Here is a 115,343-nt window from a genome sequence, read left to right as displayed (position 1 = left end):
TACTTCTAATCCTTTTGGTGCTAAGATGTATGCCTTAACCCCGTCTTCGTAATGAACTAACGCGATGTTAGCAGAACGGTTTGGATCGTACTCGATCGTTTTAACAACCGCTGCGACGTTATCTTTATTACGTTTGAAGTCAATCACACGGTATTGACGTTTGTGACCGCCACCTTGGTGACGAACCGTAATGCGACCGTTGTTGTTACGACCGGCATTGTTTTTTAATGGCTGTAACAATGATTTTTCTGGTGTTGAAGTTGTGATTTCAGCGAAATCAGAACTTGTCATGTTACGACGGCCATTTGTGGTAGGTTTGTACTTTTTAATCGCCACGTCTTATTTCCCTCCTACGTTGATATTGTTCAGGACTGCTTATTCAGCAGCTTCGAATAATTGAATTTCTTTTGAATCTTCAGTTAATGTAACGATCGCTTTGCGACGTTTTTTTGTATAACCTGCATATTTACCCATGCGTTTGAATTTTGGACGCACGTTTAAGATGTTTACGTTTGCTACTTTAACATCGAATGCTGATTCAACAGCTTGTTTTACTAAAGTTTTGTTTGCGCGAGTGTCCACTTCGAAAGTATATTTCTTTTCGTCCATAGCTAACATGGATTTTTCAGTGATCACTGGGCGTTTGATTACGTCTAGTAATTCCATTATGCAAGCACCTCCTCAATTTGAGTAAGAGCTGTTTGTGTTGCCAAGACTTTGTTAGCTGACACAACATCTAACACACTAACGTTATCAGAAGTTACTACAGAAACGTTTGGTAAGTTACGAGCTGATAAAGCTGCAAAGTCGTTACCATTTTCTAAAACAACTAATACTTTAGTATCGATAGACAAGTTAGCAAGAACTTGTTTGAATTCTTTTGTTTTTGGTGCATCGAAGCTTAAACCTTCTACTGCTACCAAGTTATTTTCAGCAACTTTGTCTGATAATACAGATTTCATTGCTAAGCGACGAACTTTTTTAGGAAGTTTGTAGCTGTATGAACGCGGTGTTGGTCCAAAGACTACGCCACCTCCACGCCATTGTGGTGAACGGATTGAACCTTGACGAGCACGACCAGTTCCTTTTTGACGCCATGGTTTGCGGCCACCGCCACGAACAGCGCTACGGTTTTTAACTGCGTGTGTTCCTTGTCTTAATGAAGCACGTTGCATGATGATTGCATCATAGACAACACTTTCATTAGGTTCGATTCCGAAGATTTCTTCATTTAAAGTGATTTCACCGTTTTGAGTTCCATCTTGTTTGAATAATGCTACATTCGGCATTCCTTAGTTCCTCCTTTCCCTACACTTATTTAGCTTTCACAGCTGATTTGATTGTGATTAAAGATTTTTTCGCTCCAGGAATGTTTCCTTTGATTAAGATAACATTTCTTTCTACGTCCACTTTAACAACTTCAAGGTTTTGAATTGTTACGCGGTCGCCACCCATACGGCCGGCTAGTCGTTTATTTTTAAATACACGGTTAGGCGCTACTGGACCCATTGACCCAGGACGACGGTGATAACGAGAACCATGAGACATAGGTCCGCGGCTTTGGCCGTGACGTTTGATTGCCCCTTGGAATCCTTTACCTTTCGTAGTACCTGTAACATCAACAACGTCTCCTGCTTGGAAAACATCTACTTTGATTTCTTTACCTACTTCATATTCTCCTAGCTCAACATTCTTGAATTCTTTAATGAAGCGCTTAGGAGCCGTGTTTGCTTTTGCAACATGACCTTTCGCAGGTTTGTTTGATAAAACTTCACGTTTGTCTTGGTAACCAACTTGGATAGCTTCGTATCCGTCAGTTTCAACAGTTTTTACTTGTAAAACTACGTTTGGCGTAGCTTCAACTACTGTTACTGGAATTAATTCACCAGACTCAGTAAAGATTTGTGTCATTCCCACTTTTTTCCCTAAGATTCCTTTGGTCATGAGTACACCTCCATCTTAATTTTATAGTTTGATTTCAATATTAACACCAGACGGTAAGTCAAGCTTCATTAGAGCGTCAACTGTTTTTGGTGTTGGGTTCACAATGTCAATTAGACGTTTGTGAGTACGCATTTCGAATTGTTCGCGAGAATCTTTGTATTTATGAGTCGCACGAATAACTGTGTAAAGTGAGCGTTCTGTTGGTAATGGAATCGGACCTGATACGTCAGCTCCAGTTCTTTTTGCTGTTTCCACAATTTTATCCGCTGATTGATCTAAAATACGGTGTTCATACGCTTTTAAACGGATACGAATTTTTTGTTTTGCCATCTTGTTCCCTCCTTCGCCTATTTTAAAAGTAGACATAGCTCCACGAAAATTTATCCGGCATGCTCGTTCATGGCAAAGCGTCCGAGCGTGTCGCAACCTCTCGCTTCACAGCCGGCAAATCAAATCGTTGATCTACCAATGCTTTTTACACTCCTGTAAACAGCACCTTTTTGATTATACTATGAAAGGATAGTGTTAGCAAGGATTTTCTGCGTTTTTTTGAAAGAATTTTTTCTTGTTTTGAAAAGCATTTGTTTTGTTTTTCAATTCTTTTCATTCTATTTTTATAAAAAAAGAATTTGAGATTCCTTTTTTACCAGAATCTCAAATTCTCTCTTTTTTATTCTATTAACCAATCCGGCGCATTGGAATATCATTGTTATCTGGATGAACCAATAAATATTGAATAACATCAATATTGCTTGCTTGGAATGAGGCTGCACATGCTTGCAAATATAAGTCCCACATTCGATAGAAGCGCTCGCCTTTTTCGTCAACAATTTCTGTTTCTATATTATGGAAGTTTTTTGTCCAATGTTCCAACGTCAATTGATAATCTCTGCGCAAACTTTCCAAGTCAATCACTTGCAAGTCGTTTTCTGTCATATGGCCGACTAGCTCAGTGACACCAGGAATATAGCCACCTGGAAAAATATAACGATTAATCCAAGCATTTTTAGCCCCGCCTTGTTGGCGACTGATCCCATGAATCAACGCCGTACCTTTAGGCGCTAAATTTCGCTGAACGACATCAAAATATTCATGTAGATTTTCCGCACCGACATGTTCAAACATCCCGACACTCGTAATATGGTCAAAAGACTCTCCTTTTAAATCACGATAATCCATCAATTTGACAGTCATTCGATCTTGTAGACCTTCTTTTTCTATAATATGGCGAATATGATGAAATTGCTCTTCACTTAATGTAATCCCAGTTGCTTTGGCTCCATATTCTTTCACCGCAGTTAAAATTAACGTGCCCCAGCCGCAGCCAATATCCAGTAAAGTGTCGCCCTCTTTGATAAACAATTTATCTAAAATATGATGAACTTTATTCACTTGCGCTTGTTCTAATGTATCTTCAGGCGTTTTAAAATAAGCACATGAATACGTCATTGTTTGGTCAAGCCATTTTTTGTAAAAATCATTTCCTAGATCGTAATGGCTGTGAATATCCTCTTGTGAACGTTTTTTTGAATGACTTTCTTTAGGAAGCCATTTAATAAATTTAGCATTGTGTAAAAAGCTATCCTTTTGGTTATACACATCATAAATCAATGCTTGGATATCGCCTTCGATTTCAATTTTGCGATCCATGTAGGCTTCCCCTAAAGTTAACGAAGCGTTATTCAGTAAATCCTTCACAGGAATTTTTTCATTGAATACAATTTTAAAAACCGGATCCCCCGACCCTTGCCCATACTCTTTGACGGTACCATCCCAGTATGTGACTTGTGTCTTTTTTGAAAAAGACCATTTAAACAGTTGACTGTACGTTTCTTTTTCTAACATTGCATTCCCTCCATTAAATACCATTTGAAGCCAAAACAAAAAGAAGTCGCTTTCCGGTAGTTCGTCAAAACAAACACCACAGTCCGTTCTAAACTGAAGCACAGAAAAGTTAACACCCCTTCTATGTTCCGCTTCTTTTTTTGCAATTACAGTTCTATTCTACTCCTCTTTTAAAAATTTGAACATTCTTTTAACGTAATACCTACTATTGTTATTCTTTATCACAAAAAAACTAGAGCCAGTCCTTGACAGACTCCTCTAGTTCTAAATATTATTCTTTCTTACGCATCCGTTGTTCCGCATAAGTGTATGCACCATGCCACACATGCCCCACATAAGGATTAACTTGAATACCGTGTTTAATCGCCGCCGCTACAAATTTTTTTGCTAAAGTTACTGCTTCTAACACCGAATAACCTTTCGCCAAGCCAGCTGTGATTGCCGCTGAAAAAGTACAACCTGCACCATGATTATAATCAGCAGGATATAATTCATTTTCCAAAAGATGCGCGGTGTGACCATCGTAAAACAAGTCCAGTGCTTTTTCACCAGCTAAGCGATGTCCCCCTTTAACCACGACATGTTTGGCTCCCATTTGTACAATTCGTTTTGCCGCTTCTTCCATCTCCGCCACGGAAGAAATTTCGCCTAAACCAGATAAGATGCCCGCTTCAATTAAATTAGGCGTAGCAACTAATGCTAATGGCAGTAAATCGTTTTTTAGGCCTTCCACACTTTTTGGTTGCAGAATTTGTGCCGTGCCCTTACAAGCAATGACTGGGTCAATCACGACTTTTTGAATTTTCTCTTGTTTAATGTATTTGCTAGCCATTTTAATGTTTTGTTCATTGCCCATCATCCCTGTTTTCAAGGCCGCTACTGGACCGCCTGCAAAAACCGAAATCAATTGTTTTTCTAAGAGCGTTTCTGGCAATTCAGTCACTTCATGCGACCAGCCTGTCGTAGGATCCATCGTCACAATCGAGGTTAAACTTGAAAACCCAAAAACTCCATACTCTTCAAATGTTTTTAAATCTGCTTGAATCCCTGCCCCTCCAGTTGAATCGGAGCCTGCAATCGTCAATACTTTTTCCATTAAATCACCTAACCTTTTTCTCCAAGTATACGGAAGAAACAAGTCTGCTAAAACAGCCAATTGGCTTATTTTTTAGCCAGCCAATTTCTAAACAAAAAAAAGACCAGAGAATAAATTCTCTGGCCTTACGTCCGAATACCCCAGTTTTTTACGCTGGTTAAAGCTATAGTTAAAAAGTTAATTATTTAACGATTTCAGTAACAACGCCTGAACCTACAGTACGTCCGCCTTCACGAATAGAGAAACGAGTTCCGTCTTCGATAGCGATTGGGTGAATTAATTCAACGTCCATAGCAACGTTATCACCAGGCATTACCATTTCAGTACCTTCTGGCAATTCTACAACACCAGTAACGTCTGTTGTACGGAAGTAGAATTGAGGACGGTAGTTAGTGAAGAATGGAGTGTGACGTCCGCCTTCTTCTTTTGATAATACGTATACTTCAGCTTTGAATTTTGTGTGTGGAGTGATTGTAGCTGGTTTAGCTAATACTTGTCCACGTTCGATATCTTCACGTGCTACACCACGTAATAAAGCACCGATGTTGTCGCCTGCTTCAGCGTAGTCTAATAATTTACGGAACATTTCAACACCTGTAACAGTTGTTTTAGATGTTTCGTCTTTAATACCAACGATTTCAACTTCGTCACCAACGCGAACTTCACCACGTTCAACACGGCCTGTAGCAACAGTACCACGTCCAGTGATTGAGAATACGTCTTCGACTGGCATCATGAATGGTTTGTCAGTATCACGTTCTGGAGTTGGGATATATTCGTCAACTGCAGCCATTAATTCTAAGATTTTTTCTTCATAAGACTCGTCGCCTTCTAAAGCTTTCAAAGCAGAACCTGCGATAACTGGAACATCATCGCCTGGGAAATCGTATTCTGATAATAAGTCACGAACTTCCATTTCTACTAATTCTAATAATTCTTCGTCATCAACCATATCCATTTTGTTTAAGAATACAACGATGTATGGTACACCAACGTTACGTGATAATAAGATATGTTCACGTGTTTGAGGCATAGGACCATCAGCAGCAGAAACTACTAAGATAGCTCCGTCCATTTGAGCAGCACCAGTGATCATGTTTTTAACGTAGTCCGCGTGTCCTGGGCAGTCAACGTGTGCATAGTGACGAGTTTCAGTTTCATATTCGATATGAGAAGTGTTGATTGTGATTCCACGTTCTTTTTCTTCTGGAGCGTTATCGATAGAATCGTAGCTTTGTGCTTCCCCGCCACCGTGTTTTGATAATACAGTAGCAATTGCAGCTGTTAATGTAGTTTTACCATGGTCAACGTGTCCGATAGTACCAATGTTAACATGGGATTTAGAACGGTCAAATTTTTCTTTTGCCATTTTGAATGTTCCTCCTAAAAATATAAATTTTATTGTTTGTTTTATATGTGATAGACGTTACTAAAAATCGTCTGATCATCATAAGCTATTTTACACGAAATCTTGAAAAAAGGATAGTTCTAAAAACAAACCTTTTATTCTCAAGGAAAATTATGCGTTGCCGCCGTTTTTCTTGATGATTTCTTCTTGAACAGACTTAGGTACGTCTTCATAGTGGTCAAATACCATCATAAATGTACCGCGTCCTTGTGTTGCTGAACGTAATGTTGTAGCATAACCAAACATTTCAGCTAAAGGTACCATCGCATTAACGATTTGAGAGTTACCGTGTGCTTCCATACCTTCAACACGTCCACGACGACTTGTTACGTGTCCCATGATATCACCTAAGTAATCTTCAGGAACAGTAATTGTAACTTTCATCATTGGTTCTAAAATAACTGGGTTTGCATTTTTAGCCGCAGCTTTCAATGCCATAGAAGCAGCTACACGGAAGGCCGTTTCATTTGAATCGACATCGTGGTATGAACCATCGTAAAGTTTTGCTTTGATATCAACTAATGGATAACCAGCAAGAACACCGTTGTTCATAGAGTCTTCTAACCCTTTTTCAACTGCTGGGATGTATTCACGAGGAACCACACCACCGACAATTGCGTTTTCAAACTCGAAGCCTTTACCTTCTTCATTTGGTGTAAATTCAACCCATACGTGACCGTATTGTCCTTTACCACCAGACTGACGAACGAATTTACCTTCTGCTTTAGTCGCAGCACGGAATGTTTCGCGGTAAGATACTTGAGGAGCACCTACGTTAGCTTCAACTTTGAATTCACGTTTCATACGGTCTACTAAAACGTCTAAGTGCAATTCACCCATACCAGAGATAACTGTTTCACCAGTTTCAACGTTTGTTTCAACGCGGAATGATGGATCTTCTTCAGCAAGTTTTTGTAGAGCCACGCCCATTTTATCTTGGTCAGCTTTTGATTTAGGTTCAACAGCGACTTGGATAACTGGGTCAGGGAATTCAATAGATTCAAGAATAACTGGTGCATCTAATGCACATAATGTATCACCAGTTGTTGTGTCTTTTAGACCAACAGCAGCAGCGATATCACCAGAGTACACTTTGTCAATTTCTTGACGAGTGTTGGCGTGCATTTGTAGGATACGACCGATACGTTCTTTTTTGCCTTTTGAAGCGTTCAATACGTATGAACCACTTTCAAGGACACCAGAATAAACACGGAAGAAAGTTAAACGACCTACGAATGGGTCAGTCATAACTTTAAATGCTAATGAAGCGAAAGGTGCTTCGTCATCAGCTGGACGAGTTGTTTCTTCGTCTGTTTTAGTATCGATCCCTTTGATAGCATCGATATCTAATGGAGATGGTAAGTAATCAAGAACAGCGTCCAACATTAATTGAACCCCTTTATTCTTGAATGCTGAACCAGCTAATACAGGGAAGAACTCAACGTTGATTGTTGCTTGACGGATACCAGCGACTAATTCTTCTTCAGTGATTTCTTCACCTTCAAGATATTTCATCATTAAGTCTTCGTCAGTTTCAGCAACAGCTTCAACTAATTTTTCGCGCCATTCTTGCGCTTTTTCTAAATAATCTTCAGGAATATCAGTTTCTTGAATATCTGTTCCCAAATCATTTGTGTAGATTTCAGCTTTCATTTTAATCAAGTCAATGATTCCAGTGAAGTCTTCTTCAGCTCCGATTGGAATTTGAATTGGATGAGCGTTTGCTTGTAAACGATCATGTAATGATTCTACTGAATAGAAGAAGTCCGCACCGATTTTATCCATTTTGTTACAGAATACAATACGAGGAACTTTATATTCAGTCGCTTGACGCCAAACAGTTTCTGTTTGAGGTTCTACACCTGATTGAGAGTCAAGAACTGTTACCGCACCATCTAATACGCGTAGAGAACGTTGTACTTCAATTGTGAAGTCCACGTGTCCTGGAGTATCGATGATATTTACACGGTAGCCTTTCCACTGTGCAGTTGTCGCAGCGGATGTAATCGTGATACCACGTTCTTGTTCTTGTTCCATCCAGTCCATTTGTGAAGCACCTTCATGGGTTTCACCGATTTTATGGATTTTACCAGTGTAGTACAAGATACGCTCAGTTGTTGTTGTTTTACCAGCATCAACGTGGGCCATGATACCAATGTTACGAGTTTTTTCAAGTGAAAATTCTCTTGCCATTTTGTATGTTTACTCCTCTCTTTATTTAAATCGATTGTAAATTGACTTTCTGCTGCCACTTTACGCGACAGACAGAGAGGATCTTACCAACGATAATGAGCAAATGCGCGGTTTGCGTCTGCCATTTTGTGTGTGTCTTCGCGTTTTTTAACAGAAGCGCCAGTGTTGTTAGCAGCATCCATGATTTCTTTCGCTAGACGTTCTTCCATTGTGTGTTCACCACGTAGACGTGCGTAGTTAACTACCCAACGTAAACCTAAAGTTGTACGACGTTCTGGACGAACTTCAACTGGTACTTGGTAGTTAGAACCCCCAACACGACGTGCTTTAACTTCAAGAACAGGCATAACGTTTTTCATTGCTTGTTCAAAAACTTCCAATGGATCGTTACCTGTAGATTCTTTGATGATATCAAATGAATTATAGATAATGTTAGCAGCAATCCCGCGTTTACCGTCAACCATTACACGGTTGATTAAGCGAGTTACTAATTTTGAGTTATAAATTGGATCTGGTAAAACATCACGTTTTGCAACAGGACCTTTACGAGGCATCCGTAACTCCTCCTTCCGAAATATGATTTTTCAAGTTGTTATTGTCTTATTATAATTAAGCTTTAGGACGTTTTGTACCGTATTTAGAGCGGCTTTGTTTACGGTCGTTAACACCGGCAGTATCAAGCGCACCACGAACGATATGGTAACGTACCCCTGGTAAGTCTTTTACACGTCCACCACGTAATAATACCACGCTGTGTTCTTGTAAGTTGTGACCGATACCTGGGATATAAGCTGTAACTTCGATTAAGTTTGACAAACGAACACGGGCATATTTACGTAAAGCTGAGTTCGGTTTTTTAGGTGTCATCGTACCCACACGTGTACAAACTCCACGTTTTTGCGGAGAGTTAACGTTTGTTTGAGTTTTCTTAAAACTGTTATATCCTTTGTTTAAGGCTGGTGAATCAGATTTTTCTACTTTAGATTTACGAGGTTTACGTACTAATTGGTTAATTGTAGGCATTCCTTGTTCTCCTCCTTCCTTACTTCGCTTCTAGTTCCACACATCCAGGTGGTTCTTTTTTCGCGATAAAAAATAATGCAATCTCTGCACTCTTTATCAAATATGCTTTGATAGACAGTCAGCACGTCCCTATAAGGAACCTGTAGATAAAGCACCTTTGTTAGGATACCACGATAAGTATCAACTGTCAACCCTCTTCTTTCGCCTTTCGAAAAAAAACTTTTCCTTCTATTTAAACGTACTTTTCCTTTAAAAATTTTTATGACTTTTTCAAAAACTTTCTATCTTTTTTAGTTAAATAACGGTACAATATCTTTGACTATTGAAGGGGGCGGAAAACAGCGATGAATCTGAAACAAATGGTAGGAATCGAAGCTGCAAAATATGTAGAAGACGGCATGATTGTCGGTTTGGGTACTGGCTCAACAGCAAAATTTATGGTAGACGAAATTGGTCGTCGCGTAAAAGAAGAAGGATTGTCAATCGTAGGGGTTACTACTTCAAAAGAAACAGAGAAACAAGCCTTGGCCTTGGGCATTCCTTTAAAAAGTATTGATGAGGTTCCGTATGTAGATCTTACGATTGATGGCGCCGATGAAATCAGCGCTGATTTTCAAGGAATCAAAGGCGGTGGCGCTGCCTTACTTTTTGAAAAAATTGTGGCCACTTATTCAAAGAAATGTATTTGGATTGTGGATAAATCAAAAATGGTGGACGATTTAGGGGCTTTCCCACTTCCAGTTGAGGTTGTTCCTTATGGCAGCCGCCAACTAGTGCATTTATTTGAAGAAAAAGGCTATCGCCCAACACTTCGTTTAAACGCTGCTGGCGAAACATTAATAACAGATGGAGGCCACCATATCATCGATTTGCATTTAGAAAAAATTACAGATCCAGAAGCTTTAGGTTCTTATTTAGACAACTTGGTTGGCGTCGTTGAACACGGCTTATTTTTAAATATGGTTTCTATGGTAATCGTCGGTTATGAAGATGGACCGAAAACCTTACATGTTCCCGCACGTTAAGAATGTGTGAAAAAAGATTATTTATATAGGAAGGATAATATATGAAACGAATTGGTTATGCACGCACAACTATTATTGAAGACGATTTAAAAAATCAACTAACCACTCTCCAATCGTTTGGTTGTGATGATATTTTCCAAGAGACATTTGATCCTCAAGCGGAGATCAGTGTCTTAGACGAAGTCGAAAAACTTCTTTCTGCTGGGGATACACTTATTGTTTGTAAATTGCACCATTTAGGTAAAACAACCCGCCAATTAACAGACTTTATGAAAATGTTAAAGGAAAAACAAGTTGATTTTGTCAGCATTTCAGAAGGAATTGATACTCACCTTCCAACAGGTGAAGCCTATTTCCAATTAATGGAGAGCTTATCTGCGATGGAATGTGCACTAATTAAAGAACGAACACTCGTCGGGCTCCACAAAGCTCGTGAAAACGGAAAAGTAGGTGGACGTCCAAAAATCGATGGACGCACCGTCCGCAAAATCCGTGCATTATATTACGAAAACAAAGAAACAATCCAATTTATTTCTAATAAATGCGGCGTTTCGGTGGGCACTTGTTATAAGTACATCAATTTACCTGAGACAGATGTCGAGCGGCTGTATTCCTAAGAATAAAAAAGAAGTCCTTCAGATGGGGCTTCTTTTTTGATTCGATTTCACTCTAATTTTTCAGCAACTTTCACGTTTTTTTACTATTTTCCATTGGAAATCTTGCGCAAAACGGTGTACAATAAACGTGGAAATCTTATTTTCAGAAAACTAAACTCAAAGGAGAGCTTATACATGCCAAAATTAGTTTTTTCTCGTCATGGACTTAGCGAATGGAATGCCTTAAACCAATTTACTGGATGGGCTGACGTAGATTTAGCACCTGAAGGTGTTGAAGAAGCAAAAGAAGGCGGCCGTAAAATTAAAGAAGCAGGCATCGAATTCGACGTTGCTTATACTTCTGTTTTAACTCGTGCCATCAAAACTTGTAACTATTTACTAGAATACTCAGATCAATTATGGGTACCTCAAATCAAATCTTGGCGCTTAAACGAACGTCACTATGGTAAATTACAAGGACTAAACAAAAAAGAAACTGCTGAAAAATACGGAGACGAACAAGTCCACATCTGGCGTCGTTCTTACGATACTCTTCCTCCATTAATGGAAGCAACAGATGAAGGTTCTGCAGCAAACGACCGTCGTTATGCAATGTTAGACCAACGCGATATTCCTGGTGGCGAAAACTTGAAAGTTACTTTGGAACGTGCATTACCATTCTGGCAAGATGAAATTGCACCAGCTTTAAAAGACAACAAAACTGTCTTAGTAGCGGCTCATGGTAATTCATTACGTGCTTTAGCTAAACACATCGAAGGCATTTCTGATGAAGATATTATGGATCTTGAAATCCCAACAGGTAAACCATTAGTTTATGAATTAAACGATGATTTAACTGTGAAAGAAAAATACTACTTATAAGAACTTGTTTCTTATTAACAAAAGCGGTTTGCCAAGGCAAACCGCTTTTTTATGGATTAAATAAATTGACTTTCGGTTAAACAATCTTTATAAATCGCTACTATATCAGCTGCATCCAATGGTACATAAGCCTTTTCAGCAATTGCACTATGGGCCACAGCTTGTTGTGCCATTTCTTCAAATTTATCTGCTTCGATGCCAACTTCTGGTAATGTCATTGGAATGCCACAAGCCACAAAGTAATCATACAATGCTTGAATACCTTTTTTCGCTGCTACTTCCTCTTCTTGTTCGACTATTCCCCAAACATTTCGAGCAAACTGTGCAAACTTGCCAACGGTTTGTTCAGACAAAACGTAATTCATCCAACGAGGCGTTAAAATTGCTAAGCCAATCCCATGCGTAATGTCATAAAACGCACTTAATTCATGTTCCATGGGGTGACAAGACCAAACACCTTGTTTGCCGCGCCCTGTTAACCCATTTAAGGCTAAACTACTTGCCCACATTAAATTAGCACGTGCATCATAATCTTCTGGATTTTCTAAAGCAATGGGACAATTTTTGATAACCGTTCGCATTAAGCCTTCCGACACAAAATCTTGGACGTCCGTGCCTGTCGAAATACTAAAATAGTTTTCAATCAAATGACTGAAAATATCCGCTGAGCCAGCTGCTGTTTGATTTTTAGGAACCGTAAAAGTATTCGTTGGATCCAAGAACGAAACTTTTGGAATCATATTCGGACCACCAAAGCCTAATTTTTGATTGGTTTCTAAGTTAGAAATGACAGCACCTGCGTTCATTTCACTACCTGTTGCTGCTAAAGTCAAGATGGTCACGATTGGTAAAGCAGGACCAGTATACCCTTTTCTGGCTGCAATGACTGTCCAGATATCTTCTTCCGAATAAAAGCCCGCAGCTATTGCTTTGGAACAGTCAATGGTTGAACCACCGCCAACTGCTAAAATAACATCGACTTGGTTTTCTTTACACAACTCAATTCCTTTTCTAACGGTTTCAATGCGCGGGTTTGGTTCGACACCGCTCAACTCAATCAGTGTATGCCCGTTTTTTTGGGCCAAATCAGTAATTTGTTGGTACAAGCCATTACGTTTGATACTACCGCCACCATAAACAAGTAAGACATTTTTGCCAAATTGATCTAACACAGCAGGTAATTCGTCTAAACGATCTTTCCCAAAACGGATGTCTGTTGGTACATAAAAATTAAAGTTTTCCATTCTTTCATCCTCCATTCAATGCTCTTACGCATTTATCATACTATTTTTTCAAAAATCCGCCAATAAAAAAGCCGAGCAAATGACAGTTGCTTTCACAACGATCGCTTGACCCAGCTTTCGATTCTTTTTTATAACGAATCGCTTGTTTTGATTAACAAATAAAGAAAATAAGGCGCACCGATGATCGCAACAATAATCCCTGCAGGCATTTCTCCATTGCCAGGCAATAGCCGACCAATCGTATCACTAACCAATAAAAGTAAACTCCCAAACAACGCCGCCAATGGCAATACCTGTTTTTGTTGCGTAAAACCACATTTGCGAGCAATATGTGGCGCAAGTAAACCTAAAAAATTAATTCCCCCTGTAACGGAAATCGCTGAAGCCGCCAACATCACCGCTAACAGCAACGAAACGATTCGTTCTTTTTTCACAGCAATACCTACAGAAATAGCTGTTTCGTCCCCCAATTGTAAAATATCCAACAGACGATGACGCTTCATCGCAAAAAAGAACCCGATGACTAGCCAAGGTAACAAAGCGCCCACAAAGAACCAATTACTGCCCCAGATACTGCCTGCTTGCCACATTGTAACAAAACGGTACTTTTCAGTGTCAATTTTTGATGTAATTAATAAGGTGAGTGCTGAAATACCCGTACTCAAAATGACACCCGCTAAGACCATTCGAACTGGCGTCAATCCTAAACGATGATGATACGCGATTACCAAAATCCCAACAGCCGCTAGCAAGCCGCCAACTAAGGCCACGAGCGGAAGTGCAAACGTCGTGATACTTGTCGTCTCAACAAAACTAATAAACAAAATCACTGCCAAACCCGCACCCGCATTAATGCCTAAAATCCCAGTATCTGCTAACGGATTCCGAGTAATCCCTTGAAGAATAGCGCCGCTTAAGCCTAAAGCTGCGCCCGCTAGGACCGCAAGCACAATCCGTGGTAACCGAAAATCCCAAACTAACAGTTGTTTGGCCTGACTTCCCTGTCCCAAAAGAAGGGCTTTTAAATCCATGAAGGAAACAGATAATTCCCCTTGCGTTAAACTGATACAAGCAGTTAGGATAATCCCAACTATTAAGATAGCCACCCAACGGGACACTTTTTTCTGTGTCATCCTAGTTGCCCTCCTTTACGAAATAAATAAAGAAAGAATGGGATGCCAATTAAGGCCGTGATAATCCCAAATGGTGTTTCAAAAGGCGGATTCACCATTCGAGCGATTAAATCTGCCACCAAAACGAGGAGCGCACCGCCTAACGCCGAGAACGGAATCAAGCGACGGTAATTTTCTCCAGAAACTGTTCGCATCACATGAGGCACCACCAAACCAACAAAACTGACCGAGCCAACTAGCGCCACAGACAATCCTGATAAAAGCAAAATCGTTATACTGGCAAACAACCGAATACGCTGCGGATTTCGCCCCAAACCAATTGTTGCATCATCGCCAAACCGTAAAATAGTCACCGACGGACTAATCAGAATTGCTAATGCAAATGCGCCCAGAAAGATCGGGACGACTATTTTTAATTGTGCCCAAGAAATAACGCTGACACCGCCAAGAAACCAAAACGTTAACTCTTGACTCAAATTGAACTGAATGGCTAAGAATTGACTAAATGATAAAAAAAGGGCACTAATACCAGCTCCCACTAAGGTCAGACGCATGGGGCTTGCTCCTCGAATTGAATGATTAGAAAGATAATAAATCAGTGCCACACTCACGCCAGCACCAAGAAAAGAAACAACTAAAAGCCACCAATAACTTGCCTGAGGGAGGAAAGCAAAAACAAGCGCTAAGCCCAAGCCAGCCCCAGCATTGATACCCAGCAAGCCAGAATCTGCCAATGGATTTTGTGTAATCCCTTGCGCTAACGCCCCACTCACCGCTAAACTTGCTCCCACAAAAGCGGCCCCTAAAATCCGCGGCAACCGAACCGTTTGGATGACTTGATGCGCTTGATTAGTCGCATCGAAGTGCGTAAATGATTCAATAATCGTTTGAATCGAAACCGACGTCGCACCAAACATCAATGACAGAAGCATTGTCCCCATTAGCAAAAAAAGACAGACAAGTAACACTTGCCATTGGTGTCTATAAAATCCGCTTATGCCTTTCATCCATCCAGCTCCATTTCCATCAACTCATAAGAAAGCACTAGTGGCCGCTGTGTCTGACTATGGTAACTAATTTCTGCTTGAATAGCGAAAACATCTGCTAAGCCAGTAACAGTAATCACTTCTTGCGGTGTTCCCTCATTGATAATCTTTCCCTCTTTCATCGCAATCACGCGATCAGAAAAACGAGAAGCTAAATTAATATCATGAATTGTCATCACGATAGTTTTCTGATGTTCTTGATTAATTCGTTTTAACACATTTAAAATTTCTAGCTGATGCGCTGGATCCAAATAGGTGATCGGTTCATCTAAAATTAAAATATCTGTATCCTGCACTAGCGCCATAGCAATCCAAACCCGTTGCCGTTGTCCACCTGATAAAATTGCCACAGACTCTCTAGCTAACTCAGTTAAGCCTGTTAATTCTAATGCCCATTGTATGTACTCTTGATCTTCTGTGGTGACGCTTTTCCAGCCCGATTGATAAGGATATCGCCCGAAAGAGACGAGGTCAAAAACAGATAAATCGATTGTATTTTCTGGCGTTTGTGATAAAATCGCTAGTTCTTGTGCTACTTCTTTTGAAGAAAAATGTTGAAGTTCTTGGTTCTTAATGAACACCTTGCCTTTCTCAGCTGGCAAAATACGCGCAAGTGTTTTTAACAAGGTCGATTTGCCACAACCATTTGGTCCAATAATACTTGTAATAGTTCCCGCTTCAAATGAACAGTTCAGCGCTTCACTAATCACTTGACGACCATATCCTGTAGTTAAGTCCTCTGCCTCTAAATAATTCATAACCATTCCTCTTTAATTTTTCTGTCGTTATTTTACATTTATTGAGAATCGTTCTCACTCATTGTTCCTTGATTATAAAAGACCCTTCCTTAAAAAGCAATGTTTCTTCCAATCAAAAAAACGAATTATCTAAAAAATGCAACTTATTTGCTCAAAAAAGCAAGCGATGATTGACAAACGGTCGTTTTTAACTGATAATGAGAATCGTTATCAACTAAAAATAAAGGAGTTACACAATGAAACTTTTAAAAAAGACGGTCCTAATTGGTACAACCCTTCTTCTTGGTTCATTCTTACTCGCAGCTTGTGGTAATACGAATAAAGAAGCCAACAACGCTGACAAAACACATGAAGTAACAGATACCTTAGGCAATAAAGTAACCGTCCCCGCGAAACCCAAACGGATTATTGCGAGTTATTTAGAAGATTATCTAGTTGCATTAGGAGAAAAACCAGTGGCACAATGGACAGTTGGACAAGGCAGCATTCAAGATTATTTAGCGAAAGAATTGAAAGATGTCCCCACTATTTCCTATGACTTACCATATGAAGCGGTTCTAAAATTTGAACCTGACTTATTATTAATCAGTTCATCTGCTCTAGTTGAAGGCGGTAAATACAAAGAATACAGTAAAATTGCGCCAACTTATGTAGTCAAAAACGGCGAAAATGTCACTTGGCGTGATCAATTGGAAGATATTGCCACTGTTTTAGATAAAAAAGAACAAGCGAAAAAAGTGTTAGAAGATTATGATACCTTAACCAAAGGCGTCCAAGAAGACCTCGGCAAAAAAGATGCTGGCAAATCTGCGGCAGTCTTATGGGTAACCAACAACCAAGTCTTTATGGTTAGCAATAATCGCTCAAGCGGAACCGTGCTCTATCAAGACTTAGGCCTCCAAGTTCCAAAATTAGTGGAAGAAATTTCTAAAAACGCTACTGCGGATTGGAATCAAGTTTCTTTAGAAAAATTAGCTGAGCTTGACGCAGACCACATTTTCCTTGTAAACAGCGATGAATCAGCACCTCTTTTCCAAGAAGCAATTTGGAAGAACTTACCTGCTGTGAAAAATAACCAAGTTCATACCTATGATAAAAAAAGTAGTTGGTTATACAACGGACCTATTGCGAATACTCAAATTGTTGAAGATGTAAAAAAAGCGCTCTTAAATTAAAAAAAATGCTTGGATGAAAATAATCATCCAAGCATTTTTTTAATTAGCAATTGCCGTTTCTAAGCCAACTTCAATCATTTCATTAAACGTCGTTTGGCGTTCTTCTGCCGTTGTTTCTTCGCCTGTCACCAAGCTATCACTCACCGTCATAATCGCCAATGCTTCTACATCAAATTTTGCTGCTAAATAATATAACATTGCCGCTTCCATTTCAATCGCTAATACCCCGTATCGACCTAAACGAAAGACATCATCTAAGCTATCTTTGTAAAAAACATCATCTGACAATACGTTACCAACATGGGTAGTAAAGCCTTTTGCTTTAGCAATTTCGTAAGATTTGAGTAAAAGATCAAAGCTCGCAATTTGTGGAAAATCATATTTAGGAAAATCATTGCGAATCGCGGAAGAAGGTGTCGCTGCTGCTTGTGCGATAACTAATTCACGAACGTTGACTTTTTCTGAAATAGAACCACATGTACCAACACGAATTAACTTCTTCACATCGTAAGAGTTAATTAACTCATGGGCATAAATACCTGCTGAAGGCATCCCCATCCCTGTTCCTTGGACCGAAACACGCTGTCCCTTATACGTTCCTGTGTAACCTAACATCCCACGAACTTGATTATAGCAGACAGGATTCTCTAAAAAAGTTTCCGCAATATATTTTGCTCGGAGGGGATCCCCTGGTAGTAAAATTTTATCGGCAATTTCACCTGGTTTTGCTTCGATATGCACACTCATTCTGGTTTACTCCTTTTTTATAAAGCTGCTAGTGTTGCTTTCACTAACTCTTTGAATTGTCCTTTAACGCGTTCAGTTGTTTCAACTACTTCTGCATGATTTAAGCTACTTTGCATACCAGCTGCTAAATTCGTAATACAAGAGATGCCTAGTACTTTCATGCCACTATGCACAGCTACAATGACCTCCGAAACAGTTGACATGCCAACTGCATCCGCACCCATCGTCCGTGACATCCGAATTTCTGCAGGCGTTTCATATGTCGGGCCAGAAAAGCCCATATACACGCCTTCTTTTAAATCAATATTTTGTTCCGCAGCCACTTTTTTTGCCACTTCCCGATATTCTTGCGTGTAAGCATGACTCATATCTGGAAAACGCGGCCCGATTTCTTCATCATTTTCACCAATTAACGGATTATCGCCTGTAAAATTAATGTGGTCATTGATTAACATCAAATTCCCCGGTGTATATGTTTCATTTACGCCACCAGCTGCGTTGGTTACAATCATTGAATGAATGCCTAAAGCAGCCATCACACGAACGGGATAAGTGACCGTTTGCATCGAATGTCCTTCATAATAATGAAAACGTCCTTGCATCGCCAAAACTTTTTTTCCAGAAAGCGTTCCGTAAACTAATTGTCCAGCATGTCCAACGACTGTTGAAACAGAAAAATGGGGAATTTCAGAGAAAGGAATAGCAATCGCATCGGTTATTTCATTAGCTAATTCACCTAACCCAGAACCTAAGATTAGACCGAAGTCTGCTTGTTGCACCCCTTTTTCTTTCAAAAACTCAGTTGTTTCGTTTAAATGATTCGTTAACGTTGTCATGTGTTGCCTCCTCGAATTATTGTAATTGATTTAAAAAGCTTTGACCGTTTTCCGTTGCAGGAACTTCAAAGTTTTCAGCAATCGTTGCTGAAATATCTGAATAAAATCCTTGTGGCAAGCTGCCTTGTTTTGTCATTTTTTTACTATAAGCCAATAAAGGCACATATTCACGTGTGTGGTCTGTTCCTGGGAAAGTTGGGTCATTCCCGTGATCTGCTGTAATTAAAAGCAAATCATCTTCGGCCATAGCTGCCATAATCTCTGGCAAACGACCATCAAAATCTTCGATGGCTTTTGCATAGCCCTTCACATCACGACGGTGGCCATACAGCGCATCGAAATCCACTAAGTTAGTAAAACTTAAACCTGTGAACTCTTTGTTCATGACCGTTAATAATTGATCCACCCCATCCATATTGCTCTTCGTGCGGATAGCTTCAGTAATTCCTTGTCCATTAAAGATGTCGTTAATTTTCCCAACAGCGATCACATCATTGCCGTTTTCTTTCAACGAATCTAAAACAGTATGGCCAAAAGGATCTAAAGCATAGTCATGACGGTTACTGGTTCGAGTGAAATTACCTGGTTCACCAACATACGGGCGAGCGATAATCCGACCAATCATATAAGGTTCGTCTTTCGTAATGTCACGAACATATTGACAAATTTTATACAATTCTTCTAATGGAATAATGTCTTCATGCGCCGCAATTTGTAAAACAGGGTCTGCTGAAGTATAAACGATTAAATCCCCAGTTTTCATTTGATGTTCGCCATAATCATCAATGACTGCTGTCCCGCTATATGGTTTGTTACAAACAACTTTTCGCCCAGAAAAATCTTCAATTTGTTTCAGCAATTCTTCAGGAAAGCCGTTTGGGAATACCCGAAAAGGTTTTTTGATGTTCAAGCCCATAATTTCCCAGTGACCGGTCATAGTATCTTTTCCAACAGAAATTTCTTCTAATTTGGTGGCATAGCCATCGTGGTCTGCCACTGCTTTGACACCTGTTAAAGGAGCAATAGTTCCCAATCCAAGTTTTTCTAAATGAGGAATGGTTAGTCCCGCTTCTTTGGCAATATGACCCAGTGTATCACTGCCGACATCTCCAAATTTTTCAGCATCTGGTGCTTCACCAATACCGACTGAATCTAGTACGATTAAATGAACACGTTTAAACACACTTGCTTCCTCCTCTAAGGTCGTAAATACGTCAAGAATGACAATTATTTTACGCTAGCCTTTTAAATAGTCTCGAGAATCAAACAGAATAATCTATTTATTCTCAGCTCTTCAATTATACCATGAATCCGCTATTATTGCCTGAAAGAGCATTAAAATTTTCAATGATTCCTTCGATTTTAGCAGGGCTTAAAAACTGAAAGAAAAAAAGTCTCCCACCGTAATTAGGAAACTTTTTTATTGTTTTTTTCGAATAGCCTGCTCCTTAAAAAGAACACGACTCTTTATCCAATCGAAACTTTTAACACTCCAAGCGGTCTCCCTCTTTTGGCACATTTAAATACCAGATAACCGCTTCTGATAAAATCACACCAATGCCAATGGGCGGATAAAAATAAATGCCGATATATCCGATTGCGAAAAGACAAAGATGAATGATTTTTGTTGCCTTACTATAAGATTTCGATTTTCTTAACTTAGCTGCACCTTGTGGATCTTTCACTGCATTGTCTTCATAAATGATCCTTGTTAGCAAGAAGTAAGCAAAATCCCAAACCGTATACACAACAAGATAAAAATAAACAGGTGCCCGCATCCACCAAAATTCACTCACCCAAGCAGTTGCTACCGGAATGAAGGCCATGGAGAATAACCAAAAATTATTTGCCCAAAACGCTTTTTTAGAAAACCAATGAGTTACGGACATTATGTAATGATGATTGTACCATGCGATACAGATAAAAATAAAACTGACAATAAACGATAAAAAATATGGGATATTTTCTATCAAACCTGCCAAAACACCCACTTGAGGAGTCTTAATTTCTAAAATCATGATGGTCATGATGATGGCAATGACTGCATCACTAAATGCTTCTACACGTGTTTTATTCATTGAACGTCCTCCACTTTTCCTATTCTGACTACAAACAAAAGTATAGCAGAAAAACCAACGATTTTTGAAAAAAAGCTGCTAGACCTGTTTGGTTTTTTTCAAAATTTCGACACTTCCTTCGAATTGTAAAAAACAGCCAAAAGAAAAAAGTTAAGTCTCCTTTATCAACTCGCTTTTTTGCAGTGAAGCAGTGCCTAATGCCGCTTGTGTTCAACTGATTATCCTAAGAAAAGAAATGGCCCCCCGTCGCTTTGACGGAGGGCCATTTCTTTTCTTATTTCGTTTTGACGTAATTTTTCCCGTTCGCTTTTGGTCCCGATGATTTTCCGAAGAACACAACTAGGACTAAAATGGTCAATACGTATGGTGCTGCTTGTAGATAAACTTTTGGAATTTCTGAAATAATTGGTAAGTTTTCCCCAGCAATACTTAAGTTTTGTGCAAAGCCAAAGAATAAGGCTGCGCCCATTGCCCCAAGTGGATTCCATTTACCAAAGATCATTGCGGCCATTGAAATAAACCCTTGTCCTGCAATTGTGGTAATCCCAAAACGACCCGCAATACTTTGAGCAAAGACAGCTCCGCCCATACCGCCTAAGAAGCCGGATAGCAAGACGCCAGAATAACGCATTAAGTAGACATTAATTCCCAATGTATCTGCCGCTTGTGGATGTTCTCCCACAGAACGTAACCGTAAGCCAAAACGTGTTTTATAAATGACAAACCAAGCTAAAATCGCAATCAAAATTGCTACGAAAGCTGGCAAAGAGGTTTTTGCAAAGAATAGTTCACCAATCACTGGAATTTTTGACAATCCTGGGAAAGAAAAATAACCAAATGATTGTGTAATCATATCTGTTTGTCCTTTTTGATAAATAACTTTTACTAGGAAAACCCCTAGCGCCGGTGCCATCAAGTTAATGACAGTACCACTGATAATATGATCTGCTCGTAAGTTAATAGTTGCAACGGCATGTAAGAGAGAAAAGACAATCCCGACAACGCCTCCTACTAAACAAGCAATCCATGGTGTCGCCGCGCCAAATGTATCAGCAAACGTCAAGTTAAAAACGACCGAACTGAAAGCGCCCATTACCATAATACCTTCCAAACCAACGTTAACCACACCACTTCGTTCTGAGAACGTTCCGCCTAATGCTGTCAAGATGAGCGGAGTTGCATACACTAATGTTTGCGTGATGATTGAGGAAATTGTTGCTAAATCCATTAGATGTCTCCCCCCTCTTGATTGTTTTTGTCTGGCGCCGCTTCAATTGTTTCTACAATCGCTACTTCTTTTTTACTACCAGACGCTTTTGCTAACAAGAAACGAATTAAATAACTAATTCCCACAAAGAAAATAATTGCTGCAATAACAACATCAACTAATTCGGTTGGTACACCAGCTATCAACGGCATTCCTTGTCCACCAAGTTTTAACATTCCAAACAGTAATGCGGAAAGTAAAATCCCGATTGAGCTACCTGCTCCTAATAGAGACACGGCCATACCATCGAACCCAATGCTCAACGATGTGTTTTGAATAAAGAAGTTTTGGAAAGTCCCCAATCCTTGGACCGCACCACCTAAACCAGCCAGCGTTCCTGAAATCATCATGGATAAAATAATCGTTCGCTTGCTGCTCATTCCAGCATATTCAGAAGCAAATGGATTTAACCCCACCGACCGAATTTCAAAACCAAGCGTTGTTTTTTTCATCAAGAACCACACAAGAATAAGGAAAATGAAGGCCAAGAAAATGCCGATGTTCAAACGAGAGCCATCACTGATACTTGTTAAAAACGGTGAGCGTAATGATGCATTCGCACCAATCATTTTGGTAATTCCTTTATTCGCCATAATACTTGGTTTCATGACATTATTAGCAATATGATTTCCTGTGTACAATAAAATATAATTCAACATAATCGTAACAATAACTTCACTCGTCCCAAAATAGGCACGCAAGAAACCTGGAATGGCTGCTGCTAAAGCTCCTGCAACTGCCCCAACAATAATCGCCACCGGCAACGCAATCATCCGGGGTGTATCAGGCATGGATAAAGCGACCCAAATACTAGCCACCCAACCACATAGGGCTTGTCCAGAAAGCCCGATATTAAAGAATCCAGCCGAATTTGCCACCGAGAATCCTAAAGCGGTAAAAATCAACGGTGCTGCGGTGACAAAAATCTCACCAATACTTTTCTTTCCTTGGAAAGCTGTTTCAAACATCGCTTGATACCCAGCCACTGGGTCATAGCCAAAGATAACCATAATAATTGCCCCTAAGAGGAAACCCATAATAACAGATAACACAGGGACTAAAATATTTCTTATTTTTTCAGAACGATTATTCAACAGTTTCACCTGCCTCTACTTTTGATAACTCAGCACGGGCTTCTTCCAATGAGTAGCCAGCCATTAACAAGCCCAATTCATTTTCTGTCGTTTCTTTCGGATCAACAATTCCGACAATTTCCCCCGCATGAATAACAGCGATACGATCAGAAACATTTAAAATTTCATCTAATTCAAAACTTACTAATAAAACAGCTTTATTTTTATCTCTTTGTTCAATTAGTCGACGATGAATGTATTCAATGGCTCCGACATCTAAACCGCGTGTTGGTTGAGAAACAATCAACAAATCTGGATCGCGGTCAACTTCTCGGGCAATAATTGCTTTTTGCTGATTCCCACCTGAAAGCGCCCGAGCTGGTACTAATTCATTAGGAGTCCGTACATCATATTCTTCAATTAATTCACGGGCATGTTTGTTAATCATTCGATAGTTTAAAATACCTGTTGAACTGTACGGCTTTTGGTAATACGTTTGTAGGCCAATATTTTCAGCCAATGTCATCTCTAATACCAAGCCATATTTATGTCGGTCTTCAGGAACGTGGGCGACACCCATTTCCGTAATTTCCCGAGGTTTGCGATTAGTAATCTCTTTTTCATTCAAATGAATGGAGCCGTTTTCGACTTTGGTTAATCCTGCTAAGGCTTGGATTAATTCTGTTTGTCCATTGCCATCAATCCCCGCAATTCCAACAACTTCCCCTGCTCGGACATCTAAGCTAAGATTTTTCACTGCATCTAAGCCGCGGCTTTCTTTCACTACTAAATCTTTAATTGATAAAATTGTTTCTTTCGGTTGCGCTGGTTTTTTCTCTGTTTTGAAGGAAACAGAACGACCCACCATCATATCGGCTAACTGTTGCGAAGAAACGTCTTTCACATTGACGGTGCCAATACTTTGCCCCCGGCGAATAACCGTACAACGGTCCGCCACTTTTTTAATTTCATCTAACTTATGTGTAATTAAAATGATCGATTTGCCTTCATCGGTTAGTTCTTTCAAAATAATCATTAATTCATCAATTTCTTGTGGCGTTAATACTGCGGTTGGTTCGTCAAAAATTAAAACGTTCGCACCACGATATAAGGTCTTTAAAATTTCAACCCGTTGTTGCATACCTACAGAAATATCGCGAATATAGGCATTGGGATTTACATCCAACCCGTATTGCTTAGACACTTCTTCAATCTCTTTTTTCGCTTTTTTCCGGTCTAAAATACCGCCATGGGTAGGTTCACTACCTAAGATAATATTTTCAGTCACAGTAAAGGCTTCAACTAACATAAAATGCTGATGGACCATTCCGATTCCTAAACGATTGGCTGCAGTAGGACTTGTAATGTTGACTTTTTCGCCATTCATATAAATCTCACCTGAGGTCGGTTCCAATAGCCCTGATAAGATATTCATCAAGGTCGACTTGCCTGCACCATTTTCACCTAGCAGTGCGTGGATTTCACCAGGTTTTACTTGTAAATCAATTTGGTCGTTGGCTTTGAACGTCCCAAATTCTTTGGTGATTTTACGCATCTCAATTACGTTTTCTTCTTGAGACAAGGTCTATTCACTTCCTAACAAAATTATATTGGCAATACTTTAGAGGGTAATTTTGACCCTTAACTAAGTAGTTGAAGAACCTCAACTATTTAGTTAAAAATCCAAACATCATAAAGGGTTTCCTTGGCAGCCGTCGCTGCCAAGGACCACTTCATTTTTAGAAGGAACAATAATGAGCCCTTCTTTTTTTATTTAGGAGCTTAAATTATTCTGGTTTTTCTGGGACTTTTACGTCACCTGAGATTACTTTATCTTTTGCTGTTTTAACAGCTTCTTTTGTTTTGTCGTTTAAATAGCCGTCTGTTAAGTCAACGCCACCATCTTTTAATCCATAAACTAAATGTTCGCCACCAGGGAATTTGTCTTCTAACGCACGGTTGGCAATATCTTGAACCGCTGTGCCGACACCTTTAAGTGTTGAAGTTAACGTGAAGTTGTCTTCTTTGCCGTCTTTTGTTTTGTACTTGCCATCAGCATCTTGATCACGGTCAACACCGATTACCCAAACTTTGTCGCCAGAACCTGATTCATTCAAGTCTTTTGCTTCTTGGAAGACCCCTTGTCCAGTAGCACCAGAAGCATGGAAGATGATATCAACGCCATTTTGGTACATTGCAGCAGCTAAAGCTTTCCCTTTGGCAGGATCAGCAAATGAAGCCGCATATTTTGTATCAACAGTAATTTCTTTACCTAATTCTTTCGCAGCATCAGCCACACCTTTTTCAAAACCAGCTTGGAAACGGTCAATTACGACCCCTTCTTCACCACCAACAAAACCGACTTTGTTCGTTTTTGTTTCGTTTGCAGCAGCAACACCGGCTAAGTAAGCTGCTTCATTATCTCTAAATGTTGCAGAAACAACATTCTTTTTGCCATCGATTTGATCATCGATTAAAACAAAGTTTGTATCAGGGTTGGCATCTGCTGCAGAAGAAATTGCATCTTTTAGCAAGTAGCCAATACCAAAGATTGTGTTGAATTTACTTGATACCGCTTGGTCAATATTTGTTGTATAGTCAGCTGCATCATTCGATTGAATATATGCATACCCTTTTGAACCTTCTGGCAAATCATGTTCTTTACCCCAAGCTTGCAATCCTTCCCAAGAAGATTGGTTGAACGACTTGTCATCCACGCCGCCTGTATCTGTAATGATTACAGCACTATGCGCTGCATCCCCTTTGCCACCGCCGCTTTCAGCGGTTTTGCCTTTGCCACCACCACATGCTGCAAGTGAAACTGATAAACCTAATGCAATCAAACTAAAACCGAATAATTTTGCTTTTTTCATTTCTGTAAAGCCTCCTAAAAATAGTTTAATGTATTTAAACAACTAAGTTGTTTCTAAGGTTGGTCTGGGACTTTTACGTCACCAGAGATGATTTGTTCTTTGGCTTCTTTAACTGCCGTTTTGGCTTGATCGCTTAAGGCTTCTGTTGTTAAATCAACACCGCCATCTTTCAATCCATAAGTTAAATGTTCGCCGCCAGGGAATTTATCTTCTAATGCAAGATCAGAGATTTTTTTCACAGCAATATTTACACCTTTAATGGTTGAAGCTAACGTTAAGTTATCATCCTTGCCATCTTTGGTTGTATATTTACCGTCTTCGTTTTGGTCACGGTCAACACCAATCACCCAAACTTTATCTTTTGAACCTGTTTCATTTAGCGCTTTGGCTTCTTGGAAGATTCCTTGTCCTGTAGTCGCCGCTGCGTGATAAATAATGTCGGCACCTGCTTGATACATAGAAGAAGCTAAGGCCCGTCCTTTTGAAGCGTCTGCAAATGTCCCTGCATAAGTAGACGTAATTTGAATATCTTTGCCTAATTTTTTGCCAGCGTCTGCTACACCTTTTTCAAAACCAGCTTGGAAACGGCCAATAACAGGTCCTTCAACCCCGCCGATAAATCCTACTTTGTTGGTTTTCGTAGTGTTAGCTGCTGCCACACCTGCTAAATACGCAGATTCATTATCTCTAAATGTTGCAGAAGCGACGTTGTTTTTCCCATTAACTGTATCGTCGATTAGAACGAAATTCGTTTCTGGGTTGGCGTCCGCTGCATCTACTACTGCATTTTTTAGTAAATAGCCAATGCCAAAAATCGTTTTAAATTGACTTGAAATGGCTTGGTCAATGTTTGATGTATAATCAGATGCTTCATTTGATTGAATATACGCATACCCTTGAGGTCCTTCTGGAAGTTTGTGCTCTTTGCCCCACTCTTGCATTCCTTCCCACGCAGATTGGTTAAAAGATTTGTCATCAATGCCGGCTGTATCTGTGACCATTACGACACTATGTTGTGGATCACCTTTTGTGTTGGCGTTCTTTTTGCTATTGCCGCCACATGCAGCTAACCCAATGGTTAAGGCAACTGCTGCCAATCCTAGACCTAAAAATTTTGCTTGTTTCACTTTCCGAAAAGCCCCCTACTATTTTATCTATTATTTCATTCGCATTTATGCTATTGAAATCTACTTTGAGCCCAACGAAACCTTATGTCCTTTTTTTAAAAATCTTTATCTGTAAATGAATAGGGCAATAATGCCTCAACTGTCATTGTTTTAGTCGCGCCATCTTTACCAACTAGCGTGACCGGCATTTGTGGATCAAAGAATTCAGCCATTACTTGACGACAAGCGCCACATGGAGAAATGGGTGCCTCTGTATTACCTGCTACAACTAAATGTTGGAAGGTCCGTTCATCTTCTGAAATGGCTTTAAAAATCGCCGTTCTTTCTGCACAATTTGTTAAACCAAAGGAGGCATTTTCAATGTTGACTCCTTGATACATTTTCCCGTCTGCAGTCACTAAGCAAGCGCCCACAGGAAAGTTAGAATACGGTACATAGGCGTGTGCCAATGCTTCTACGGCACAATCAAGCCATTCTTGTTTTACTGTCATCTTTTTCGCCACACCTTCGTTTAATTTGAAATACGAATTAATACCCTTCGCCAGTTGCGCCAGAAACAATTGCTACACCCGTACTTGCACCGATGCGTGTTGCCCCAGCTTCAATCATTGCTAACGCTTCTTCTGCATTATGCACGCCACCAGAAGCCTTAACGCCCATGTCAGGACCAACTGTCTCACGCATTAAACGAATGTCTGCTACTTTAGCGCCGCCTGTTGAGAAGCCAGTAGATGTTTTAACGAAATCGGCACCTGCTTCTTTGGCTAATTCACAAGCTTTAACTTTTTCTTCGTCTGTTAATAATGCTGTTTCAATAATCACTTTGACTAACGCTTTTCCTTTGGCTGCATCTACTACGCCTTGAATGTCTTGACGTACGTAATCGTATTGTTGTGATTTTAATGCACCAATATTAATCACCATATCCACTTCATTCGCACCATTTTTAATTGCATCAGCTGCTTCGTATGCTTTAACTTCTGGTGTATTTGCCCCCAAAGGAAAGCCAATAACGGTACACACAGCGACGTCGGTATCTGCTAATTGCTCGCTAGCAAAAGCGACCCAACAAGGATTGATACATACAGAGAAAAAGTTGTACTCCTTAGCTTCGTCAATAATTTTTTGGACAGCGGCTTCTGTCGCTTCTGGTTTCAAAATAGTGTGGTCAATCATGCGGTTTAATTCCATGATGAGAATTCCTCTTTTCTTTTTGTTTTATTCCGTAATAATATCGTGAATCAAAATAGGCTCTTCGCCGGTTGGTCCAATTTCAATGTTTTTATAAAGCAATTGCTCGACTTCTGTCACGTCTTCACGATTGGCATAAATGGTTAATAATGATTCGCCTTTTTCAACTGGGCTCCCTACTTTTTTGTGAAGTTTCAAGCCAACTTCAAAATCAATCGTATCTTCTTTCGTAGCCCGACCAGCGCCCAGCAACATTGCGGCAACGCCAATTTCATTGGCAACGATTTTTTGTACCACGCCTGTTTCTTTGGCAGGTAAATCAAATTGATAAGTTGCGGTTAATAATTTTTCTGGCTGGTCAACAACGGAACTGTCGCCGCCTTGATTTTCAATCATTTCTTTAAATTTTGCGAGCGCTCGACCGCTTGTTAATGCTTCTTCTAATAAAGCCCGTGCTTCGTCTAACGTCTCGGCTTTTTTAGCTAAAACGACCATCTGACTTCCTAAGACATAGCACATCTCCACTAAATCTTCTGGCCCATTTCCTTGCAAGGTCTCGATTGCTTCAACGATTTCTAAACTATTTCCGATGGCCTCCCCTAAAGGTTGTGACATGTCTGAAATTACTGCCATCGTTTGGCGATTTGCCAGTTTCCCAATGCGAACCATTGTTTCCGCTAATCGACGAGCACTTGCTAGGTCTTTCATAAAGGCCCCTTCACCAGTAGTCACATCTAAGACAATCGCATCTGCCCCTGCGGCAATTTTTTTACTCATAATGGAACTTGCAATTAATGGAATTGAGTCAACAGTGGCGGTCACATCACGTAACGCATAAAGTTTTTTGTCTGCTGGTGCTAGATCACCTGACTGACCAATTACTGCCACTTTTGTATCGTTCACCAATTGAATAAAACGTTCTTCTGTCAATTCAACTTTAAAACCAGGAATCGCTTCTAATTTATCCAACGTACCGCCCGTGTAGCCTAAGCCACGACCAGACATTTTTGCTACATTGACCCCGACACTAGCAACTAATGGCGCTAAAATAAGCGTCGTAGTGTCGCCTACGCCACCTGTAGAATGCTTGTCGACTTTGATTCCTTCTATAGAAGAAAGATCCACAATTTCGCCTGAATGGACCATTGCTAACGTCATTTGTGTAATTTCTTCGTCTGTCATATCTTGGTAAAAAACAGCCATTAAAAAGGCACTTACCTGATAATCTGGAATTGAACCATCTGTGTATCCGTTGATAATAAATTGAATTTCTTCGCTTGTTAGTTGATGCCCGTCACGTTTCTTTTCAATAATGTCTACCATTCTCATGAATTCGTTCCCTCCGATTTCCCGATAATGTATTATACAACAAAATCGTTCAGCTTTAAACCATTTAGTAAACCAGTTTACTATTATTTTTTTCTTGTGAAAACGCAAACAACACGAACATTCTATTTCTAAGCTGTTTTTTAAATCGGTTTTGTGCTTTTTCTAGCAATAAACGTCGCATCAAAAACTTTATTTGGAACTTTCCCTGTTGGATCTGCAATAGCTTCCACCAAAAATTTTGCTGCATAATAGCCAATATCAAAACTCGGCTGATAGACAGTTGTTAAACTCGGCACCAAATATTCGGAAATTTCCAAGCCATCAAAACCAACCACCGAAATATCGTCAGGAATTTTCTTGCCCGCTTCTTCAATGGCTTGATAAGCTCCCATCGCCATTTCATCATTGCCACAAAAAATTGCTGTGATTTCTTCATTTTTCAAAACTTCTTTCGCCGCAGCATAGCCGCCATGCAAGTTCAATTCCCCAGCACAAACATAATGCGGACGAAAAGGTAAATTGTTGTCCTGTAACGCATGCTGATACGCCGTCACTCGTTCCGTCAAACGATAATAGCCTGCACTTTCACGCAACATGCCAATATGCTGATGCCCTTGTTGGATCAAATGATGGACCGCTTGATAAGCACCTTCATACTCTTTAACGATTAATCGTCCACTATCTCGTGGATTAATCCCACGATCGACAAGAATGACAGGAATCGGATGTTCTCGTCGGTCTTTTAAAATATGATTTTCTGGCAAAACATTCGGCGTGGCAAAAATAATGCCATCCACCGACCGATGAATCAACTCGCTAACATATTGCATCGCTTGCTCGGAATCATGCTTTGAATTGCATAACAAAATCATGTAGCCTAACGAATTTAAATATGTTTCCACACCTTCAATCACTTTTGAGAAAAAGAAATCCGTCACATCTGGCACAATCATACCAATGGTTTTGGAATGACGGTTGATTACATTCGAAGCAAAGTAATCTGGTTTGTAATGATTTTCAGCGACTACCGCCAACACCTTGTTGCGGGTTTTTTCACTGAAACGACTCCCTTTATTATTCAGAATTTGTGAGACGGTTGTGACAGAAACACCAGCCATATCAGCAATTTCTTTAATCGTTAGTTTCATCGCGCCCCTCCCAACGTCTCCTTTTGCATTGACAGACATTTGTAGACGTGTTACAGTCTTCAAAATACTTATCGAATCTTTTACATTTTAACAAAAAAAAGACAAAAGAAATAGACTAAAAAGATTAAAAAACAAAAGAAAATGGAGGCTATTTTTTTCATGGAAGAATCCCGTGTCCGTCAATTACCAAAAATCGAGCTGCACTGTCACTTAGATGGGTCGATTCGACCAACCACTTTACGCACCATTGCTGAAAAACAAAACATTCCATTACCCCAAGACGAACAAGCCTTGAAAGAGTTAGTGGTTGCCCCTGAAAAATGCACCGATTTGAATGATTATTTAACTCGGTTTGACTTCGTGCTCACCTGTCTACAAACGGCCGAAGCTTTGCAAGCAGCGGCGTATGACGTGATTAGCCAAGCTGCCGAAGATGGCGTGGCTTACATAGAGGTGCGTTTTGCGCCTTCGCAACATACAGAAAAAGGCTTACGGTTACCTGAAATCGTGACCGCTGTTTTAACTGGCTTAAAACAAGGCGAAGAAGATTTTGGTGTAAAAAGCAATGCACTGTTATGCGGCATGCGGCATGACCAACAACAAGCCATAGAAAAAATCGTTCACTTAGCGCATGATTTCAGAGAGACAGGCGTTGTCGGCTTTGATTTAGCTGGCAATGAAGTCGATTTCCCTCCATACACATTTGAAGACGTATTAGCTTTAGCCAACCAATTGTCAATTCCATTAACACTCCACGCTGGGGAATGCGGCTGTGGCAAAAATATCGCTGATGCTGTCACTTTAGGTGCTACTCGGATTGGTCACGGTATTGCTTTGAAAGATACACCCGAATATTTGGCGCTCTTAAAAGAAAAAAAGGTTCTTTTAGAAATGTGTCCAACTAGCAACTTCCAAACAGGAACCGTCAAAACATTGGCTGAATACCCTTTTCAACAATTTATAGAGGCTGGCTTAGCCGTCTGCATCAATACCGATAATCGAACTGTTTCAGATACTACGTTAACGAAAGAATTCATGAAATTGGCCACTTGGTATCAATTAAGTTATGACGAAATGAAGCAACTCACTAAAAATGCGCTTGCAGGTGCTTTTTTATCGCCAGACGAAAAAAAACTGTTGAACCAAAAAATTGATCAAGCGTATCTATTCTAAAAAAGAACCTCCACTAAAGTGGCGGTTCTTTTTTACTCTGCTTCTTTAACACTTCGTAAAATATAATAGCCTTTGTCTTTTGTCACAATTTCAACATTGCCAAATACTTCAGCCATTTTCTTCTCTGCACTAGGTGCACCTTGTTTCTTTTGAATAACCACCGTTAGTGTGCCACCAACTTTCAACAACGGAAAAGCACCTGTTAAAATGCCATGGACAACTTTTTTGCCTGCACGAATGGGCGGATTGCTAACAATCGCCGCGTAGGTCGTTTCGTTTAAGGTTTCATACACATTGGAAGAATGGATATCCACAGTAGTAATTTGGTTGCGTTGGGCGTTCATTTGAGCTAGCCCAACCGCCCGTTGGTTGACATCCACCATTTCCACCAGTCGACCAGTCGCCGCTGCTAAGGACAACCCAATTGGTCCATAGCCACAACCAACATCTAACAAACGGCCTGCTGGTAAATTTTCCCATTCAAAGGCATCAATCAACACACGAGAACCATAATCCACTGTTCCTCTTGAGAAGACCCCGCTATCGGTCGTAAACTGAAAGGTCCGACCACGTAATGGAAAAGACCAGCTTTCTAAATCATGTGCTAATTCTGGATTTTCTGTATAATAATGATTCGCCATTTTGTTCTTCCTATCTATGCTTGTTTTGGTTTTAGTCTACCTTTTATTTCTCGAACAATCAAGGCACCTAATAATTCATAGCCCACTTGTGAAAAATGCAAACCATCCGCTTGTAAAAATTCATCCGTTCCAGGATAAACAGTCATCGCTTTATACAAATCAATAACTGGCAAGTTATGTGCCGCTCCGACTTCTTGTGCAACCTTGACCAATTCCTTGATACGCGTTTGTGGCCGTTCTGGACGTCTGCCACTATCCGCATATGGTGGCGTAATTAAAATCACCTTTTCTGAACCAATTTCGTGAATCATTGTTTCAAGATTTTCTCTAAACGTGGCTACTGTTATATTTCGATCCAGTGATGCATCATTGGCGCCAAAGAAAATCACCACTTCATCAGGTTTCTCAATTAGTACTTCTTTATTTAATCGTTTTAAACCATCCTCTGTTGTATCGCCAGGCATTCCAGCATTAATAACAGCCACTTCTTCTAGACCCATCGCAGCAATATCCCGTTTCACTAAGTCAACAAGAACAGGTGAGACGGCTTCGTCTAAATAACCAGCAGTAATGCTATCACCAAATAATACAATTTTTCTCATGGCTTTTCCCCTCTTTTCTAACAGTTTTCTCTTTTCATGATACCATTTTCATCATAAATTGGCGAAGAAGGGAATTCTTTTGTAAAATCCTGTGTTTCCCTTGTGAAATTATGGTAAAATGTACAAAGATTGAACAGGGTTTGGTGGAGGAACAATGGACGATAAAATGAATTACTACCCAATTTCCAGAGAAGAATGGCATGGGTTTTATCATGACGGCAAAGCACCGTTAACCGAAGCAGAATTGGATAACATTAAAAGTGTGAACGACCAAATTTCACTAAAAGATGTACAAGAAATTTATGTACCCTTAACGCATCTTATTCATTTATACATGAAAGAATTTGAATCGCTAACACTTAGCAAAGGATTATTCCTACATGAATATGTCTCTGTACCACCATTCATCATTGGAATTGCCGGCAGTGTCGCCGTTGGTAAAAGCACCACCGCTCGTCTTTTGCAAAGAATTCTGGCCCGAACGTTTAAACGAAGAAACGTTCAACTCATTACAACGGATGGATTTTTGTATCCCAATAAAGTGTTAGAAGAACAAGGAATTATGGACCGAAAAGGGTTTCCTGAAAGTTATGACATGGAGAAGCTAATTAATTTCTTAAACGAAGTCAAAAGCGGCAAAGACGAAATTAAAGCACCCGTCTATTCTCACAGTGTCTACGATGTTATCGAAGGCGAATATGAGTTGATTCAACAACCAGATATTCTGATTGTTGAAGGCATTAACACATTACAGTTACCCGCCAATCAACAAATTTATGTGAGTGATTTTTTTGATTTTTCTATTTTTGTGGATGCCGATCCAGCCTTAATTGAAAAATGGTACCTAGAACGTTTTGGGGCCTTATTAGATACGGCTTTCTTAGATCCTAATAATTATTATTACCAATATGCAATTGGCAAACGAGAAGATGCTTTCGCCATGGCACGGAATGTTTGGAAAACCGTGAACTTACCGAACTTGGAGGAATATATCTTGCCAACGCGCGGACGTGCGGACATTATTTTGCATAAAACGGAAAATCATTTGATTGACCAAATCTATCTACGTAAATATTAAGGGTTGACGAGCTAAGAAATATCCTGTATCTTTTGTAGAAATATCCTTGAAAATTTTCAGCAGAATGCATGACTTTCAAGGAGTAAAATGTTTTAATAAGTATAGCTAGACAAAGAAGAGTACGGAACAAAAGTGAACCACTTTTTAACCGCCTTTTCTTTAGATAAATTTAAATGGATAAGGGGTAATAGACGTGACTAACGTTGCCGATTTGACATCTGTCGAAAAAATTATTGTTTTAGACTTTGGTAGTCAGTTTAACCAATTGATTACTCGTCGTATTCGTGAATTTGGCGTATTCTCTGAGTTATTAAGCCACCGAACTACGGCAGAAGAAATTCGCAAAATCGCGCCTAAAGGAATCATCTTCTCAGGTGGACCAAACAGCGTGTATGACAAAGATGCTTTTAGCATTGATCCAGAAATTTATGAGTTAGGAATTCCCATTCTTGGCATCTGCTACGGTATGCAATTAATGACTCATAACTTAGGCGGAAAAGTAGAACCTGCCGCAAACCGTGAATACGGAAAAGCAGAATTAGAAATCCTTGGTGATGCGACATTATTCCAAGGAACACCTGCGAAACAAACCGTTTGGATGAGCCACGGTGATTTAGTAACAGAAATCGCTCCTGGATTCGAAAAAGTTGGGACAAGCAATGATTGTCCAATCGCTTCTATCGAAGATGCCAACCGCAAATTCTACGGCGTACAATTTCACCCAGAAGTTCGGCATTCAGAATATGGTAACGACTTATTACGTCACTTTGCTTTTGATGTGTGTGGCTGTACTGGTGACTGGAGCATGGAAAACTTCATCGATATGGAAGTCGCTAAAATCCGTGAACAAGTAGGCGATAAAAAAGTCTTACTTGGTTTATCAGGTGGCGTTGACTCAAGTGTTGTCGGCGTGCTTTTACAAAAAGCCATTGGCGACCAATTAACTTGTATCTTCGTTGACCATGGATTATTACGTAAAGGTGAAGCAGAACAAGTAATGGAAAGTTTAGGCGGTAAATTTGGCTTAAACATTATTAAAGTAGATGCGAAAGAACGCTTCTTAAGCAAATTAGCAGGAGTTTCTGACCCTGAACAAAAACGTAAAATCATCGGTAACGAATTTGTGTATGTTTTTGATGACGAAGCAACTAAACTTGCTGGGGAAGAAGGCGTTTCATTCCTAGCACAAGGAACTCTTTACACAGACGTCATCGAATCTGGTACAGAAACTGCGCAAACAATTAAATCACATCACAACGTTGGTGGTCTTCCTGAAGACATGCAATTTGAATTAATTGAACCTTTAAATACATTATTCAAAGACGAAGTTCGTGCCTTAGGAACTGAACTTGGCATGCCTGATGCAATCGTTTGGCGCCAACCATTCCCAGGACCAGGATTAGGTATTCGTGTGCTTGGTGAAATTACAGAAGATAAATTACAAATCGTCCGTGATTCAGATGCTATCCTACGTGAAGAAATCGCAGCAGCTGGCTTAGATCGTGACATTTGGCAGTACTTTACTGTCTTACCTGGCATCCGCTCAGTAGGTGTTATGGGCGATGGCCGTACCTACGATTACACAGTCGGTATCCGTGCTGTGACTTCTATCGACGGCATGACCGCTGACTTTGCCCGTATCCCTTGGGATGTTTTACAAAAAATCTCTGTGCGCATCGTGAACGAAGTTGCACATGTAAACCGTATCGTGTACGATATTACTTCAAAACCACCTGCAACTGTGGAGTGGGAATAAAAAATAAACCCGCTAGAAAACCTATTTTATAGGTTTTCTAGCGGGTTTATTTTTTATTGGTCACACTTTCCTCCCACCATTCTCCATTTTTCCTTTGCTCCACCGCCCTCAAAGTCCTATAATTTAATCATAAGAATAGTGACTATTAATAAAATTCATCAATTAAAAGGAAGCGATTTCAACATGTCAAAAGAAACTTTTCTTAAGTATGGTTTTGTTGTCCTCTTCATAGGAATTTTTTTACTTCGTGCCCAAAAAGTTATTTCTGAGCCCCTTTCGTACCTTTTTTCGGGTATTCTTTTGCTTATTGTTGCGTATTTAATACTCGTGAAAAAAATGAACTTTTTCTCAAGTTTGCTCACTGTTACCGATCAACCTTCTTCTACCCAACAACGATTAGGTCAACTTTCTGGTCTTGTCAGTTTATTGATTGGTTTACTTCTGGTAATTTTTTCAGTCATTTTATAGACACTTTTTCACTATTGTTCTTATAAAAACAAGACGTTCTTGTTTGGCCTTTGACGTTGTCGTATACTATAAATAATAAATAAGCTATGAAGGAGTAAATTAATGAAAAAAAGTGTTATAACTAGTTCTATGTTAGCGGTTTTGTTGTCGGGATTTCTCGTTACCCCTATTTCTGCTTACGCTTTGGAACGCTCTAAGGGAACTACTGAAGAAACGGTGGCTTCAGAAACATCTCTAACGGAGCAACAAATGAGTAGCGGTGTCACTGAAGAAATGAACCCAAGCATCATAAACTCTCAAGAGGAAACAGAAACAACTTCCACTTCCTCAACCTCCGATTCTACCACTAAAGTTTCTACATCAGAAGTAACAACTGTTAATGATACAGAAAATAGTAGCGACGATACTGAAACTACTTTGGAAACATCACAAAGTAATGAGGACACACCTGTAGCACCGGCAAAAGCAGAAGAAAAAGTTCCTGATATTAATTATCAGACACATATCCAAGACATCGGATGGCAAGGGGTTGTCAAAAACGGGGAAATATCTGGGACTAGCAGACGCTCTTTACGTCTTGAAGGAATTAAAATGAATATTTCAAATTCAGATTTGGCTGGATCTGTAGAATATAGAACACATGTCCAAGAAATTGGGTGGCAAGGATATGTGAAAGATAATCAATTGTCTGGTACAAGCGGAAAGTCTTTGCGGCTCGAAGCGATTCAAATTCGCTTAACTGGAGAAATAGCTAACGCATATGATGTTTATTATCGTGTGCATATAGAAGATAAAGGTTGGTTGAATTGGGCAAAAAACAGTGAGTCCGCAGGTAGTCAAAGCGCCGCTAAAAGATTAGAAGCCATTCAAATTAAATTAGTGAAGAAGGGCGAAGCGGCACCTGAAGGAAATGGAAAAGCCTTTTTAATTGGAAATGAAGCAAAACGTCCAGATGAAATCAAACCAAATGTCAATTATCAAACACACGTGCAAGAAATCGGATGGCAAGGGTTTGTTAGAAATGGTGAAAGCGCTGGTACTAGTGGAAAAAAACTACGATTAGAAGCGATTAAAATCAATCTTAGTGATGCTGCTTTAGCCGGAAATATAGAATATTCGACACATGTTCAAAGTATTGGTTGGCAAGAGAAGAAAAAAAATGGTGAGTTATCTGGTACTAGTGGGAAAAAATTACGTTTGGAAGCGATTAAAATAAACCTATCTGGAGATGTTTCCAGATATTATGATGTCTATTACCGTGTTCATATCCAAGATAAAGGTTGGTTGAATTGGGCAGCTAATGGCGCACCATCTGGGAGTCAATCTGCATCTAAACGGTTGGAAGCTATTCAAATCAAAATAGTTAGAAAAGGTGAAACTGCTCCTAAAGGATCTGGAAAAGCCTTTTTAGTTGGCGATGAAGCTCGCACACCAGCAGAGATAGCAAACAGATTACGTGCAGAAAGATTAAAGAAAAAACCTTATTATTATTCTCAACGTGACCCACAATGGATTAATACTTATATCGGAAACTATACCATTGGCGCAGCAGGATGTGTTCCAACAAGTTTATCTATGATTTTAAGAGGCTCTTACGGTTATAATGTAAATCCTGTCAGTGTTGCAACAAGAATGGCATCTTATGGCGGGTTAAATCAAAGATACTTTGGCGCTTCTGCAACTGATTTAGTGATAACAGCTCAATCATATGGCCGTTCGATCAAAGTTATTAATGATGTAGCTACATTAAACGCCTATCTTTCTGAAGGATATCCCGTTATTTTATATCAAAATGTTGGGATTGGACATGCTATTGTCGTTCATGAGTACAAAAATGGTTACACTTTAACCTATGATCCATACGGTCGCCAGTTTTACTCAGGTTGGGTGTCAACGCAAGCACTTTGGAATACCCCGTCAAATGATCCAATTGATTGGACAGAAGGCCGACCATGTTTCGTTATTTTATAGGAGGATATAATGAAAAAAAAACTTATTGTACTATCGTTAGCCTTACTTTTAACGGCATGTAGTAATAATACTGGGGGAAAAAATAGCGACGCTTCATCTACTGAAGTATCAACTAAACAGCAAACTACCCAGTCTTCTAAAAAAGATAGTAGTAATCCGGACACAACACCAACTTCTACATCATCTATAACAATTGAAACAACCGAGAATTTAAAGAATAGAGAATTGAATCCAACAGATGATGTTTCAAAAACTAGACGACAATTGTATGAACAAGGAATTAACAGTTCAACAATTACGGATAAAGAACTAAAGGAATATATATCAGAGGCTAAAGAACAAAAGAAAGATGTCATTGATTATATTAAGCAAAAAATAAATCAATAAAGTTATCTCATATTGATTCCCCCTTGACTCTCCCTTCACTCTTGGCTATGATTACCTTAGCAAGTACAATGGTGTACTGTGAACAGTCGAGCAACGGCGCTCAAAAAGATTGGCTTTCGTGCATTCTTTTTGAGCGCTTTTTATTTTTAGAAAGTAGGGAAATTGAATGGAAAAAATGTACCGCAGTCCGTATGAAGCGTACCCGTATCTATCTTCTAAACCAGAAGATTTACGATGTGATTTTGAATTAATGACTGATGAATTAGCCTCGATGACAGGTCTTCTACGAGGATATGTGCAACAATTAGACGTCCCTGAACAGCCTGCACTAACAGAAGAACTAGCTAAAATTTGCGAGTTAATCTACCATGTCAATCCAACGACCCGAACAAAATTAACAGTCACAGAGGAAGAAATAGCCTGGCTTTTGGAACGTGTCAATGCTATGAATGAACTGACATACGAAGAAAATCGTCCTTTTGTTTTACCGATGGGCACAATCTGTTCCTCTTATGCACACATTTTAAGAGCCAAAGCCAAAGATATTGTTCGTTTACTTTATCGCATGGACTATGGTGGTAAAAAAATTGATCCGCAGCTGTATGATGTAGTCAACTTACTCTCAGGTTACTTTTTCATGTTAGCTTTGTATCTAAATCAGCTCGAAAATGGTGAAGAAGTTCCCTTTGTTTCTCGCAACTATTCTATTTAAAAAGTACACCGACCGCTAACAACGAATTGCTAGCGGACGGTGTACTTTTATACAGGCAAGTACGCTTCCCCTTTTGCAAATAGTTTAGCAGTGCCACCAATAATGACTCGATCTTCTTTCACTTCACAAGTTAAAAAGCCGCCTCTTGGGGACACTTGATAGGCCGAAAGGGTCATTTGATTGAGCCGTTTTCCCCAATAAGGAATTAAATTGGCGTGCGCAGAACCACAAACTGGATCTTCGTTAATTCTTAGTTTCGGGAAAAAAGTCCGTGAAACAAAATCCACCGAGTCTCCTGGTGCCGTTACAATGACTCCTACTCCTAAATCCAATGCTTTTAATGCAGAAAAATCTGGTGTGATTTTTGCCACTGTCTCTTCGTCTTTTAAGACAAAAAATAAATCGCGACCCAAATAAGCTTCATAAATTTTCGTGCCTAAAGCGGCTTCATACTCTGGCAAAATTGGAATCCTTTCCGGTAGGATATAAGGAAAATCTAGATAATAGTATTCCTCTTTTTTGGTCACTGCGAGCGGTCCACTTTGACTAGTAAAATGGAGTGTTTCTTCCGCAACGGAATAATAGTTAAATAACACAAAAGCCGTCGCTAATGTAGCATGCCCGCAGAGATCGATTTCTCGTTCCGGCGTAAACCAGCGCAGGGCGTAACTTTGTCCCTCTTTGACTGTAAAAGCAGTCTCTGACAAATTATTTTCAATCGCAATGTTTTGCATCACCGCTTCTGGCAACCATTTTTCCAAAACATAAACAGCGGCGGGATTGCCTTTAAAAACTTCCTCCGCGAAAGCATCGACAATATAATAGGGATAACTCATTTTAATTCTCTCCTTGTATTTTTTGATAAATGTATTCCGCGCAACACAAATCCTCAACTGCTAAGCCAACCGCATCAAAAATCGTGCGGCCTTTCTGCTCCGCCTTTAGTTTAACTTTGCCAGTCACTAATTCGCCGAGAGAACCTACAATTTTTTCAGCTGAAAAGGCACCTTCTGAAATCGGAATTAAAAGATCCCCGCTTTCTTTTAATGCAGCCGCATACTCATCTACAAACACTTGACTGTTTTTAACAAGGTCGGTTGTTAATTCTCTGGAAGTCGGCGTGAATGTACCAATTGCATTGATATGGGCATTCGGCAAAACGTCTTTTTCTTCTAAAAATGCGTCCTGACTGGAAGTTAGTGTACAGATAATTTCCGCTTCCTGGACGGCTTCTTGGACAGAAGAACAACCAATAAAGGTACATTCGGGGTAATTGTGCTGTTGCTTAGCGATTAATTTTCGTGCGCGTTCTGCTGTGCGGTCATATATAAAAACCTTTTCAATCGCCCGAACGCTTTGTAGCGCTGCGAGATGAGATGAAGCTTGTTGACCTGCACCAATCAAAGCGATACTTTTTGCCTCTGGAGCTGCTAAATAATCGGTTGCCAAAGCAGAAACAGCTGCTGTGCGAAGCCACGTAATCGCATTGGCGTCCATCATCGCAACTGGTCTTCCAGTAGAACTATCAAACAATAAAATTTGACCAAGATGTGAGGCCAAATTTTTTTGTGGATTTTCTGGAAAAGCTGTAATGATTTTTGCCCCAAAAAAGCGATTTTTTCCTAAGTAAGCAGGCATTAATGCAAAAAGATTCTGATTTCCCCCATCTGGTAAAACCTCTACATGGCGCTCACTTTGCGAAATTTTTCCTTTTTGCAACTCTGCAAAGCAACGTTTCATCACTTGAATTGCTTCGGAAAGCGACAATTGTTGAATGACCCTCTCATAAGAAATAATGTCCATCTGAATTCCTCCCTTTGCGCTATCATAAACCAGACAAACAATACACTCAATGCTATAATTGTATGGAATACAATTTTATAGAAAGGAAGTTCCCCTCATGCCGATTAATTCCTATGAGAACTATGCGTTGTCATGGCGCCCTGTTAAAGAACGTTTAACAAGACCTTATTACCAATCATTGGTTCAACAATTAGAAGCGGATATCTTATCTGGTGCACTTCAAAAAAATGTGAAATTGCCTTCGCAAAGAGAATTAGCTGATTACTTGGATCTGAATTTCACGACGATTGGTCAAGCCTATAAACACGCTATGGAAAAAGGCTTACTTTATACCAACATCGGTAGCGGCACTTTCGTTTCTCCCAACGCGTTTCACTCAATTACAATCTCTACCAACCAAGTAGCGGACCATCTAATTGATTTAGGGCTGGTTAGTTCCTTTGATATGTGTAATCAGCGGATTTTACCTTTTATTGAATCAGTTAGTAAAAATGCGGCCCTTAACAGTTTGCTAAATTATCGCGATCCTTTAGGTACGCACTTTCAACGAGCAACCGCTGCCGAATGGCTTCAGACACAAGGCGTTCGGACCAATGCCGAAGAAGTTGCCATTGTATCTGGTGTCCAGAATGGGCTGGCCGTGACGTTAGCCGCCGCTTTTTCTCCAGGTCAGCGGATTGCCGTAGATCGATACACGTATTCAAATTTTATTGAACTCGCCCAGCTTTATCATTTAGAAATCGTCCCGATTGGCTATGATTCCGAGGGGATGGACCCAGAGCATTTACTGCAAGAATGCAAAAAGAAAAAAATACACGGTATTTTCTTAATGCCCGCATGTAATAACCCGATTGGTTTCCAAATGTCTAGCGCCCGCCGAATGACTTTAGCTGAAATCATTCAGCAAGAACACTTATGGGTAATTGAAGATGACATTCATTCTTTTTTAACAACTTATGCACAGCAAGCAGTTTTACCAACGTTTCAAGAACTCTTACCTCAACAAACGATTTACTTAGCGGGGATGACAAAATTTGTCTGTACAGGCTTACGCATTGCATACCTTGTTTTCCCTCCGCTTCTTCGCCAAGAAATAGAGCGTGCGATTTTTAATATTAACGTTAAAACTTCTGGCTTTGATGCTGAAATTGTCACCCAAGTCTTACGCTCACCAGTTGCAAAAGAATTAGTGATAGAAAAATTGGCTTTAACAAAACAAGCCAATGACTTATTTGATACCATTTTTGGGTTAGCTAGACCTAGCAATCCCTTGCCGTACTACCGAACTATTCCCCTTTCTACCGAAAAAACGGCGCCGCAAATTGAACAAGAATTTCTCCAAAATGGGGTACGTCTTTTTCACTCGAGCCGCTTTACTGTGCAAAATCAGCCAGATGCTTTTTTACGAATTTCCTTAGCCTCCAATCAGCTTGAGGTATTGGCGAAAGGATTAACCATTATCCAAGAACTCTTACCGACATTAAACGAAAAGAAAGGACATTCCCTATGAATTCATTGCCAATACTTGAAAAAGCAGTGGGCACGATTACCCTGCTTTCCGAAGAAAAACAAAATGCCGAATATGAAGGCTTTTTATGCCAAGTTAACGAATCGCAACAACTTATCCGCAGTCGCTTAGCCAAAAAAACGCCGAAAAAAGAAGGCTATTTTGCAGCCTTCTGGGAAAAAAATCAACAAAATCAGAACGAAGCCTTTGATGCAACGGAAGCCCCTGAAATGTTAGCAATTGTCATTGCTGATCAAGAAAAGCAAGGTCTCTTTCTTCTGCCAAAAGAATGTTTAATCCAACAAAAAATTCTCAAAACGCATCAACAAAAAGGCAAAATGGCGGCCCGTTTTTATCCTTCTTGGTGCCAAAATCTTAATCAAACCGCCAAAAAAACACAAAAATGGCAACTAGCTTACTTTACTGATTTATCTAAATACTAAAAACGTCAGCTGGCTTCAGAAGCCAGCTGACGTTTGTTTCTTCTACTGTTTAACCAATTGGTGGCGTACCTTCTGCGTTCCCAGCAATCGCTTCGATTTGAATCTGGGCACCTTTTGGTAAATCCGTCACACCAATCACTCTTCTGGCAGGCGTGCCTTCAGGGAAGTACGTTTGGTAGACGTCATCTACTGCCGCCAGCTCTTCAATCTCTTTCACAAAAATGTTCACTTTCACCAGATCAGCTAAGCTGTGATCCACACTTTCAATAATCGCTTTAATATTTTCTAAACATTGCGTCGTTTGTTCCTTGATTCCGCCAGCGACTAACGCATTTGTTTTAGGGTCCAATGGTAGCTGAGCTGATAGATGGTTGTAATGAGAAAAAGCAACAGTTTGTGTCGAAAATGGACACTTCGGTGCGTGCTCTGTATTATTTGCTTCAATAATTAATCCATGTCGATCTTCAATCGCTTGTGGTGGCGTACCATCCCCATGAGAAACCACCGCTTCTACTTGCACCGCCGCGCCCATTGGTAAATCAGCAACAGCAATCACTGTTCGTGCTGGCATATAATTGACCGTGCGCGCAATTCCTGAATCTGGGAAAAAAGCGGCATGTACTTGATTGACAGCTTCCAGCTTAGATAAATCTTTTAAATAAATGTTGATCTTCACAATATCATCAAAAGGCACATCAATACTGGTTAAAATGGCTTTTATGTTTTTCAAACATTGCTTTGTTTGCGTTTTAACACAGCCAGCCACAACTCTGCCCGTTTGAGGATCTATAGGCAATTGTGCAGACAGATTGTTATAGTGAGAAAACGCGACCGTTTGACTGGCTAGAGCATCAATTGGTGCCTGAACAGTCTGATTTGTTAATTTAATTAAATCCCCAGCTTGAGGTGCATTAGGGATAGTTCCTTCCCCATTTGAAACAAGTGCCTCCATTTGAACAGAAGCGCCTAACGGCAAATCTGCGACGGCAACCACTGTTTTAGCTGGATAATAATGGGTAAAAAAGGCCGCATAGACCTCCTCAACTGCGGCAGCATCCCGCATATCTTTGACAAAAATGGTCATTCTGACAATGTCACTCATCACATGGTTGATACTTTCAACAACCGCTTGGATATTTTTCAAACATTGTGTCGCTTGGGCCCGAATGCCACCTTCTACCAATTGTCCAGAGGTTGGCTCAATAGGTAATTGTGCCGACAAATGATTATAGTGGGAAAATGCGACTGTTTGGGCTGCGAGAGGATGCTTTGGTGCACGCTCTGTATTTCTTGCTAAGACGATATTTTCATTACTCATAACTCTACTCCCTTTTTTAGCATTCCAACAAAAATGATTCCGCTTACATTTTTAAGCATTAAACTTCCAACAAGATCCTTTTTATTTTCCTGCTTTTCTATTAATGGTGATAGCTTTCCACCACCACTTCTTTCAGTCTACAATAAGAACAGGAACATTTCAATAAGGCATTCCTAAATTGATTGTTGGCCCTCAAACAAATCTTCTTCCGTTAAAGAAGACTGGCACGAATCAAGCTTGATTCGTGCCAGTCTTTATAGATAACTCGTTAGCTATAACTAGTTTTATTTAACCACCATATACTCACGATAATTTTCCGAGAACGTATCCATTAGCGTATAAATTCGTTCAAAATCATAGTCACGACGAGGGTCATCATACCAAACACATTGAATACTTCCAATAATTGGAAGATTCGGGCTACCTGCTGGCACATCTGTAAATGCTTTTTTCGACATATTTGCTAAAGCATCGTCATATTGATAAATGCCAGAATCAACATTGCCAGCTACCCAATACCACGCATCATTGGTATTAAAAATTTTGTGTCCTTTTTGAACAAAGTACTCAGGTTTGGCTACGTCATACCCACTCCAACCGGCTGTCCAATAAGAAATAATAATCTCTGGGTCAAATGTACCGAAAGAATCGTCGCTGTTGTAATAAATGCCATCATTGAAGCTCATTGGCTGCATGCCCGCATCTTTAATTATTTTAGCTAAATCATTCGCATAAGCGACAAAATCCTTGTAGCGCCCAGAAGATTGCAGTTTCGCCCAACCGCCTGTGTCGACATCATTTGCATACTCATCGCCACCAAAATTGAAAATTTCACTATGCGCGGAAAAATAAGCCACGTACTTACTGATAATCGCCTTTGTGAAATTCATTGCCTTTTGGTTCCCTAAATCTACTGTTCGTTTTGAGCCATCAAAAGCGGGATTTTTAATCGCTAGTTTTTCCATGGCCACTAACAAGGCATCCATATGTCCTGGACTGTTAATCACGGGAATGATGTTGATGTTGCGCGCTTTCGCAAAAGCCAACAACCGATCCATTTCTTTTTGTGTTAACGCGTTGCCATTATGATCATTGTAATATGCGTTGTTGCCTCGTTGGATTGCTTTTGAAACCCGGTTGTGGTTGTATTTTTTACCATTCACATTGACCGACATATCATCCAAGATAAACCGTAAGCCATCATTTCCTAAAATTAATTGGACATCTGTGTACCCATTTTGACTGGCTTTGGCCACTAATTCTTCCAGTTGTTCCACGGAAAAATACTTTCTTCCCGCATCAATGGAAAAGACACTTTTTAAAGGTTGTGTTTGTTTCTCTTTTAAATTATCCAAAGCTGTTTGGACCTCCGTTTGCCAAGTAGTCACTTGCGCGGCTGTATACGTTTTTCCCGCAAGTTCTGTTGCGACTGACTCTTTTGTTGTTTGTAGTGCTTGAATCGTTTCTGGTGTATAGCTTTCTGCCTTTTCAATGGCTGCAACTGCTTGATCCAACGCACGATATAAAGTGGTTAAGTCAATGGCTAACAGGCCTTTTTCTAATTCAGCATCATAGGTATTTGAAATCCCTTGGCCATAATCGCCACCTAAAATAGCTTTATTCACATCATAAAGCGTCGTTGCTTGTGTCACTGCTTCTGCGGCTTTATTTTGTGCTTCAAGGTCTGTGTTGGCGTAGCTAATTCGTTTTAAATAGTGTTGCGCAGCCGCTTTCATCTCTGCAAGAGAAACGCCTTTACTCTCTGCAATGGCCGTTTTTGTCCAAAGTAAATTGGAAGGTTTTATCTGATTTAAATCGTCTTCATTATAGGTGCGACCATCGCGATCTAAGGCATAGAGGAACATGCCCCCTAAATTATTTTCATAAGAATAACGAGCTACTTTATACATGTTACTTTCCATATACGGCTCTTTTGTGTCATACCAGCGGTTGCGATCTTGCTCTTCTGGGAAAGTTAATCCTGGAACAAATCGTTCCCCATTGAGAACCGGACTTAAATTATTTAATGCTCGTTGCGTGCGTTGGTCATCACTACCATACTGTTGATACGCGAGAAAATCGAAACAGTCACTGACATCTTGTAAAGGTGGTAAATATTCTGCATTGGTATCATACAAAAATGGACGATCCGTTCCCGACTTCGGTCCAATGTATTTTGATAATGCACGAATGACACCATTAGATAGAACAATATCTTTTTCACTTGGACGAGTTTCCATGTCAATATCTAACCCATCAATTCCTAAATCATCGACAAATTTGGTTAACAGCTCTTTCGCATAAGCATCAAATTCTGCTTCTGTAGGCGTTGTTCCTGCATAAGGAACTTTTAATAGCTCGCTGTAATCAATCCCACGAACTAAACGAACACCTCGTGCATGTAATGCTGGCGCATACTCATTTTTTAACGTATCATAAAATGGCTGTGCAAGTGCTTCTTGTCCTTTTGGCACATAACTAAAGACATTCACAATGTCAATACCATAAGGAATATCGTGCATCGTTAGCCAATTTTCATCTGGCAATGTTGTATTAACTCCTTGCATCGTTTTGTCACGCCAAGCCCGATAATAAACCATAAAATGTTTCTCTTGGGTCGGCTCATTGGCTTGGCTGATCATTGGTTGATGAAACAGACTAAATAAGATAAACGCCAAGCCAACCAATAACGAAAGACCCAGCCAACTGACAATTGTTTCTCTGTTTTCTCCTTTTCTTGTCGATAAATTGTTCCCCACTTTGAACACCATTCCTTTCTGCACTCCGTTCATTTTTGTGTATCCGCCAAAAAAGAAAGCGCATACACAACCATCAATAGAATAACAAAAAATAACGAATTTGCAAAATAGAAACTGGAAAAATGAGGATTTTCTATAAAAATCTTTTCCCGCCTAAAATCACTTTCGTTAGGCGGCGTTTAAATGTAAATTTTGAGACTTGCAAGAAAAACAGGCCTATTTTTCTTGCAAGTCTCCTTTACTTAGTCGTGATCAACATCGGCGATTTTCACAACAATTTTCCCTTGTGCTCGTCCTGTCAGTGAATAATCCACCGCTTCTTGAATTTGGCTAAAAGGAACGACTCGGTCAATTATCGGCTGTAATTTTCCCTGTTCAATGAACTCAGTGAGTAAAGCTAATTGCTCGCCATCTGGACGCATAAACAAAAAATGATAACTAACATCTGTGGCTTGCTCCAATCGATGAATCTTGCGAGTAGCTATTTTAAAGGCCCATTGTTTCCAAAGCGGCAAGCCATACTCTTTAGCAAAACGTTCGTTGGGAATGCCTGACAATGTAACGACTTTTCCCTGAGGTTTAACCACTGAAAAAGCTTTTTCTAAGATTGTCCCCCCCATTGTATCAAACACATAATCATAGTCGGATAAAACTTCTTCAAAATTTTGTGTCCGATAGTCAATCACTTCATCTGCTCCCAACGCTTGAACCCATTCTTTATTTTTACTACTCGTTGTGGTGGCAACGTAAGCGCCTGCTAGTTTTGCTAATTGAATCGCAATGGTTCCAATCCCTCCTGAACCTGCTTGAATCAGGACTTTCTGGCCTGGCTGTACATTCATAATATCATGTAGCGCTTGATAACTTGTCAAACCGACTAACGGAATGGCCGCAGCTTCTTCAAACGTTAAATTTTTCGGCTTCATAGCTACAGCCGCTTGATCCACTGCAATATATTCAGCAAAAGTTCCCACGCGATTTTTGGGTACTCGCCCGTAAACTGCATCGCCCAGCCTAAAATTTTGAACATTTTTTCCAACAGAGACAACAATCCCAGCAAAATCACTGCCTAAAATCAGTGGCATTTGATAATCTAAAAGCATCTTTACTTTGCCATCTTTTGTTTTTAAATCAATCGGGTTGATACTGGCAGCGATAATTTTGACCAAAACATCATTGTCATGAATGGTGGGTAAGGGCACCTCCTCGATTGCTAATTCTTTTTGTCCGTATTTATGAATTAAAGCGGCTTTCATCATTGAATCTTTCCTCTCTTTCTATCCCTTTTATCGGTTTAAAAGTTTAAACCTTTAATCAATTAGTATCTTAACGAAGAATGGGATCCACGTCAAGTTTCAGCCCTCAGCGTATTTTATTGACAAAAAACACGAAAAATGGTTTAATCGTTTAAAAATACGAACCAAAGAGGCGAAAGAATATGAAAGAATTAGAAGAAATTCAAACAGAATTTACTGCGCTTAGTGATTTTTTAATCGCATTGGGTGATGAAAAACGCCAAGCAATTATTATTGCACTGTTAGAAGACCAGGCCTGTGTTGGCCGTCGTGTCACTGAGTTAACAGAGGCGACACAGCTCTCACGACCCGCTGTTTCTCACCACTTAAAAATTTTGAAACAAGCCAAATTAATTGATTGTCGCAGTGAAGGAACTAAAAATTATTACTCACTTTCTCACGATACCACCAAAATTGAGCAACTCCAACAACTATTGACCCACATTACGTCGATTATGCCAGGGAGGAAGCAAGCATGAAAAAAATTCTCGTGGTCCTCACAAACGTTTCCCGTTATCACGGCACCGAAGAACCAACGGGCCTCTGGCTAGGTGAAGCCACGGAGTTCGTGGAAGAAGTAACCAAAGCAGGATTTTCAGTTGACTATGTTAGTCCCCAAGGAGGCTATGTCCCTTTGGATCCCCGGAGTATGAAATATGTAGATTCATCCATTATGGCGGTTTATGAAAGTGCCGATTTTCAAGAACGAGCGCTAGCGCATTCCCTCTCTCTTGAAGAAATTGATCCAGATGAATACGCAGCGATTTACTTTACAGGAGGCCATGGCGTTATGTGGGACTTTCCTGATAATCCTCAGTTGCAAGCAATCACTCGTAGCCTTTACGAACAGGGCAAATACCTAGCTTCTGTTTGTCACGGAATTGCTGGTCTTTTAAATGTCAAAGATGCGTCAGGAAATTATTTGATTGCAGATAAAACCATTACTGGCTTCACAACTGCAGAAGAAATTTTAGCCATGAAAAAAGCAGTTGTTCCTTTCTTAAACGAAACAATTGCCAAAGAACATGGTGCTACTTTTGCGAAAAAGCGTCCCTATAAAGAATTTGCGTATCAAGATGGCCGTATAATCACTGGGCAAAATCCTTTTTCTGTCCGCGCTGTCGCAAAATTGTTAATTCAACAACTATCAAAATGAAACAACAGCGACTACTTTTAGGTAGTCGCTGTTGTTTCATTGCTTCTTCTTTTTTCCGAAAGCCGAAGCCCTAACATAAAAAATTTTTGATTAGCTAAAGAGTAACATCGCGCCAATTAAGATAATTAGGTTAATTAAGCCTAAGACAATCATTGGTTTGGCCATGAATTTTGTCCAAGTGGCATATTGAACTTTGGAAATTTCCAAACCACCCATTACAACACCAGATGTTGGCGTGATCAAATTAATCAAGCCACAACCTGAAGCAAAAATCATAACCATCACTTCTGGACTTAAACCAATGTTTTTAGCTAACGCACCCATTACAGGAATAGAAACGTACGCTAAACCAGAAGTTGAAGGAATTAGGAAAGATAAACCTAAGTATAAAACAAAGGCACCGATGACAAATAAGACTGGGGAGAGTCCTTGTAATAAGCCTGCCGCTTTATCAAGGATAAATGAATCTAAATACGTTTTAGACATCAAAACAGATGCCCCGCGAGCAACTACGATAATTAAAACAACGGATAACATATCTTTGGCACCGTCGATAAATGCTTCAATGGTTTCTTTTTCAGTAAAGCGACCAATCAAGGCAGCAATGATCCCTAAAAGGAAGAACCACATCGCTAAGTCGCCAAAGTACCAGTCACCGAAACTGTTGCCTGTTAAAACAGACGTCCAGCCTTTGAAAATCGTCACTCCAAAGTCGTTCCATGGAATTAAGGAAACAATCATAATGACAAAACAGAAAGCGAATACCATTAAGATTTTTTTATGACGATTCGTAAATGGCATTTCTTTCGACGCTGCTTGTCCATACGTTTTTTCCATATCCTCTTGTTCTTGTAAAGATAAAATTGTTGAACCTTTGTCCGCCTTCACTTTTTTCGCATAACGCATCACAATGAAAATAGAATAGCTAGTAGAGGCCGCCCACAAAATAGCACCGACAATTAAAATAATTCCTGTATTCGGCTGAATGCCAATACCTCGCAACGCATCCATCGCTACCCCTGTGGAGAAAGGGTTAACCGTTGAACCGATAACACCTGATCCTGCACCCAATAGTACAGTACCCACTGCGACAAACGTATCAAAACCAGCGGCGACCATGGTGGCACTCAATAAACCATAAAAAGGAATTGTTTCTTCTGCCATTCCATAAGTCGAACCACCAATAGAAAATAAAATCATTAAAATCGGAATGATTTTCAATTCGTTCCCTTTTAACTTTTTAACGACTGATTGAATCCCTGCTTCAAGAGCCCCAGTTTGTGTCACAATATTTAAAAAGCCACCGAGTACTAAAATAAAAATATTAATTTCAATGGCATCTTTAAACCCATTGAATGGAGCCATGATAATATCCGATAATTTGGCCCCTACCACGTGGTCAACCATTTTGCCATCAATTTCTCTTGGGGTAAATGGCTGGCCATTTAGCAAGACCGTTACGATACCTAAAACAATTAAAATAATAAATAAAATACTAAAAGACGAAAGCTGTTTTTTGTTTTTCTTCTTTTTTTCTGCCATATCCTTTTATACAGGAACCTACTTTCCTGTATCTCCCTTCTCTATGATTAATTACTCAATCGATCAATAAAGAATGGCGTATCTAGAAAAGTTAAGAATTTATGACTGTAGCTAATACGGTTCATTTGGACTAATTTTTTCATAACACTGCTTGCTGTTTCCCGCGTAGTTCCACTCATCCGTGCAATGTCATTAATGGTAATTGGACAAGTAATTGCAACGCGTTCTCTGTTGTCAATTCGTTCTCCTAAATCATTTAATAACATCGCCAGTGATGTCACAATCCGTTCACATGCATCATTGGTTGTTCCTTTTTGGATTTTGATCATACTTTCTTTTAAAAGGACCGATTGTTCTTGAATCCAATGAATCAATTGCTGGGGATTATTTTGGAGAAAACGCTCAAACAGTTTAACTGGCACAAACACAACCTCAATATCCGTATAGGCAATCGCGGAGTCGTAATGAACCTCATCTTGAAACAGTCCGATTCTCGGAAAAAGAGCCTGCTTTTTCATAAAATGCAGATAGGAAAAATTACCACTGCGATCATTTTTTTCAATTTTAATGACACCTGAAACCAATAAAATTAAATGATTTCTCGGATCACCTGGATAAAAAAGGACTTGGCCTTTTTTATAGGAGCGAACGAAACTCTCGTTGCGCAATTCTGTTAGTTCTGATTCAGAAAAGTATTGAAAATCTTGATTATTTTTAGTGATTATTTTCTCTATCATCATCTTAATTCTCCTAAATACTATACTTTATTTTGTCACAACCGTTCCTACGATTTCATCGCCGCTCATACTTCCTAAGTTTTCCAAAGAAGTGATAATTGCTTGTTTATTGGGTTGGCTTTCTACAAACTGAATGGCGGCTTCAATTTTCGGTAACATACTACCTGGTGCAAAATGACCCGCTTGTTTGTATTCTTCCAACTCTGCTACAGTGACATTGGTTAATTGTTTTTCATCTGGTTTGCCATAATTAATACACACATAATCCACGCCAGTTAAAATAACTAGTGCATCCGCATCCACTAATTCTGCCAGTTTTTCAGAAGCAAAATCTTTATCGATTACTGCTTCGACACCTTTTAATTCTTGTCCTACGACAGGGATGCCGCCACCACCACATGAAATGGTAATTATATCATTTTTTATTAAGGTATTAATAGTCTCAGCCTCGTGGATATCAATTGGCTTAGGACTTGGAACGACTTTGCGCCAGCCACGTCCTGCATCTTCTTTAAAAATAGCACCTGCTTGCATTGCTTCTTTGGCTTCAGCTTCTGTTAAAAATGGACCGATCGGTTTTGTTGGATTTTTGAATGCCTCATCTGCTGGATCTACGACCACCTGTGTTAAAACAGTAGCCACTTGTTTCTTGATTCCTGCTTTGTTTAATTCTTGATTAAGCGCATTGGACAACCAGTAGCCGATACTTCCTTGTGTCATAGCAACACACGTATCTAGCGGCATCGCTGGATTTTTTTCAGAATCAGCTGCTTGTTGTTGCAATAATAGATTACCGACTTGTGGACCATTGCCATGTGAAACAATCAACCGATGCCCTTGTTTAATTAAATGAACTAAATAGGCAGATGTTTGAACTAATGCTTGCTGTTGTGCATGTGCGCTAGCATCATTTGAAAGGATGGCATTTCCGCCTAGTGCAACGACCATTTTTTTCCCCATTACAAATCCTTCTTTCCTATCATAATAAAGAATAGGCCGCCCTTCAAAAGAAACTCTTAAAGGGCGAAACAACTATTCTTTTTTCAATGTTTTTTCAGTTGCTTCCTACACACGAGGAATGAATAAGTTGCCTAAAGTAGCTGCCATGATTGCTTTAATAGAATGCATTCTGTTTTCTGCTTCTTCAAATTGACGACCATATTTACTGCGGAAGACTTCATCCGTGATTTCCATTTCAGTAATGCCGAATTTTTCAGCAACCATTTCACCGTATTGTGTTTTCGTATCATGAAAGGCTGGCAAACAGTGTAATACGATTAAATCGCCATCCATATTTTCGGTTTTTTCTAACATAGCCATATTAATTTGATAAGGTTTCAACAGATTGACACGTTCTTCAAATTTATCTTCTTCACCCATGGACACCCAAACGTCTGTATATAACACGTTGGCTCCTTTAACACCTTTAGCAACGTCGTCTGTAATCATTAATTCTGCACCAGATTCTTTCGCAAATTCTTTTGCATAATTAACGACTTCATCAGAAGGGAACAATTCTTTTGGTGCACAAATGCGAACATTTACGCCTAAAATAGCACCTGTCACTAACAAACTGTTTGCCATGTTGTTACGGCCATCGCCGACATATACTAAAGTAATTCCTTCTAAACGACCAAAGTTTTCTTTCACTGTCATAAAGTCCGCAATCATTTGTGTTGGATGCCATTGATCCGTTAAACCATTCCAAACAGGAACACCAGAATATTTCGCTAAATCTTCCACTACTTCTTGACTAAACCCACGGAACTCAATCCCGTCAAACATACTACCTAAAACAATCGCTGTATCTTCAACAGATTCTTTTTTACCTAATTGAATATCGTTGGCGCCTAAATACTCAGGATGTGCCCCTAAATCAATCGCTGCTGTAGTAAATGCAGAGCGTGTCCGTGTCGAAGTTTTTTCAAATAAAAGAGCGATATTTTTTCCTTCTAAATAGTGATGTGGAATCCCTTTTTTCTTCAATTCTTTTAAGTGAATACTGAAGTCTACCAAATACTCTAATTCTGCTCTTGTAAAATCTTTTTCTGCTAATAAACTACGTCCTTGAAATACTGAATTCATGATGATTCCTCCTATTTTTGGGTGTTTTTTAAAGATCTTCACGGTAAAGTGGCATACTCATACAACGAGGGCCACCACGGCCACGTACTAGTTCACTTCCTGGAATGTAATTCAATTTCACGCCTGCTTCTTCTAGCGCTTTATTCGTAATCGTATTCCGATCGTAAACAACAACTTCCCCAGGGGCAATTGCTAATGTATTTGAACCGTCGTTCCATTGTTCCCGGGCTGCTGCTGTTAAATTTCCAGCGCCGCAACGGATTAATTGAACATTGTCTAAATGCAAGTATTTGCATAAAATGTTATCTAATGTATCTTTTTCTTTTGTAATTTGGATGTCTCCATCTGCTTTTTCAGTGATCGAGTAAACAACCAAGCCGCCTTCGATTTCTGGATGAATCGTAAATTTATCATAGTCAATCATGGTAAAAACGGTATCTAAATGCATGAATTTACGATGTTCACCGATATCAAAAGCCAAGATATTTTTGAACCCTAATTTTTGTTCAAAAATATTTCTCGCAATTTTTTCAATTGACGCGGCATCCGTTCTTTGAGAAATCCCAATGGCCACTACTTCTTTTGAAAGAATTAATTCATCGCCACCTTCAATTCTGGTTGATTCTGAACGATCATAGACTCTAGGAACCTCTTTTCCAGCAAAACGAGGATGATAATCAAAAATGTATTGCCCAAAAATGGTTTCCCGTTGTCGAGTTACTGAATACATATGATTTAAAGAAATCCCGTGCCCCATTGTCGCAAAGTTATCACGCGTGAAGTATAAGTTAGGCATTGGATCAATAATGAATGGATAATCCGCTTCAACCATATCTGTTAAAAATTCTTGCTCATATTTAGGTAATTCTTGTTTTTGAATGCCAGCAATCGCTTTTTGAATAAGTTCTTCGTTGTCGTCAATTTCTAACATTAACTCTCTAACCTTTTCTTTTGCTGATTCGCTGCGAATATTGGCTTCTTCTAAGAATTGGTCAATAAATTGTCGGCGGACCTCTTCATTAATCAACGCTTCAGCAGCTAAGTCCTCTAAATAGACCACTTCGATATCTTTTGATCGTAACAACTCTGCAAATGCATCATGTTCTGCTTGTGCTTTTTCTAAAAACGGAATATCATCAAACAACAGTCTCTCCAGATAATCTGGCATTAAATTTTCTAATTCCTTACCTGGACGATGTAACATCACTGTTTTCAATTTCCCGATTTCAGAAAATACATTAATTGGATGACTCATGTGAAATAACCTCCTCAACTTAATTACAAACACAGAATAACAGACCTGATTAACCTAGGACGTGAGCCATTTGCCAAACAAAATACCAAATATACAACGGTATTCTTTCTTATGCATATTTCTAGCCTAAAAGAATGCGCTTTCATAGATATTCTAAAAAAATAATGCATAATTAAATAAAAAAAAATGCATTTATTCAAAAAAAATTATTTCTCCATGTACTTCATAAAGTTATAATCTTATAGAGGTAAAAGGAAGGGAGCCAGAAGTCAAAACGACTTCTGGCTCCCTTCCTTTTATGCGTTACTTTTTGACAAAGGTGGTGGCTGAATAAATTGTTGAAAATACTGCTCTAGTTCTTGTGCTTTTTCCTCGGATGATGAAACAATAATAACAGTGTCGAAGCCAGCGACAGAACATTTCTTTTCACACAAAGACACTTCATCAAGTACAGCTGAAAACAATGTTGCGTTGTCTGGTAATGTATGAACCACTAGTAAAAAGGCGACACGTTCAACTTTGGTCACTACCTCACGAATTGCTTGTATCAACTGTTCTTTTTTTCGTTCTTCTAAAGAAGTGAATTGTTCAAAAATCGTTAACCGCATCTCGCCAGACTCATCCAATGCTTTGACGACTTTTAATTCCCATAAATCCCGTGAAATCGTTGCTTGTGCGACATTTATCTCGCGCTTTTTTAATTCTCTTAACAACTCATTTTGACTATGAATTACAGTTGTTTGAATGATTTCTTTAATCAAACTTTGGCGTGTTTGCTTATTCACAAATAACACCCTTCCTCCAGACATTTACAAAGCAATACTAGCAGAATCTCTCTAATTAGAATAGAAAAAGGGTCGTTTAGCTAAAAGGCTCTCATTGACTTTGTCGGATATTTCGCATTTAAAAAAGTGAGACTTGCACAATTTAGTAAAACGTTGTACAGTGATTTTAGGGAATTACTGGCACCGTTTTAAATAACAGCAATGATGTTTTTTTGCATGATTAACTGAACTGGAGGAAAGTAATGAACCGATTAAAACGCCAAACGATGATTAAGCGATTGGTCACAGAAAATGAAATCCATACACAAAGTGAATTACTAGCATTATTGGAAAAAGAAAATATTCACACCACGCAAGCAACTATTTCTCGTGACATTCGTGAGCTGAATTTAAACAAAGTAGACAATGGTCAAGGAGAAGCCTATTATCGTATCTTGAATAATTCTGCCCTTCGTCCAAAATATAAAACAGATGAAGAACGTCTTGTTGACATTATTATTGAAACTGGTGTTTCTTTAACACAAATAGAGTTCACAAATCTTTTAACCGTCTTACCAGGCAACGGGCAAGCCATTGGGGTTTTAATTGATCGCATACGTATCCACAACCCTCATATCTTGGGCTGCATCGCTGGGGATGATACCATCTTAATTCTTTCAAAAAATAAAGAAGATGCCCTTGAAGTTAACAACTATTTCCAGCAGTATTTGTACCACCCATAATTCATCACTTAGTAAAATCGACTATTCTTTGACATCATTGCTATTTTTATTAAAGATAAATAAAAAAAGGCGTCTCAGTGAAAGCTGAGGCGTTTTCTCATGAGTTTTTCTTTTGAACACCGTCTTTTTTTTGTATAATAATCAAAAAGCAAAGAAAGGGTTTCTTATGACTGAACAATTCATACTCACTTCAAACGATCAACAAACTCAGCTCAATGTACGTCATTGGCCCTGTCCTTCACCCAAAGCCGTAGTTCAATTGATTCACGGCATGGCAGAGCATATCCAACGTTATGATGAATTTGCTCGTTTTTTAAATCAATTAGGGTTTGCCGTAATTGGTCATGATCATCTAGGTCATGGCGAATCTGTACAACCAAGCGCACCAATCTATGGTTTTTTTGGAGAACAAGGGCCTGAAAATGTCGTTACAGATATTCATCAAGTGAAACAATGGGCTGTGAATCGCTATCCACAATTGCCCTATTTTATGATGGGTCACAGCATGGGGTCTTTCGCCTTGCGCAACTATCTGCAAGACTATCCTGTGACTGTGCAAGGAGTCATTTTCATGGGCACTGGAACAAGTCCGTTACCTTTAACCGCAGCATTGCCTTTTATTAAAAAAATGGCCGAGAAACAGCCGAAAAAACCAGCTCCGTTCATTGATAAGCTGGCATTTGGTTCTTTTAGTAAAAAATTTCCTGAAGCAAGTTCCTTTAATTGGCTTTCTAAAAATCAAGCCAATGTCGCTGACTATGAAAATGACCCATTAATGGGCTTCGTATTTACCAATAATGGTTTTGCTACCCTTTTTTCGCTTGTTAAACGAGCCAATCAAAGGAATTGGTACCAAGCGATCCCAAAAGAATTGCCTATTTTAATCATTAGTGGCGCTGAAGACCCAGTTGGTGATTTCAGCAAGGGGCCAGCGAAAATTCAAAAGCAATTAAAGCATGCAGGTTTTCAGCACGTGACGTTACGACTATTTCCCACATTGCGTCATGAAATTTTATTAGAAACGGAAAAAGCTACAGTTTTTCAAGAAATTGGGCATTGGTTAACGGATTTAACGAATAAAAAAAGAAGGTTGATGTTGTGACATCAACCTTCTTTTTTAATCTATTTTCGTTAAACCGCCCATATAAGGACGTAGAACTTCTGGAATCGTTACGGTGCCATCTTCATTTTGATAATTTTCCAAAATGGCAGCCACTGTTCGACCAACAGCAAGTCCTGACCCATTAAGAGTGTGGGCATATTGAACATGACCCGTTTTATCACGATAACGAATCAACGCCCGACGTGCTTGGAAGTCTTCACAGTTTGAACAAGAACTAATTTCTCGATACGTTTTCTGTGCCGGAATCCAAACTTCTAAATCATAGGTTTTCGCTGCCGAGAAGCCCATGTCACCTGTCGAAAGAGTAATCACTCGATAAGGGAGGCCCAATTTTTCTAAAATGTCTCCAGCATTGTTGGTCATTTTTTCTAATTCTTCATAGGAGTGTTCTGCATCACTAAATTTAACCATTTCTACTTTATGGAACTGGTGTAAACGAATTAATCCTCGGGTATCACGACCTGCGCTACCCGCTTCCGAACGAAAAGAAGGACTTAAAGCAGTAAAATAAATCGGTAACTCTTGCGCCTCTAAAATTTCGTTATTATAGTAGTTAGTTAACGGGACTTCCGCTGTGGGGATCAGCGTCAAATCACTTTCTGCAACTTGGAAGACATCTTCTTTGAACTTAGGAAACTGACCGGTGCCAAACATTGCTTTGCTATTGACCAAATAAGGAGGAATCACCTCGGTATACCCATGTTCATTAACATGTTGATCTAACATAAAATTATAGACCGCTCGTTCTAAACGAGCCCCTAAGCCTTTGTAATAAAGAAAACGGCTACCAGATACTTTCGCGCCTCTTTCAAAATCTAAAATTCCTAAGGCTTCACCGATTTCCCAATGTGGTTTCGGTTCAAATGAAAAAGTTTTCGGCGTACTCCACCGCCGAACTTCTACGTTGGCGGCTTCGTCTGCGCCAACAGGCACGCTCTCATGAGGTAAGTTAGGCAAACGTTCTGCAATTGCTGTGCATTGTTCTTGCAAATGAACAACTTCTTGGTCTAAAACTTTAATTTGCTCGCTAACTTCTTGCATATTTAGCAATTGTTGTGAAGCATCTTTTTGTGCACGCTTTAATTGTGCAATTTCTCCTGATACCTGATTACGGTGTTTTTTCAGTTCTTCAACTTTAACAAGTAACGCTCTTCGTTCTTCATCTAAAGCCAAAAAGCGTAATAAAACTTCCTCGTCCACACCACGTGTTTTTAACTTTTTCTGCACTACTTCTACATTTTGGCGAATTTTTTTCATATCCAGCATCTTATTTCCCTCTTCATGATTAAATTTTAAACAATGGTGAATTTTACTTTTTCAAAAATTTCATTCTTCATTCGTTGGCCAGTCGCTGTGCCAGCTAAGCCACCTAAACCCGTTTCTCTCAATTCTCGTGGTAATTGACGGCCGACTTTATTCATGGCTTCCACCACTTCATCTGCTGGTATTTTATTTACAATTCCAGCTAAAGCCATATCTGCAGCGATTAACGCATTGCCTGCACCTACTGTATTTCGTTTGACACAAGGAATTTCGACTAACCCAGCCACTGGGTCACAAACTAAACCTAATAAATTCCCTAAAGCCATAGCAAAAGCTTCAGAAGATTGGCGTGGTGTTCCGCCAGCCGCTTCAACAGCTGCAGCGGCGGCCATCGCTGAAGCACTGCCTACTTCGGCTTGACATCCACCAACAGCACCAGCAATCATCGCATTGTTGGCTGTGACCATCCCAAATAAAGAACTGGTAAATAAGAAACGAATTTGTTGATCACGCGTTAAATTCAAGGTATTTTTAATCGCTGTTAAAACCCCTGGTAAGGTGCCACTTGCACCAGCGGTTGGCGTTGCGCAAACAACGCCCATTGCTGCATTGACTTCATTAGTACCTAGTGCGGCTTGAACTGCAGACATCATTAAATCACCTGATAACGTTTTGCCAGCTGCGCGGTATTTTTTTAAACGAGCCGCATCACCGCCCGTTAACCCAGTAGGAGAAAAAACGCCTGCTCCTTCTTGCGAGCGTTTGACAGCAGCATCCATGACATCCAAATTTTGACCCATCTGTGTCCAAATTTCTTCATAGCTTTTTTGGCTACGCTCCATTTCTTGCTCAATCATCAAATCAGAGATTTTTTTTCCTGTTTTTTCAGCTTTATCGATAAATTCTTCAATCGAAAGGTACATATGTCAAACTCCTATCATAATAAGATTATTTTCGATGTGTCATCTAGTGAAAACAGTTGTTCTTTCACCGAGGAAATTGGTGCCGAATCTAAGTCAAAGATGAATAAAATTTGATTTCCTTCCACATAACGAGACACCGCATTCACTTGAATATTATTTTTTTGTAACGTATCTTTAAAAGCTTGCATCGCCTGCTCGTCTTGATTAATGACTAACAAAATAGGTAAAGGACCATGTAGTTGGACATTGAAACCGTCTAATTCAATGTATTTCACCTCGATAGTGCCGCCACCTACAGAAATTCCTGTTAAATGAATTTCGTGCGTTGCATCACTGAGTGTCACACATGCTGTATTAGCATGCTTCACTGGACTTTCTTCACTCATTTCTAAAAATTGAATCTCGATTCCTTGTTCTTCCGCAAGTTCAATGGATTGTGTTACGTTGGCATCATCTGCTGCTAGTCCAAGAATTCCGCCAATAATTGCAAAATCAGTTCCATGTCCTTTATGCGTGTCTGCAAAAGATTCATAGTATTTAATCACAATTTTTTCTGGCGTTCCGCCGAATAACTTTCTTGCCGCTAAGCCAATTGCTAAGGCCCCAGCTGTATGCGAACTAGAAGGACCAATCATAATAGGACCAATAATGTCAAAACAACTTTTGTAGTTCATTACTTTGTTCACTTTTTTAGGTTTATTGATGGCCATAGCTGTGTTCATACGTAACTCCTCCTTTGGTTTTTACTGCTTCTTTTTCTTTTTCACTGGTTACTTCCGTCGTTCCTTCAAATTCTGGTGTATTATCCACCGCTTCAATTCTGTAACGTTTAAAGACCAGCGCACCTAAAAATCCAAACATCAGACTGACCACTGTGATAATCGCTACTGCTAGTAAAGTCGTTTGAATGGCATTGTTACCTAATGTCACAAGTAAACCAGCCCACGGCGTTGCCATTCCTGTCACAGGTACTTTTAAGCCAAAGAAAGTCACTACAATACCACTAACCATTCCTGAAAATAAATTCGTTGCGTAAATAGGAATTGGATTGGAGCTGATGATATCGACTTGTGTTAATGGCTCAATTGCCACAGCTAACGGGGTTGAAGCTGTGCCTAGTTTTAACTTTTTAAATAGCGCCGCATTGACAATGGAACTGCCGTAACAAGTCAACGCACCGACAGCCATTGGTACACCAGTCAAACCAATCAAGGCAGTTAAAACCATTGAACTTAACGGTGTCATACCAACAATCGGGATAATAGCACCTAAAATTGCGCCCATCACATATGGATTGCCATCTACTGCACTTAAAATCGTGCCCCCAATAACTTCTAGGACACCTAATACAACGGGTTGAATAAAACCAGCAACTAACGAAGCAGCGACTGGAATGACTAAAATAACGACTAATAAGTCAATCCCTTCTGGAATACGTTTTTGCATCTGCTCAACAACAAAAGATAAAAGATACGCGGTAATAAAAGCTGGTAACAAGCTGACTTTAATCAATGACAGACCTAAAATAATTGAAAAAACTGGACTAATCCCGAAAGCCAGCGGCACAAGAGCTCCAGCTGCTAAACCACCTAGACTACCCATAGTTTCACCAATTTGCGACACATAATCTAAATGAAAAACGCCGCCTACTGCATACCGCAAAAATGCCTCTGGTAGAAAGGTGGCACAAGCTGCACCAGACAAAGCACTTAAAGATTTTTTCCCTCGCGGTGCTTTAAAAGAGAATAGGGACATGCCACATAAAACTAAGACTAACATCAAGATTCCTGATAACGTTTTCATTTCTTTGCCTCCAACTATATTTTTTTATAACGGATGGTACTCCTGAATAAAATTTTTATTGCTCAACAAGTGAAAGAATGAGCGAGCATTTCGATGAACTAAAGTACAATGAGTGATAAAAATTTTATTCCACATTCAGAGTATACGACTAAACAAAAGTTTAGTCAATGTATTTTTTTAACGTAAAGAATCTTATTGCTTTTCCATTAAAAAAGTATTACACTAAAATTAATTTCAGTGTAGGGGAGGATATCACTTGGAGTCATATTTACGTTTAAGTGAAGTAGATAAACAAATCTTACATTCACATGCCTTAATGCTTGATGGATTAGGGAACTTCTTTGGTAGTACCCATGAAGTCATTCTTCATAGTTTAGAAAATTTGGAAAGTTCAGCTATCAAAGTCATCAATGGCCATTTCAGTAACCGCAAGGAAGGTGCCCCCATTACTGATATGGCGTTAAAAATGTTAAGTCAAGTAGAGTCGGAACATGATTACGCTGTGAAACCCTACTACAATAAAAATCAAAAAGGGGTTATTTTAAAATCTTCCACCATTCCAGTTATCGGTGAAAATGATCGTATTATTGGATTGATCTGTATCAATATGCATTTAGAAATGCCATTAATTGATTACTTGCAAGACTTATTACCTTCAGGACAACAAAATGATATGTCCCAAGAGCTTAAAAATTCTGAACATTTTTCTGACAATATTGACGAATTAATCACTACTTCACTGTCAAAAGTAAAACAAGCAGTAGAAAGCGATCCAAATGTATCACATTTGAATCAAAATAAAGAAATTGTTATTCGTTTATATGATCAAGGAATTTTTAATCTCAAAGATTCTGTCATAAAGATTGCCGATCGATTAGGTATTTCAAAAAATACCATCTATTTACATATCCGCAATCATAAAAAAGAAGAAGCTTAAAACATCAAAGCCACCAACGCTAACTAGCGTTGGTGGCTTTGATCACTTCTCTTCTATTTTAATTTGGTAAATCAAACAAGTAAGGTGTCCCTATTTCTCCATTTAACGTAACATCTAAGCGATTTTTTGTGCCGGGAACTAAATTACTGGCTGTGAAATTCCCTTGGGCATCCGCAGTAAAACTTGCTAAAATCACCCGCGCATCATCTGCACGTGACACTAAAATAGTTGCATTCGGTGCTGTTTTACCAGAAATTGTCCCTTGTTTCGGATCAATCGTAATATTGCTAAAAGAAAGCGCTGCTTCTTGTCCTGAACTTGGAATATCAATTTGGACAGGTGCACTATTCCGTTGATCAACGGTTGCGATTAATTGAGTAGTCGCTCCCGCTCTGGGACTAATTACTGTAAAATTGCCATTGGCATCCGCATAAAAAACACCTGCTTGTGCAGAAGCATCACCGACTACCGTTGCTGTAATGGTTGCATTAGGTAATGTAGTACCATTAATTTCATTTCTTTCAGGATTGAAAACAACATTGGTAATTGTAATGTTTGTATCAGGTGCTTGGTTTTGAGGGACTTCATTCGTTTCATCAGTTCCTGCAGAAGGCTGCGTGGCATTTTCTGACGGATTTTCCCCTGTCACATTAGAATTTTGACCCGTGACAGACGAATGACTACTTTTCATTTCTTGTTGGCTAGAGGATTTCTGCGTGGCTTTCTTTGTTTCTTGCTTTGGCTTAGAATCATTTGTGCTTGCTGTTTTTTTGTTTCCACATCCTGCTAGACTTAAAGACAATACACTGAACGTTAACATACTGAACAAAGCAATTTTTTTCATTTTTCGTTACCTCCAGAAATCTTTTTGTAACATTAATGTAACATTGTTTTAAAAATCTAGCAATAATTTTTCAACCGTTTTCCTTTTTGTTTAAAAAGAAAAAACCTGCACAAAGGCATTTAGCCTTTGTGCAGGTTTTTATCTGCTAAATAGATTTAATGTTTGCGATAGCTTAAATAGTAAAAGCCAGAAACAAAAATGGCACCACCAATGATATTACCTAAATAAACAAAAATAAAATTACGGAAAAAATCCCCCCACTGAACGCCGCCTTCGAAAATTGCGGCTGGAATGATGAATGCATTCGCCACACTATGCTGAAAGCCAATTGCAACAAAAATCATTACTGGAAACCAGATGCCTAATAGTTTCCCCGCTGCATCTTTCGCACCATAACAAAGCCATAAGGCCAGACCTACGAACCAGTTACAGCCAATACCTGAAATAATTGCTTGAAGCCAAGTTGCTGCAACTTTATGTTCTGCAAGAGAAAGAACCTGATTTAAATAGGCACCGCTACTGGTTAAACCTAAATAATGGCCAAAAAAATAGGCAACAAATAGGGCGCCAACTATATTTGCCAATGTGATTGTGACCCAGTTCACGAGTAATTCTCTGAAAGAGACCTTTTTAGCAAACCAAGCCGTACTCACCGCCATCATATTTCCTGTGATTAACTCACCACCAGCCATTAAAATAACAATTAGACCAATTGGGAAAACCGCAGCTCCCACTAAAGCTTGAACACTGGCTAAATCTGCTGGAATAGAGGCGGAAACACGCACATAAGCCAAATAGCCGAGGGAAATCATGGCCCCGCCGATAAATCCTAAAATGAGTTTTGCTACCAAAGGCTTTTGAATTTTTTTCTGACCATTTTCAATACTGATACTTAAAATTTCATCTGGTGTATACAAACATTTCACTTCCTTTGTTTTTTGTCCTCCTTTACTTTACCCTTATATCACAGAAATTCAAGTACTTTTGTGTATTTTTTCACTAAAAACTGTAGTTCTTTTAATTTTATATAAAAACATCCTGAAACAAGTCCCATTTCTTGTTTCAGGATGTTTACTTATCCGTTTTTAAAGAGTTATCTTTTCACTTTAAAACAATAGGTTGCTATGGCTAACGATAAAAAGCTCAGGCCTAGGAAGCTCCCAACTGCTGAAGATTGTTCCCCTGTTTTGGGGAATTTTTTCTTGGCAATTTTGGTCGTATTATCCGCTTTTTTGACTGTTCCTGACGATTCTTGATTCGTCTGCATCTGTCTAGTTGTTTGGTTTTCTGCTGCAGATTCCTTTGTTTGACTAGCCTTGGCAGAGGGCTTTGAATTACTTTGAGCGTCATTAGGATCTTGATTAGACTCTACCGCGTAAATGACAGAATTTTGGCCTTTGTTTTGGCTACTTTCGTTTACAGTGCTTAGGGTGCTACTCTCACTTGTACTGTTGGTTGCGCTGGTCGTACTTGAAGCACTGCTTTCGCTGGTTGTGCTTGTTTCGCTGGTTTTGCTTGGCGTGTTGCTTTCATGCGTATTGCTTGGTTCACTTGGCGTGCTTGAGGTACTACTTTCGCTGGTACTACTGCTTTCACTTGTCGTGCTTGAGGTGCTTCTTTCGCTAGTATTACTGCTTTCACTTGTCGTGCTTGAGGTGCTGCTTTCGCTGGTATTAATGGTTTCGCTAGTTGTACTTGGCGTGCTGCTTTCGCTGGTATTACTGGTTTCACTTGTCGTGCTTGAGGTGCTGCTTTCGCTGGTATTAATGGTTTCGCTAGTTGTACTTGGCGTGCTGCTTTCACTCGTACTACTGCTCTCACTTGTCGTGCTTGGCGTGCTGCTTTCGCTGGTACTACTGCTTTCACTTGTCGTGCTTGAGGTGCTGCTTTCGCTGGTACTACTGCTTTCACTTGTCGTGCTTGAGGTGCTGCTTTCGCTTGTGTTACTAGTTGTCTCTGTTGATTTTTCAACTAACAGAAGTAACGCCGTTTTTATGGTTTGTGTTAATTGATTAATACGCTTTTGTGCATCTGCAGGCGTTTTAAAGCCACCAAGTGTTGGCTCTAATAATTCTTCATCTGACCAAGCAAGCAGTTGTTGTAACTGCTTAGAGCTTCTTTCGCCAGTTGTTGTATCTATTAAGGCTTCTTGCATGGCTTGCCAAGAGTCTGTGGTATATACAGATTCGTCTAATTTATGAACGCTTGCCAGTTCATTTTCTGCTTCTGCACGCTCTAGCGTGATATCGGCTTTTTTGACTAATACTTTCATTGCAGATTGCAAATTACTTGTTAACTGATCCACTTGTTTTTGGGTTTTGTCCCCACTCTCCTGACCTTCTGCTAACAATTGTGTCGCCTGCTGATAATAGGAAGGAACAATCGTTTTAGGCCCAATGGCAGTGAATAACTGCCAAGAGTAAACCGTATATTGGTTTGCTTCACCAATCGAAGCATAAACGGTTTGTAGTTGGGACAAATCAAGCTTTTTTGCCGGGGCCTCTACCGTCACCGGTACGTTCACTGTTACCAATGACCCTGTTTCATAAGTTAATTGAACAGTCACTTTTTGTTGGCCGATTTCATTTAAGACCTCTGGATTGACGATTTTAGCGGCTGGGACTGCTTCATCCGCGTCATTTGTATTAGCAACCAGTTGCTGCGGATCGATTGATTGTCCTTGCACAATCGTTGTAGCCACAGGGGTTGCTAAAGTATTTCTAACCGGAATTGGCGTATTTTTATATTGCTCATAAAGCGTTGGTGAAATTAATGATTCCCATGTTGCTGGCATTAAGCGATAGTCCGCCTCTGTCCAATTTTCTACCAATAATTGGCCGTTTTTAAGGCCATCATCTCGAGTATTGTCTTTCACAAAACTCGTTTCTGGTCGGAAACCACCGCCACTAGCGATTAACAATTCCCGACGTCGGTTTTGCGGAATATTATGGTAGTTAACAAACTGATTGTTGATAAATACGCCATTGAACACATTGTTATTTCCTGTATGTCGATTGTATTCCATTCCAATTGCATATTGATTATCCCAGTATTTCCAATCAAAAATGTTATTAGCCACTAACCAGTTAGAGAGTTCTGAAATAGCACCCTCTGCTTGCGTTTCTGCTAAACCAATCTCTGGTGTTCCATACATAATGAGACCTGTATTTCGCAAATAATTATTCATAATCGTAATATTACGACCTGATTTAAACTTAAATCCGCCAGCTGGACCATTTTGTAGTCCACGTAAATGATTCCCCACCACCGTGATGTTTTGAGCGCCACGGAAATAAATTGCATGATCTCCCACCAGACCATTCAAGTCTTCATTATCATAAGGTGAATAGAAAAAATTATGTTGAACAGTTACATCCTTCAGCATATTAAAAGAATTAACCCCGGTGGATAGATAGTTTTGTTCATTAGGTACTGAAATAGCACCAGCTTCAATGGCTGTTTGCAAACGTGTAATAGTCGCTGCTAAGTCTGAACGACTGGTGCTTTTAATCGCATCTAATTCCGTCACTTTTAACCCAAATAAATTGTCCACGATGTCTACATCTGACATATACTGGAAGCGACTTGGTGTTGAATAACCACCAATGTAAATCGCTCGGTTAAAATCAATCCCTGGCTGCATATGTGCTGTGTCTCGCATGAAAATATTGCCTGAAATCTTAACGCCAATATCTGCATTTAAATTGACCACGAATCCTTTTAATGGATTATAAAAGATATTGTTTGCTAGCGTTAATTGATTCGTCAATTTTAAGGTCACATTGATGCCGTCAAAAGCAATATTTTGAAGTCGTACATTGGTTTTCGTCCCGTACGTTGTGTCTGTTAGCTGAATCGGTGCACCTGTAGCATTATGTAAAATAGTGGCTCCTGTTGTATCGCCAATTAATTGATAATTTGAAGAAATCGCAATATCTTTTGACAGAGCATAACTTCCCTGTGGTAAAAATAATGCCCGTCCTTCCTTTGCTGTCTGACTCAGTAATGTCTGTAACTTCTCTGTTTGATCCTCTGTGCTATTAGGTACCATCGCTTGCGCACCAAAAATTGTTGCATCTGTTGCATCAACTGGTTCAGCCGCTTCAGTCACCATTGGTAGACCAACCACCGTCAATAAACCAAATAGAAGAATAAGTATTGTTTTCTTCATGTGTTTTCCTCTTTTCATTCCGTTACTTCCAACGGCTTATTTTGTAAAAGTTGATACAGCGTAATAACACGACTGTCTTCGTATGCATAAATTTGTTTGAATTTTGGATTCATATGTAAGATACTTGTTACCTTTAACAAGTTTTGATTTGTGACTTCTAATTCTAAGGCCTCAACCAATTCCTTTAATCGAACACCGGCACTATTTTCTTCACAACTTAAGATTTCTTCAATTTGTTCCATCCGTTTTTTCATTCTATCCCGCCTTCCTTCCCTTGCTCTTTCTATTATATAGAAAAATTCTTGTGAGAACCCTCAATATTTTTTAACTGCCTGTTAAAAAAAGTAGTAGTTCCTTTACTATCAATAGCTAATCATCTATTATTTACGATAAAAAAAGCAAAAAAAGTACCTTTTTGACATAATTTTCAGAAGAATTGACGCAGTATTTATTAAAAAACAACGAGAAAACGTCAATAAGTAGGTGTTGATTACCTACTTATTGACGTTTTCTTCTTGTCTTTTTTTACTTTTTAGAAAAATTTTTTTACAATTTATCGGACATATACCTCAAAAAAGCCCATTTTTTTGATTTTTTATTAAAGTGACGTGGTTCTTTTCTCGTTAATTTTTACTATTTTTTGGTTCAAACGATTATATTGCTCAAACGTTAACTCACTTGAAAGTAAAAAGATCTCTGGATGGCCCGTTTCTACATCTGCCAAAGAAGTCACTAATAGTAAATCAATATTTTGCCATTCTTCTTTGCTTGCTTCACTGTATCGTAAGACTTCCAATGCATAAAACCGACGAAAATTATTTTCAATCGAAAGTTTCACCCGTTCTTCTTCCAGTACTGGCAAGCCTGATTTTAACCCTAAAACAATTTTTTGTTCACGATGAATTAAATCATTAGAAAGCGCCAAAACACTAGAATAACGCAAAGCCAAAAATTCTTTATTTGTAAATAATTCATTGCCTGTTTGTTCGTAAAGTTGATTTAAGCCTTGGCTTAATTCTTCTAAAAGAACTGGATATTTTTCTTTAACTTTATTCCAAAAGACATTGTACATTTTCACATTTTGGACATAGTAAAGTTCGGCAAATAAATGTGTAGCAAACAAATAATAAAAAATTTGCGGACGAATTTTCTCCAATTGCGGCGTCATGTGTATTTCTTCTAATAAGAAATGTTGGACTAAATGAGTCAACATGTAAACAGGTGCTTCAGTCTCATCAAAATGCGCTAAAATTGCTTGTGCAGTTGCTTCATCTTGATAAAATTGGTCATTGGCTAACAAGAAAAAGTACACAAAAGTTAAATCGTTTTTGTTAAGGAAAAGGGTTGTAGCTGTCATCTCTTCTATAAAGGCTTGGTAATGTTTATTACCTTCTAAATAAGTTTCTTGCTCGGCTGAAGGTCGATATTCGGCGCCTTGCGCACTACGGACTTTTGAGATAGCGACCATATATTTAACTCGGCGTATCACCGTTTCCGCAACTTCTACGTTGAAAAAAGCCATCATTTTTTGGACAGTTTGTGCGACTTCCGTTTCTTGTATATAGTCAAAAGGCCAAGTATCACGGATTAAGTCCATAAAAATAGTGTAAGCAAAATGGCGCAAATACGCTTCATTGCCTTCAATTTTCCAGGTGCTTTTATTAATCACTAACCCCAATGGCGCTAAAATTTCTGTAAACCCTTTAAGCAAGCGCCGAATCGTGGCATCACTGGTATGATATTTTGTTGTCGCTGGCACAATCCCATTAAATCGACCCCAGAATAAATCTTCCATTACTTGATAAGTTAAACTATCCCGAAAAATTGCTGTATAAAGTTTCTGGAACGCTTGGCTAGACGCCAAGTTCAAGCGATAGCCATGCCCCTTTTCAAAAGCCAAAGAAGCATCATTATCCACAGCATAATACGTAATGTCATCTTTTAGAAGCTCTACGTATTTTTTGACTGATTTTTTGTTTAATTGTAATTCTTCTGCTAACTCATTGATGTCAATCCAGCCTTCATTAATTGGCAAGTTTCTTAAAATAATAATTTTAGAAACGACATCTGTATCGAATATATCAACATATTCATCCCATTTCACTGTTCACTCAACTGCCTCTCTTCTGTTCTATTGTACACAAAATGAGAAATCTATTCCATGAAAAAATAACAGTTGTTTCTTTTATTCTTTCGTAGATGTGGACGTTTCAGGAACAAACACGTTGAGTCCCCCAGCTTCCACCGTTACTTTAATCGGTAAATCATCGGTAGGATCGCCATCTGTTCGTGTTTGGACTTTCTTGTCTTTTTCGCCACTAATTTTAAATTGACTCCCAGAGAAATACACGACACCAGGAATTTCATTTAATTGTCCTCTGATAATTTTAGGTAAATAATAGACAAACTTGTAAAAAACTAACTTAGGCAAAATGATAATGTGGACTTCGCCGTCATCTGGCGTAGCATTGGCATCGAAATTGGTAAAGCCGCCAGCAGAATTCGTCATGGTCATCGTTAATAATTGGGCTTTGCCATGCCAACGTCTTTCATCGCCATCAATTTTTAGTTTGTATTTTTTCTTTTTCATTAATAAGCGGAAAAATTGCTTTGTAAAGGCTAAAGGACCATATTTTTGTTTCTCCTGTTGGGTCACATTTGCTGCTGTATCTGCTAATAGTCCAATCGTTAAGGTCGAAATCATCACATCTTGATTTACCATTCCAAAGTCAACTGGTGTGGTCTGTCCTGCCAAAATGGTCTCAAAGGCGTCTTCTTCTTTCAAAGGAATACTTAACACACGTGCAAAATTATTGACTGTTCCACCTGGAATAATCCCTATTTGATAGTCACGAATGGTGTCTTTAAAATTTTGAACGGCATGATGAATGGTCCCGTCACCACCAATGACGACCAAGACACCCACTTGATTTTCTTTGGCATTTTTCCGCATTTCTTCAGGATCAATGTCTGGATTGGAAGGTTGCAAAATAACCGCTTCCCCTCTCGCTTCTGCAGCTTTTTTAAAGCGTTCTGCAATCTCTTTACTTTCACTACTTCCTGAAGTTTCGTTGTATAAAACCATCATCTTTTTCATCATTCTATCCTCATATCTCTAACTAAATTTCTTGCACATGTAAAGTGTACAATATTTTAGCCAAAATACCTAAAGATAGCATCGAAAAACAAAGGCTGAGGCACAAGCGGTTATCTCCAAGAACCCAGTAAGTTCTGTTCAAAGACTAAACTGCGATGAAGGCTTACCTGAGAATGTCAATAAGAAGGAGCTGCTTTTGTTCAGTTGATTAGCTTAAGATGAAAAAACAGGCCATCCGTCCTTTCGACGGATGGCCTGTTTTTTTATAGCTTTTGCTTATTTCTTGCTCTTTTTATAGAAGAGCCAACTTGCCAAACTGACCAACAGGAGGCCGATAAAGACAAAGAAGTAATTGACTTTTGTGTTGGTTTTCGGTAAATCAAGCCAACCTGTCTCTCTAGCTGCTTGTTTCGTTGTTGGCTGATTTGGTTTTGTTTTTTTGGATACAGGTTGTTTCTCGTTAACAAACGTGCCCGCATCCACGAGTTCAGGTTTGTCTTTCGCTGTTGCCGCAATAGTGAATGCGACTGCTTGCTTAGACAGTTGGTAACCATCCGGTGCTTTTGTTTCCACAAAGGTATATTTTCCTGGTTGTAAGTGGTTCACTTGAACTAACCCTTGGTTGTCAGAACGTAATGAACGAGCGACAGTTTGCCCTGTCTCTGCATCTGTCACTTTAAATTCAGCACCTGCTAAGGCATTCTTTTGCTGGTCAATTTTCACCAGCTTGGCAGCACCTTGGTAATTAATAAAAGGTGCTTTAAGTACCACAGTGGCTGGTTTGCCTTGGTTGTCTTTGGCAATCGTAAAGCTTGCGCTTGGCGTTTCATTAAGAAGATAGCCTGTTGGCGCTTGTGTCTCCAAAAAACGATACGTTCCCGGTGCTAAGTTTTTCGCAATGACTTTGCCTTGCTTGTCAGACATCAGATTGGCTTGTCCAGCTACGGTTTGCCCTGTTTCATCAATGACCTTAAACACCGCACCTGCCAATGCTTCACCTGTTTCGTTTTCTTTGGTTAATTGAGCAGTTCCTTGATAATTGATAAGATCGCCTAAAGCAATTGGCTGCTCTTTTCCTAATTGGGCGGTTACATCAAATGGATGTGGCGTTGTGTCTAACAGATAGCCTGTTGGTGCTTTCGTTTCCACTAAAACGTAATGCCCTTCATTCAGACCTTTAGCGTAAATTTCGCCAGTCTTCTCCGTTGTTATTTCAGAAACTTTTTCTCCTGCACGATTCAAGAATGTTATTGGTGAACCTTGTGGCTGATTCTGATTATCGGCGTTGTAAATTGCAAAAACTGCACCCGCTAAGGTTTGACCTTGCTCGTTGACTTTACGTCCCGTTACTTCCGCTTGATAATTTACAAACTCTAACTCATCTAGTGGTTGTTTATCATTTGAATTCTTCTTCACTACAAAATAAATGGGTTGTTTATTGACGATATAGCCATCCGTTGCATCCATTTCATCTAATTCATAACTACCAGCGCCTAAATCCTCCATAGCCAATGAACCATCTTTTTCAGCAGTTACTTCTCTTTCAAAGATTTTTTCCCCGTTTTCGATTCGATACAATTTAAAAATCGTTCCTGGAAGTGGGTTCGCATTGGCATCAATTTTCTTAAAGACGGCGCGTCCTTTGAAATTGGCGAAGGCCCCTAATTGGAAGATCTCCGGATCGCCTTTGAAATCACCACGAATTTCTACTTTTACTAATTCAGGATAAATAATATAATCTGCGCCATCTGGTAATTTTGGTGCTTTGATTTCTTTGTAATAATAGGTACCTGGCGCCAAGTCTCTAAAGATAATTTTGCCATCTTTGCCACTCGTTGCTGTAATCCCTAATGATTGTTTATTGTGATCATATAGTTCAAAAACAGCACCTGCTAATGGTTGGTCTGCGCTATTCGTTTTCACGATTTGGAAAGCCCCTTTGTAATTCACAAAGTTGTCACTAGCAACAACGACCGCTGGTTTACCAGCATTTTTCTCAGCAATTTCAAATGGGACTGGCGTGGTATTTAATAAATAGCCTGTTGGCGCTTTGGTTTCTACAAAGCGATATTTTCCTGGGGCTAAGTGCTCTGCAACAATTTCCCCTTGATTATTTGTCGTCAAGCCTGTTTGAATCGTTTCTCCCTTCGCATCAAGCACTTTAAATGTCGCACCACTTAATAAGTGTCCATTCACATCTTTTTTGATTAATTTAGCTGCGCCTTGATAGTTAACAAAGTTAGCCGTTGCTATAACTGTTGCTGGTTTGCCCCGATCGCTTGCTGCAATCGTGAAAGCACTTGGTTCAGTGTTTAAAAGGTACCCTGCTGGCGCTTTGGTTTCCACAAATTGATATTTGCCTGGGGCTAAATCCGTCACTGTGACTTTTCCGTTTGCATCCGAAACTAAGTGTTCTCGAACCGCTTGTCCTGTGGTATCAAGGACTGAAAATTCAGCACCTGCTAATGGATTGCCTGCTTGGTCTTTTTTAATTAGTTCAGCAGAACCTTGGTAATTAAGCATTTTAACATGAACATCATGAATTTGTCCGCTCGTGTTTTGTGTCACAATGAACCGTTTGGGTGTCGTGTCTAAAAGATAGCCTGTCGGTGCTTCGATTTCTGTGAACTGATAAAGCCCCGGTTTTAAACTATCCACCTCTAACTGGCCATTCGCGTTGGTTCGATCCGGCGCAAGGGGAACTTCTTCCCAATGAGTAAACGGCGTGGTTACGGCATGCTCTAATTTAAAGCGAGCATTGACTAACTTTTTACCCTTCTCATCCATTTTTTCTAAAAATACTTTATTGACATCGTTTTTAATAATGGTTGGTTGTGCTCCTTCGGCTGAAGTTTCTTCATCAATAGTAATGACTCGGCCTTTAGCTAATTCGTCCGAAACTGTATAACCTTCTGGTGCTTTTGTCTCCACCAAAATGTATTGCCCTTGCGGCAACCCACCAAATGTGATAACCCCAGTGGCGTCTACTGTACCTTCACGTAGGACTTGTGTTTTGGCTTGGTCCCAAATTTGGAAATGGGCGCCTGCTAAAATAGTCGTCCCATCCATGGCTGTTTTCTTCAGCTGAATTTTGCCTTTAGTCCCTGTGGCATGACCGCCACTGTGATCAATGTCAACGACCACATCGCCATTGTCATCCCCATGAACGACTTCTGAACCATTTCCAGTAATTGACACTTGGTTGGATACCGTGTCTGTACTCCCCGCCGCTGAAGAAGTCACTAAACTACGATATTCCATATAATAAGGTGCTTCAATATGGGCCATTTTAACGACAATTTTTTGTTGTCCTGTTTCATTATCGGTGGTAACTTCCAGTGTGTAATCTTTTCCTTCTTCTAAAATAACAGATTTATCTGGCGTAATCGTTCCGTCTTCTGTTACGTTGGTACCGTAAATCACCAATGACTCGGGATCTAACACTTGATTTGGTGAGGGTGTATCAGTAATAACCACATCGTCTAAAACCGATTGGGCGCCATTGATCATTACATGCCAGTACACATGATCTGGATCATCTTTGTGGTATTCGCCACCTTTTTTCACTGATTCGCCACCATGTTGAATAGAAACTTTTCCTGTCACATCACGTGAAGAACCTTGGTTTGTATAAGATGCGGTATTGTCATAGCTAGCCGAACCTTCGATAACTTTTTCATCAACAGACGTCTTAAATTCAATCACATACGTACGACTATCATTAGGAAAGTCAACACGCCAAGTATTTTGGTTTTTCTCGCTTGGTTCTTCCATTGTGATATCCGTCAACGGTTGCGTTGGTTTCACTTTTTCAACCGAACCATCTGGTTTTGTATTGCCTTCATAGACTTTCAAGCTCCCAGCCAAATAGGTTTGATTGGTTAAAATTGGATCCGTCAAAAAGGCGTCGACTAAACGATTATTACTTAAATTAACCGCAAGCGTCCAAGTGATTTCTTTGGTAACGGCATTGTAAACACCGCTTTTTTGCGCATTTAAATCAAAAGCAGGTAAAGGTTTAAACGGTTTACTATCTTCTGAATGATGATTGTTTCCTGCTTCATCCGTCCAATCAATGGCAGCAGTATTTCGGTAATGGTCCAACGCGGGATCATTAGCGTCTAACTCGGTAACATCGAAAAAGGTAGTATAGGTTATGTGGAAAGCATCACTTGTTTTGGCATACGCCCCTATAAAACTTACCTTAAAGCCTGTTTCACCATCTGCATTACGAGTTATTTCTACCATGAAATCCTTGCCTAACGTCAACTGAGCACCAGTGGTTGTATCTTTAACAACCAACGAATTGGGTACCATAGTTAAGCCAGGAACTGGTTCGTACGTATCCGTAATCACGGCGTTTTCCATCAAATAATTATTTTGATTCACAGCTAACGTCCAACCAATCGTTGAATTTTGATAATCAACTGCGCCAGTGTTTTTAATAATATTTTGTTGACTGGCTGTGCCATCACCTTCTGAATGCTGACCAGTGCCAACATCCACACGATTATTCACGGCAACATCGCCTTCGACAATTCCATCAACTTTGGTTTTATAATCAATCTTGACTGCGCCATTCACATCATGTAAAAAGTCAATTGCAAAGGAACCGTCTCCGTTGATTACCACTTTGTAATCTTTTCCTTCCACAAGTTCTGCTCCAACGACTTCATTTCCTTTGTCATCAAATGTCACTGAATATAAATGTAAAGAATCTGGTTCAAACGTTAAATTATCGCCCATTGTGTCTGTAATGACTGCTTGGTCTTTTGGAATGGTTTGTTCACCATAGTTGTAGTTAATTTCCCAAGTGAATTCTTGATTGGCTTCGTCGTAATCTATATTGCGCTTGTCTAACATTTTGCCATATGTGGCGGTAACAGTTGCTTCAGCATCTAACCCATTTGGATTATTATCACTTGTTAACGTCGCGTGATTTTTAAAAGGCACATCGCCGCCGCCATCTGGAATAACCGCCTCGTCAATCGTCGTTTGGTACTCAAGACGATACGCTTTGTTGGTGTCACCTTTAATCGTCACATTGCCATTTTTATCAACGGTATATTCATCTGGACTAAGTTCGCGACCCACTTCTTTAATTGTTCCATCAAGATTCATCACTAACTCATAGACTTTCACGGACTTAAAGGTATTCCCTGTTGGCCATGTTTCCGTCACAGTTGGATTTGTTTGATCTTTCATCGCTTGATTGATATCTACCGTCCAAGTAATCGCACTAGGATTGGGCGTTCGATCAAAATGGCCTTGTTTATCAATTTGTTGTTCGGTATCTGGGACAATTGGAATCACTACAGGCGGCAAATCTTCTTGTGTAGGAATATCAATCACCCAATCTCCTGGGCCCCGCCCATCTGAATCATTCAAATGAGTATCTAAAGAAAAGTCCCCGTGAATGTCACTTTCAGACGTGATTCGCTCATTAAAGGTAAAACGAACCGTACCATCTTCACTAATTGTGTAGGTTCCATAGACATTGCCTTCTGCATCAACTAAATCACCTGAACCTGGTTTATTAGGTTTCAAATTGCCAGGTAATTGAAACTCGAAGTAATCGCCTGCTTTCATTTGTTCTCGCACATCTTCTGGAATCGACCAGTTAAAGTTCCAATGAATGGTCACATCTTCTTTATACGGCGGTGTTGCTGGTGTGCCATCAGGATTTAAATAAATCGGATCTTCAAAATTATCGATAATCGTTGTTTCATCACCTGTAAAATAGTCACTGATATCTGTTGGTCCTGCTACGCGCGGTTTGACAGTCGTAGACTCGGTTGTTTTACTTTCTATCGCTTTTGTCGTGCTGGCGACAGTTTTTTCGGATGAACGAGGAACAGAGGACTTTGTAGATGCTTCTTCTGTTGAACCTTCATTCGCTGATGCGGCTGGCGAACTCGTGATTGCCGTTGATTCTGTCGGATCAGTACCAGTATTTAACGTCAACGCTCGTTGTTGTTGTCCATAAGAAAACGTCACATCTTCTGTAGCTGTAGGGTTCAACATTAAGACTAACGTATCTGCTAACGCTTGCTGATTCAATTCAATTTGAATCTGTTTCTTCTGGTCATCCACTTGAATCTTGCGCGTATTATTGGGCGCTGCCCAATGTGCAGCTTTGATTGACACATTGGCACTATAATGCACTACAACCTCTTGTGTTACTGGTTGTGCTTTTCCTTGAAGCGCTAAGGTCATTTCTTGTTGGCTGGTTTGCTTCACTTCTCCTAACGTTAACTGGCCATCGCTGTTAACCTCTTCCGCCAAAGCCATGAGTGGTGTGCCATAATTTAGAACAAGTAACAAACACATCAACCCGTAGAGCCAACGGTTTACCATTGGACCATTCTTTCTCATTTCTTTCATCCTTCCTCTACTAACGACACATAGAAGAGAACGTTCACTTCGTACCAATTTTTTATTTTAAACCAAATAAGTGAGTGCTCTTCTGTTGTCTTTCTTCCTTGCTAAAACATACAGCCAACACACCTTTTCTTTTTATCTCCTCAAAACGCACTCTTACTTCGAATGCGGATTCATTTTCTGCTTTTTCCTATAGACTCTTCTATAAGAATAAGAAGAGTATAACGGGATTTTTCATCGAAAATTATCAACAACTTCTCCTCCAAATAGAAAAAGTTGATGAAATCCCAGAAACCCTTTTCATCTTTATGAAAACACGCCCTTATCCTTTCTTATTTTTACTATTCCTCCTTCCACTATACCGTTTTTTTAATTTTTTTCATAAGAACTAACCAGACAAAAAAGCCTATTTGTATAAGCTATTTAAGCTAAAAAATCAATAGACTCAAATTATCATTCTTGTTATTTAAATGTTTTATATAAACTGGTTGTTTTTCTTAATAATTTTTTGCTCTATCATTTTTTGTCCATGTTTTCTTCCATTTGACACATTCAGTTCTTCTTGATTTTTAAGAATAGATACAGTAGCATAAGAACAACTAGTTCTTTCACTGGCAATCGTCAATGTCATTTAGAAAAGAATGCCCTATCTGTATTATCTGAAAAATCAAACAATCATAACCAATTAGAAAGGTGGTTATTATGTATAACTTATTAACCAAACAGGAAATTCAGTTGCTTTCCCTAATTGAATACTTGTATGACAGTAAAGAAAAAGTCCCCATGCAAGTACTCCGACGAAAATATGAATTTTCCCATTACAATATCAACAATTTATTGAATCAATTAACTTTGTTAATTTCTCGAGTCAATACACATGAAAATGTACATATTCGCATCATTAATAATCAACAGTCCATAGAATTAGTTGCCGATGAAAATATCCCGATTGAGTTAATGAAAGAAGCCGTAGTTCGCGGGTCATTAACTTATATGTTAGCCTTAGATTTACTTTTAAAACGCTATACTTCAGCCAAAGATTTTTGTGAAGAGCATTTCATTAACTTTTCTATTTTCAAACAAGTCAGTGACCGTTTAAACAATTATCTAGCTAGATTTAATTGTTATTTAAACTTAAAAAGACGAGAAAAAATTTGTGGTGCTGAAAAAGATTTTCGCAGTTTCTTTTATTCCTTATTCTTCATTTCAGGAACTTCTCTAGTACCATTTTTATCTAAGACTAATCAAGCGCAATTGCAGAATTTTATTGAAATCATCAAAAACCGTTATCCTTACTTTACATATACCGATTTACGCAAATTAAAATTAATTATGTCCATAGGTTTACTCCGTTACCAATCTGATTTTACAATCAGCGATTATCCTGAAATTGCTACGATCAATTTAGCCTTTCCTTATTCAGAATTTCAATTATTAGTGAATGATTGTTTTATCAATGAACAACAAGAACCCGACACTTGGCGGGCTGAAATTCGTTTCTACTATGATTTTTTCAGTACACTAACGATGTATTCACTTGAACAAATAGAAACGGTCAACTTTGCCAACTTAGCGATTATGGGCATGGATGAAAGTCCCCATGTCACCTGGATTTTTGAAAAATGTACGCAATTACAGTTGGATTTAAGCGCAATAGAAGTGGTCTTTTTGTTGGTTAATTTATCTAATGCCAGTGAACGACTGATTCATTTCCCTGTGGAAGAGGAATTGAGCTATGAGGTTGCTAATGTCTCTTTGTATGAAAAACAATACCCAAATGTTTCACGAACAACCAACTATTTCTTAAAGCGTTTGCCTTTTGACAAACAACATCCACTAGATGCGTTATTTAAAGAAACCATTTTTTTAATTATTCGGAGCGTTTTATTAAATAAACAAATTCCTGTTAAAATTTTACTTCATTCATCTATTAATCAGATACAAGAAAATTGGTTAGCGAAGGAAATCAATAATTATTGCGATGTTCCTTTGAAATTTGTTAATCATATTCAAGAAGTGCCTGACTTAGTCATTACTGACAAAAATAATCCGCTTTTTCACGCCAGTAAAACTTTTTATTGGCATCCCGTTCCTTATTTAGACGAATACTATAACCTAAAACAAGTAGTTCGCAAAATTTATTTTGCCAAATTGCGTGGGGAAAACAGTTTGGAGGGAATCGGATGTTAACAGGGTTACTTGATGTACCTTATCGTAAAAGTTTTGCTCTTTTAGAAGAGTTACTCGAACGTCGTGAAGCAGAAGAACAAACATTGGCGATTTCTACTTTAGCGACTCAATTAAAAATGCAACAAAATACCATTCTACAATCTGTAGCTTTGCTCCAAACAGAAATTGAAAAAAACGGCTGGGAAAACTTATTTTCTTTGTCGGCAAACGCCAAAGAAATCACATTTTGGTTTGCACCCTATTTCCAACTATCGTTCTTGATGCCCTACTTTGTCAAAAAAAGTTTCGCGTATCAAGTACTGACCTATGCCTTTAACCATAATGCAATTGATAGCAAACATTTTGAAAAAGTCCTAGAAATTTCTTCATCAACCTTTACGCGAAAAATTGGACAATTAAACCAATGGCTCCAAAAATATCAGATTGAAATCAATTTAAAACGTACCAATGTGTTGGTGGGCAAAGAAAAAGATATCCGGATTTTCTTTATGATGCTTTTTTGGAACAATTACTCTGAAGGGGATTGGCCGTTGCACACGATTACTAAAAAAGAAGTCCATAGTCTCTTTCGACGTTTAAAACACTCTGTTTCTTTCAATACAACACAAGATTTTACAAAAGACTTAATTTTTTCTGCGGTGATTTTAGCGCGTTGGAAAGAGGGCTTTTTTATCAAAGAAACTTTCGTGGAGGAAGAAGCGATTGTTAATCCCTTTGTTAATCTGAGTGAATTTGAATTGTTTTTTAAAGAAGAAGCCTTACACCAAGTTCCAACAAAATTTATACAAAAAGAAGGCCTTTTTGCCTTTTTCTTATTGACGATTAGTGTCAGCTACGCTACACAAGATGTCTTGGAAATTCCAGCAGCACGGATGCATATGGTCCAGCTATTAGGCTCACCCATTAAAGAGATCATTTATCAACTAACGTCTTTTTATCAAATTAAATTGACATTTCACGAGTATCTTTATCTATATACTTCTATCCAAAATTTAAGTGTCTTTTTTAAGACCTTTGTCACGATTGCCAATCCATTTGTACAAGAAAGCTTTTTAAAAGAAGCGCTTCAAAAAAATCCAAGTCTCTACAAAGATGTGAAGCGACTTACAATCGAAATGCTTCCGACATTGATGGGCAATGAAAAATTGTTAGTTGACTGCTTGTTTATTCTTTTTTGTACATTGAAAACGAAATCTTTACCACCGATTCGTGTCTTAGTAAGGACCAATCAAAGTAATTTAATTTTAGATACCCTTTATGAAAAGCTAAGTAAAGCCGTGGATAAAAAATTAATTTTTGTCGCTTCACCAGAAAAGCCTTTCGATGTAATTATTACAGATATCTTTTCAGAAGTTAGTGTCAAATCAACGGTTCCCACTTATTATGTTGATTTTTCTGCTAGCATTGGTGAACTAGCGCAAAGCTTAGAAAATTTAAATACACAAATTGTCACCAAACAAAGTCCACGCCACTTTTAAAAGTTTTCACGTGAAACATTTTAAGTGATAAAATTTACAAAAAACGCCAAAAGGTAGCAGAAAAACTGCTACCTTTTGGCGTTTTTTACGAAAATTTTCAATGTTCCACTCTAGTGATACCGAAACGTAGAACATTCATTTACTAACTACTCATTTTACATGACGTTGTTATTTTCTGTCACCAATTCTAGCTCTTGCAAGTAATGATCCAAAGTCGCGTGATGTTGATCGACATCGGCTAACTCTGTTTCAATTTTAGCTAAACGCGTGTTCATGCGTTGAATTTCCGTTAGTGTTTGTTGTAAAACGTTTAAAATCCGTTCATCGTTAGGCATTGAAATCACTCCTTGTCCATTTATAGTTCTGAGCCGTGTTCAATCTCTTCAATCGTTTCAAGAGACAAATCTTTGGCATCATTTTTAGCTTTGTGGAAGACCATATATAAAATGGTACAAACGATTGGGATACAGCCTGCTAAGAAGTACATTTGTTGGAATGACATAAAGTTACGTAATTCACCTAAAACGTACGGACCAACCCCTAATCCAAGGTCTAAACCGATGAAATAAGTCGATAAAGCAATCCCGATACGGTGAGGACTTGGGCTTTCTTGAAGACAAACCGCTTGGCCATTTGACATGAAGGTACCATAACCTAAGCCAATTAACCCACCTGAGACTAATAACATCCAACCAGACGTAGTCATACTTAATAAGAACAAGCCTAGTGTTAAGAAAATGTAGCTCGGATACATGACGTAGCGTTCCCCTTTGACATCGAAAATCCGACCTGTCGATGGACGTGTTAAGGTAATCACGACTGCATAGACGATAAAGAAGAAGGTGCTGACGTCAACTAAATCGATTACTTTGACATAAGAAGATAAGAAAGATAAGACACTTGAATAAGCAAGACCCATTAAAAAGGCGATAAATGTAATAAATAAAACTTTCTTTTCAACAAAACTATCAAAATTCCATTTAGATAAAGCTTCACGATGTTCAGGTGTTAACTCAATATTTTTCACTGGGAAAATGAAGCAAGCAATGGTTGTTAACAAAATTAAAATAATTGAAAAGTTAATAATGACATGGAAGTTGGAAACATTTAACAATAACATCCCAATAAATGGCCCAATGCCGGCTGCTAAACTAGTACTCAAACCATAATAATTGATCCCTTCCCCTTTTTTGTTTTTAGGGATATAGGCGGTAACAATTGCGTTGGTCGCTGTCGAAACGGTTCCGTAACCAAACCCATTTAAAAAACGGACCAGATAAAGAATGCCCATACTTGGCATATACATATACGCAACAGTCGTTAAAAGATAAAACAAAGCCCCATAACGTAAGACTTGTTTGCGCCCAATCAGTTCAAGGAGTTTTCCCATGAAAAGTCGTGCAAGCAATGTCCCGATGATGTAAATTCCTGAGGCCAGACCCGCTTGACCTAAAGTAGCATGTAAGCTATCTTGCGCAATCACCGCAATAATAACCATTAATAAATAATAAACAAGATAGACAATGAAATTAATCACTGTAATACTGATAAAGCCTTTATTCAAAAGCTTTGTTGGTGTTTGTTCTGTCATAATTCTTTGAATTCCTCTCTCTTTTGTTCTGTTTATTTTGTGTTGCTATTTTTCAATAAAAGACCGCTATCCCCTCACTTTGATGACTTATCAAAAAATTTTCTGAAATTCATTTGCAGTTATTACTATACGAGATATCCGTTACAAAAAAATGTAAATTTGTGAATGATAAACGTTATCTACAAATAACTTCAACAAATGTTGTTGATTTTTGTTGAAGAAAGAGTCCTCAACTATTCTCAAAATATCGAATGGTTGAGGACTCTTTCTTTTAATTAAAAATAAGTTCACATCTATTACAAACTGTCTATAGTTTGACTCTGTATGTCTAAGACATCGGTTACTTTTTGGCCAAATTGTCCTTGGATCGACTTTTCTAAGCCAGTATTTGCATTTTCTATTGAGCGTTTGGCTTGTGCTAAAGCATTTTTTTCCCTTCGCTTGCTTTTCTGTACTTTTTTACTCTGTTGTTGTAACAGCGATAAACCGAGAGACTGCGCTGTTACTTTTTGCAGATTCTTTTGGTATTCTTTCCATAATTTCTCCAATAACTCCATGAACATCCTCCTTCGTTAACTTTCCCGCTGTGCATTTAATTTTCTATACTTTATTTCTAACTCTTCCCTCTGACGGTAAAGTTTTCTCTTAGCATGACTTACTTCTTCTGAAAAGTCATATTCTAATCGGCCAAGCGCTTGTCTCGCTTGTTGTAGTGGTTGCTGATTTTCGGCAATCATTCGAATAGCAGACTGAATGTTATAATAGGTTTCTTCAGCGAGTTGTTGGCTTTTTCTCTGATAAGAAGCTAAGAGCATTTCTTGCTCATCTAACTCCCGCAATTGTCTGCGGCATCTTTCTAGCTCATCGGCTGTCGTCATGTTAAGGCTCCTTTCAGTTGGTTCGCTAATTCTTGATCTCTCTGAATCAATTCATTTATTTTAGCGGTAATTTGTTGGGTTAATTGAACAAATGAAGTTCTAATACGATTGATTTTGCTGAATTTTTGCTGGAAATATTCCAGATCTTGGTCAACCATCGTTTGTTTCGTACATTGGACTTGATCCATCGCCTCTCTCATTTCTGCATACGAAAGTTCTGGTGTATGTCGTTGAATGAGTTGCAATCCGTTTTCCCAATCTTCTTGTAATTCTTGCATCACTTTTTTGTAAATATGTAGGCACTCTTCCATCGCTACATCAAATTGTGATGCGGCGACTTTAACAACCGCTAAGGCTTGACTATCTTCTAAATAAATCCGTTCATTACTAGATAATCCGCCACCGCTCGCCGTTAAAGAAACACGTAATTCATTCAACTGATTAAATTGTTTCAGTTGTTCTTGAAGCCATTTGTTTTCTTTTTTTAAACGGTTGATTTCTACCAATGTCTCAGGATTCGTGCCGTCGTAAGTCTCCAACCCACGGATTCTATTTTTATTTTCTAAAATCTGCTGCGCCAGGATAGTTTGCTCGATTGCAACGCCACCATGCCCATCTGAATATACAGCAATGTCGCCCCATTTATCAATATAATTTCCGTCATCATCAGTTTTAAACATATCCAAATCATGGCCGAACGTCTTTTTAACCCAGCCGACAATTACGCCACTATAATTATCAACTCCAAAACTATAAAAAGGAATTTTCCCTTGTCCACCTGTTACAAAACTGCTGGTGACCGCATCTGAAGTATCATAGAAATTAATAATTTGACCTTTGTAGTTTTTAATTTGTTCGTCTGTCAATCCTGAACCAGCCGCACCATACGTGATGGCATTGTAGCCTTTCAAAACCGCAACGTAAATTGCTTCGGCACCACCAAGAGAATGACCCGTCGTGTTAATTGTATAGCCAGCTTCAGGAGAATATTGGCGCTCAATCTGACTGGCATATGTTAAAGCAGATTGGAACGCTCCAGCTTGGTGTTTGTCATTAAAGCCAATTTCTCGAAAATTGGTTTTCCAATCTTGCCATGATTTGGTACCAGCGTAGACAATGGTTAGATTTTGGTTGATTACGGATTGGGGATAGCCTGGTACTTCCTTTAATTGATTGTCCTTTAAATGTTTATACTGATTTTTAATTTCTGCAACCGTCATAGCCTGCATACTGTTATTTCTAGGTTCACGTTCGTATCCAAGGGTATCTTTATCGGTATCGATGGTATCGATTACAATATGATTTGTTTCTTTTATTTTCTTATTGATTGGAACCTTTTCTTTTTCTACATCATAAACCTTTTTAGATAATATTCTGTAAGCATCCATTACTTTATCCCTCCTTCATCATACATAATTAAATTTTCCGGAATCGTTAATTCTGTCGGTTTATCTTTTTGTTCAATATAATAGGGACCTCTACCTGTACTATTCGTTATTCGATAGATAAATTTCTTAGTTTCTGACGATATTGTGTCTAAACTGACCTCTTCTTCATAAACATCGTTGATGGTAAAATAAACTTTCAACGTGTTTACTGGGCCTATTGAAAAACTTGTAAATTCTATTTTGTTGATATCAGAGTATTCTTTTAGTTTTTCAAGCTTGTCAAAAAACTCTTGTTCTGTCAGGGAACCTTTACCTCTATTAAATTCTTTAAAAATTTTCTCTTCTTCTTTTTCGTTCACTGTATATAACCGATAGTTATTATACAAATAGTTCGCTAAATCTGTTTGGATTTCGTGTAGTTTTGCTTTTTCTTGTTCGTCCATGTACCATTTTCCTCCAATTCCTATGATTAAAATAATGAGTATTCCAACTAACCATTGCTTCCTATGTTTCACTGATTCACCTCCTTGGTCTTTATGTACGATAATTTTTATTGGTTTGTTCCTTTATATGTCATCGATTACAATTTAGTCAGTACCTTCAAGCTTAGTATTTATTTTATCCTTTTGAACGCCGTAGACCTTATCTGATAAAATTCTATTATGATCCATTAACGAATCCCTCCTTCATCATACGTCACTAAATTTTCTGGTACAGATAAATTGGTTGCTGTTGGCTTTTTCTCAAGATAATAGGGGCCTTCTCCCTCATGCTCACCAATTTTAAATACTAACTTATTTGTCTCTGCGGAAATAGTGTTGAGATACGTCTGTTTATCTAGCTTATTATTTATTGTATAATGTACTTTCAACATTTTCATTGGACTTACCGAAAATCTGGTAAATTTTATTTTGGTAATGTCGGAGTATTTTGCAATTTCATCTAATTTATTTGAATACTCTCGATAACTCAAGTCCCCATTTCCTTTGTTATATCTCTTCTCTAACTGCGCTCTCTCTTGTTCATCAAATGTATAAATTCGATAGTTATTATACAAATAGTTTGCTAAATCTGTTTGGATTTCGTGTAGTTTCGCTTTTTCTTGTTCGTCCATGTACCATTTTCCTCCAATTCCTATAATTAAGATAATGAATAGTCCGATTAACCATTGCTTCCTATGTCTCACTTGTTCACCTCCTTGGTCTTTATGTACGATAGTTATCCATTACTTTATCCCTCCTTCATAATACATAATTTTATTCTTGGGCATTGTTACAGAAGTTGGCTGTTCTTTTTCTTCTAAAACATAATTATTTCTCGTATTTCCTGGATCCAAACTATAGCGAAATTTTCCTGTTTCTGCTGAGATAGTACTTAATGTTGTATTATCTTCATACACATCGTTAATAATAAATTCGACCTCTAAACCTTTCATTGGTCCTATTGAAAAACTTGTAAATTCTATTTTGGTAATGTCGGAGTATTCTCTTAACGCACTTAATTTATTAAAATACTCCTCTTCTGAAATACTTCCTTTTCCCTTATTAAACTCTTGATAAATCTCTTCGACTTTTTTTTGATTTCTCGTATAAATCCGATAGTTATTATACAAATAGTTCGCTAAGTCTGTTTGGATTTCGTGTAGTTTTGCTTTTTCTTGTTCGTCCGTGTACCATTTCCCTCCAATTCCTATGATTAAAATAATGAGTAATCCGATTAACCATTGCTTCCTATGTCTCACTGATGTACCTCCTTTTTGCCACGCAACGACTTTTTAATTAAATTTTAACAAAACCACCTATCAAAGGAAAGTTATATTTAATCTAATTTTAATAAACTGGATAATATTAAAGAATATAAAAAAAGAGTTTGGACAATCGCCCAAACTCTTCTGAAAAATCTTCTCTATTTTCGTCCTAAAATCCATGAAACGATGGCAACTAAAATCACTGCCCCGATAATCGATGGCACAATAGCCATCCCAGCTAAGCTTGGTCCCCATGTGCCTAAAATGGCTTGACCAATTGTTGAACCAACTAACCCTGCAATGATATTGGCAATAATGCCCATCGATGATCCTTTTTTAGTAATTGCTCCAGCGATTGCCCCAATGACACCACCGACAATTAATGCCCAAATAAAGCCCATGATTGTTTCCTCCCTTTAACTGTTTATTCTACACGTGGTTCCATATTTTCTTTGACTTGTTCTGTTCCTTTATTCACAGCTTTTTTTGCTTTTTCTGTTTGTTCAGAAGCAAATTCACCGGTACTTTTGGCAGCGCCTGTGACTTTATCTTGAACCGTTTCGCTATCTTCTTCGTATTCTTCTTTTGATTTGATATCAACTACGTTAACATTCACTTCAATCACATCTAAGTGGGTCATTTTTTTCACTTCACGGCTGATTAATTCTTTCATTTTTTCGTAAATGTCTTGAATATCTTTGCCGTATTCTACCACGATATCCATATCAACAGCGACTTGTTTTTTACCAACTTCGGTATCAATACCAGCTGTGACGTTATCTGTGTTTACTAATTTTTCAGCAATATTTGAGAAAAAGCCGCCATCGACTGTCAATAGACCATCAACATTTTCTAAGGCTAAACCGATAATTTTTTGAACGACTTTATCTTCAAATGTTAATTCACCTTTGATTGCATGATCTTCTGGTGTGTGTGGTCCGTTTCCTGCTGGTTTTGGTACATTATTGAATTTTTCGTTACTCATGGTTCATTCCTCCTAGTTTCTTCTATTATTGCTTTATTTTTAATAAAATAATAACCAATTATTGAACACGAGGTGCCGTGTTTTCTTTGACTTTTGTCTTGCCTTTAGTTACCGCATGTTTGGCTTTGTTGGTTTGTTTTGACATAAAACTACCTGTCGCTTCAGCGGCGTTGCCAAGTTTATCTTGGACTGTTTCACTTTCTTCTTGGTACTCTGCTTGTGTTTTGATATCTACTACGTTGACATTGACTTCGATTACTTCCAAGTGAGTCATTTGTTGGACTTCGCGAGTAATAACCTCTTTCATTTGATCATAAATGGTCTCGATATCTTTCCCATATTCGGCTACAATGTCCATATCCACTGCGACTTGTTTTTTGCCGACCTCGGTGTGAATGCCTGTTGTAACATCTTCACTGTTAATCATTTTATCTCGTAAATTCGAGAAAAAACCACCGTCCACAGTTAACAAACCGTCGACTTCTTCCAAAGCAATGCCAATAATTTTTTGGATTACTTTATCCTCAAACGTCAACTCACCTTTAACAATCGATACATTTGCATTTTCCATAGCCAAAACCTCCTATTTATGATGAAAATAATTTTTGACAATGCCTGTCTGTTCCAAATACAAACCTAGCCAAATACCTAGTCCTGTCAGGAGTACTACTAACAATGTTTTAAAGAAGCCGATTGACAGAAACAAGATTGCAAAAACCAAGCCGACTAGGCCACCAATTAACGGAACGGCATATTGTTTTATCCATTCAACCATTGTACATCCCTCCTACTCCACACGTGCTTGTGTCTGCTGTTGTTGTGGTCGTTTCATTGATTGAATATCTTCAAAATGAACATCAATCGTAATCTTGTGACCAGTTCCCACCAAACGAGCAAGCCGTTCTTCCATTGTTTTTGACCAAGCTTCTGTTTGTCCAATTAAATCTGCCGTTCGTTTCAGTGTGCCTTTGACATTGACCTTAATGCGCCGTTTTGTCGCCTTTACACGAATGGTTGGTGCTTCCAGAAAGTCACTGTCTTGCAAGCTAGAGCGTACAAATCCTTCGATGGCTTTACGGTGTAACACTAACTTTCCTTGCTCTTCTTTTAATTCAAACGTGCCTTTTCTTCTTGGGAATAAAAGAATGAATAAAAATAGAAAGAGCATAATTCCTAGTAAAACCAGCGCTACCCAAAAGATTGCTTGACGTGCGTACTCGTTGTCTTGCAAGAACCATTGGACATTATCTGGTGGTTGCCAAGCTGTATCGGCTGACCAAGTGGTGATGGCCACCGCGCCAAATAATGCCATTAAAATCAGTGAACCTAGAAGCAAAAGTATTTTAACAACTTTATTCACGGAACATCCCTCCTAAAGATTAATTGCTTCTCCACCAGTTACGCCATAAACTTGAGCCGTAACATAACTTGCATCATTGGACGCCAAGAAAACATAAACAGGGGCTAATTCAGCAGGCTGACCTGCACGTTCCAGTAAAGAATGTTGCCCAAATTCTGGCAACTCTTCAATTGGTTGTCCATGATCTAACTGTAACGGTGTCCAGATTGGTCCTGGAGCCACGCCATTTACCCGAATGCCTTTTGGTGCCAGTTGTTTTGCTAAACCAACGGTAAAGTTGGCAATTGATGCCTTCGTTGCTGCATAATCCAACAAATGCTCACTTGGATTAAAGGCTTGGACGGAAGTCGTTGTCACGATGCTACTTCCGGCAGGTAAGTGAGGCACTGCTGCTTTGACAATGCCAAACATCGCAATAATATTGACATGGAAAGTGTCTATCACTTGTTCCATTGGTAATTCTTCAATAGCGGCACAGGAAATTTGTTGGGCTGCATTTAAAACAAGGGTATCCAAGCCGCCTAATGCTTCATGAGCTTGTGCAACCAATTTTTCAGGTGCCTGTTTATCTCTTAAATCTGCTGGCAAAAGAACGACTTTTCGGCCAGCTTCTCGTATATAGTGCGCCACTTCTTCGGCGTCTTTTTCTTCACCTGGGAAAAAATGTAAGGCGATATCTGCGCCTTCACGAGCAAAAGCAATCGCCGCCGCTCGTCCAATCCCAGAATCACCGCCTGTAATTAATACCCGACGATTTTCTAATTTGTGATTTCCGACATAGCTGTCTTCCCCACAATCTGGTTTAGGGACCATTTTGTCCTGTAATGCGGGAGTTTCTTGATCTTGTTGCGGAAATCCATCACTATAAAATAACTTTCTTGGGTCTTTTAAGTTTGGTTCTGTCATTAAATCTCCTCCCTTTCTACTATTACCTTAATACAATTTTTTCTTTTTGAAAAATATTTGAGCACATAAAATAAAAAAAATATTTTTAATACTCATTAAGCGAAATTTTTGGCAAAATTATCTAAAAGCTGATTTTATTTTTCAAAATAGCGTTTAATTGACCTTTTTTATCAACATTTGTTATTGACATATGATGTCCAATTCGCTTAAATAAGAAAGAAGCCCAACAGGCAAAAACAAAAATATTTAGAGATAATTGAGGAGTTACCGCCAATGAGAAATGTTTTACAAGACTACTTAGATGAACATTCCTTTCGAGTCGTTGTAAAAAAGAAGAAAAATTATTTAACTTATGAAGGACTGCAAGATCGTTATGCCTATATTTTAAAAAGTGGCATCATCAAAACTAGCGTTATTTCCAAAGACGGTCGTGAATTTAATTTACGTTATATCAACAATTTGGAAATTGTTTCATTGCTACGTGATGAATATTCAGAATTTATTGATGCACCTTTTAATATTCGCATCGAATCTCCACAAGCAGAACTTTACCAAATCGACCGTGTTCAATTTTGGCGGGATATCAATAATAGTAAAGACTTGCAAATGTATGTCAAAGAATACTATCGGGACCGTTTAATGCATTCCATGAAAAAGATGCAGCAAATGTTGATGAATGGCAAATTTGGGGCCGTTTGTACACAAATCTATGAAATGTACGATTCATTTGGCGTAGAAACAGAGGAAGGTATTTTAATTGATTTCGTGGTGACCAATGAAGAAATTGCACATTTTTGTGGGATAACTTCTGCTAGTAGCGTTAACCGGATGATGCAGCAACTAAAAGAGTTAGGGGCAATTGAACTACGTAACCGCAAAATTTTGATTAAAGATTTAGATATGATTAGAGATAACATTATTGTTTAACATCAGCACCCCCCGCAAGTTTGACCTTGCGGGGGGTGCTTTTTATTTTTCAGTGACAATATTCAATGGAAACTGACCTTTTTCTAAATTAAATGTCCGACCAGCCGTCAGCTGAAGCATTTCTTTTTTCATGCCTTCCGCCAAACGTACATCGCCAAAGCTTTCAATCATATCAATAACGGCGATTACTTCTTTATAATATCTCATTTTGCCAGTGTACAGATAATACGTAAGGTTTTTTAAGTAACGTAAGTTAAAATGAATATAGTAGATCTCAGCAGGAATCGTGGTAACACTCACTAGCGCTAAATATTCCCGAGCTTTCGCATAATTTTTCTTATAAAGTTCCCCAGTAATGATATTTAGGTAAAAACCATAGGCGACATTTAATGTTTGGGTATCACGTAATTCAGCATCTTTGACAGGAAACATCTGCTCAAGAATCTGAAGGACTTCATTTTCAGAAAACAAGGCGGCAGGATTAGTCACCATTTGATAATCGTAGTATGTATAGTAGCTTTTGCTAGAGATAAGCGCGAGAATTACCATTCGATCGGTTTCATCAAATTCTGGAATTTCCTCCCAATCATTACTAAACGTTAATTTAATATCTGTATAAATAGACATTTCCAACGCATTTTTATGAGGATTGCGCTCTAATTGATAAAAATAATGAATGAGATTCTTTTTTTCACTTGTATTGTTCAACCCCAGTTGACAACACTCAATTTGATGTTTGACTTCTGAAGAAGCCATGATTCTCGTATCAGATACCATAAAAAAAAATTCATTAAAAGTAATCCCCAATGACTGTAATGCCGTCATTAAATCCTCGTAACTTAGCTTGGCTTCACCAATTTCGATTCTTCGATAGGTTTGTTTCCCCTTTTTTGGCAAAACATCTTTCTGAGCAATTTTTTTCTTTTTTCTAAAATATTTTAGAGCACCTAGCACATCCATAATATCCCCCTTTTATAATAAAAATAATATTAAATATTATTTTTTTATTAACTTAAAGATCCAACAATACCTGTACAAATTAAACAAAATCAGCGAAAACATTAATAAATATTTCAAAATATTCTTTTTTATTATTTCCGTAATTATAATATCGTAATATTTTGATAATCATAAAAACTTATATACTTAACTTCCCTTGAAAAAACCAAAAGAAATGTTCTATAATAGAAGTCAATATAGCTAACAGAGAAGGAGGTTTTGCATATGTTTGGTTTTGATATCAGCTTATTCCTTATTACACTATTCCGTTAAACCCACTCTTCATTAACCATTGTACAATCAATTTCGTTGAATATCTATTTCATTTTTATTAAATAACATTTTTAATAAAAGTACATATCGTTTATTTTTAGATATTTTATTTAATTATTTGAAATATATTTATTTAAACAAATAAATTACATTTAATTAAATCAGAGGGAAACAGATTGTAGCAAGTGAAGAAAAAAAATAGCTCTTGAGAGATATTTTCTCAAGAGCTGTTTTTCTATTTTATTTCAAAAGCGGTTTGCGTTGTGGGGTTATTACTTAATAAGGTGTTTTTATACAGTAAATAGTACGCTGCCGCTGACCAACTAAAGTTTTTCGTACTTAGGCCCTTCCCTGTCAGTGGATCATAATTTTCATGAATAGGTCCTTCTCCCATCAATCCTTCGGCATGTAAGAAGAGTTTTTGTGTCATTTCTTTTGCTTCTTTTGTATAGTCATAGTTTTGAAGAGCTTCTACACCAAACAAGGCTTGATCAAGCCAAACTGGTCCCCGCCAATATTTCGTTGCAGCAAATTTTTCATTGTCTTTGGATGCCGTTGGGAATGGCATAAAGGTATTGAACATTTCTTGATTCATCATGTTTTTCTTAACTGCCGCCGCCTGTTCTTTGGTCGCTACTTTTGCCCAAAGCGGCAACCAGCCTTCTGTTCCTTTGCCACGATTGACTAACAATTTTGTTTTCGAGCCGTCTTCATTTATTTGTAAGTCATAGAAGAAGCCTGTTTTTTCATCAAACATATTTTCTTGAATATATTTTTTTAGTTTCTTCGCTTCTTTTTGATAGTTCTTATAGTCCTCTTTTTTGCCTAGTTCTTCTGCTATCGAAGCTAAATAGCCCTTTTCAGCGTAGAGATACGCATTCAAATCCACTGATTCTTGATTAATTGAATACCCCACTACTTTTCCTTTATTTTTATTTTCAAAAACTTTAACTCCATCATCGCCTTTGCCCACACCTTCTTTGTCAAACCGTGTAGCGTTATCCATGCCACTTTCCCACGCGGCTGCTTCAATAACAGCATCATCGTCCACTTTAGGTTGGCCATTTTTATCTTTAATGATTTGATCCTTGTCGTCTTTTTGCCAGTGGGCATCACTGACCATGCTTCCATATTCTGCTATCCCATTTTTATTGTGGTCTCTGTTGGTATACCACCAATTATGATAAGCCACAAGTTTGGGATACATTTCTTTTAAAAATTCCTTGTCTTTGGTTTCTTGATAAATATGCCAAACTGCCCATGCAGCCAATGGTGGTTTAGAATTTCGTTCATTCCAGTTGCCACCTTCACCACCACGCGCACTGTCTTGATTGTAAAAGACAGCATCAATGATCGCTCCTGCATCTTGTGGACGTACGGTATCATCTTTTTGAATTTGATAATCAAACAAGGCCCGCATATTATTTTTAGCTAACTCGGGATTAAAATCAGCCGTTGCTACATCCGCTTTCCACGAATCCCAAGCCCACATACCAATAAACCATTTATAAGACATGGACGGAACAATCCCGTCATGCTTAAAGGCACCTGCCGCACTTCGCCAATTGGTATTAATCGTTTCAATCGATTTGACTAGCGCATTTTGATATTCAGGAAATTCTGCTGTTTTCTTTTGATCAAACGTTTTATCTAGATATCCTTGCCATCTTTGCTTGTTCTCTTTGAAATAGCGCGCCGCATTTTTGGTATATTCGGGTGCTTGTTGTTGTTCCTTTGCCTCTTCTTCTTTTGTAAAAGTATAGCTTTCTGTCGTATAGGTGTTGTACGTTTGTTTAGGCTTCAATTCAATTGGTTCAGCGGTTGCTGTATAATTCCGATTATCAATTTTTGTTGAAACTTTATCCGCATGATGAATCGTATATTTTGTGTCTTTCGTAGCAAAATAATTCCACGTTTCTCTGACTTCACCAAAATTCACTTGAATATCATTGTCTTTAGCAGTTAAACGAGTGCCAATATCTAAGGTTTCCGTCCCCTCTTGAATTTTGTCAAAGACCGCACCTGTCCAGCTTGCTTCAAGTGACAAGGGCTCTTCACCAGTGTTTTCAAGTGTCGTTTGGACAAGCGCCGTTCGATTGCTGACAAAAATTAAAGCTAAATGAATCGTTAGATCGTCTAATTCATAGGTTTGCTCTAGGCGCCCAGGATAATAAGACAGGTCCATGCGGTTGCTTTGGCTTAAATCATAGGTTTCTCCCGTTTTTTTATTTTTGACCGTTAATTTGTTTAAACTTGCCGCCAAGTTTACTGGATATTCTTCCGCAATAATCAATGGCCCCGCAAAACCACCCAGTAGCTCTTTATTGCTTTTTTCAGGTAAATAGTAGCCATGCCATGCACCTAAATCAGAAAAATTATTAAAATAATTGGTATCGTATACGCCATTCGTCCGTTCGGTTGGTGATGCACTCACATCTAAAACATTTGCAAATTCATCAACTTTTGTTCTTTCAACACTTGCTTGCACTTCCCCGCTTAACGCAAAACAGCTGACTACGGTGATTCCTAACGCTAACCAAGTAGACACCCGTTTCTTTTTTGATAAACCCTTCATAAAACCCCTCCTATAAAAATGATAGCGCTTTATACACTGATTTATTATCAGCAAGGACTATGCCAAACGGAGTGTATCCCTTTTTATTATTGAAAGATTCAACTTTCTCTAGAAAAAAAGCGACCGTATCGAAGTGTATTGATCAAAAAATAACGAGTGTATCGATAGTGTATTTAGTTTATGCTTGATTCTGTTTTATTTTCGTAGCTTCCACAAATTTTTCAGTAATTTTTTGCGGTCGTGTAATAACAGATCCCACCACCACGCTATAAGCACCTAGCTCCAGAACACGTTGGACTTTTGCTGGCGTATCAATCATTCCTTCTGCAATAATTGGTGTAGTAAAATGCTTCTTTGCTTCTCTTAACAGTTCAAAATCATTTTGTTCAATCCGCTGATTTTCACTTTGCGGCGTATAGCCGACTAACGTTGTGCCAATATAATCAAAACCTAACTCCGCCGCTTCAATCATCTCTTCCAGCGTGGAACAATCCGCCATCCATTCTTGGTTAGGATACTTTTCTTTTATTCTTTTGAAAAATGTGGCTAACGTTTCGCCATTTGGTCGTTTCGAATGGGTTGCATCGAGAGCGATAATTTCTGGCTGAACAGCCATTAATTCATCTACCTCACGCATAGTTGCGGTAATATATACTTCTGCGCCAGGATAATCTCGTTTAATAATCCCAATGATTGGTAAATCAACCTCTTTCCGGATTGCTCGAATGTCTACCACAGAATTTGCTCGAATACCTTTAGCCCCTCCTTGTTTAGCGGCCAAAGCCATCTTGGACATGATAAAGGAACTATGCAATGGTTCGTCTGCCAACGCTTGGCAAGAAACAATTAATGCCCCTTTGATTTCTTCATTCAACATTGATCCCTCCAATTTAAAAGCGATTACAAACACAGTATACCTACAACAGCTGAAATATGCCACTCTTCCAAATAAGAACAAACGTTTCACGTGAAACAAAAGAAAGCAAGCGGTTAAGGCTTGCTTTCTTTTGACTTATTTTTAATTTTTACGACCCTCTAAATAATCATACCCAAAATGTGCATACGCAAATGGCGTTGCAATTCGTCCTCGCGGTGTTCGTTTAATGAAACCTTTTTGAATAAGATAGGGTTCATACATATCTTCCACCGTTTCGGTTTCTTCACCGATATTTACAGACAAGGTACTTAAACCAACCGGACCGCCGCCGTATAAATCAATCATTGTTTTCAACAATTTTTGATCGACATAATCCAAGCCTTGATGGTCCACTTGCAGTAAGGTTAACGCTTTGTCTGCAATCGCTCGGTCGATTTTGCCATCTGATTGGACTTGGGCAAAATCACGGACACGTTTTAACAAACGATTAGCAATTCGGGGGGTTCCTCTTGAGCGGCGCGCAATTTCAAAGGCACCTTCCTCAAAAATCTCCGTTTGAAAAATATCCGCGGAACGAAGAACGATTTCTTTTAAATCCTGCTCTTGATAATACTCCATGTGAGAAATAATCCCAAAACGATCTCGTAATGGCGCTGAAAGCATCCCTGCCCGTGTGGTAGCGCCCACTAAAGTAAAAGGCGGTAATGGAAAATGAACGGGATGTGCCGTGGTTCCTTGACCGACCATGATATCAATGTAAAAATCTTCCATTGCGGAATACAGCATTTCTTCCACAACTCGCGGCAAACGATGAATTTCATCGATAAATAACACATCACCAGGCTCTAATTCGTTCAAAATAGCGACTAAATCTCCCGCACGTTCGATGGCTGGTCCACTTGTGGTACGAATGTTCACATTCATTTCATTGGCGATGACCATCGCCATTGTCGTTTTCCCTAAACCTGGCGGACCATAAAGAAGGGTATGATCCAACGCTTCATTCCGATTTTTCGCCGCTTCAATATAAATCGTTAGTTCTTGTTTTACTTTGTCTTGACCAATATATTGTGCTAAAAATTGTGGACGTAACGATTTTTCAATTGAAGCTTCTGCTTCTTGACTTGCAGCTGAAAGCAACCGTTCTTCTTCTGTCATCGTTATTCCTCCTTAGCGTTTCATCATGAATTTTAACGCATTGCTTAAATAGACATCTGTCGTGGTCTCACCTAACGCTTCCAATTGCTTAGTGATACGCTTAATCTCTCGGTCACTGTAGCCTAGGGCACTTAATGCTTCTAACGCTTCTGCCAATGCTTGATTGCTTGTTGTCACCACTTCGGTTGCGGTCATGGCCGCCACCGCTGCTTCGGAAGACTCTAATTCGCCTAGTTTTCCTTTTAAATCTAAAATCATTTGTTGGGCTGTTTTCTTGCCAACACCTGGGAACTTCGTTAAATATGTAACATCTTCCCCTTCAATTGCATTGATTAAACCACCATGATCAGCCACAGAAGCCATGATAGCTAAACCACTTTTAGGGCCAATTCCAGAGACACTGATTAATTTTAAGAACAATTGTTTTTCTTCTAAACTGCCAAAACCAAATAAAAGTTGTGCATCTTCCCGCACGACTTGGTGAAGATATAGTTTAATGTCCGTATCCATTTTCCCTGAATAGCGATACGGGTTATCGACTGAAATCTGATAGCCAATGCCATTTGTTTCAACGACAATATAGTATGGGCTAACAAACGTTACTTTTCCAATAATATATTCGTACATGTTGTCACCTTTCCAATTGCTGATTGCGTACATATGTTCCATTTTACTTGATTCATTTATTTTAAGCGATATCTTCATCGTTTGCAAATATTCCTATGAGCAATCTATACTAATAGCCTGAAAACACTCTTTATAAAACAGCTTTCTATTGATGAAGCAAACAATAATTAATAACTAACAGAAGACAGATTAACACGCTCTCCCTAGTAGAGACAATAATTTTATGTACAACTCAATCTAATAATTCTATCTAGAAAGCTGTAAAAATTTAGGATTGATATTACTTTCAGACAAAACTAAATCATAATCTTCTGGGTAAACTTTTAAGTGCTGATCTAACGCAACAGATACCCCTGCTTGTAACCTTGCTAAAGCTACTTTATTATCCATCCATGTCAATGCATGAAATAGGGTACCTAAACAGGATATTCCTTTGCCTTTTCTATACTCTGCCTGAGTAATATTTGCTCGGGGATGAAAATTTTCACTATATCTAATAACTGCTTTAGCAGACCGATAGTTATACATTCGTCCACCATGTGCAGCTCTATTCCTATAACTATGACATAAAAAGATAATGTCAGTAAACATATTGGTAATCCCTTCATCCACGATTTCTTTAGGTATTCCTAGAATCATCGCTATAACTTCTTTTTTATTTTCACTTTTTTGTAATTTATAAAAATTAGCCAGGTTTCCAAATGTTGTTCCTTTTAACATAATCCAAGGTGGAACGTTTCCATGATAACCACGATAGTGTTTCATGGGTTCTATATCATCGTAGATAATCTTTTTAAACTTTGTAATTAGCTGATCAACTTTATATCCTTGTCCGTTTTTGTTTTTCTTTCCAGTTTGATAATGACGTCTATTCAAATAGTCTATTTGTTGTTCACCTATATTTTTACTGACAACGTAAGAAATAGCTGCTCTTACATACATCTCAACATCACATGTCGCATCAATTACAGATGAAGTTATTGTTTTGTCCATCATAAATAAAGAAAAAATATGATCAAATGTACTGTTTTCTATAAAACATTCTTCTTGATGGTCAGTTATTTTTTGCTTTTTTTCCAAAAGGAAGTCTTTATAGCCATTGATAATCTCATAATAGCCATAAAAAGATAATTTCTTTTTTGCATTTTCTTTATCCGAGAAAACCAATCCTCGAGCTTCCAAAATAGCTAATTGTTCATCTAACGTTTTAAAAGGCTTCATATACTGTTCTCCTATTAATTAGCACAAGAACGTCTATTAGAAAAACTAATAGACGTTCTTGGTTAGCCGCACAGCAGCTCTTCTTTAAGGTTATCTCTATGCTATCATTTGTTTTGTAGCTAGTCAATAGCCCAATTTTCTAAAGAAAAAGCTTTTTATACTAAAAAATACAATACGTTGTATAAAAACAGAAAAAATATTAAGTATATTTCTATACATTGGCCAAAAAATCAAAATGCACACAGCCATAGCGGAGAATTTTTTCATTAAAGACCTTGGCTACATCTATTTGTTACTTTTCACTCACTAGGGAATTAAAAAGTGCGTACTGTTTTTTTTGACATGCTTGCGTAATAATAGCGGTAGCTTCAAAAAAATAACCAAAAAGGAGACTACATACATGAAATTAAGTATCTTAGATCAATTAACGGTTCCTAAAAATCAATCAGCAAGCGACACATTACAAGAAGCCAAAGAGCTCGCTCAATTAGCGGAAAAACTTGGTTACACAAGAATTTGGTATGCCGAACATCACGGCTCAGACGCCTTTGCCAGTGCAACGCCAGAAATTTTAGTTGCACATATTGCTAGTGCCACCGAAAAAATTCGTGTTGGCGCGGGTGGCATCATGACCATGCATTATGCGCCATTTAAAGTCGCAGAAACGTTTAAAACGTTAGCAGCTTTATATCCTGATCGAATCGATTTAGGCATGGGCCGCTCGCCTGGCGGCAGCCCTTTAACTACGTTGGCGTTAAATAATGGTCAGCCACCACAACTAGATCAATTTGATAAATTACCTGAAATTTTACTCTTTTTAAGAGAGGAATTTCCTGAAGATCATTTATATTCTAAAATTTCAGCTGTTCCGCGGGAAGTTCTATTACCACAACCTTGGTTACTAGGTGCTAGTAAAGAAAGCGCACGTTCAGCTGGTGAATATGGCATTAATTTTTCCTTTGCGCAATTTATTCATGGACATTTGCCCAAAGAAGTATTGTCCGCATATTACAAGCATTTCCGACCAGTAACTGAACAACAAGAGCCGCAAGTGAGCGCTGCGTATTTCACTTTTGCCGCCGACACGAAAGAAGAAGCAGAATACCATGCGGCTAGTTTCGAGCATTATATCTTTGCCACCGAACATGGGCTTCCAAATAAATTTTTATCGCCAGAAGAAGCCCTAGCTTTCCCTTACAGTGAAATGGACAAACTGGTTTTAGAACAAAATAAACAACGCTTTGTCATTGGCAGTAGCCAAGAAGTTGCGGAGTTTTTCCACCAACAAGAAGAACTAGGGTTGACAGAAGCAATGCTAATCACCCCAGGTTATGACAAACAAACGCGCTTTCAATCGTTTGAACGCCTAGCAAAAGAATTATTATAGAAAGGAAATGAGAAATGTTAGAGGTTTTAAAAAGAATTAATACGCTTGCACAAAAAGAGCGTGAACAAGGTTTAACATCTGAAGAACAAGCTCTTCGTGTCGATTTGCGACAAGAATATTTGCGGACCATTCGTGAACAATTCAATAAAACATTAATGGGCGTCACTATTTATGATCCTACTGGTGAAGATGTGACCCCAGAAAAATTAAAAGAAGAACAGCAGAAATATTTTGATTAAAAGAGACACAGAACAGTCGATTTGACTATTCTGTGTCTCTTTTTAACTACTCTTCTGTTACATATGTCCACTTATAATCATATTGTGCGCCAGCACCATGGGCAACGACGCCTTTCACTTCTTTACTGCGTAGATGGGCAGTCGCCTTTTGATAAAGTGGTGCTAAAGCGGTCTCTTCACCAATCAATAACTTCTCAGCCTTAACCATGTCTTCCCAACGTTTTTCAGGATCTGAAGCATCTCTTGTAGCTGAAGCCTCGATCAACTCATCATAGGCTTTACTTGAAAAACGCCCGCGATTATAGTTATTACCAGTAACAAAAAGGTCTAAGAAACTACTTGGATCTGCGTAATCCGCAGCCCAACCACCTAAGATTGTCTCAAAATCGCCGCGACTGCCTCGATCAATTCGAACTGAAAACGGCACTGGGCTCACTGTTACATCAATGCCCTCTAAAGTATCCTTTAACGTACCTTGAATATATTCCGCTAACTTTTTCGTAGAATCGACATCATCGGCAACAATATCCATTTTGAGTGTTGTTATGCCCAATTCTTTCTTCGCTTTTGCCCAATATTCTTTTGCTTTTTCTGGGCTATATTCAACAATTTTTTTATTTTCATCAGCAAAATCTTTGTCATCTGTCGGCGAATACGACATTCCTTCTGGAATTAAGCCGGTAGCGACTACTGAGCCGTCGCCTAAAATTTTATCTACTAATGCGTTGCGATCAATCGCTGCTGAAATTGCTTTGCGTAAATTCACATTATTATACGGTGAATTTTTATCTCGCTGATTAAATTCCAAATAGCTGGTTCGTGCTTCTTTTTCGATAACCAATTCTGGATCCTTCGCCATTTGCTGGGCCAATTCGCCACTTAAAATAACATCATCTGCTTGGCCATCTTGGAATAAGTTCAAGGCAGTTGGTGCCTCCTTAACAACATCAAAATTGATTTTATCTAATTTGACATTGTCTTTATCCCAATAGTTTTCATTTTTTTCCAAAGTCCAATTGGTATCTGAGCCAGCCCCTTCAAAGTTAGCTAAGACAAACGGACCATTATAGACTGCTTTTTCACTGGAAGCAGCGTAATCTTTGCCATATTTCTCTACGGTTGCTTGATGTTGCGGGAAAAATAGTGGAAAGGCCAGTAAATAATCAAAATATGGTGTTGGTTTTGCCAGTTTAATTTCTAGCTCGTAATCCCCGTTTGCTTTAATGCCTAATTCAGAAACTGGTTTCTTACCAGCTACAATATCTGCACCATTTTCAATCATTTCTAGAAAATAAGCATACTCAGCGCCAGTCTGAGGATCTGCTGTACGTTGCCAACTAAAAACATAATCGGCAGCTGTGACAGGATCACCATTGGACCATTTTGCTTCTTCTCTTAGTTTCACTGTGTACGTCAGACCATCATCACTGACTTGCACTTTTTCTTTAGCCCCTGCTGGTTGCGGCTTGCTTTTATCATCTAAACGATAAATTCCTTCATACGCATTATTCAGTGCCGTAAAACTAATTGTATCTGTTCCTAAAGATAAATCTGCAGAAGGCATTTCTTGTTGAACTACTACTTTAAATTCTTGTTTAGCAGCGGTTTTCTCTGATCCGCCCTTTGCTTTTTCGGCGCCAGCTCCCCCATCACCACCACAAGCAGCTAAAACTAATAGCGTTGTTAAACTTAACCCGATAAGTCCTTTTATACGTTTACTTTTCATGCCTTTCTCCCTTCACAGAAAAAACTCTTCATTTTTTAATTTTTAGAATATTCTTATAATACTAAAATTAAAAACAAATGGCAAGCATTAAAATAAAAAAAGAACCAATCCCGAAGGACGGTTCTTAAAAAATGACTAACTAGCTTTGTTACGTCGTTTATAAATATACCAGCCAGAAGAAGAAAGTCCAACGAACAGTAAACCATATAATGCAAGCGTTTCTGTTTCTGTACCTGTTTTAGGTAAAAAGCCGCCATACTTTTTCTTCTCTGTTACGGATGGATTGCTCTGTCTTGCTCCCGCTTGGTTTTGTTTATTGGTTGCTACTGGTGTTTCTGGTGTTGGTGTTGGATCTGGTTTCGGATCTGGTTTTGGATCTGGTTTTGGATCTGGTTTTGGATCTGGTTTTGGATCTGGTTTTGGATCTGGTTTTGGATCTGGTTTTGGCGTCTCTCCTCCACCGATTAACTCTTTGTAAGCTTCTTCCGAAATAGAAACAATTCGTTCGCCTGGGAATGGTTCTTTATATTGTGCTAAATCAATCGTCGTTGCTGCACGATACAACCGCAAGCTGGTTGCACTTTTCAAGTATTCAATTAAGACAGCATCTAGTGAAATCCCTTCTTCTCGTTCACCACCTAGCATATCGTAACCATCACCACCAGCAGCTAAGAAATCATTGGTAGCCATCCGGTATTGTTTCTTCTCATCCAATGGTTCAAACTTTTGTGTTTGTCGATTTTTAATTTCTATTCCTAATACGCGACTGCCGACAATCGTTTGTCCTGTTTCATTGCCTTCGTCACTAGCCAAGCGAGTACCTGGTTTTGTGGAATCATAGTGGATACGAATAGAGCTTGAAACATGTAGGAAACCACCATTTGCGCCAAGTTTTGGTTGGCCAGCATCATCTAGTAAAATTGTGCCATTCTCATCTTTTTGTGGAATCGAACGAACAGACATTTCAAACATTTCTTTAACTTGAGCACCGGTTACTTGAATTTGCGCAATGCTATTGCCAAAAGGTAACACAGCAATGACATCCCCAACTTTAATTGGCCCTTGTTTAATATCAGCGCGAATGCCGCCACCATTAGTTACTGCAAAATCAGCAGGTTGACTAAACGCGTCTTGGCCATATGACATAATCGCATCACCAATCAAATTCCCTAAGTTGGTCTCTCGTGTGCGCACATTTTCTCGTTGTCCATCCAATGTGAATGGAATATAATCGACAATTACTTTTTCATTTTCAGCGTTAAAATTCGTACGTGCTTCATCAACGATGGCTTTAACTGCCGGGTTTTCTGGCAACTCTAGCAACTCTGCTGCTGAAATCAATTTTGCTGTTTTCTTAGTTGGTTCACTCTCTGGTGCTGTGACGATCCCAACATTATTTAAATAATTACCTGTTTGAGCATAGATCACTTTGCCATAACGTTTGCCACTTTCGACGGCTGTATGCGAATGTCCATCAATCACAGTGATATCTAACTCAGGATATGTTTGACTAAGGGTTTCTGCTAGCGTATCACCACGCCAGATATGCGGCGTCGTTTCATCTACGCCTAAATGCCCAGTAACCACGAAAGCTTGAATATCCGCGTACTTCTCTTTAATTTCCTTAATCACTGCTTCTACTTCTGGAATCGGGTCTTTAAATGTCACCTTCTCCACGTTTTTCGGGTGTGTTTTCGTTGCTGTTTCTGGGGTCGTCACACCTACAATGGCAAACTTTTTCCCGGCTTTTTCTACGATTGTATACGGATCAAAAACCCGTCCACTGCCATCTTTGTAATACGTATTACTAGATAAAATCGGAAAATTCAGTTGATCTTTATAACCTAGTGCAATCTCTAAACCAAAATCAAACTCGTGATTTCCCACCGCCATGGCATCATAACCAACTTCATTCATTACTTTGGCCATATCCGCGCCTTTGGAGAAATTGGAGATTGGTAATCCTTGGAAAACATCCCCTGCATCCACCATCAAGGTTGGGTTTTCTTGGTCTTTAAAGGTTTTTAGACGCGCCATACCTAATTCGCCTTTCCCTGCTTCTAATCGTCCATGAACGTCATTTGTGTGCATAATGGTATATGCATTATCTAAATCAAAGCCCGCATTACGGACGTCTTGTTTCGTAATAGCAGCGGCGTTTGGTGTACGTCCATCAGGAGAAGTCGGAATTTGAAGAGTGCCGTCATTCACTAATTCGATTGCTTTGGCACGCCATTTTTCATCAAAATTTGTCCCAATAATTGACCAATTTCGTTCGATTTCTTGTTCTGGATCAAGCGTTCCTTTTTTCTTAATATAATCAACAATCATTCCTCGTAAGGTTTCTGGATCAGAATTTTTAATAGGTTCCCCTACTTGAATCCCTTGGCTAGCTAAACCGCCGTAACGATAATTATTCATAGCAATCGTATATTCTTTGGCAGGATCCAACGGTTGGCCGTCGATTTTCGCATCTACAATTCGTTCACCCACTGGTTTTGAAATGTCAATCTTGTAGTCCACTCCAGAAATCATGTCATAGTTATATACACGAATGTTTGGATTAAAACTAATGGTCAAATCATCTGGCTGTGTTTGGTTATAGTACGCCCCTTGTTTTTCTAAATACTTCAGTAAGTTTTCACCGTTAATGGGAACACTCACTAAGGTATTCGGGTATTTGTAGATATCAAAAATCGTGGCATAGGAAATCTTCCCCGCAGGTAATTTACTGTCGTATTTAAACAGCGCTGCCGCACTTAATTGTGCACCTGTCACTTCTTTTTGAACGTTATTAATTAAAGAAATCATCGCTGTTGGTTGTAATTGTGCTTCGGGAATTCCTTTAATTTCTTGTTTTGGTAAAAAATCAGCTGTTGCTGTGCCGATCTCCTCCTGAATAAACGCTCGCGTTTTTTCATGGTATTCTTTTGTCGCTGCCTTAACTGCTTCATCTGCTGGAACATTCGTTGTTGGTACAATCGTTGCTGTACCTTCTTGCACTTCCCACTTATCGGCATTTTTAGCAACTGAAAGATCAATCTTAACAACTTCTGTCCCTGTATCTTTCGGTCCCCCTACCGGTACAGTTTTTCCATTCGGCGCTGCTCCTTGCTTGGTAAAAGAAAGGTGGTCATGACCCAGAATATACGCATCAATCCCCGCGACATTTTCAATTACTTGGTCAGCACTGGCAGCCGGATCACTATTTTGTTGTCCCGCATGAATCGAAGCAACAATAATATCAGCCTGATCGTTAGTTTTCAACTCAGTAACTGCTTTTTCTGCTTCTTCTTTCAAAGGTAAAAAATTAAGCGAAGTAACACGAGGGCCATCCCACAAAGGAATGTGCGGGATTGTTAAGCCGATAATCCCAACTTTTAAATCTGGCTGCCCATCTTGATTAAGATCAAGTTCCTTCGTGGTAGTCCCTTCAACAAAACGACTACCATCCTTATTGTAGGTATTCGCAGACAAGATTGGAAAAGTGGCTTCTTTTTGAATTTTTTGGATTAACGGTAAACCAAAATTAAACTCATGATTTCCCAAAACCATTGCATCATACTTCATCACATTCATGGCGGTAATCATTGGATGGGTCTTTTCATTCACTAAAGGCGCTTTATTATACAAGTCATCTGTTAAAATAGTGCCTTGAATATTGTCGCCATTATCAATTAAAACGGTGCCTGCTGGGTTTTGTGCCCGGACTTGGTTGACGACTGTACTTACTTGGGACAAACCAACTGGTAGTTCTTTATCATCTTCATAAGACCAATTCCATAATTGACCATGAACATCTGACGTACCTAAAATTGTTATTTTTTGCGGCGTGCTCGTTTCTTCTTTTTCAGCGGTTGACGTTTCTAAATTCGTCGTCTCTGTTGGTGCCGTGGTTTCTTGTGACTGCTTGACACTGTCACTCGTAGCCTGATTTGGTGCTTCTTGTTTGATGTCTGTTGTTTCCTGTGTGATGACTGGTTCTTGTTTTCTACTTGAATCGGTGGTACTTGTTACTGCTTCTGAACTTTGTTGACTCGTTGTTTCTACTGCATATGCCGTACTAGTAACGCTTGGCGCTATCAACGCAACAGCCATTAAAAAATGCATGCCCCACTTCACTTTTTTAAAGCTCAACTTTTTCACAAATTTCCTCCTTGTGTTTCAACCCATTTGCAACAAACAATTGTCAAAGTAACAAACAACAAAAAGAGCCTTCCCCCATCACGCTGCTCTTCTTTTCCTATCATAATATATCCGTTAAATAAAAAACAGTAAATTCCGTTAAAATAAGATGTTTTTCCTGTAAATTGTTTTTATTTTTGGACAATATAGCGGATTTGTTTGTGAAAAAAATAGTAATTTTGACCAAAACACGAACTTTATAAAAAAGAAAGTCTTTTTATATTGGAAAAGCGGAACAAAAACTATTTTTTTGAAAAAAATAACTAAAAATACCGAATAAACAGCATTGGTCTAGTCCTTAGACGTCTCTAAACAAATACTAGCAGCAATTGGTCTAGTCTTTAAGGAGGAAAAAGAACGCTCTTTTGCTTAAGCAAAAGAGCGTTCTTTTTTATTTGAGGTTAATCCTTCATATAAGGTAACTTTTTAGCATAACCTTCTTTATTCACTTGACGTGCCCGGGCAATCGCCAAATCTTCTGAAGGGACATCTTCTGTGATGGTTGAACCAGCAGCAGTCACCGCATGATCACCAATCGTGACTGGCGCAACAATGTTCGTTGCAGAGCCAATAAACGCGTGATCACCCACGACTGTTTGGTGTTTATTTTTGCCATCATAATTAACAAAAACAACGCCGCAACCGACATTAATATCTTTGCCTAAAGTTGCATCACCAACGTATGTTAAATGGCCCACTTTTGTGCCTTCATCGATTGTTGCATTTTTTACTTCCACGAAGTTACCAATGTGTACGTTTGCCCCCACATCTGCTTTAGGACGTAAATGTGCATACGGACCCACATCGGCCCCCTCGCGAACCACACTTTCTTCAATCACAGACTGTTTAACAACCACTTGATTGCCGATATGACTATCAACGATTTCTGAATGTGCGCCAATCAAGCAATCTTCGCCAATCACTGTTTTTCCTTTGATAGTGACTCCCGCTTCAATGACTGTGTCTGAACCAATTACCACGCCTTCATCAATATACGTTGTATCTGGATCAATAAATGTAACACCATTTCGCATATGCATTTCATTTAAACGACGATGCATTATTTTATTAGCAGTGGATAAAGCAACACGATCATTTACACCCATTGCTTCGTCAAAGTCTGCCATTTGATAAGCAGCGACAGCTTTGCCTTCTTTTTTCAAAATTTCAATGATATCTGTTAAATAGTATTCCCCTTGTGTGTTGTTTGTATCTGTTTTCGCTAACGCTTCAAACAATGATTCATTATCAAAACAGAAGGTTCCTGTATTAATTTCTTGAACACGTGCTTCTTCTTCACTGGCATCTTTTTGTTCCACGATTCGTTCAACAATGCCCACATGGTCACGAATAATTCGCCCATAGCCTGTTGGGTCTTCCGCATGCGCTGTTAAAATAGTCGCACTTGCATTCTTACCTTGATGGTAATCGAATAAGTTTTTCAAGGTTTCTGCAGTTAATAACGGCGTATCCCCTGTAATAACTAATGTTGTTCCTTGTTTACCACCTAATAACTCTTGTGCTTGCATGACTGCATGCCCAGTTCCCAATTGTTCAGCTTGTAAGGCATATTGACTACGTTCGCCTAAATGGCTTTTAATCATTTCCGCCCCGTGTCCAACGATCGTCACGATTTCTGTTGGTTCTGTTTGTTCTACTTGATCTAAAATATGTTCGACCATTGGTTTACCAGCAACTGGATGCAATACTTTATAAAGTTTAGATTTCATGCGTGTTCCTTTACCAGCTGCTAAAATAATTGCGTATCTATTTTCCACGTTTGCCACCTCAAATTAACTAAATTGTTTGATTTTCTTCTAAATCGTCCTCATTATACCTTTTCTAGTTTATCTTACTCTTTTGTCTTTTTCAACAAAATAAGGCATTTAAAAGGTAGACCAATTTATTTTCTCATCTTTTTTTAAAGGAATAAAACAGAAAAAAAGAACCTGAAAATGGAATGGACCATTTTCAGGTTCTTTTTCAAATTATTTCTCTGTGAAATAGTTTCCTGGGACTACGCTAATCGTTTTTGTTTGTGTATCCACATCTTCCACATATAATAGCGAAGTGTAGTCATCGATTGCACGACGGCCATTGAATTTTGACTCAGCAAAAACGGTAATGCCCACAAGTTCTGCTTCAAATTCTTCAATCATACTCTTCATACCATTGACGGTGCCGCCGCCTTTCATGAAGTCATCCACGACTAAAACTTTTGATCCGCGTTTTAAGCTGCGTTTTGAAAGTTCCATTTTTTCGATACGTTCTGAAGACCCTGATACATAGTTCACGCTCACCGTTGAACCTTCAGTAATCTTAGAATCGCGACGAACAATCACAAACGGAACATTTAAGTAATAAGACACAGCTTGCGCAATTGGTACTCCTTTGGTCGCAACGGTCATTACCGCATCAATTTGTTTGCCTAAATATTTAGAAGCAATAATCCGGCCCACTTGTCTTAATAAATTCGGTTCCCCAAGTAAATCTGAAAGATAAACATAGCCCCCAGGTAATAAGCGATCTTGTTCTGACAAACGATCACACAAATCCATAATCAACTGCTCCGCTTCCTCATAAGGAATTTCAGGGATAAAGCGGACACCGCCTGCAGCGCCTGGAATCGTTTCTAAAATACCTGTTCCACGTTCTTTAAATGTTTTTTTAACAATTGCTAAATCTTCACTAATGGAAGACTTGGCAGATTGGTATCGGTCAGCAAAATATGTCAAAGAAACCAATGTATGGGGATGATCTAAAAGATATTGGGTCATATCGATTAATCGTTCACTTCTCCGAATTTTCAAATTCGTCACTCCTTTTCATTCTATCGTTCCTTATTATAAGGGGTTTAACCGAAAAATTCGAGGATTTTTTTCAAATAACTGAAAATAGTTCGCCATTTCTTTTAAAAAAAAGAAATAAAGGAGAAAAACTTTCGTTTTTCTCCTTAGTTTCTTTGCATTTTTTGTTTTCGTTGGACCATGACAACCACTCGGCGATAAATATTGACTAATAAGAATAAACCAATAAAAATTAGGGTAATACTTGCACTCGGTGGTGTTTCCAAATAATACGAGCTAGTCAACCCTGTTAGCATGCCAATCAAGCCCATAAACACACTGATAATAATCACCGTGTTAAAGCCTTTACCAATTCGCATACCTATTGCAGCTGGTAAGACCATAATTGCTGAAATTAACAAGGCTCCCGCGATCGGAATCATCACAGCAATCGCCACACCAGTAATTACATTAAAAAGCATCGACATCCAATGAATAGGTAGCCCATCAACATGAGCAGTATCTTCATCAAATGTTAAAACATACATTGGACGTTTAAATAACATAAACAATAGAACTAAAACTACGAATAAAATTGCCAACATAACCACTTGATCCCACGTAATCGTGACGATGGAACCAAATAAATACGATTGAATACTAGCAGCTGAATTGCCTCCTGTTAAATTCATCAAAACTAACGCCAAAGCCAAACCGCCTGACATTAAAATAGCAATCGAAATTTCTGAATAGGTGCTATAAATCATTCGTAAATATTCTAGAATGATTGCAGCCACAATCACGACAATTAAGGTCATTAAATTAGGATTCCAATTAAAAAAGAAGCCTAGTGCCACACCGGCTAATGACACATGTGAAAGGGTATCTGCCATTAAAGATTGTCGGCGAATAACTAGAAAGACGCCGAGCATTGGGGCAATCACTGAGATAAACAGTGCTGCTAAAAAGGCCTTTTGCATAAATGCATAAGAAAGCATTTCTGCCATACGATTCACTCCTTACCGCTAAAATGAACACTACCATTGTAGCGACGTTTAAGCGAATTAATTTTTTAATTCCTGCTTATTTTTTAAATTTTTCCAACATTTCTTTAAGCCGTTCCTTGGCTTTCGTTATTATCGAGCCAGATAACGTTTTATTGGAAAATTTACGTATACGATTCTTCACTCATATGGAAGCAACGCCATTTCGAATCTTCTTTGCGGACAAGACGAATTTGACGATCCACATAGGTTTTGATATCTTCATGATCATGCGTAATCATCAAAATAGCTTTTCCATGTTCATGCGCACTGTGTTGCAACAATTGATAAAATTCGTTTCGCGATTGTTCATCCATACCTGTTGTTGGCTCATCTAAAATAAACAAATCTGGATCGGTCGCAAACACTCGTGCTAAACTAATTCGTTGCTTTTGCCCTCCAGAAAGCTCGCCAATTCGTTTGTGGCGCATTTCCCACATGTCCACTGATTTTAAAGCTTTTTCCACATGAAGATGATCTTTTTTCGTCAACGGTTTGAACCAACGATTTCTGGGAAAGCGACCTGAACGTACTAATTCAATGACGGTGCTAGGAAAGCCCGCATTGAAAGAAGCGACTTGTTGTGGAATGTAGCCAATGCTGATTTTTTCACCAGCACTATTTTTTTTAGCGACCGTAATTTTGCCACTTGTTGGTTTTAATAACCCTAAGGTACTTTTGATCAGCGTTGACTTGGCAGCGCCATTTTCTCCTGTTAAAATAACGAATTCCCCTGGATCAACATAATAAGAAACATCTTCTAAAACAGGTTCATCATCATAATAGAAGGTTAAATTTTCGACTTCAATATAATGCATAAGTTGGCTCCTTTCTGTTGCCAGATTAATGAATGCTTTTTTGTAAAGCAGCGAGGTTTTCTTTCATGACAGACACATAGTTCTCGCCTGCTTCTTGTTCTTTTTGAGTTAAACTCTCTAAAGGATTCAATACGGCTAATTCGACGCCTGTCTCATCTGCCAATGTTTTGGCTACTTTTGTAGAAGCCGATGCTTCAAAATAGATCACAGAAACATTGTTTGTTTTAATATATTTTTTTAATTCGGCTAAACGACTTGGCGAAGGTTCTTGGTCTGGAGAAATCCCAGCAATCGGTTCTTGGGTCAAGTCATATTGTTTTGCCAAATAGCCAAATGCAGCATGTTGCGTCACAAATGTCCGATTTTTAGCGCCTGCAAACGCAGCTTGGTATTCCTTATCTAGCGCAGTCAATTTTTCCAAATAAGCAGCGGTATTTTTTTCAAATACGGCTTTTTTCTCAGGATATTTTTTGATAAGCGCATCCCGAATCGCTGTTACTTCTTTTTGCGCTAACACGGGATCTAACCAGACATGCGGATCCAGTTCGTGGGAATGGTTATGGCCTTCATGACCTTCTTCGCCAGATTCTTCCTCTTCTGTTCCTTGCATCAATTGAATGGATTGACTGGCTTCCACGATTGAAACTTTTTTCGTGTCCAAGTTTTCAATAACATTCGGAACCCAAGTTTCTAGCTCTTTACTATTATAAACAAAGACATCCGCATCAGTAATTTTCGCTAAGTCTTTTGCGCTTGGTTCATAATCGTGTGGTTCCGTTCCAGCTGGAATCAACAGCTCAACCTCTCCCTCATCACCAACGACTTGTTTTGCGAAGTCGTACATCGGATAAAAAGTAGTCATTACCGTGAGCTCTTTCTTCTCTTTTGGCGATTGTGTGGTTTGCCCACAACTAGCTAAAAGAAAAGCACTGATTGCTAAAGTAACGCCGATTATCAAACGGCGGTAGATTTTCGTCATGTTCTGTCCTCTTTTCGATTTACCTATTATAAATCGTAATATTTACGATTTGCCAGGAATACTGTACCAAATGGATCACGGGACGTCAAGGAATAAAAACAAATTTTATTTAAACAAAGTTATAAAAAGCAAAGGAACATCCTTATTAAGGAAAACATACACGATTGACTACAAAAAAAGAAGTCTGTATAATATGAAACATTAAGAGTCATATGGCAACCTTTATAGAAAGCGCTTTCGATTTTCACCTTATTGATAGCGCTTCCTTATGTTGAATAATGCGATTTTCTAAACAAAAAATTATAGGTGGTATTGATAATGAAAAATCCGTATGTCCAAATAACCGACCAAGAACAATATAAAAAGTCAATTCGTCGAATTCCTCCAAAAGATCCTAATATTTTTTTAATTGAGAGACCTACAGCAGGTGAGATTATTGCTCTATGGTGGACAACCTCTTCCCGTGGCAAATCAACTGATAAATATATACCAAAATATTTCAAGCGTATCTATCGAGTAGATATGATTAAACAACGTAAACTATTCATCAAAGCTAACGTTATCTCCGAAGAAAATAATACTTATGTACTGACTGAACTAGGAGAAATGTTAGTACATAAATACTTTTATATTATTGAAGAGCATAATAATTCTTCCAATGATTCTTTCAATACTGAACGAAGAAAGTTAGCTGATAAAATTCTATATTCGCTAGGCGGTGAAATATAATGCAAACGGAAGTTAAAGAGTTTATTGCTTTTGATATTGAAACAACAGGTTTAGACTTCCATCAGGATGCTGTTATTCAGATATCAGCTGCAAGATACGTTGATGGTATTGAAGTTGATTATTTTGATACATTGGTAAATAGTGACTACATTCCAGATGAAATTACCAAATTAACAGGAATCACTAATGACCAAGTACTAAATGCGCCAACTTTAGATGAAGTTATGCCTTATCTTTTTGATTATTTAGGAGATACGATTCTAGTTGGACATAATATAAAAAGTTTTGACTTTCCTTTTTTAAAAGCAAAAGGATATAATATTGCAGAAGGACATGAAATTTATGATACTCGCTATTTTGCAGCCACACGAAAGCATGGGGCTGTAAACAATCAATTAACTACATTGAAATTACTTTTTGGTATCGATGCGATTTCACATAATGCATTGAATGATGTTAGGATATCTGCAATTGTATTTATGGAATTATTAAAGATAGAACCTCAAGAAAAAAGCTCTACTCTTAAGAAAAGTAGCTTGGACTCTTTTGAATTAGATGATGATACTACACCTTTTTTTGAAGGAATGTCTTTTGTAGTAACGGGGGCATTTGATGATTCTAAATATAACCGTAAACAAATTGAAACACTGATAAAACAACATGGCGGTAGGGTATCGTCAAGTTTATCTGCCAAGACTGATTACTTTATCCAAGGTATTCAAATTTCTTCCCAACTTAAAGACGGAAAGCACAGCAGTAAAGAACTAAAATATATAGAGTTACGTGAAAAAGGGGTTGATATTTATAAATTTAATGGTAATCAGTTTTATGAACTAATTACAAACTATAGAAAATTGAGGAAAAATTAATGACAGAACTAAAGAAAATAACTTCAAAAAATGGACATGTTTACCTCTTTAAAGATATACAACATAAACAACGAAATGAGTTAGGCATAGCCTCTGGACAATCAGTACTGATTTCAATTTTTGAACCGGATCCATTCTATTTTACAGAAGATATTCAACTTATTCATTATAAAGATATCGTTAAAACCGAATCCGTTTCTTCAAAAGAAAATGAATTTTTTGAATATGTAAAACAAAATTCACCAGTTGCTTATAAAAAGAAAATCTCGGATAGTTATGGTATCTCTGAGTATATTAATTATGCTCCACAACTTAAATTTAAGTATATTATAAAAGATAATATACTAACTATTACGGGGGAAGTTAAAGACAGAAATGTTAACTTTCCAATTTCTCAGCCTTATGTATATGTCGATAAACCAGAAAATGAAATTCCGTTAGATAATAATTTAAAATTCCAATATGTAGTCAACGATTTCAATATACATGCTCCCGAATACAAAGTATCGTTTATTTTAGGTACTTCAAAAGCCGAGTATGGGCGTTCTTTCAATATGAAAAATTTCGAAGGTGTTTTACGCACCCCATCTGAAATTAGTTCTATGAAAGCAAAAAAAAAGAAATAGTTACTTAAATAAAGCAAAAAAGTTCTACGCCTAAAATTCGAATTTAGACGTAGAACTTATTTATTTCAATGTCCGAACCAAATAAACTTCTTCGCAAAAGCCTTTGAGTCCATTATAAATCCGTTGTGCTCGTGTTTTCTTTTCACATAAAGCAAAGACTGTTGGTCCACTGCCGCTCATCAACGCTGCATCAGCGCCGTACTTCAGCATGCGATCCTTGATTTGTTGCACGATTGGATGTCTGGCAATCGTGACACTTTCCAACGCATTGCCAACCGTTTGGGTCATCCCAGTATAATCACCATTCTCAATAGCTATTCTTAGTCCAGCAATATCTGGATGGTGCAATTCATCTACCGCTAAATCATTAAAAACGGTACTAGTGGATACACTAATTCTTGGTTTAACTAACACAATCCAACATTGAGGCATGGTCGGTAATGTTTCAATTTTCTCCCCACGTCCGTTTGCAAAAGCTGTTCCGCCCCTTAAACAATAAGGAACATCCATACCAATTTGGCTGCCAATTTCACAGAGTTCGTCCATCGTCAACCCCAGATTCCACAGTTTGTTCAAGCCTCGTAATGCTGCGGCACAGTCACTGCTCCCCCCTGCTAAACCAGCTGCCACGGGGATACGTTTTTCAATATATATTTTAATTCCTTTATGAATATTATAGGTACGCTTTAATAAGTCAACTGCTTGATAGACATGATTCCGTCGATCCACGGGTAAAAAAGAGCTGTCCGTTTCAATACGAATGATGTCTTCTTCTAGATTTTCAAAAGTTAAATGATCGGCTAAATCTACACTTGCAAAAATAGATTCAACTTCATGATAGCCATCCACACGTTTATGCAGAACATCTAACCCAAGATTAATTTTCGCAGGAGCTCGTTCGATTATTTCCATCGGTTCCCTGATTCACCTTCCTTAATCTTTTGTCTACCAACATTTTAATCTTTTAGATTCTATCATATGTCCATGAAGAAGTACACCGAA

The 115,343-nt window shown here is 38.7% G+C and carries 106 protein-coding genes (1 of these 106 only partly in view); 26 read left to right on the top strand and 80 right to left on the bottom strand.

The features are described from left to right. The 11 genes from rplB to rpsL form a co-directional block, all read right to left on the bottom strand. Positions 1 to 336: the start of a 50S ribosomal protein L2 gene (gene rplB / locus IGI97_RS00775; RefSeq protein WP_002356204.1), read on the bottom strand. 495 nt of this gene lie to the left of the window's left edge; the window shows 336 of its 831 coding nt (coding positions 1–336); the start codon lies at positions 334 to 336; its stop codon lies beyond the left edge, outside the window. 39 nt (positions 337 to 375) lie between these two features. Continuing rightward, on the bottom strand, positions 376 to 666 hold the full coding sequence (locus tag IGI97_RS00770; protein ID WP_002356203.1) for a 50S ribosomal protein L23: 291 nt from the start codon (positions 664 to 666) through the stop codon (positions 376 to 378). After that, positions 666 to 1,289 (bottom strand): 50S ribosomal protein L4, encoded by a 624-nt coding sequence (gene rplD, locus IGI97_RS00765; protein WP_002356200.1) that lies wholly within the window; start codon positions 1,287 to 1,289, stop codon positions 666 to 668. Before rplD ends, IGI97_RS00770 begins: the two co-directional genes overlap by 1 nt. Before the next feature lie 25 nt (positions 1,290 to 1,314). Continuing rightward, positions 1,315 to 1,944 (bottom strand): 50S ribosomal protein L3, encoded by a 630-nt coding sequence (gene rplC, locus IGI97_RS00760; protein ID WP_002356199.1) that lies wholly within the window; start codon positions 1,942 to 1,944, stop codon positions 1,315 to 1,317. A gap of 21 nt (positions 1,945 to 1,965) precedes the next feature. Next, the gene (gene rpsJ / locus IGI97_RS00755) at positions 1,966 to 2,274 is read right to left on the bottom strand and encodes a 30S ribosomal protein S10 (RefSeq protein ID WP_002389727.1); all 309 of its coding nucleotides are present in this window, start codon (positions 2,272 to 2,274) and stop codon (positions 1,966 to 1,968) included. 348 nt (positions 2,275 to 2,622) lie between these two features. Next, positions 2,623 to 3,789 carry an SAM-dependent methyltransferase gene (locus tag IGI97_RS00750; protein ID WP_002389616.1) on the bottom strand — a complete coding sequence of 389 codons (1,167 nt, stop codon included), beginning with the start codon at positions 3,787 to 3,789 and terminating at the stop codon, positions 2,623 to 2,625. 271 nt (positions 3,790 to 4,060) lie between these two features. Continuing rightward, a complete protein-coding gene (gene thiD / locus IGI97_RS00745; RefSeq protein ID WP_438737800.1) occupies positions 4,061 to 4,885 on the bottom strand; it encodes a bifunctional hydroxymethylpyrimidine kinase/phosphomethylpyrimidine kinase in 825 nt (274 codons plus the stop codon). 181 nt (positions 4,886 to 5,066) lie between these two features. Then, positions 5,067 to 6,254: an elongation factor Tu gene (gene tuf / locus IGI97_RS00740; RefSeq protein ID WP_002356194.1), complete on the bottom strand. Its 1,188-nt coding sequence runs from the start codon at positions 6,252 to 6,254 to the stop codon at positions 5,067 to 5,069. Between the two features lie 150 nt (positions 6,255 to 6,404). Then, positions 6,405 to 8,486 (bottom strand): elongation factor G, encoded by a 2,082-nt coding sequence (gene fusA, locus IGI97_RS00735; protein ID WP_002356192.1) that lies wholly within the window; start codon positions 8,484 to 8,486, stop codon positions 6,405 to 6,407. Between the two features lie 83 nt (positions 8,487 to 8,569). Next, complete coding sequence (gene rpsG / locus IGI97_RS00730) at positions 8,570 to 9,040, bottom strand: 30S ribosomal protein S7 (RefSeq protein ID WP_002356191.1); 471 nt, start codon at positions 9,038 to 9,040, stop codon at positions 8,570 to 8,572. Between the two features lie 55 nt (positions 9,041 to 9,095). Beyond that, positions 9,096 to 9,509 carry a 30S ribosomal protein S12 gene (gene rpsL, locus IGI97_RS00725; RefSeq protein WP_002356190.1) on the bottom strand — a complete coding sequence of 138 codons (414 nt, stop codon included), beginning with the start codon at positions 9,507 to 9,509 and terminating at the stop codon, positions 9,096 to 9,098. A gap of 344 nt (positions 9,510 to 9,853) precedes the next feature. Here rpsL and rpiA point away from each other — a divergent pair, with 344 nt between their 5' ends. The 3 genes from rpiA to gpmA all read left to right on the top strand — a co-directional run bounded on the left by rpiA (position 9,854) and on the right by gpmA (position 12,012). Further along, the gene (gene rpiA, locus IGI97_RS00720) at positions 9,854 to 10,534 is read left to right on the top strand and encodes a ribose-5-phosphate isomerase RpiA (protein WP_438737798.1); all 681 of its coding nucleotides are present in this window, start codon (positions 9,854 to 9,856) and stop codon (positions 10,532 to 10,534) included. Between the two features lie 41 nt (positions 10,535 to 10,575). Then, positions 10,576 to 11,151 carry a recombinase family protein gene (locus IGI97_RS00715; protein WP_002356188.1) on the top strand — a complete coding sequence of 192 codons (576 nt, stop codon included), beginning with the start codon at positions 10,576 to 10,578 and terminating at the stop codon, positions 11,149 to 11,151. Positions 11,152 to 11,325: 174 nt separating this feature from the next. After that, positions 11,326 to 12,012, top strand: coding sequence for a 2,3-diphosphoglycerate-dependent phosphoglycerate mutase (gpmA, locus tag IGI97_RS00710; protein ID WP_002359343.1), 687 nt, complete (start codon positions 11,326 to 11,328; stop codon positions 12,010 to 12,012). A 56-nt stretch (positions 12,013 to 12,068) separates the two neighbouring features. Here gpmA and IGI97_RS00705 read toward each other — a convergent pair whose 3' ends face one another. The 4 genes from IGI97_RS00705 to IGI97_RS00690 form a co-directional block, all read right to left on the bottom strand. Beyond that, positions 12,069 to 13,271, bottom strand: a complete 1,203-nt coding sequence (locus IGI97_RS00705; RefSeq protein WP_002390245.1) for an iron-containing alcohol dehydrogenase — start codon at positions 13,269 to 13,271, stop codon at positions 12,069 to 12,071. Between the two features lie 113 nt (positions 13,272 to 13,384). After that, on the bottom strand, positions 13,385 to 14,389 hold the full coding sequence (locus IGI97_RS00700; protein ID WP_002392918.1) for a FecCD family ABC transporter permease: 1,005 nt from the start codon (positions 14,387 to 14,389) through the stop codon (positions 13,385 to 13,387). Then, the gene (locus IGI97_RS00695) at positions 14,386 to 15,396 is read right to left on the bottom strand and encodes a FecCD family ABC transporter permease (RefSeq protein WP_002376380.1); all 1,011 of its coding nucleotides are present in this window, start codon (positions 15,394 to 15,396) and stop codon (positions 14,386 to 14,388) included. Before IGI97_RS00695 ends, IGI97_RS00700 begins: the two co-directional genes overlap by 4 nt. Further along, on the bottom strand, positions 15,393 to 16,199 hold the full coding sequence (locus IGI97_RS00690; RefSeq protein WP_438737795.1) for an ABC transporter ATP-binding protein: 807 nt from the start codon (positions 16,197 to 16,199) through the stop codon (positions 15,393 to 15,395). The genes IGI97_RS00695 and IGI97_RS00690 overlap by 4 nt, the downstream gene beginning before the upstream one ends. Positions 16,200 to 16,429: 230 nt before the next feature. On the opposite strand from IGI97_RS00690, the gene IGI97_RS00685 reads away from it, so the two are divergent. After that, entirely contained in the window at positions 16,430 to 17,368 is a 939-nt protein-coding gene (locus tag IGI97_RS00685) for an iron-hydroxamate ABC transporter substrate-binding protein (protein ID WP_438737793.1), read from the top strand. 39 nt (positions 17,369 to 17,407) lie between these two features. On the opposite strand, the gene deoD is transcribed toward IGI97_RS00685, so the two are convergent. The 13 genes from deoD to IGI97_RS00620 all read right to left on the bottom strand — a co-directional run bounded on the left by deoD (position 17,408) and on the right by IGI97_RS00620 (position 31,037). Then, entirely contained in the window at positions 17,408 to 18,115 is a 708-nt protein-coding gene (gene deoD / locus IGI97_RS00680) for a purine-nucleoside phosphorylase (RefSeq protein ID WP_002359338.1), read from the bottom strand. 17 nt (positions 18,116 to 18,132) lie between these two features. Continuing rightward, positions 18,133 to 18,951 carry a purine-nucleoside phosphorylase gene (locus tag IGI97_RS00675; protein WP_002356180.1) on the bottom strand — a complete coding sequence of 273 codons (819 nt, stop codon included), beginning with the start codon at positions 18,949 to 18,951 and terminating at the stop codon, positions 18,133 to 18,135. Positions 18,952 to 18,967: 16 nt separating this feature from the next. Then, entirely contained in the window at positions 18,968 to 20,134 is a 1,167-nt protein-coding gene (gene deoB, locus IGI97_RS00670) for a phosphopentomutase (RefSeq protein WP_002387505.1), read from the bottom strand. Positions 20,135 to 20,435: 301 nt separating this feature from the next. Next, positions 20,436 to 21,029: a TMEM175 family protein gene (locus IGI97_RS00665; protein ID WP_002359336.1), complete on the bottom strand. Its 594-nt coding sequence runs from the start codon at positions 21,027 to 21,029 to the stop codon at positions 20,436 to 20,438. 274 nt (positions 21,030 to 21,303) lie between these two features. Next, complete coding sequence (locus IGI97_RS00660) at positions 21,304 to 22,257, bottom strand: ABC transporter permease (RefSeq protein WP_002356172.1); 954 nt, start codon at positions 22,255 to 22,257, stop codon at positions 21,304 to 21,306. After that, complete coding sequence (locus IGI97_RS00655; protein ID WP_010820604.1) at positions 22,257 to 23,390, bottom strand: ABC transporter permease; 1,134 nt, start codon at positions 23,388 to 23,390, stop codon at positions 22,257 to 22,259. Before IGI97_RS00655 ends, IGI97_RS00660 begins: the two co-directional genes overlap by 1 nt. Further along, positions 23,383 to 24,951, bottom strand: coding sequence for an ABC transporter ATP-binding protein (locus IGI97_RS00650; protein WP_002381361.1), 1,569 nt, complete (start codon positions 24,949 to 24,951; stop codon positions 23,383 to 23,385). The genes IGI97_RS00655 and IGI97_RS00650 overlap by 8 nt, the downstream gene beginning before the upstream one ends. A 205-nt stretch (positions 24,952 to 25,156) precedes the next feature. Continuing rightward, on the bottom strand, positions 25,157 to 26,242 hold the full coding sequence (locus IGI97_RS00645) for a BMP family lipoprotein (RefSeq protein ID WP_002356169.1): 1,086 nt from the start codon (positions 26,240 to 26,242) through the stop codon (positions 25,157 to 25,159). Positions 26,243 to 26,295: 53 nt separating this feature from the next. After that, entirely contained in the window at positions 26,296 to 27,369 is a 1,074-nt protein-coding gene (locus IGI97_RS00640; protein ID WP_002356168.1) for a BMP family lipoprotein, read from the bottom strand. 95 nt (positions 27,370 to 27,464) lie between these two features. Then, entirely contained in the window at positions 27,465 to 27,929 is a 465-nt protein-coding gene (locus IGI97_RS00635; RefSeq protein WP_002387503.1) for a cytidine deaminase, read from the bottom strand. Beyond that, positions 27,898 to 28,560 carry a deoxyribose-phosphate aldolase gene (gene deoC, locus IGI97_RS00630; protein ID WP_002356166.1) on the bottom strand — a complete coding sequence of 221 codons (663 nt, stop codon included), beginning with the start codon at positions 28,558 to 28,560 and terminating at the stop codon, positions 27,898 to 27,900. Before deoC ends, IGI97_RS00635 begins: the two co-directional genes overlap by 32 nt. A gap of 27 nt (positions 28,561 to 28,587) precedes the next feature. Next, the gene (locus tag IGI97_RS00625; protein ID WP_438737791.1) at positions 28,588 to 29,889 is read right to left on the bottom strand and encodes a pyrimidine-nucleoside phosphorylase; all 1,302 of its coding nucleotides are present in this window, start codon (positions 29,887 to 29,889) and stop codon (positions 28,588 to 28,590) included. A 140-nt stretch (positions 29,890 to 30,029) separates the two neighbouring features. Then, the gene (locus IGI97_RS00620) at positions 30,030 to 31,037 is read right to left on the bottom strand and encodes a substrate-binding domain-containing protein (protein ID WP_002356164.1); all 1,008 of its coding nucleotides are present in this window, start codon (positions 31,035 to 31,037) and stop codon (positions 30,030 to 30,032) included. Between the two features lie 141 nt (positions 31,038 to 31,178). Between IGI97_RS00620 and add the strand changes: the two genes are divergently transcribed. Continuing rightward, the gene (gene add / locus IGI97_RS00615) at positions 31,179 to 32,210 is read left to right on the top strand and encodes an adenosine deaminase (protein ID WP_438737789.1); all 1,032 of its coding nucleotides are present in this window, start codon (positions 31,179 to 31,181) and stop codon (positions 32,208 to 32,210) included. Between the two features lie 32 nt (positions 32,211 to 32,242). Here add and IGI97_RS00610 read toward each other — a convergent pair whose 3' ends face one another. Together IGI97_RS00610 and IGI97_RS00605 are read right to left on the bottom strand one after the other, a co-directional pair. Then, positions 32,243 to 32,851 carry a class I SAM-dependent methyltransferase gene (locus IGI97_RS00610; RefSeq protein ID WP_002356162.1) on the bottom strand — a complete coding sequence of 203 codons (609 nt, stop codon included), beginning with the start codon at positions 32,849 to 32,851 and terminating at the stop codon, positions 32,243 to 32,245. 14 nt (positions 32,852 to 32,865) lie between these two features. Next, on the bottom strand, positions 32,866 to 33,453 hold the full coding sequence (locus IGI97_RS00605; protein ID WP_002356161.1) for an SGNH/GDSL hydrolase family protein: 588 nt from the start codon (positions 33,451 to 33,453) through the stop codon (positions 32,866 to 32,868). Positions 33,454 to 33,607: 154 nt separating this feature from the next. On the opposite strand from IGI97_RS00605, the gene coaA reads away from it, so the two are divergent. The 6 genes from coaA (at position 33,608) to IGI97_RS00575 (ending at position 39,825) form a co-directional block, all read left to right on the top strand. Further along, the gene (coaA, locus tag IGI97_RS00600; RefSeq protein ID WP_002356160.1) at positions 33,608 to 34,531 is read left to right on the top strand and encodes a type I pantothenate kinase; all 924 of its coding nucleotides are present in this window, start codon (positions 33,608 to 33,610) and stop codon (positions 34,529 to 34,531) included. A 193-nt stretch (positions 34,532 to 34,724) separates the two neighbouring features. Further along, a complete protein-coding gene (guaA, locus tag IGI97_RS00595) occupies positions 34,725 to 36,287 on the top strand; it encodes a glutamine-hydrolyzing GMP synthase (protein WP_002356158.1) in 1,563 nt (520 codons plus the stop codon). Positions 36,288 to 36,425: 138 nt separating this feature from the next. Next, positions 36,426 to 36,755: a hypothetical protein gene (locus IGI97_RS00590; protein WP_438737787.1), complete on the top strand. Its 330-nt coding sequence runs from the start codon at positions 36,426 to 36,428 to the stop codon at positions 36,753 to 36,755. Positions 36,756 to 36,857: 102 nt separating this feature from the next. Continuing rightward, positions 36,858 to 38,726 (top strand): C39 family peptidase, encoded by a 1,869-nt coding sequence (locus IGI97_RS00585; protein WP_438737785.1) that lies wholly within the window; start codon positions 36,858 to 36,860, stop codon positions 38,724 to 38,726. Positions 38,727 to 38,735: 9 nt separating this feature from the next. Beyond that, positions 38,736 to 39,113 carry a hypothetical protein gene (locus tag IGI97_RS00580; protein ID WP_002368580.1) on the top strand — a complete coding sequence of 126 codons (378 nt, stop codon included), beginning with the start codon at positions 38,736 to 38,738 and terminating at the stop codon, positions 39,111 to 39,113. 166 nt (positions 39,114 to 39,279) lie between these two features. Beyond that, a complete protein-coding gene (locus tag IGI97_RS00575; RefSeq protein WP_002385445.1) occupies positions 39,280 to 39,825 on the top strand; it encodes an ATP:cob(I)alamin adenosyltransferase in 546 nt (181 codons plus the stop codon). 47 nt (positions 39,826 to 39,872) lie between these two features. Here the strand turns inward: IGI97_RS00575 and IGI97_RS00570 are convergent, their stop codons facing one another. After that, the gene (locus IGI97_RS00570; protein ID WP_438737783.1) at positions 39,873 to 40,661 is read right to left on the bottom strand and encodes a PhzF family phenazine biosynthesis protein; all 789 of its coding nucleotides are present in this window, start codon (positions 40,659 to 40,661) and stop codon (positions 39,873 to 39,875) included. A gap of 1 nt (position 40,662) precedes the next feature. After that, on the bottom strand, positions 40,663 to 41,628 hold the full coding sequence (locus IGI97_RS00565) for an ornithine cyclodeaminase family protein (protein WP_113848633.1): 966 nt from the start codon (positions 41,626 to 41,628) through the stop codon (positions 40,663 to 40,665). Positions 41,629 to 41,725: 97 nt separating this feature from the next. On the opposite strand from IGI97_RS00565, the gene IGI97_RS00560 reads away from it, so the two are divergent. Together IGI97_RS00560 and IGI97_RS00555 are read left to right on the top strand one after the other, a co-directional pair. Further along, the gene (locus tag IGI97_RS00560) at positions 41,726 to 43,138 is read left to right on the top strand and encodes a PLP-dependent aminotransferase family protein (RefSeq protein ID WP_002359266.1); all 1,413 of its coding nucleotides are present in this window, start codon (positions 41,726 to 41,728) and stop codon (positions 43,136 to 43,138) included. Beyond that, positions 43,135 to 43,578 carry a MepB family protein gene (locus IGI97_RS00555; protein WP_163402476.1) on the top strand — a complete coding sequence of 148 codons (444 nt, stop codon included), beginning with the start codon at positions 43,135 to 43,137 and terminating at the stop codon, positions 43,576 to 43,578. Before IGI97_RS00560 ends, IGI97_RS00555 begins: the two co-directional genes overlap by 4 nt. 49 nt (positions 43,579 to 43,627) lie before the next feature. Here the strand turns inward: IGI97_RS00555 and IGI97_RS00550 are convergent, their stop codons facing one another. The 3 genes from IGI97_RS00550 to IGI97_RS00540 form a co-directional block, all read right to left on the bottom strand. Beyond that, positions 43,628 to 44,896: a RidA family protein gene (locus IGI97_RS00550; RefSeq protein WP_002356139.1), complete on the bottom strand. Its 1,269-nt coding sequence runs from the start codon at positions 44,894 to 44,896 to the stop codon at positions 43,628 to 43,630. Between the two features lie 284 nt (positions 44,897 to 45,180). After that, a complete protein-coding gene (locus IGI97_RS00545; protein ID WP_438737780.1) occupies positions 45,181 to 47,688 on the bottom strand; it encodes an EndoS/ChiA family endoglycosidase in 2,508 nt (835 codons plus the stop codon). A gap of 209 nt (positions 47,689 to 47,897) precedes the next feature. Further along, positions 47,898 to 48,914 (bottom strand): NADP-dependent oxidoreductase, encoded by a 1,017-nt coding sequence (locus IGI97_RS00540; protein ID WP_438737778.1) that lies wholly within the window; start codon positions 48,912 to 48,914, stop codon positions 47,898 to 47,900. 179 nt (positions 48,915 to 49,093) lie between these two features. Between IGI97_RS00540 and IGI97_RS00535 the strand changes: the two genes are divergently transcribed. Then, positions 49,094 to 49,429 carry an ArsR/SmtB family transcription factor gene (locus tag IGI97_RS00535; RefSeq protein WP_002356136.1) on the top strand — a complete coding sequence of 112 codons (336 nt, stop codon included), beginning with the start codon at positions 49,094 to 49,096 and terminating at the stop codon, positions 49,427 to 49,429. Next, positions 49,426 to 50,106 (top strand): type 1 glutamine amidotransferase domain-containing protein, encoded by a 681-nt coding sequence (locus tag IGI97_RS00530; protein WP_141410264.1) that lies wholly within the window; start codon positions 49,426 to 49,428, stop codon positions 50,104 to 50,106. The genes IGI97_RS00535 and IGI97_RS00530 overlap by 4 nt, the downstream gene beginning before the upstream one ends. 90 nt (positions 50,107 to 50,196) lie before the next feature. Here IGI97_RS00530 and IGI97_RS00525 read toward each other — a convergent pair whose 3' ends face one another. From IGI97_RS00525 to IGI97_RS00500, 6 genes are all read right to left on the bottom strand, one after another. Continuing rightward, positions 50,197 to 51,648, bottom strand: coding sequence for a YfcC family protein (locus IGI97_RS00525; protein ID WP_002356134.1), 1,452 nt, complete (start codon positions 51,646 to 51,648; stop codon positions 50,197 to 50,199). A gap of 47 nt (positions 51,649 to 51,695) precedes the next feature. Next, complete coding sequence (locus IGI97_RS00520) at positions 51,696 to 52,388, bottom strand: Crp/Fnr family transcriptional regulator (protein ID WP_002356133.1); 693 nt, start codon at positions 52,386 to 52,388, stop codon at positions 51,696 to 51,698. Positions 52,389 to 52,412: 24 nt separating this feature from the next. Then, positions 52,413 to 53,345, bottom strand: coding sequence for a carbamate kinase (gene arcC / locus IGI97_RS00515; RefSeq protein WP_002356132.1), 933 nt, complete (start codon positions 53,343 to 53,345; stop codon positions 52,413 to 52,415). A gap of 105 nt (positions 53,346 to 53,450) precedes the next feature. Next, on the bottom strand, positions 53,451 to 54,473 hold the full coding sequence (argF, locus tag IGI97_RS00510) for an ornithine carbamoyltransferase (RefSeq protein ID WP_160747730.1): 1,023 nt from the start codon (positions 54,471 to 54,473) through the stop codon (positions 53,451 to 53,453). Between the two features lie 25 nt (positions 54,474 to 54,498). Beyond that, positions 54,499 to 55,725, bottom strand: coding sequence for an arginine deiminase (gene arcA / locus IGI97_RS00505; protein ID WP_002356129.1), 1,227 nt, complete (start codon positions 55,723 to 55,725; stop codon positions 54,499 to 54,501). A gap of 296 nt (positions 55,726 to 56,021) precedes the next feature. Beyond that, positions 56,022 to 56,534 carry an arginine repressor gene (locus tag IGI97_RS00500; protein WP_438737775.1) on the bottom strand — a complete coding sequence of 171 codons (513 nt, stop codon included), beginning with the start codon at positions 56,532 to 56,534 and terminating at the stop codon, positions 56,022 to 56,024. A gap of 218 nt (positions 56,535 to 56,752) precedes the next feature. On the opposite strand from IGI97_RS00500, the gene IGI97_RS00495 reads away from it, so the two are divergent. Then, positions 56,753 to 57,232, top strand: a complete 480-nt coding sequence (locus IGI97_RS00495; protein WP_002356125.1) for an arginine repressor — start codon at positions 56,753 to 56,755, stop codon at positions 57,230 to 57,232. 130 nt (positions 57,233 to 57,362) lie between these two features. Then, the gene (locus tag IGI97_RS00490) at positions 57,363 to 58,334 is read left to right on the top strand and encodes an alpha/beta hydrolase (RefSeq protein WP_002390352.1); all 972 of its coding nucleotides are present in this window, start codon (positions 57,363 to 57,365) and stop codon (positions 58,332 to 58,334) included. A 15-nt stretch (positions 58,335 to 58,349) separates the two neighbouring features. Here IGI97_RS00490 and serS read toward each other — a convergent pair whose 3' ends face one another. The 4 genes from serS to IGI97_RS00470 are packed head-to-tail and all read right to left on the bottom strand — an operon-like array spanning position 58,350 to position 62,344. Next, positions 58,350 to 59,621, bottom strand: coding sequence for a serine--tRNA ligase (serS, locus tag IGI97_RS00485; protein WP_002361511.1), 1,272 nt, complete (start codon positions 59,619 to 59,621; stop codon positions 58,350 to 58,352). A gap of 26 nt (positions 59,622 to 59,647) precedes the next feature. Further along, positions 59,648 to 60,541: an L-serine ammonia-lyase, iron-sulfur-dependent, subunit alpha gene (gene sdaAA, locus IGI97_RS00480; RefSeq protein WP_002356122.1), complete on the bottom strand. Its 894-nt coding sequence runs from the start codon at positions 60,539 to 60,541 to the stop codon at positions 59,648 to 59,650. Between the two features lie 14 nt (positions 60,542 to 60,555). Further along, positions 60,556 to 61,251, bottom strand: a complete 696-nt coding sequence (sdaAB, locus tag IGI97_RS00475; RefSeq protein ID WP_016616693.1) for an L-serine ammonia-lyase, iron-sulfur-dependent subunit beta — start codon at positions 61,249 to 61,251, stop codon at positions 60,556 to 60,558. Beyond that, complete coding sequence (locus IGI97_RS00470) at positions 61,238 to 62,344, bottom strand: PTS sugar transporter subunit IIC (protein WP_002383466.1); 1,107 nt, start codon at positions 62,342 to 62,344, stop codon at positions 61,238 to 61,240. Before IGI97_RS00470 ends, sdaAB begins: the two co-directional genes overlap by 14 nt. A 316-nt stretch (positions 62,345 to 62,660) precedes the next feature. On the opposite strand from IGI97_RS00470, the gene IGI97_RS00465 reads away from it, so the two are divergent. Further along, positions 62,661 to 63,281, top strand: coding sequence for a helix-turn-helix transcriptional regulator (locus tag IGI97_RS00465; RefSeq protein ID WP_002396730.1), 621 nt, complete (start codon positions 62,661 to 62,663; stop codon positions 63,279 to 63,281). A 58-nt stretch (positions 63,282 to 63,339) separates the two neighbouring features. Here IGI97_RS00465 and IGI97_RS00460 read toward each other — a convergent pair whose 3' ends face one another. From IGI97_RS00460 to fss1, 7 genes are all read right to left on the bottom strand, one after another. After that, positions 63,340 to 64,125 carry a lipoprotein gene (locus tag IGI97_RS00460; RefSeq protein ID WP_002356118.1) on the bottom strand — a complete coding sequence of 262 codons (786 nt, stop codon included), beginning with the start codon at positions 64,123 to 64,125 and terminating at the stop codon, positions 63,340 to 63,342. A gap of 155 nt (positions 64,126 to 64,280) precedes the next feature. Beyond that, positions 64,281 to 65,042, bottom strand: a complete 762-nt coding sequence (locus tag IGI97_RS00455) for a formate/nitrite transporter family protein (protein ID WP_033624535.1) — start codon at positions 65,040 to 65,042, stop codon at positions 64,281 to 64,283. 176 nt (positions 65,043 to 65,218) lie between these two features. Then, positions 65,219 to 68,314, bottom strand: coding sequence for a glycosyl hydrolase family 28-related protein (locus IGI97_RS00450; protein ID WP_438737773.1), 3,096 nt, complete (start codon positions 68,312 to 68,314; stop codon positions 65,219 to 65,221). After that, complete coding sequence (locus IGI97_RS00445) at positions 68,311 to 68,550, bottom strand: hypothetical protein (protein WP_113848629.1); 240 nt, start codon at positions 68,548 to 68,550, stop codon at positions 68,311 to 68,313. Before IGI97_RS00445 ends, IGI97_RS00450 begins: the two co-directional genes overlap by 4 nt. Before the next feature lie 344 nt (positions 68,551 to 68,894). Continuing rightward, the gene (locus IGI97_RS00440; protein WP_078131105.1) at positions 68,895 to 70,400 is read right to left on the bottom strand and encodes a helix-turn-helix domain-containing protein; all 1,506 of its coding nucleotides are present in this window, start codon (positions 70,398 to 70,400) and stop codon (positions 68,895 to 68,897) included. Positions 70,401 to 70,481: 81 nt separating this feature from the next. Then, complete coding sequence (locus tag IGI97_RS00435; RefSeq protein WP_002387466.1) at positions 70,482 to 71,396, bottom strand: diacylglycerol/lipid kinase family protein; 915 nt, start codon at positions 71,394 to 71,396, stop codon at positions 70,482 to 70,484. Between the two features lie 273 nt (positions 71,397 to 71,669). Continuing rightward, positions 71,670 to 77,768 carry a fibrinogen-binding MSCRAMM adhesin Fss1 gene (gene fss1, locus IGI97_RS00430; protein WP_438737771.1) on the bottom strand — a complete coding sequence of 2,033 codons (6,099 nt, stop codon included), beginning with the start codon at positions 77,766 to 77,768 and terminating at the stop codon, positions 71,670 to 71,672. Positions 77,769 to 78,476: 708 nt separating this feature from the next. Between fss1 and IGI97_RS00425 the strand changes: the two genes are divergently transcribed. Together IGI97_RS00425 and IGI97_RS00420 are read left to right on the top strand one after the other, a co-directional pair. Continuing rightward, positions 78,477 to 79,964 carry a helix-turn-helix domain-containing protein gene (locus IGI97_RS00425; RefSeq protein ID WP_086317570.1) on the top strand — a complete coding sequence of 496 codons (1,488 nt, stop codon included), beginning with the start codon at positions 78,477 to 78,479 and terminating at the stop codon, positions 79,962 to 79,964. Then, positions 79,958 to 81,442, top strand: coding sequence for a helix-turn-helix domain-containing protein (locus IGI97_RS00420; RefSeq protein ID WP_002396762.1), 1,485 nt, complete (start codon positions 79,958 to 79,960; stop codon positions 81,440 to 81,442). The genes IGI97_RS00425 and IGI97_RS00420 overlap by 7 nt, the downstream gene beginning before the upstream one ends. A gap of 155 nt (positions 81,443 to 81,597) precedes the next feature. On the opposite strand, the gene IGI97_RS00415 is transcribed toward IGI97_RS00420, so the two are convergent. The 14 genes from IGI97_RS00415 to IGI97_RS00350 all read right to left on the bottom strand — a co-directional run bounded on the left by IGI97_RS00415 (position 81,598) and on the right by IGI97_RS00350 (position 90,297). Beyond that, positions 81,598 to 81,777 carry a hypothetical protein gene (locus tag IGI97_RS00415; protein ID WP_002381345.1) on the bottom strand — a complete coding sequence of 60 codons (180 nt, stop codon included), beginning with the start codon at positions 81,775 to 81,777 and terminating at the stop codon, positions 81,598 to 81,600. Positions 81,778 to 81,797: 20 nt separating this feature from the next. Next, positions 81,798 to 83,033: an MFS transporter gene (locus IGI97_RS00410; protein WP_002356101.1), complete on the bottom strand. Its 1,236-nt coding sequence runs from the start codon at positions 83,031 to 83,033 to the stop codon at positions 81,798 to 81,800. Between the two features lie 296 nt (positions 83,034 to 83,329). After that, positions 83,330 to 83,596: a hypothetical protein gene (locus tag IGI97_RS00405; protein ID WP_025189271.1), complete on the bottom strand. Its 267-nt coding sequence runs from the start codon at positions 83,594 to 83,596 to the stop codon at positions 83,330 to 83,332. Between the two features lie 9 nt (positions 83,597 to 83,605). Then, complete coding sequence (locus IGI97_RS00400; protein WP_002356099.1) at positions 83,606 to 83,911, bottom strand: hypothetical protein; 306 nt, start codon at positions 83,909 to 83,911, stop codon at positions 83,606 to 83,608. Beyond that, on the bottom strand, positions 83,908 to 85,299 hold the full coding sequence (locus IGI97_RS00395; protein ID WP_438737768.1) for a triacylglycerol lipase: 1,392 nt from the start codon (positions 85,297 to 85,299) through the stop codon (positions 83,908 to 83,910). The genes IGI97_RS00400 and IGI97_RS00395 overlap by 4 nt, the downstream gene beginning before the upstream one ends. Then, the gene (locus tag IGI97_RS00390) at positions 85,299 to 85,814 is read right to left on the bottom strand and encodes a hypothetical protein (RefSeq protein ID WP_096397459.1); all 516 of its coding nucleotides are present in this window, start codon (positions 85,812 to 85,814) and stop codon (positions 85,299 to 85,301) included. Before IGI97_RS00390 ends, IGI97_RS00395 begins: the two co-directional genes overlap by 1 nt. A gap of 155 nt (positions 85,815 to 85,969) precedes the next feature. Beyond that, positions 85,970 to 86,485 (bottom strand): hypothetical protein, encoded by a 516-nt coding sequence (locus IGI97_RS00385; RefSeq protein ID WP_438737766.1) that lies wholly within the window; start codon positions 86,483 to 86,485, stop codon positions 85,970 to 85,972. A 39-nt stretch (positions 86,486 to 86,524) separates the two neighbouring features. Continuing rightward, positions 86,525 to 87,040 carry a hypothetical protein gene (locus IGI97_RS00380; protein WP_438737764.1) on the bottom strand — a complete coding sequence of 172 codons (516 nt, stop codon included), beginning with the start codon at positions 87,038 to 87,040 and terminating at the stop codon, positions 86,525 to 86,527. Between the two features lie 164 nt (positions 87,041 to 87,204). After that, entirely contained in the window at positions 87,205 to 87,447 is a 243-nt protein-coding gene (locus IGI97_RS00375; protein WP_002356092.1) for a GlsB/YeaQ/YmgE family stress response membrane protein, read from the bottom strand. 23 nt (positions 87,448 to 87,470) lie between these two features. After that, positions 87,471 to 88,031, bottom strand: coding sequence for an Asp23/Gls24 family envelope stress response protein (locus IGI97_RS00370; protein WP_002356090.1), 561 nt, complete (start codon positions 88,029 to 88,031; stop codon positions 87,471 to 87,473). A 58-nt stretch (positions 88,032 to 88,089) separates the two neighbouring features. Beyond that, positions 88,090 to 88,602: an Asp23/Gls24 family envelope stress response protein gene (locus tag IGI97_RS00365; RefSeq protein WP_002383483.1), complete on the bottom strand. Its 513-nt coding sequence runs from the start codon at positions 88,600 to 88,602 to the stop codon at positions 88,090 to 88,092. Between the two features lie 12 nt (positions 88,603 to 88,614). Next, positions 88,615 to 88,806, bottom strand: coding sequence for a DUF2273 domain-containing protein (locus tag IGI97_RS00360; protein ID WP_002356087.1), 192 nt, complete (start codon positions 88,804 to 88,806; stop codon positions 88,615 to 88,617). 12 nt (positions 88,807 to 88,818) lie between these two features. After that, positions 88,819 to 89,391, bottom strand: coding sequence for an alkaline shock response membrane anchor protein AmaP (gene amaP / locus IGI97_RS00355; RefSeq protein ID WP_002381343.1), 573 nt, complete (start codon positions 89,389 to 89,391; stop codon positions 88,819 to 88,821). A 12-nt stretch (positions 89,392 to 89,403) separates the two neighbouring features. Beyond that, a complete protein-coding gene (locus IGI97_RS00350; RefSeq protein ID WP_002356084.1) occupies positions 89,404 to 90,297 on the bottom strand; it encodes an SDR family oxidoreductase in 894 nt (297 codons plus the stop codon). Between the two features lie 273 nt (positions 90,298 to 90,570). Between IGI97_RS00350 and IGI97_RS00345 the strand changes: the two genes are divergently transcribed. Continuing rightward, positions 90,571 to 91,224, top strand: coding sequence for a Crp/Fnr family transcriptional regulator (locus IGI97_RS00345; RefSeq protein WP_002356081.1), 654 nt, complete (start codon positions 90,571 to 90,573; stop codon positions 91,222 to 91,224). A gap of 42 nt (positions 91,225 to 91,266) precedes the next feature. Here IGI97_RS00345 and IGI97_RS00340 read toward each other — a convergent pair whose 3' ends face one another. The 6 genes from IGI97_RS00340 to IGI97_RS00315 all read right to left on the bottom strand — a co-directional run bounded on the left by IGI97_RS00340 (position 91,267) and on the right by IGI97_RS00315 (position 98,954). Further along, positions 91,267 to 92,184, bottom strand: a complete 918-nt coding sequence (locus IGI97_RS00340) for a helix-turn-helix domain-containing protein (RefSeq protein ID WP_002356079.1) — start codon at positions 92,182 to 92,184, stop codon at positions 91,267 to 91,269. A 547-nt stretch (positions 92,185 to 92,731) separates the two neighbouring features. Continuing rightward, positions 92,732 to 95,071, bottom strand: a complete 2,340-nt coding sequence (gene ygjK, locus IGI97_RS00335; protein WP_438737762.1) for an alpha-glucosidase — start codon at positions 95,069 to 95,071, stop codon at positions 92,732 to 92,734. Positions 95,072 to 95,249: 178 nt separating this feature from the next. Beyond that, a complete protein-coding gene (locus IGI97_RS00330) occupies positions 95,250 to 95,948 on the bottom strand; it encodes an N-acetylmannosamine-6-phosphate 2-epimerase (protein WP_129194281.1) in 699 nt (232 codons plus the stop codon). Between the two features lie 141 nt (positions 95,949 to 96,089). Further along, entirely contained in the window at positions 96,090 to 97,106 is a 1,017-nt protein-coding gene (gene ruvB / locus IGI97_RS00325; RefSeq protein WP_002381340.1) for a Holliday junction branch migration DNA helicase RuvB, read from the bottom strand. Between the two features lie 12 nt (positions 97,107 to 97,118). Further along, positions 97,119 to 97,733 (bottom strand): Holliday junction branch migration protein RuvA, encoded by a 615-nt coding sequence (gene ruvA, locus IGI97_RS00320; RefSeq protein ID WP_002361491.1) that lies wholly within the window; start codon positions 97,731 to 97,733, stop codon positions 97,119 to 97,121. 246 nt (positions 97,734 to 97,979) lie between these two features. Next, on the bottom strand, positions 97,980 to 98,954 hold the full coding sequence (locus IGI97_RS00315; RefSeq protein WP_002410386.1) for an Abi family protein: 975 nt from the start codon (positions 98,952 to 98,954) through the stop codon (positions 97,980 to 97,982). A 400-nt stretch (positions 98,955 to 99,354) separates the two neighbouring features. On the opposite strand from IGI97_RS00315, the gene IGI97_RS00310 reads away from it, so the two are divergent. Both IGI97_RS00310 and IGI97_RS00305 read left to right on the top strand, forming a co-directional pair. Continuing rightward, positions 99,355 to 100,341: an LLM class flavin-dependent oxidoreductase gene (locus tag IGI97_RS00310; RefSeq protein ID WP_002356071.1), complete on the top strand. Its 987-nt coding sequence runs from the start codon at positions 99,355 to 99,357 to the stop codon at positions 100,339 to 100,341. A 14-nt stretch (positions 100,342 to 100,355) separates the two neighbouring features. Continuing rightward, on the top strand, positions 100,356 to 100,580 hold the full coding sequence (locus IGI97_RS00305) for a DUF896 domain-containing protein (protein ID WP_002356070.1): 225 nt from the start codon (positions 100,356 to 100,358) through the stop codon (positions 100,578 to 100,580). A gap of 46 nt (positions 100,581 to 100,626) precedes the next feature. Here IGI97_RS00305 and IGI97_RS00300 read toward each other — a convergent pair whose 3' ends face one another. The 7 genes from IGI97_RS00300 to IGI97_RS00270 all read right to left on the bottom strand — a co-directional run bounded on the left by IGI97_RS00300 (position 100,627) and on the right by IGI97_RS00270 (position 112,117). Then, positions 100,627 to 102,306, bottom strand: a complete 1,680-nt coding sequence (locus IGI97_RS00300; protein ID WP_002361487.1) for a peptide ABC transporter substrate-binding protein — start codon at positions 102,304 to 102,306, stop codon at positions 100,627 to 100,629. A gap of 135 nt (positions 102,307 to 102,441) precedes the next feature. Beyond that, a complete protein-coding gene (locus IGI97_RS00295) occupies positions 102,442 to 106,452 on the bottom strand; it encodes a 5'-nucleotidase C-terminal domain-containing protein (RefSeq protein WP_438737758.1) in 4,011 nt (1,336 codons plus the stop codon). Positions 106,453 to 106,892: 440 nt separating this feature from the next. Further along, complete coding sequence (glmU, locus tag IGI97_RS00290; RefSeq protein ID WP_002356067.1) at positions 106,893 to 108,278, bottom strand: bifunctional UDP-N-acetylglucosamine diphosphorylase/glucosamine-1-phosphate N-acetyltransferase GlmU; 1,386 nt, start codon at positions 108,276 to 108,278, stop codon at positions 106,893 to 106,895. 201 nt (positions 108,279 to 108,479) lie between these two features. Next, positions 108,480 to 109,301, bottom strand: coding sequence for a pur operon repressor (gene purR, locus IGI97_RS00285; RefSeq protein WP_002381336.1), 822 nt, complete (start codon positions 109,299 to 109,301; stop codon positions 108,480 to 108,482). A 143-nt stretch (positions 109,302 to 109,444) separates the two neighbouring features. Further along, on the bottom strand, positions 109,445 to 110,284 hold the full coding sequence (locus IGI97_RS00280; protein ID WP_002383493.1) for a metal ABC transporter permease: 840 nt from the start codon (positions 110,282 to 110,284) through the stop codon (positions 109,445 to 109,447). A gap of 161 nt (positions 110,285 to 110,445) precedes the next feature. Continuing rightward, entirely contained in the window at positions 110,446 to 111,138 is a 693-nt protein-coding gene (locus tag IGI97_RS00275) for a metal ABC transporter ATP-binding protein (protein WP_002356064.1), read from the bottom strand. A gap of 25 nt (positions 111,139 to 111,163) precedes the next feature. After that, entirely contained in the window at positions 111,164 to 112,117 is a 954-nt protein-coding gene (locus IGI97_RS00270; protein ID WP_002364579.1) for a metal ABC transporter substrate-binding protein, read from the bottom strand. 318 nt (positions 112,118 to 112,435) lie between these two features. On the opposite strand from IGI97_RS00270, the gene IGI97_RS00265 reads away from it, so the two are divergent. Genes IGI97_RS00265 through IGI97_RS00255 form a run of 3 tightly spaced genes read left to right on the top strand, consistent with a single transcriptional unit; the run spans position 112,436 to position 114,341 of the window. After that, the gene (locus IGI97_RS00265) at positions 112,436 to 112,846 is read left to right on the top strand and encodes a hypothetical protein (RefSeq protein WP_002387446.1); all 411 of its coding nucleotides are present in this window, start codon (positions 112,436 to 112,438) and stop codon (positions 112,844 to 112,846) included. Then, positions 112,846 to 113,715, top strand: a complete 870-nt coding sequence (locus IGI97_RS00260) for an exonuclease domain-containing protein (RefSeq protein WP_002361478.1) — start codon at positions 112,846 to 112,848, stop codon at positions 113,713 to 113,715. The genes IGI97_RS00265 and IGI97_RS00260 overlap by 1 nt, the downstream gene beginning before the upstream one ends. After that, entirely contained in the window at positions 113,715 to 114,341 is a 627-nt protein-coding gene (locus tag IGI97_RS00255; RefSeq protein WP_104845985.1) for a hypothetical protein, read from the top strand. The genes IGI97_RS00260 and IGI97_RS00255 overlap by 1 nt, the downstream gene beginning before the upstream one ends. Positions 114,342 to 114,401: 60 nt before the next feature. Here IGI97_RS00255 and ispE read toward each other — a convergent pair whose 3' ends face one another. Beyond that, entirely contained in the window at positions 114,402 to 115,253 is an 852-nt protein-coding gene (gene ispE / locus IGI97_RS00250) for a 4-(cytidine 5'-diphospho)-2-C-methyl-D-erythritol kinase (protein ID WP_002379846.1), read from the bottom strand. Positions 115,254 to 115,343: the final 90 nt, after the last annotated feature.

It is taken from the genome of Enterococcus sp. DIV2419 (assembly GCF_051711865.1).
In the GTDB taxonomy this organism is placed as follows: Bacteria; Bacillota; Bacilli; order Lactobacillales; family Enterococcaceae; genus Enterococcus; species Enterococcus faecalis.
This window is presented reverse-complemented; position numbering and strand designations above follow the sequence as displayed.

What these genes read in the sequence shown, in the direction of transcription:
- IGI97_RS00770 (WP_002356203.1), bottom strand. Translation starts at nt 666, where the DNA reads ATGGAATTACTAGACGTAATCAAACGCCCAGTGATCACTGAAAAATCC.
- rplD (WP_002356200.1), bottom strand. Translation starts at nt 1,289, where the DNA reads ATGCCGAATGTAGCATTATTCAAACAAGATGGAACTCAAAACGGTGAA.
- rplC (WP_002356199.1), bottom strand. Translation starts at nt 1,944, where the DNA reads ATGACCAAAGGAATCTTAGGGAAAAAAGTGGGAATGACACAAATCTTT.
- rpsJ (WP_002389727.1), bottom strand. Translation starts at nt 2,274, where the DNA reads ATGGCAAAACAAAAAATTCGTATCCGTTTAAAAGCGTATGAACACCGT.
- IGI97_RS00750 (WP_002389616.1), bottom strand. Translation starts at nt 3,789, where the DNA reads ATGTTAGAAAAAGAAACGTACAGTCAACTGTTTAAATGGTCTTTTTCA.
- thiD (WP_438737800.1), bottom strand. Translation starts at nt 4,885, where the DNA reads ATGGAAAAAGTATTGACGATTGCAGGCTCCGATTCAACTGGAGGGGCA.
- tuf (WP_002356194.1), bottom strand. Translation starts at nt 6,254, where the DNA reads ATGGCAAAAGAAAAATTTGACCGTTCTAAATCCCATGTTAACATTGGT.
- fusA (WP_002356192.1), bottom strand. Translation starts at nt 8,486, where the DNA reads ATGGCAAGAGAATTTTCACTTGAAAAAACTCGTAACATTGGTATCATG.
- rpsG (WP_002356191.1), bottom strand. Translation starts at nt 9,040, where the DNA reads ATGCCTCGTAAAGGTCCTGTTGCAAAACGTGATGTTTTACCAGATCCA.
- rpsL (WP_002356190.1), bottom strand. Translation starts at nt 9,509, where the DNA reads ATGCCTACAATTAACCAATTAGTACGTAAACCTCGTAAATCTAAAGTA.
- rpiA (WP_438737798.1), top strand. Translation starts at nt 9,854, where the DNA reads ATGAATCTGAAACAAATGGTAGGAATCGAAGCTGCAAAATATGTAGAA.
- IGI97_RS00715 (WP_002356188.1), top strand. Translation starts at nt 10,576, where the DNA reads ATGAAACGAATTGGTTATGCACGCACAACTATTATTGAAGACGATTTA.
- gpmA (WP_002359343.1), top strand. Translation starts at nt 11,326, where the DNA reads ATGCCAAAATTAGTTTTTTCTCGTCATGGACTTAGCGAATGGAATGCC.
- IGI97_RS00705 (WP_002390245.1), bottom strand. Translation starts at nt 13,271, where the DNA reads ATGGAGGATGAAAGAATGGAAAACTTTAATTTTTATGTACCAACAGAC.
- IGI97_RS00700 (WP_002392918.1), bottom strand. Translation starts at nt 14,389, where the DNA reads ATGACACAGAAAAAAGTGTCCCGTTGGGTGGCTATCTTAATAGTTGGG.
- IGI97_RS00695 (WP_002376380.1), bottom strand. Translation starts at nt 15,396, where the DNA reads ATGAAAGGCATAAGCGGATTTTATAGACACCAATGGCAAGTGTTACTT.
- IGI97_RS00690 (WP_438737795.1), bottom strand. Translation starts at nt 16,199, where the DNA reads ATGGTTATGAATTATTTAGAGGCAGAGGACTTAACTACAGGATATGGT.
- IGI97_RS00685 (WP_438737793.1), top strand. Translation starts at nt 16,430, where the DNA reads ATGAAACTTTTAAAAAAGACGGTCCTAATTGGTACAACCCTTCTTCTT.
- deoD (WP_002359338.1), bottom strand. Translation starts at nt 18,115, where the DNA reads ATGAGTGTGCATATCGAAGCAAAACCAGGTGAAATTGCCGATAAAATT.
- IGI97_RS00675 (WP_002356180.1), bottom strand. Translation starts at nt 18,951, where the DNA reads ATGACAACGTTAACGAATCATTTAAACGAAACAACTGAGTTTTTGAAA.
- IGI97_RS00665 (WP_002359336.1), bottom strand. Translation starts at nt 21,029, where the DNA reads ATGAATAAAACACGTGTAGAAGCATTTAGTGATGCAGTCATTGCCATC.
- IGI97_RS00660 (WP_002356172.1), bottom strand. Translation starts at nt 22,257, where the DNA reads ATGGATTTAGCAACAATTTCCTCAATCATCACGCAAACATTAGTGTAT.
- IGI97_RS00645 (WP_002356169.1), bottom strand. Translation starts at nt 26,242, where the DNA reads ATGAAAAAAGCAAAATTATTCGGTTTTAGTTTGATTGCATTAGGTTTA.
- deoC (WP_002356166.1), bottom strand. Translation starts at nt 28,560, where the DNA reads ATGGAATTAAACCGCATGATTGACCACACTATTTTGAAACCAGAAGCG.
- IGI97_RS00625 (WP_438737791.1), bottom strand. Translation starts at nt 29,889, where the DNA reads ATGAGAATGGTAGACATTATTGAAAAGAAACGTGACGGGCATCAACTA.
- IGI97_RS00620 (WP_002356164.1), bottom strand. Translation starts at nt 31,037, where the DNA reads ATGAAACTAACGATTAAAGAAATTGCTGATATGGCTGGTGTTTCTGTC.
- add (WP_438737789.1), top strand. Translation starts at nt 31,179, where the DNA reads ATGGAGGCTATTTTTTTCATGGAAGAATCCCGTGTCCGTCAATTACCA.
- IGI97_RS00610 (WP_002356162.1), bottom strand. Translation starts at nt 32,851, where the DNA reads ATGGCGAATCATTATTATACAGAAAATCCAGAATTAGCACATGATTTA.
- IGI97_RS00605 (WP_002356161.1), bottom strand. Translation starts at nt 33,453, where the DNA reads ATGAGAAAAATTGTATTATTTGGTGATAGCATTACTGCTGGTTATTTA.
- coaA (WP_002356160.1), top strand. Translation starts at nt 33,608, where the DNA reads ATGGACGATAAAATGAATTACTACCCAATTTCCAGAGAAGAATGGCAT.
- IGI97_RS00585 (WP_438737785.1), top strand. Translation starts at nt 36,858, where the DNA reads ATGAAAAAAAGTGTTATAACTAGTTCTATGTTAGCGGTTTTGTTGTCG.
- IGI97_RS00580 (WP_002368580.1), top strand. Translation starts at nt 38,736, where the DNA reads ATGAAAAAAAAACTTATTGTACTATCGTTAGCCTTACTTTTAACGGCA.
- IGI97_RS00575 (WP_002385445.1), top strand. Translation starts at nt 39,280, where the DNA reads ATGGAAAAAATGTACCGCAGTCCGTATGAAGCGTACCCGTATCTATCT.
- IGI97_RS00570 (WP_438737783.1), bottom strand. Translation starts at nt 40,661, where the DNA reads ATGAGTTATCCCTATTATATTGTCGATGCTTTCGCGGAGGAAGTTTTT.
- IGI97_RS00565 (WP_113848633.1), bottom strand. Translation starts at nt 41,628, where the DNA reads ATGGACATTATTTCTTATGAGAGGGTCATTCAACAATTGTCGCTTTCC.
- IGI97_RS00560 (WP_002359266.1), top strand. Translation starts at nt 41,726, where the DNA reads ATGCCGATTAATTCCTATGAGAACTATGCGTTGTCATGGCGCCCTGTT.
- IGI97_RS00555 (WP_163402476.1), top strand. Translation starts at nt 43,135, where the DNA reads ATGAATTCATTGCCAATACTTGAAAAAGCAGTGGGCACGATTACCCTG.
- IGI97_RS00550 (WP_002356139.1), bottom strand. Translation starts at nt 44,896, where the DNA reads ATGAGTAATGAAAATATCGTCTTAGCAAGAAATACAGAGCGTGCACCA.
- IGI97_RS00545 (WP_438737780.1), bottom strand. Translation starts at nt 47,688, where the DNA reads ATGAACGGAGTGCAGAAAGGAATGGTGTTCAAAGTGGGGAACAATTTA.
- IGI97_RS00540 (WP_438737778.1), bottom strand. Translation starts at nt 48,914, where the DNA reads ATGATGAAAGCCGCTTTAATTCATAAATACGGACAAAAAGAATTAGCA.
- IGI97_RS00535 (WP_002356136.1), top strand. Translation starts at nt 49,094, where the DNA reads ATGAAAGAATTAGAAGAAATTCAAACAGAATTTACTGCGCTTAGTGAT.
- IGI97_RS00530 (WP_141410264.1), top strand. Translation starts at nt 49,426, where the DNA reads ATGAAAAAAATTCTCGTGGTCCTCACAAACGTTTCCCGTTATCACGGC.
- IGI97_RS00525 (WP_002356134.1), bottom strand. Translation starts at nt 51,648, where the DNA reads ATGGCAGAAAAAAAGAAGAAAAACAAAAAACAGCTTTCGTCTTTTAGT.
- IGI97_RS00520 (WP_002356133.1), bottom strand. Translation starts at nt 52,388, where the DNA reads ATGATGATAGAGAAAATAATCACTAAAAATAATCAAGATTTTCAATAC.
- arcC (WP_002356132.1), bottom strand. Translation starts at nt 53,345, where the DNA reads ATGGGGAAAAAAATGGTCGTTGCACTAGGCGGAAATGCCATCCTTTCA.
- arcA (WP_002356129.1), bottom strand. Translation starts at nt 55,725, where the DNA reads ATGAGTCATCCAATTAATGTATTTTCTGAAATCGGGAAATTGAAAACA.
- IGI97_RS00500 (WP_438737775.1), bottom strand. Translation starts at nt 56,534, where the DNA reads ATGTCTGGAGGAAGGGTGTTATTTGTGAATAAGCAAACACGCCAAAGT.
- IGI97_RS00495 (WP_002356125.1), top strand. Translation starts at nt 56,753, where the DNA reads ATGAACCGATTAAAACGCCAAACGATGATTAAGCGATTGGTCACAGAA.
- serS (WP_002361511.1), bottom strand. Translation starts at nt 59,621, where the DNA reads ATGCTGGATATGAAAAAAATTCGCCAAAATGTAGAAGTAGTGCAGAAA.
- sdaAA (WP_002356122.1), bottom strand. Translation starts at nt 60,541, where the DNA reads ATGTACCTTTCGATTGAAGAATTTATCGATAAAGCTGAAAAAACAGGA.
- sdaAB (WP_016616693.1), bottom strand. Translation starts at nt 61,251, where the DNA reads ATGGCCATCAATAAACCTAAAAAAGTGAACAAAGTAATGAACTACAAA.
- IGI97_RS00470 (WP_002383466.1), bottom strand. Translation starts at nt 62,344, where the DNA reads ATGAAAACGTTATCAGGAATCTTGATGTTAGTCTTAGTTTTATGTGGC.
- IGI97_RS00465 (WP_002396730.1), top strand. Translation starts at nt 62,661, where the DNA reads ATGCTTGATGGATTAGGGAACTTCTTTGGTAGTACCCATGAAGTCATT.
- IGI97_RS00460 (WP_002356118.1), bottom strand. Translation starts at nt 64,125, where the DNA reads ATGAAAAAAATTGCTTTGTTCAGTATGTTAACGTTCAGTGTATTGTCT.
- IGI97_RS00450 (WP_438737773.1), bottom strand. Translation starts at nt 68,314, where the DNA reads ATGAAAAGAGGAAAACACATGAAGAAAACAATACTTATTCTTCTATTT.
- IGI97_RS00445 (WP_113848629.1), bottom strand. Translation starts at nt 68,550, where the DNA reads ATGAAAAAACGGATGGAACAAATTGAAGAAATCTTAAGTTGTGAAGAA.
- IGI97_RS00435 (WP_002387466.1), bottom strand. Translation starts at nt 71,396, where the DNA reads ATGATGAAAAAGATGATGGTTTTATACAACGAAACTTCAGGAAGTAGT.
- fss1 (WP_438737771.1), bottom strand. Translation starts at nt 77,768, where the DNA reads ATGAGAAAGAATGGTCCAATGGTAAACCGTTGGCTCTACGGGTTGATG.
- IGI97_RS00425 (WP_086317570.1), top strand. Translation starts at nt 78,477, where the DNA reads ATGTATAACTTATTAACCAAACAGGAAATTCAGTTGCTTTCCCTAATT.
- IGI97_RS00420 (WP_002396762.1), top strand. Translation starts at nt 79,958, where the DNA reads ATGTTAACAGGGTTACTTGATGTACCTTATCGTAAAAGTTTTGCTCTT.
- IGI97_RS00415 (WP_002381345.1), bottom strand. Translation starts at nt 81,777, where the DNA reads ATGCCTAACGATGAACGGATTTTAAACGTTTTACAACAAACACTAACG.
- IGI97_RS00410 (WP_002356101.1), bottom strand. Translation starts at nt 83,033, where the DNA reads ATGACAGAACAAACACCAACAAAGCTTTTGAATAAAGGCTTTATCAGT.
- IGI97_RS00405 (WP_025189271.1), bottom strand. Translation starts at nt 83,596, where the DNA reads ATGTTCATGGAGTTATTGGAGAAATTATGGAAAGAATACCAAAAGAAT.
- IGI97_RS00400 (WP_002356099.1), bottom strand. Translation starts at nt 83,911, where the DNA reads ATGACGACAGCCGATGAGCTAGAAAGATGCCGCAGACAATTGCGGGAG.
- IGI97_RS00395 (WP_438737768.1), bottom strand. Translation starts at nt 85,299, where the DNA reads ATGGATGCTTACAGAATATTATCTAAAAAGGTTTATGATGTAGAAAAA.
- IGI97_RS00375 (WP_002356092.1), bottom strand. Translation starts at nt 87,447, where the DNA reads ATGGGCTTTATTTGGGCATTAATTGTCGGTGGTGTCATTGGGGCAATC.
- IGI97_RS00370 (WP_002356090.1), bottom strand. Translation starts at nt 88,031, where the DNA reads ATGAGTAACGAAAAATTCAATAATGTACCAAAACCAGCAGGAAACGGA.
- IGI97_RS00365 (WP_002383483.1), bottom strand. Translation starts at nt 88,602, where the DNA reads ATGGAAAATGCAAATGTATCGATTGTTAAAGGTGAGTTGACGTTTGAG.
- IGI97_RS00360 (WP_002356087.1), bottom strand. Translation starts at nt 88,806, where the DNA reads ATGGTTGAATGGATAAAACAATATGCCGTTCCGTTAATTGGTGGCCTA.
- IGI97_RS00350 (WP_002356084.1), bottom strand. Translation starts at nt 90,297, where the DNA reads ATGACAGAACCAAACTTAAAAGACCCAAGAAAGTTATTTTATAGTGAT.
- IGI97_RS00345 (WP_002356081.1), top strand. Translation starts at nt 90,571, where the DNA reads ATGAGAAATGTTTTACAAGACTACTTAGATGAACATTCCTTTCGAGTC.
- IGI97_RS00340 (WP_002356079.1), bottom strand. Translation starts at nt 92,184, where the DNA reads ATGGATGTGCTAGGTGCTCTAAAATATTTTAGAAAAAAGAAAAAAATT.
- ygjK (WP_438737762.1), bottom strand. Translation starts at nt 95,071, where the DNA reads ATGAAGGGTTTATCAAAAAAGAAACGGGTGTCTACTTGGTTAGCGTTA.
- IGI97_RS00330 (WP_129194281.1), bottom strand. Translation starts at nt 95,948, where the DNA reads ATGTTGAATGAAGAAATCAAAGGGGCATTAATTGTTTCTTGCCAAGCG.
- ruvB (WP_002381340.1), bottom strand. Translation starts at nt 97,106, where the DNA reads ATGACAGAAGAAGAACGGTTGCTTTCAGCTGCAAGTCAAGAAGCAGAA.
- ruvA (WP_002361491.1), bottom strand. Translation starts at nt 97,733, where the DNA reads ATGTACGAATATATTATTGGAAAAGTAACGTTTGTTAGCCCATACTAT.
- IGI97_RS00315 (WP_002410386.1), bottom strand. Translation starts at nt 98,954, where the DNA reads ATGAAGCCTTTTAAAACGTTAGATGAACAATTAGCTATTTTGGAAGCT.
- IGI97_RS00310 (WP_002356071.1), top strand. Translation starts at nt 99,355, where the DNA reads ATGAAATTAAGTATCTTAGATCAATTAACGGTTCCTAAAAATCAATCA.
- IGI97_RS00305 (WP_002356070.1), top strand. Translation starts at nt 100,356, where the DNA reads ATGTTAGAGGTTTTAAAAAGAATTAATACGCTTGCACAAAAAGAGCGT.
- IGI97_RS00300 (WP_002361487.1), bottom strand. Translation starts at nt 102,306, where the DNA reads ATGAAAAGTAAACGTATAAAAGGACTTATCGGGTTAAGTTTAACAACG.
- IGI97_RS00280 (WP_002383493.1), bottom strand. Translation starts at nt 110,284, where the DNA reads ATGGCAGAAATGCTTTCTTATGCATTTATGCAAAAGGCCTTTTTAGCA.
- IGI97_RS00275 (WP_002356064.1), bottom strand. Translation starts at nt 111,138, where the DNA reads ATGCATTATATTGAAGTCGAAAATTTAACCTTCTATTATGATGATGAA.
- IGI97_RS00270 (WP_002364579.1), bottom strand. Translation starts at nt 112,117, where the DNA reads ATGACGAAAATCTACCGCCGTTTGATAATCGGCGTTACTTTAGCAATC.
- IGI97_RS00265 (WP_002387446.1), top strand. Translation starts at nt 112,436, where the DNA reads ATGAAAAATCCGTATGTCCAAATAACCGACCAAGAACAATATAAAAAG.
- IGI97_RS00260 (WP_002361478.1), top strand. Translation starts at nt 112,846, where the DNA reads ATGCAAACGGAAGTTAAAGAGTTTATTGCTTTTGATATTGAAACAACA.
- IGI97_RS00255 (WP_104845985.1), top strand. Translation starts at nt 113,715, where the DNA reads ATGACAGAACTAAAGAAAATAACTTCAAAAAATGGACATGTTTACCTC.
- ispE (WP_002379846.1), bottom strand. Translation starts at nt 115,253, where the DNA reads ATGGAAATAATCGAACGAGCTCCTGCGAAAATTAATCTTGGGTTAGAT.